Origin of the sequence: Halomonas sp. DP5Y7-2 (assembly GCF_019802025.1) — a bacterium.
Classification (GTDB): Bacteria; Pseudomonadota; Gammaproteobacteria; order Pseudomonadales; family Halomonadaceae; genus Halomonas; species Halomonas litopenaei_A.
Genome location: NZ_JAHVHY010000007.1, coordinates 1 through 115,343, shown reverse-complemented (window position 1 = coordinate 115,343; position 115,343 = coordinate 1). Strand labels below are relative to the sequence as shown.

Annotated in this window: 70 protein-coding genes, 4 tRNA genes and 1 pseudogene (1 of these 75 running past the window's edge); 46 read left to right on the top strand and 29 right to left on the bottom strand. The window is 62.5% G+C overall.

Going from position 1 to position 115,343, the window contains the following annotated elements; translation table 11 throughout:
* The 5 genes from tig to KUW18_RS14340 form a co-directional block, all read right to left on the bottom strand.
* On the bottom strand, positions 1 to 820 hold the 5' portion of the coding sequence (gene tig, locus KUW18_RS14360) for a trigger factor (RefSeq protein ID WP_222561732.1). 521 nt of this gene lie to the left of the window's left edge; 820 of the gene's 1,341 nt are visible here — the first part of the coding sequence; its start codon is at positions 818 to 820; its stop codon lies beyond the left edge, outside the window.
* A 321-nt stretch (positions 821 to 1,141) separates the two neighbouring features.
* Positions 1,142 to 1,216: transfer RNA gene (locus KUW18_RS14355), tRNA-His, on the bottom strand.
* A gap of 96 nt (positions 1,217 to 1,312) precedes the next feature.
* Positions 1,313 to 1,387: transfer RNA gene (locus KUW18_RS14350), tRNA-His, on the bottom strand.
* Positions 1,388 to 1,440: 53 nt separating this feature from the next.
* A tRNA-Arg gene (locus KUW18_RS14345) sits at positions 1,441 to 1,517 on the bottom strand.
* A 68-nt stretch (positions 1,518 to 1,585) separates the two neighbouring features.
* Positions 1,586 to 1,662, bottom strand: a tRNA-Pro gene (locus KUW18_RS14340).
* Positions 1,663 to 1,864: 202 nt separating this feature from the next.
* Between KUW18_RS14340 and folD the strand changes: the two genes are divergently transcribed.
* Together folD and mtnN are read left to right on the top strand one after the other, a co-directional pair.
* Positions 1,865 to 2,737, top strand: a complete 873-nt coding sequence (folD, locus tag KUW18_RS14335; protein ID WP_206939061.1) for a bifunctional methylenetetrahydrofolate dehydrogenase/methenyltetrahydrofolate cyclohydrolase FolD — start codon at positions 1,865 to 1,867, stop codon at positions 2,735 to 2,737.
* A gap of 179 nt (positions 2,738 to 2,916) precedes the next feature.
* The gene (gene mtnN / locus KUW18_RS14330) at positions 2,917 to 3,624 is read left to right on the top strand and encodes a 5'-methylthioadenosine/S-adenosylhomocysteine nucleosidase (protein ID WP_222561731.1); all 708 of its coding nucleotides are present in this window, start codon (positions 2,917 to 2,919) and stop codon (positions 3,622 to 3,624) included.
* A 224-nt stretch (positions 3,625 to 3,848) separates the two neighbouring features.
* Here mtnN and KUW18_RS14325 read toward each other — a convergent pair whose 3' ends face one another.
* The 7 genes and pseudogenes from KUW18_RS14325 to KUW18_RS14300 form a co-directional block, all read right to left on the bottom strand.
* Positions 3,849 to 12,500, bottom strand: coding sequence for a DUF5801 repeats-in-toxin domain-containing protein (locus tag KUW18_RS14325; RefSeq protein ID WP_261396702.1), 8,652 nt, complete (start codon positions 12,498 to 12,500; stop codon positions 3,849 to 3,851).
* A gap of 195 nt (positions 12,501 to 12,695) precedes the next feature.
* A pseudogene (locus KUW18_RS19980) lies at positions 12,696 to 13,106 on the bottom strand (retention module-containing protein); the annotation flags it as partial.
* 272 nt (positions 13,107 to 13,378) lie between these two features.
* On the bottom strand, positions 13,379 to 23,650 hold the full coding sequence (locus tag KUW18_RS14320; RefSeq protein ID WP_222561729.1) for a retention module-containing protein: 10,272 nt from the start codon (positions 23,648 to 23,650) through the stop codon (positions 13,379 to 13,381).
* Between the two features lie 372 nt (positions 23,651 to 24,022).
* A complete protein-coding gene (locus tag KUW18_RS14315; RefSeq protein WP_206939299.1) occupies positions 24,023 to 24,622 on the bottom strand; it encodes a response regulator transcription factor in 600 nt (199 codons plus the stop codon).
* Positions 24,622 to 26,040 carry an HlyD family type I secretion periplasmic adaptor subunit gene (locus KUW18_RS14310; RefSeq protein ID WP_222238562.1) on the bottom strand — a complete coding sequence of 473 codons (1,419 nt, stop codon included), beginning with the start codon at positions 26,038 to 26,040 and terminating at the stop codon, positions 24,622 to 24,624. Before KUW18_RS14310 ends, KUW18_RS14315 begins: the two co-directional genes overlap by 1 nt.
* Positions 26,040 to 28,229: a type I secretion system permease/ATPase gene (locus KUW18_RS14305; protein WP_222561728.1), complete on the bottom strand. Its 2,190-nt coding sequence runs from the start codon at positions 28,227 to 28,229 to the stop codon at positions 26,040 to 26,042. The genes KUW18_RS14310 and KUW18_RS14305 overlap by 1 nt, the downstream gene beginning before the upstream one ends.
* Positions 28,230 to 28,410: 181 nt before the next feature.
* On the bottom strand, positions 28,411 to 30,354 hold the full coding sequence (locus KUW18_RS14300; RefSeq protein WP_261396701.1) for a TolC family outer membrane protein: 1,944 nt from the start codon (positions 30,352 to 30,354) through the stop codon (positions 28,411 to 28,413).
* A gap of 386 nt (positions 30,355 to 30,740) precedes the next feature.
* Here KUW18_RS14300 and KUW18_RS14295 point away from each other — a divergent pair, with 386 nt between their 5' ends.
* The 11 genes from KUW18_RS14295 to KUW18_RS14245 all read left to right on the top strand — a co-directional run bounded on the left by KUW18_RS14295 (position 30,741) and on the right by KUW18_RS14245 (position 41,414).
* Entirely contained in the window at positions 30,741 to 31,022 is a 282-nt protein-coding gene (locus KUW18_RS14295; RefSeq protein ID WP_206939306.1) for a hypothetical protein, read from the top strand.
* 133 nt (positions 31,023 to 31,155) lie between these two features.
* Positions 31,156 to 32,652 carry a tRNA uracil 4-sulfurtransferase ThiI gene (gene thiI / locus KUW18_RS14290; RefSeq protein ID WP_222561727.1) on the top strand — a complete coding sequence of 499 codons (1,497 nt, stop codon included), beginning with the start codon at positions 31,156 to 31,158 and terminating at the stop codon, positions 32,650 to 32,652.
* A gap of 129 nt (positions 32,653 to 32,781) precedes the next feature.
* Positions 32,782 to 34,824, top strand: coding sequence for a methionine--tRNA ligase (metG, locus tag KUW18_RS14285; protein WP_222163754.1), 2,043 nt, complete (start codon positions 32,782 to 32,784; stop codon positions 34,822 to 34,824).
* Between the two features lie 63 nt (positions 34,825 to 34,887).
* Positions 34,888 to 35,478, top strand: a complete 591-nt coding sequence (gene rsxA / locus KUW18_RS14280; RefSeq protein WP_222561726.1) for an electron transport complex subunit RsxA — start codon at positions 34,888 to 34,890, stop codon at positions 35,476 to 35,478.
* Positions 35,475 to 36,041, top strand: coding sequence for an electron transport complex subunit RsxB (rsxB, locus tag KUW18_RS14275; protein WP_222561725.1), 567 nt, complete (start codon positions 35,475 to 35,477; stop codon positions 36,039 to 36,041). The genes rsxA and rsxB overlap by 4 nt, the downstream gene beginning before the upstream one ends.
* Entirely contained in the window at positions 36,028 to 37,770 is a 1,743-nt protein-coding gene (gene rsxC / locus KUW18_RS14270) for an electron transport complex subunit RsxC (RefSeq protein WP_222561724.1), read from the top strand. Before rsxB ends, rsxC begins: the two co-directional genes overlap by 14 nt.
* Positions 37,767 to 38,768, top strand: a complete 1,002-nt coding sequence (locus tag KUW18_RS14265; RefSeq protein WP_222561723.1) for an RnfABCDGE type electron transport complex subunit D — start codon at positions 37,767 to 37,769, stop codon at positions 38,766 to 38,768. Before rsxC ends, KUW18_RS14265 begins: the two co-directional genes overlap by 4 nt.
* Complete coding sequence (locus KUW18_RS14260) at positions 38,765 to 39,343, top strand: RnfABCDGE type electron transport complex subunit G (protein WP_222561722.1); 579 nt, start codon at positions 38,765 to 38,767, stop codon at positions 39,341 to 39,343. The genes KUW18_RS14265 and KUW18_RS14260 overlap by 4 nt, the downstream gene beginning before the upstream one ends.
* Positions 39,336 to 40,088, top strand: a complete 753-nt coding sequence (locus KUW18_RS14255; protein WP_222561721.1) for an electron transport complex subunit E — start codon at positions 39,336 to 39,338, stop codon at positions 40,086 to 40,088. Before KUW18_RS14260 ends, KUW18_RS14255 begins: the two co-directional genes overlap by 8 nt.
* A gap of 293 nt (positions 40,089 to 40,381) precedes the next feature.
* Positions 40,382 to 41,017, top strand: a complete 636-nt coding sequence (gene nth, locus KUW18_RS14250) for an endonuclease III (protein ID WP_222561720.1) — start codon at positions 40,382 to 40,384, stop codon at positions 41,015 to 41,017.
* A 106-nt stretch (positions 41,018 to 41,123) separates the two neighbouring features.
* Positions 41,124 to 41,414: a hypothetical protein gene (locus tag KUW18_RS14245; RefSeq protein ID WP_224907623.1), complete on the top strand. Its 291-nt coding sequence runs from the start codon at positions 41,124 to 41,126 to the stop codon at positions 41,412 to 41,414.
* 200 nt (positions 41,415 to 41,614) lie between these two features.
* Here KUW18_RS14245 and KUW18_RS14240 read toward each other — a convergent pair whose 3' ends face one another.
* The 6 genes from KUW18_RS14240 to KUW18_RS14215 all read right to left on the bottom strand — a co-directional run bounded on the left by KUW18_RS14240 (position 41,615) and on the right by KUW18_RS14215 (position 46,816).
* On the bottom strand, positions 41,615 to 41,809 hold the full coding sequence (locus KUW18_RS14240; protein ID WP_206939357.1) for a hypothetical protein: 195 nt from the start codon (positions 41,807 to 41,809) through the stop codon (positions 41,615 to 41,617).
* Positions 41,810 to 41,823: 14 nt separating this feature from the next.
* Positions 41,824 to 42,987 carry a YeeE/YedE family protein gene (locus KUW18_RS14235; RefSeq protein WP_315900673.1) on the bottom strand — a complete coding sequence of 388 codons (1,164 nt, stop codon included), beginning with the start codon at positions 42,985 to 42,987 and terminating at the stop codon, positions 41,824 to 41,826.
* A 278-nt stretch (positions 42,988 to 43,265) separates the two neighbouring features.
* The gene (locus KUW18_RS14230; protein ID WP_261396700.1) at positions 43,266 to 44,231 is read right to left on the bottom strand and encodes a sulfurtransferase; all 966 of its coding nucleotides are present in this window, start codon (positions 44,229 to 44,231) and stop codon (positions 43,266 to 43,268) included.
* A 285-nt stretch (positions 44,232 to 44,516) separates the two neighbouring features.
* Entirely contained in the window at positions 44,517 to 45,191 is a 675-nt protein-coding gene (locus KUW18_RS14225; RefSeq protein ID WP_222561719.1) for a glutathione S-transferase, read from the bottom strand.
* 68 nt (positions 45,192 to 45,259) lie between these two features.
* Positions 45,260 to 45,562 carry an HlyU family transcriptional regulator gene (locus KUW18_RS14220; RefSeq protein ID WP_206939361.1) on the bottom strand — a complete coding sequence of 101 codons (303 nt, stop codon included), beginning with the start codon at positions 45,560 to 45,562 and terminating at the stop codon, positions 45,260 to 45,262.
* 36 nt (positions 45,563 to 45,598) lie between these two features.
* The gene (locus KUW18_RS14215; RefSeq protein WP_206939363.1) at positions 45,599 to 46,816 is read right to left on the bottom strand and encodes an argininosuccinate synthase; all 1,218 of its coding nucleotides are present in this window, start codon (positions 46,814 to 46,816) and stop codon (positions 45,599 to 45,601) included.
* Between the two features lie 202 nt (positions 46,817 to 47,018).
* Between KUW18_RS14215 and rnt the strand changes: the two genes are divergently transcribed.
* Positions 47,019 to 47,684: a ribonuclease T gene (gene rnt, locus KUW18_RS14210; RefSeq protein ID WP_206939364.1), complete on the top strand. Its 666-nt coding sequence runs from the start codon at positions 47,019 to 47,021 to the stop codon at positions 47,682 to 47,684.
* A 220-nt stretch (positions 47,685 to 47,904) separates the two neighbouring features.
* On the opposite strand, the gene grxD is transcribed toward rnt, so the two are convergent.
* Complete coding sequence (gene grxD / locus KUW18_RS14205) at positions 47,905 to 48,255, bottom strand: Grx4 family monothiol glutaredoxin (RefSeq protein ID WP_206939372.1); 351 nt, start codon at positions 48,253 to 48,255, stop codon at positions 47,905 to 47,907.
* Positions 48,256 to 48,512: 257 nt separating this feature from the next.
* Between grxD and argF the strand changes: the two genes are divergently transcribed.
* From argF to KUW18_RS14180, 5 genes are all read left to right on the top strand, one after another.
* Positions 48,513 to 49,433, top strand: a complete 921-nt coding sequence (gene argF, locus KUW18_RS14200; RefSeq protein ID WP_206939374.1) for an ornithine carbamoyltransferase — start codon at positions 48,513 to 48,515, stop codon at positions 49,431 to 49,433.
* Positions 49,434 to 49,830: 397 nt separating this feature from the next.
* On the top strand, positions 49,831 to 50,121 hold the full coding sequence (locus KUW18_RS14195) for a hypothetical protein (protein ID WP_222561718.1): 291 nt from the start codon (positions 49,831 to 49,833) through the stop codon (positions 50,119 to 50,121).
* A gap of 627 nt (positions 50,122 to 50,748) precedes the next feature.
* Complete coding sequence (locus KUW18_RS14190) at positions 50,749 to 51,657, top strand: 3-keto-5-aminohexanoate cleavage protein (protein ID WP_206939378.1); 909 nt, start codon at positions 50,749 to 50,751, stop codon at positions 51,655 to 51,657.
* Positions 51,654 to 52,607 (top strand): L-carnitine dehydrogenase, encoded by a 954-nt coding sequence (locus tag KUW18_RS14185; RefSeq protein ID WP_206939380.1) that lies wholly within the window; start codon positions 51,654 to 51,656, stop codon positions 52,605 to 52,607. Before KUW18_RS14190 ends, KUW18_RS14185 begins: the two co-directional genes overlap by 4 nt.
* On the top strand, positions 52,607 to 53,059 hold the full coding sequence (locus KUW18_RS14180) for a thioesterase family protein (protein ID WP_206939382.1): 453 nt from the start codon (positions 52,607 to 52,609) through the stop codon (positions 53,057 to 53,059). The genes KUW18_RS14185 and KUW18_RS14180 overlap by 1 nt, the downstream gene beginning before the upstream one ends.
* Here KUW18_RS14180 and KUW18_RS14175 read toward each other — a convergent pair.
* Positions 53,046 to 53,219, bottom strand: a complete 174-nt coding sequence (locus KUW18_RS14175; RefSeq protein ID WP_222561803.1) for a hypothetical protein — start codon at positions 53,217 to 53,219, stop codon at positions 53,046 to 53,048. The genes KUW18_RS14180 and KUW18_RS14175 overlap by 14 nt on opposite strands.
* Before the next feature lie 189 nt (positions 53,220 to 53,408).
* Here KUW18_RS14175 and KUW18_RS14170 point away from each other — a divergent pair, with 189 nt between their 5' ends.
* Positions 53,409 to 54,119 (top strand): alpha/beta hydrolase fold domain-containing protein, encoded by a 711-nt coding sequence (locus KUW18_RS14170; RefSeq protein ID WP_315900672.1) that lies wholly within the window; start codon positions 53,409 to 53,411, stop codon positions 54,117 to 54,119.
* Between the two features lie 150 nt (positions 54,120 to 54,269).
* Complete coding sequence (locus tag KUW18_RS14165) at positions 54,270 to 55,643, top strand: BCCT family transporter (RefSeq protein ID WP_242520680.1); 1,374 nt, start codon at positions 54,270 to 54,272, stop codon at positions 55,641 to 55,643.
* Positions 55,644 to 55,854: 211 nt separating this feature from the next.
* On the opposite strand, the gene KUW18_RS14160 is transcribed toward KUW18_RS14165, so the two are convergent.
* Positions 55,855 to 56,595 carry a hypothetical protein gene (locus tag KUW18_RS14160; RefSeq protein WP_222561717.1) on the bottom strand — a complete coding sequence of 247 codons (741 nt, stop codon included), beginning with the start codon at positions 56,593 to 56,595 and terminating at the stop codon, positions 55,855 to 55,857.
* 6 nt (positions 56,596 to 56,601) lie between these two features.
* Between KUW18_RS14160 and KUW18_RS14155 the strand changes: the two genes are divergently transcribed.
* Both KUW18_RS14155 and KUW18_RS14150 read left to right on the top strand, forming a co-directional pair.
* Entirely contained in the window at positions 56,602 to 57,144 is a 543-nt protein-coding gene (locus tag KUW18_RS14155) for a hypothetical protein (protein WP_222561716.1), read from the top strand.
* 130 nt (positions 57,145 to 57,274) lie between these two features.
* On the top strand, positions 57,275 to 57,949 hold the full coding sequence (locus tag KUW18_RS14150; protein ID WP_222163741.1) for a Fe2+-dependent dioxygenase: 675 nt from the start codon (positions 57,275 to 57,277) through the stop codon (positions 57,947 to 57,949).
* Positions 57,950 to 57,984: 35 nt separating this feature from the next.
* Here the strand turns inward: KUW18_RS14150 and KUW18_RS14145 are convergent, their stop codons facing one another.
* On the bottom strand, positions 57,985 to 58,953 hold the full coding sequence (locus KUW18_RS14145; protein WP_222561796.1) for a GlxA family transcriptional regulator: 969 nt from the start codon (positions 58,951 to 58,953) through the stop codon (positions 57,985 to 57,987).
* Between the two features lie 568 nt (positions 58,954 to 59,521).
* On the opposite strand from KUW18_RS14145, the gene KUW18_RS14140 reads away from it, so the two are divergent.
* Together KUW18_RS14140 and KUW18_RS14135 are read left to right on the top strand one after the other, a co-directional pair.
* On the top strand, positions 59,522 to 60,505 hold the full coding sequence (locus KUW18_RS14140; protein ID WP_222561715.1) for a GlxA family transcriptional regulator: 984 nt from the start codon (positions 59,522 to 59,524) through the stop codon (positions 60,503 to 60,505).
* A 152-nt stretch (positions 60,506 to 60,657) separates the two neighbouring features.
* Positions 60,658 to 61,956: a TauD/TfdA family dioxygenase gene (locus tag KUW18_RS14135; RefSeq protein ID WP_222561714.1), complete on the top strand. Its 1,299-nt coding sequence runs from the start codon at positions 60,658 to 60,660 to the stop codon at positions 61,954 to 61,956.
* 16 nt (positions 61,957 to 61,972) lie between these two features.
* On the opposite strand, the gene KUW18_RS14130 is transcribed toward KUW18_RS14135, so the two are convergent.
* A complete protein-coding gene (locus tag KUW18_RS14130; protein ID WP_206939407.1) occupies positions 61,973 to 63,052 on the bottom strand; it encodes a GlxA family transcriptional regulator in 1,080 nt (359 codons plus the stop codon).
* Positions 63,053 to 63,202: 150 nt separating this feature from the next.
* On the opposite strand from KUW18_RS14130, the gene KUW18_RS14125 reads away from it, so the two are divergent.
* The 19 genes from KUW18_RS14125 (at position 63,203) to KUW18_RS14035 (ending at position 94,625) form a co-directional block, all read left to right on the top strand.
* Positions 63,203 to 64,327, top strand: coding sequence for a TauD/TfdA family dioxygenase (locus tag KUW18_RS14125; protein WP_206939417.1), 1,125 nt, complete (start codon positions 63,203 to 63,205; stop codon positions 64,325 to 64,327).
* The gene (locus KUW18_RS14120) at positions 64,324 to 64,965 is read left to right on the top strand and encodes an HD domain-containing protein (protein ID WP_206939419.1); all 642 of its coding nucleotides are present in this window, start codon (positions 64,324 to 64,326) and stop codon (positions 64,963 to 64,965) included. The genes KUW18_RS14125 and KUW18_RS14120 overlap by 4 nt, the downstream gene beginning before the upstream one ends.
* Positions 64,962 to 66,647, top strand: coding sequence for a 5-guanidino-2-oxopentanoate decarboxylase (locus KUW18_RS14115; protein WP_206939421.1), 1,686 nt, complete (start codon positions 64,962 to 64,964; stop codon positions 66,645 to 66,647). The genes KUW18_RS14120 and KUW18_RS14115 overlap by 4 nt, the downstream gene beginning before the upstream one ends.
* Positions 66,648 to 66,902: 255 nt before the next feature.
* Positions 66,903 to 67,826: an ABC transporter substrate-binding protein gene (locus tag KUW18_RS14110; protein WP_409995836.1), complete on the top strand. Its 924-nt coding sequence runs from the start codon at positions 66,903 to 66,905 to the stop codon at positions 67,824 to 67,826.
* On the top strand, positions 67,826 to 68,563 hold the full coding sequence (locus tag KUW18_RS14105; RefSeq protein ID WP_206939423.1) for a class II aldolase/adducin family protein: 738 nt from the start codon (positions 67,826 to 67,828) through the stop codon (positions 68,561 to 68,563). The genes KUW18_RS14110 and KUW18_RS14105 overlap by 1 nt, the downstream gene beginning before the upstream one ends.
* Positions 68,560 to 69,768, top strand: a complete 1,209-nt coding sequence (locus KUW18_RS14100; protein ID WP_206939425.1) for a pyridoxal phosphate-dependent aminotransferase — start codon at positions 68,560 to 68,562, stop codon at positions 69,766 to 69,768. The genes KUW18_RS14105 and KUW18_RS14100 overlap by 4 nt, the downstream gene beginning before the upstream one ends.
* A gap of 7 nt (positions 69,769 to 69,775) precedes the next feature.
* Positions 69,776 to 70,588 (top strand): amino acid ABC transporter ATP-binding protein, encoded by an 813-nt coding sequence (locus KUW18_RS14095; protein WP_206939426.1) that lies wholly within the window; start codon positions 69,776 to 69,778, stop codon positions 70,586 to 70,588.
* A 30-nt stretch (positions 70,589 to 70,618) separates the two neighbouring features.
* Complete coding sequence (locus tag KUW18_RS14090; RefSeq protein ID WP_206939428.1) at positions 70,619 to 71,461, top strand: transporter substrate-binding domain-containing protein; 843 nt, start codon at positions 70,619 to 70,621, stop codon at positions 71,459 to 71,461.
* An 81-nt stretch (positions 71,462 to 71,542) separates the two neighbouring features.
* On the top strand, positions 71,543 to 72,256 hold the full coding sequence (locus KUW18_RS14085; protein WP_206939431.1) for an ABC transporter permease: 714 nt from the start codon (positions 71,543 to 71,545) through the stop codon (positions 72,254 to 72,256).
* 1 nt (position 72,257) lies between these two features.
* Complete coding sequence (locus KUW18_RS14080) at positions 72,258 to 72,998, top strand: ABC transporter permease (RefSeq protein ID WP_222561713.1); 741 nt, start codon at positions 72,258 to 72,260, stop codon at positions 72,996 to 72,998.
* Between the two features lie 781 nt (positions 72,999 to 73,779).
* Positions 73,780 to 83,643, top strand: a complete 9,864-nt coding sequence (locus tag KUW18_RS14075) for a VCBS domain-containing protein (RefSeq protein ID WP_222561712.1) — start codon at positions 73,780 to 73,782, stop codon at positions 83,641 to 83,643.
* A gap of 29 nt (positions 83,644 to 83,672) precedes the next feature.
* Positions 83,673 to 85,265: a TolC family protein gene (locus tag KUW18_RS14070; protein WP_222163731.1), complete on the top strand. Its 1,593-nt coding sequence runs from the start codon at positions 83,673 to 83,675 to the stop codon at positions 85,263 to 85,265.
* Positions 85,255 to 86,124 carry an efflux RND transporter periplasmic adaptor subunit gene (locus tag KUW18_RS14065; protein WP_222561711.1) on the top strand — a complete coding sequence of 290 codons (870 nt, stop codon included), beginning with the start codon at positions 85,255 to 85,257 and terminating at the stop codon, positions 86,122 to 86,124. Before KUW18_RS14070 ends, KUW18_RS14065 begins: the two co-directional genes overlap by 11 nt.
* Positions 86,121 to 87,488 (top strand): efflux RND transporter periplasmic adaptor subunit, encoded by a 1,368-nt coding sequence (locus KUW18_RS14060; protein ID WP_222561710.1) that lies wholly within the window; start codon positions 86,121 to 86,123, stop codon positions 87,486 to 87,488. The genes KUW18_RS14065 and KUW18_RS14060 overlap by 4 nt, the downstream gene beginning before the upstream one ends.
* Positions 87,489 to 87,490: 2 nt before the next feature.
* Entirely contained in the window at positions 87,491 to 89,698 is a 2,208-nt protein-coding gene (locus KUW18_RS14055; RefSeq protein ID WP_222561709.1) for an HlyD family efflux transporter periplasmic adaptor subunit, read from the top strand.
* A gap of 89 nt (positions 89,699 to 89,787) precedes the next feature.
* A complete protein-coding gene (locus KUW18_RS14050) occupies positions 89,788 to 90,552 on the top strand; it encodes a FadR/GntR family transcriptional regulator (RefSeq protein ID WP_222163727.1) in 765 nt (254 codons plus the stop codon).
* Positions 90,553 to 90,655: 103 nt separating this feature from the next.
* Complete coding sequence (locus KUW18_RS14045; RefSeq protein WP_222561708.1) at positions 90,656 to 91,384, top strand: CDP-alcohol phosphatidyltransferase family protein; 729 nt, start codon at positions 90,656 to 90,658, stop codon at positions 91,382 to 91,384.
* Positions 91,381 to 93,156, top strand: coding sequence for a bifunctional alpha/beta hydrolase/class I SAM-dependent methyltransferase (locus tag KUW18_RS14040; RefSeq protein WP_222561707.1), 1,776 nt, complete (start codon positions 91,381 to 91,383; stop codon positions 93,154 to 93,156). The genes KUW18_RS14045 and KUW18_RS14040 overlap by 4 nt, the downstream gene beginning before the upstream one ends.
* Positions 93,153 to 94,625 carry a phosphatase PAP2/dual specificity phosphatase family protein gene (locus KUW18_RS14035; RefSeq protein ID WP_222561706.1) on the top strand — a complete coding sequence of 491 codons (1,473 nt, stop codon included), beginning with the start codon at positions 93,153 to 93,155 and terminating at the stop codon, positions 94,623 to 94,625. The genes KUW18_RS14040 and KUW18_RS14035 overlap by 4 nt, the downstream gene beginning before the upstream one ends.
* 10 nt (positions 94,626 to 94,635) lie before the next feature.
* Here the strand turns inward: KUW18_RS14035 and KUW18_RS14030 are convergent, their stop codons facing one another.
* From KUW18_RS14030 to KUW18_RS14020, 3 genes are all read right to left on the bottom strand, one after another.
* Entirely contained in the window at positions 94,636 to 104,037 is a 9,402-nt protein-coding gene (locus KUW18_RS14030; protein ID WP_222561705.1) for an immunoglobulin-like domain-containing protein, read from the bottom strand.
* A gap of 964 nt (positions 104,038 to 105,001) precedes the next feature.
* Complete coding sequence (locus KUW18_RS14025) at positions 105,002 to 106,432, bottom strand: sugar porter family MFS transporter (RefSeq protein ID WP_409995834.1); 1,431 nt, start codon at positions 106,430 to 106,432, stop codon at positions 105,002 to 105,004.
* Between the two features lie 86 nt (positions 106,433 to 106,518).
* Positions 106,519 to 107,301 (bottom strand): SDR family NAD(P)-dependent oxidoreductase, encoded by a 783-nt coding sequence (locus KUW18_RS14020; RefSeq protein WP_222163722.1) that lies wholly within the window; start codon positions 107,299 to 107,301, stop codon positions 106,519 to 106,521.
* A 438-nt stretch (positions 107,302 to 107,739) separates the two neighbouring features.
* Here KUW18_RS14020 and KUW18_RS14015 point away from each other — a divergent pair, with 438 nt between their 5' ends.
* Entirely contained in the window at positions 107,740 to 108,948 is a 1,209-nt protein-coding gene (locus tag KUW18_RS14015) for an ROK family transcriptional regulator (protein WP_261396697.1), read from the top strand.
* A gap of 93 nt (positions 108,949 to 109,041) precedes the next feature.
* Here the strand turns inward: KUW18_RS14015 and KUW18_RS14010 are convergent, their stop codons facing one another.
* The 3 genes from KUW18_RS14010 to KUW18_RS14000 all read right to left on the bottom strand — a co-directional run bounded on the left by KUW18_RS14010 (position 109,042) and on the right by KUW18_RS14000 (position 113,779).
* Positions 109,042 to 109,968, bottom strand: a complete 927-nt coding sequence (locus tag KUW18_RS14010) for a Gfo/Idh/MocA family protein (RefSeq protein ID WP_222561703.1) — start codon at positions 109,966 to 109,968, stop codon at positions 109,042 to 109,044.
* Between the two features lie 114 nt (positions 109,969 to 110,082).
* Positions 110,083 to 111,885: an IlvD/Edd family dehydratase gene (locus KUW18_RS14005; RefSeq protein WP_222483356.1), complete on the bottom strand. Its 1,803-nt coding sequence runs from the start codon at positions 111,883 to 111,885 to the stop codon at positions 110,083 to 110,085.
* A gap of 73 nt (positions 111,886 to 111,958) precedes the next feature.
* Complete coding sequence (locus KUW18_RS14000) at positions 111,959 to 113,779, bottom strand: IlvD/Edd family dehydratase (protein WP_224852112.1); 1,821 nt, start codon at positions 113,777 to 113,779, stop codon at positions 111,959 to 111,961.
* Between the two features lie 315 nt (positions 113,780 to 114,094).
* Between KUW18_RS14000 and KUW18_RS13995 the strand changes: the two genes are divergently transcribed.
* Positions 114,095 to 115,129: a TRAP transporter substrate-binding protein gene (locus tag KUW18_RS13995; RefSeq protein ID WP_206939470.1), complete on the top strand. Its 1,035-nt coding sequence runs from the start codon at positions 114,095 to 114,097 to the stop codon at positions 115,127 to 115,129.
* The last annotated feature ends 214 nt before the right edge of the window (positions 115,130 to 115,343 follow it).

Genomic DNA, 115,343 nt, shown 5'->3' with positions numbered 1-115,343 from the left:
TGTTCTTCTTGACCTCGGCGCGGAAGGCATCGACGTCGTCGCCTTCGACTCCGAACTTTTCGATGAAGGCAGCATCCACCTCAGGCAGCGCCTGGCCCTTGATGGCATTGACCTTGACCTTGAAGGTAGCTTCCTGGCCCGCCAGTTGCTCGGCCTGGTAGTCCTCGGGGAAGGTCACGTTGATGACCTTGTCCTCACCCGCCTTGGCACCCTGCAGCTGGTCTTCGAAGCCAGGAATGAAGCTGCCTGACCCCAACACGAGATCGTGGCCCTCTGCACTGCCGCCTTCGAAGGGCTCGTCACCCAGGAAGCCCTGGAAATCAATATTCACCTGATCGCCGTCTTCAGCAGCGCGTTCCACTTCATCCCAGGACGCGTTCTGCTTGCGCAGGGTTTCGATCATCTCGTCCACGTCAGCGTCAGTCACCTCAACGACCGGACGCTCTACCTCGGTACCTTCAATGGTGGACAGCTCGAACTCCGGATACACCTCGAGCACTGCGGTAAACTCGAGATCCTTGCCGGCTTCGTTGACCTTGGCCTCGATCTGCGGGAAGCCTGCCGGATTGAGCTTCTCATCCGTGATGGCGCGGACATAGCGCTCGCGCATCACTTCGCCCACCACTTCGTTACGAACATCGCTGCCGTAACGCTGGCGGATGACGGACATTGGCACTTTGCCTTTGCGGAAACCGTCGAGACGAACGTTCTTGGCAGCGTCTTTAAGACGGGCGGCGACGGCCTCGTCAATCTCGGCGGCCGGCACCTGGACGTTGATGCGGCGTTCGATCTGGGAGGTCGTATCGACGGAAACTTGCATGAAAAATCCTCTACCGACTGGGGGCGTACTGAAACTGTGAAAACGTCAAAAGGGAGATTCTAAGAATCCCGCAGGGCACTGGCAAGCGCCAACGCCCTTTAGATGGGGCTTTTCGGACAATTTACAAGGGCAATCGCGCAATCCCTCCTCGCGGCAGCCCCCTAAACCACAGAAGGCCGAGCTCGCAAGAGAGCTAGATGGTCGATGTTCAAGGAAGGAAAGAGCAAAGAAGGCAACAACAAAAAAAGCCGACCTACCCTTTGGCAGTCAGCTGATGCGATAACGACATATTCTAGAGACCACTCTGCGCGCTTCAGGGAGTGGGGTGGATGATGGGGATCGAACCCACGACCACCGGAGCCACAATCCGGGGCTCTACCACTGAGCTACATCCACCACAACCTGAACGCTTCACATCTACAACCAGACACCAGCGCAACCAGCAACCTTCCCGCTAGACGACAGATTCAAGGCTCACCGCAATGCATGGAGTGGGGTGGATGATGGGGATCGAACCCACGACCACCGGAGCCACAATCCGGGGCTCTACCACTGAGCTACATCCACCACATACAAGCACTACAGATCAAACCCAAGCCTAACCAGGCGCCACGCTTTGCTGGCACGCCCAGCAGGACTCGAACCTGCAACCTACGGCTTAGAAGGCCGTTGCTCTATCCGGTTGAGCTATGGGCGCATTCTACACAACCGAAATCTTAACCACAACCCGAAAGCCAAGAAAAACCTTTTCTAAACAATCGCTTGTGGTCGGGGTGGAGGGATTCGAACCCCCGACATCCTGCTCCCAAAGCAGGCGCGCTACCAGACTGCGCTACACCCCGACGACCTGTTGCAATGCTGCCGAAACCGTTTCAGCTGTCCCGGCGAGCGATGCGTATTCTACGGAACTTTCCTGACAAGTCAACACGCTAGTTGAACTTTCCTGTCCACCAACGGGCTTCTGCTTTGCCTGACCGCCCCGGCATGCGAAAATCCGTGCCCACTCCTTCCACCGCCCATTCATTCGTACTTTGAGGGAAGCCAATGTCCGCCCAGCTCATCGATGGCAAGTCCATTGCCGCCACCGTCCGCCAGCAGGTTGCTCGCCAAGTCGAGACACGCCGCCAAGCCGGCGGGCGGACGCCAGGCCTTGCAGTGGTTCTGGTCGGCGATGATCCCGCCTCCCATGTGTATGTGCGCAATAAACATCGTGCCTGCGAGCAGGCTGGCATCTCCTCCGTTCAGCACGCGTTGCCTGCATCCACCAGCCAACAGGAGCTGGAGTCCCTGGTGGACCAGCTCAACGCGGATCGCTCCATCGACGGCATCCTCGTTCAACTTCCGCTCCCCGAACACCTCGACGCCAGGCCCATTCTGGAGCGCATCTTGCCCAGCAAGGACGTGGACGGCTTTCATCCCTACAATCTGGGCAGACTGGCTCAACGTCTGCCGCTTCTGCGCCCCTGCACACCCAAAGGGGTGATGACCCTCCTCCATCATAGCGGCCTGTCGGTACGCGGTCTCAATGCCACCGTTGTTGGCGCGTCCAACATCGTCGGACGCCCCATGGCGCTGGAACTCATGCTGGCAGGCTGCACCACGACCGTCTGCCATCGTTTCACCCGTGACCTGGAGCAGCACGTTCGAAGCGCTGAGTTGCTGGTGGTCGCCGTTGGCAAGCCGGGACTGGTGAAAGGCGAATGGGTTCGCGACGACGCCATCGTCATCGATGTGGGTATCAATCGTCAGGATGACGGCAGTCTTGTCGGAGACGTTGACTTCGAGGAGGCGGCACGCAGAGCCGCTCACATCACCCCCGTGCCCGGCGGCGTTGGCCCTATGACCGTGGCAAGCTTGCTGGAAAATACGTTAATGGCAGCCGATATCCACGACGGCCAGACCGCTAACGACGGCTGAGCGCACCTTTTACGGGCCCAGGAAGAGACCGCAGACTCGCTCAAGGGCTTGGGGAGCAGGTGTCGTGCCCCCTCGCCCAGCGCTCGATAGCAAGGTCTGTGCTGCATGAGCTGAATACGCAGGCCCCGACTTCCTGGCAACGCATCCCCTTTTATTGGAACAAACGACTAAGGACTACCATGCAACGCATCGGAATCATCGGGGCCATGGCTCAAGAGGTCGCGCAGCTTGCCTCCCAACTGGAGGACAGGGAGACCAGGTCGCATGCGGGCTCTACCTTTCACACGGGCCGCCTGCACGGTATGAACGTTGTCCTGCTGCAATCGGGAATTGGCAAGGTCAATGCTGCGGTGGGTACTACCCAACTGCTGGAACAGTATGCGCCCGAGGCGGTCATCAACACCGGATCCGCCGGCGGCTTTGGAGAGGGCCTGTCGATTGGCGATATCGTGATTTCACGTGAAGTCAGGCACCACGACGTCGATGCGATGGTGTTTGGCTATGAAGCGGGCCAGGTACCAGGCATGCCGGCGGCCTACCTTCCCGACGCACGGTTGGTCGCTGTTGCCAGAGAGTCCATTGAAGCCATGGGTGAAGTCAACGTCACTGAAGGGCTGATCGCCACCGGGGATGTGTTCATGGCATGCCCCGATCTGGTCGCCCGGACCCGCGCTCGCTTCCCTGCCATGCTGGCAGCCGAGATGGAAGCCGCTGCCATCGCCCAAACCTGCCACCTCTACCAGTGCCCCTTCGTCGTGATTCGCGCGCTGTCGGACATTGCCGGACAAGGAGACAATCACCTGTCGTTCGAGGAGTTCCTGATCCAGGCAGCCGATCACTCAAGCCGGATGGTGTCGCATATGATTCAACGTCTATCTGTAGTGTAACAGCAGCACTCGGTATCGGTGGCGGCCATTTCGTCACGACCCTCCTGTAGGCGCAGGCCACTATCCGTCTAATGCTTGGTTCATCGAGTTATCAGGGTGAGGGAAGCCGCCTCCCTCCCCTACTCTACATCGATGGTTTCCAGTCTCATTCCACGCTTGTCCCTCCACAAAAAAAAGCGCCCGGCCTCCGAGGCCGAGCGCTTTCTTTGTAAGGCCTTTAGCCTTTATTCAATGCCTGTCTGCGAAGACTCCAATAGTCTGGCAAGGAAGGCATCACTATCCCCTTCCATCGCGATACCTGGCAGAGTTACCTGTAGATCCGCATTGCTGCCATCTTGGCTAAGACCTCCATCGAGTTTGACATGCAAGACAGTATCACCGCCGTTCGGCACGGCGAGAACCTGTTCACCGCCCTCGAGGTGGTCTAGATCATCCAGAAGCTCGCCGATATCGAGAGCCACACCCTCCTCATCGATCGCCACCAACGCGCTATAGCTGGGTTCATCCTCTAGCTCAGCCGCAAGCTCCACAGGTAGTAGTGGCTCTTCATCTTCTAACAGCAAGGCCTGCGGCCTCACTGCACTTCTACCGAGGTCAATGACACCGATAGAGGGGCCGTCATCAAGGACCGTGACATCAAGCACACCATTCGCCTGCGACCCATCTTTATCAGTGATGGTGTAACCCACCGTCAATGTCAGGTCGTTGCCACCGTCAGTGGGATGATCGATCGGATCTGACAACATCACGCTGACATCGCCCTGGGAGGCATCTGTCAGGGTAATGGTCAACACCCGAGTACCATCGGCCTCGCCGAACACCGACATGCCATCGTCGCTGACAGTGAAAACGACCGGCTTGTCACGACTGGTAATGCTGTCCAGGGTACTGAGATCCCATTTGAACGCCTCGTTCTCAGCTGCGCCATCAGGGCCATAATCAAAAGCAAGATTGGTCGTCGCGCTATCGCTTCCTCCTGAAAGCTTCATCTCGTCCACCGTCACCGCAGCTGACCCCGTATCCGGATCTCCGTCAGAGTCTGGCGTGACCGGTACCGAACCATCAATGATATCCACTATCAGAGTGTTGGCCGCGACATCACCGTCGGCATCCGGACGCTCCAGAGTAAATTCGAGAGTTGGCTTCGTGGTTTGGTCAAGTCCCGGCAACGCAGTGAATGTCCAAGTTCCGTCGGCATCCACCACTAAGGTTCCTGTTTCTGTCACCACCTCTTCGCCCAGTGCAAAGACACGGAATCCGTTTTCCGTCGGCACCCTACCTACAATTTCCTTGGCACTTCCATCGGCTCCAGGGTCGTATGACCATTTACCGGTAATGACGGTACCTTCCACTACACTCTTGGCCCCTCCATCAACCGACATAGTGATAGTCGGACTGTCATCGTCGACGGCCAGCGTAAGCGAACCCTCCGCAGTCGAGCCATCGCTGTCGGTCACGGTGTAACCCAGCGACAGGGTGATATCGTCTTCCTTGCTGTCGTCGCTGTGATCCAGCCCTTGGTGCAAGGTCGCCTCGTAGGCGCCGGTGGCCACGTCGGTCACCACCGCGGTCAGCACCGTGTCGCCAGAGGCGTCGGTACCGCTCAGGGTCAGACCGTCGTCCGACACCGACCAGGTAACCGCTTCACCACCGCTGGTCACGCTGGGCAGACCACTGGTGTTCCAGCTAAAGGCGCCGCTGCTGGCCGCCCCGTCATCCCCGAAGTCATAGCCCAGGCTGCCGGTGGCCGTGACCGCTTCACCGGCCACGTCCTCGATACCGCCGGCAATACCGCCCGGCAGACCGTCTTCGTCCAGGGTCGATACCGGTGACAGCGTGGCAGGATCGCCATCGGAGTCCGGGGTCGTCGGCACGGTGTCCACGCCAGGCGGCGTGTAGCTGCCGGTGACCAGGTCACCATCGCCGTCGGTCATGCTGATCACGAAGCCCGGCAGTTCGCCGCCCTCGTCACCGCTGTCCGGGGTGTAGGTCCAGGTGTTATCCGGGTTGACCACCAACACGCCACCATCGGTCGTGATGTCATCACCAGGCGCATACTCGGTGGTGTCGCCGGGCACGGTAATCACCACCTCACCTTGACCATCGCCACCGCCGGAGGTCGTCCAGCCACCGCTCAGACCACCGTCCGGATCGGCTTCGTCAGGACCGGTGATGCTCACCACCGGCATATCGTCATCGATCACCAAGGCCAGGCTGCCGTCGGCAGTGGAACCGTCGCTATCGGTGACGGTGTAACCCAGCGACAGGTTGATATCGTCTTCCTTGCTGTCGTCGCTGTGATCCAGCCCTTGGTGCAAGGTCGCCTCGTAGGCGCCGGTGGCCACGTCGGTCACCACCGCGGTCAGCACCGTGTCGCCAGAGGCGTCGGTACCGCTCAGGGTCAGACCGTCGTCCGACACCGACCAGGTAACCGCTTCACCACCGCTGGTCACGCTGGGCAGACCACTGGTGTTCCAGCTAAAGGCGCCGCTGCTGGCCGCCCCATCATCACCAAAGTCATAGCCCAGGCTGCCGGTGGCCGTGACCGCTTCGCCGGCCACGTCCTCGATACCGCCGGCAATACCGCCCGGCAGACCGTCTTCGTCCAGGGTCGATACCGGTGCCAGCGTGGCAGGATCGCCATCGGCGTCCGGGGTCGTCGGCACGGTGTCCACGCCAGGCGGCGTGTAGCTGCCGGTGACCACGTCACCATCGCCATCGGTCACGCTGATCACGAAGCCCGGCAGTTCGCCGCCCTCGTCACCGCTGTCCGGGGTGTAGGTCCAGGTGTTATCCGGGTTGACGGTCAAGGTACCGGTGCCCGTGTCGATGGGCGTACCGGGTGCATACTCGGTGGTGTCGCCGGGCACGGTGATCACCACCTCACCCTGACCATCGCCACCGCCGGAGGTCGTCCAGCCACCGCTCAGACCGCCGTCCGGATCCGCTTCGTCAGGACCGGTGATGCTGACCACCGGCATATCGTCGTCGATCACCAAGGCCAGGCTGCCGTCGGCAGTGGAACCGTCGCTATCGGTGACGGTGTAACCCAGCGACAGAGTGATATCGTCTTCCTTGCTGTCGTCGCTATGATCCAGCCCTTGGTGCAAGGTCGCCTCGTAGGCGCCGGTGGCCACGTCGGTCAGCACCGCGGTCAGCACCGTGTCACCAGAGGCGTCGGTACCGCTCAGGGTCAGACCGTCGTCGGACACCGACCAGGTGACCGCTTCACCACCGCTGGTCACGCTGGGCAGACCACTGGTGTTCCAGCTAAAGGCGCCGCTGCTGGCCGCCCCGTCATCACCGAAGTCATAGCCCAGGCTGCCGGTGGCCGTCACCGCTTCACCGGCCACGTCCTCAATACCGCCGGCAATACCGCCCGGCAGACCGTCTTCGTCCAGGGTCGATACCGGTGCCAGCGTGGCAGGATCGCCATCGGCGTCCGGGGTCGTCGGCACGGTGTCAACGCCAGGCGGCGTGTAGCTGCCGGTGACCACGTCACCATCGCCATCGGTCACGCTGATCACGAAGCCCGGCAGTTCGCCGCCCTCGTCACCGCTGTCCGGGGTGTAGGTCCAGGTATTATCCGGGTTGACGGTCAAGGTACCGGAGCCCGTGTCGATGGGCGTACCGGGTGCATACTCGGTGGTGTCGCCGGGCACGGTAATCACCACCTCACCCTGACCATCGCCACCGCCAGAGGTCGTCCAGCCACCGCTCAGACCGCCGTCCGGATCGGCTTCGTCAGGACCGGTGATGCTCACCACCGGCATATCGTCATCGATCACCAAGGCCAGGCTGCCGTCGGCAGTGGAACCGTCGCTATCGGTCACGGTGTAACCCAGCGACAGAGTGATATCGTCTTCCTTGCTGTCGTCGCTGTGATCCAGCCCTTGATGCAAGGTCGCCTCGTAGGCGCCGGTGGCCACGTCGGTCACCACCGCGGTCAGCACCGTGTCGCCAGAGGCGTCGGTACCGCTCAGGGTCAGGCCGTCGTCGGACACCGACCAGGTGACCGCTTCACCACCGCTGATCACGCTGGGCAGACCACTGGTGTTCCAGCTAAAGGCGCCGCTGCTGGCCGCCCCGTCATCACCGAAGTCATAGCCCAGGCTGCCGGTGGCCGTGACCGCTTCGCCGGCCACGTCCTCGATACCGCCGGCAACACCGCCCGGCAGACCGTCTTCGTCCAGGGTTGATACCGGTGCCAGCGTGGCAGGATCGCCATCGGAGTCCGGGGTCGTCGGCACGGTGTCGGGTGCCGGCGGCGTGTAGCTGCCGGTGACCACGTCACCATCGCCGTCGGTCACGCTGATCACGAAGCCCGGCAGTTCGCCGCCCTCGTCACCGCTGTCCGGGGTGTAGGTCCAGGTATTATCCGGGTTGACGGTCAAGGTACCGGTGCCCGTGTCGATCGGCGTGCCGGGTGCATACTCGGTGGTGTCGCCGGGCACGGTGATCACCACTTCACCTTGACCATCGCCACCGCCGGAGGTGGTCCAGCCACCGCTCAGACCACCGTCAGGATCGGCTTCGTCAGGACCGGTGATGCTCACCACCGGCATATCGTCATCGACGGTCAGCGTGAGCGAACCCTCCGCCGTCGAGCCATCACTGTCGGTGACGGTGTAACCCAGCGACAGGGTGATATCGTCTTCCTTGCTGTCGTCGCTGTGATCCAGCCCTTGGTGCAAGGTCGCCTCGTAGGCACCGGTGGCCACGTCGGTCACCACCGCGGTCAGCACCGTGTCGCCAGAGGCGTCGGTACCGCTCAGGGTCAGACCGTCGTCGGACACCGACCAGGTAACCGCTTCACCACCGCTGGTCACGCTGGGCAGACCGCTGGTGGTCCAGCTAAAGGCGCCGCTGCTGGCCGCCCCGTCATCACCAAAGTCATAGCCCAGGCTGCCGCTGGCCGTGACCGCTTCACCGGCCACGTCCTCGATACCGCCGGCAATACCGCCCGGCAGACCGTCTTCGTCCAGGGTCGATACCGGTGCCAGCGTGGCAGGATCGCCATCGGAGTCCGGGGTCGTCGGCACGGTGTCCACGCCAGGCGGCGTGTAGCTGCCGGTGACCACGTCACCATCGCCGTCGGTCACGCTGATCACGAAGCCAGGCAGTTCGCCGCCCCCGTCACCGCTGTCCGGGGTGTAGGTCCAGGTGTTATCCGGGTTGACGGTCAAGGTACCGGTACCCGTGTCGATGGGCGTACCGGGCGCATACTCGGTGGTGTCGCCGGGCACGGTGATCACCACCTCACCCTGACCATCGCCACCGCCGGAGGTCGTCCAGCCACCGCTCAGACCGCCGTCCGGATCGGCTTCGTCAGGACCGGTGATGCTCACCACCGGCATATCGTCGTCGATCACCAACGCCAGGCTGCCGTCGGCAGTGGAACCGTCGCTATCGGTGACGGTGTAACCCAGCGACAGAGTGATATCGTCTTCCTTGCTGTCGTCGCTATGATCCAGCCCTTGGTGCAAGGTCGCCTCGTAGGCACCGGTGGCCACGTCGGTCACCACCGCGGTCAGCACCGTGTCGCCAGAGGCGTCGGTACCGCTCAGGGTCAGACCGTCGTCGGACACCGACCAGGTGACCGCTTCACCACCGCTGGTCACGCTGGGCAGACCACTGGTGTTCCAGCTAAAGGCGCCGCTGCTGGCCGCCCCGTCATCACCGAAGTCATAGCCCAGGCTGCCGGTGACCGTGACCGCTTCGCCGGCCACGTCCTCGATACCGCCGGCAATACCGCCCGGCAGACCGTCTTCGTCCAGGGTCGATACCGGTGCCAGCGTGGCAGGATCGCCATCGGAGTCCGGAGTCGTCGGCACAGTGTCCACGCCAGGCGGCGTGTAGCTGCCGGTGACCACGTCACCATCGCCGTCGGTCACGCTGATCACGAAGCCCGGCAGTTCGCCGCCCTCGTCACCGCTGTCCGGGGTGTAGGTCCAGGTGTTATCCGGGTTGACGGTCAAGGTACCGGTGCCCGTGTCGATAGGCGTGCCGGGCGCATACTCGGTGGTGTCGCCGGGCACGGTGATCACCACCTCACCCTGGCCATCGCCACCGCCGGAGGTCGTCCAGCCACCGCTCAGACCACCGTCCGGATCGGCTTCGTCAGGACCGGTGATGCTCACTACCGGCATATCGTCGTCGATCACCAAGGCCAGGCTGCCGTGGGCAGTGGAACCGTCGCTATCGGTGACGGTGTAACCCAGCGACAGAGTGATATCGTCTTCCTTGCTGTCGTCGCTATGATCCAGCCCTTGGTGCAAGGTCGCCTCGTAGGCGCCGGTGGCCACGTCGGTCACCACCGCGGTCAGCACCGTGTCGCCAGAGGCGTCGGTACCGCTCAGGGTCAGACCGTCGTCGGACACCGACCAGGTGACCGCTTCACCACCGCTGGTCACGCTGGGCAGACCACTGGTGTTCCAGCTAAAGGCGCCGCTGCTGGCCGCCCCGTCATCACCAAAGTCATAGCCCAGGCTGCCGGTGGCCGTGACCGCTTCGCCGGCCACGTCCTCGATACCGCCGGCAATACCGCCCGGCAGACCGTCTTCGTCCAGGGTCGATACCGGTGCCAGCGTGGCAGGATCGCCATCGGAGTCCGGGGTCGTCGGCACGGTGTCCACGCCAGGCGGCGTGTAGCTGCCGGTGACCACGTCACCATCGCCGTCGGTCACGCTGATCACGAAGCCCGGCAGTTCGCCGCCCTCGTCACCGCTGTCCGGGGTGTAGGTCCAGGTGTTATCCGGGTTGACCACCAACACGCCACCATCGGTCGTGATGTCATCACCAGGTGCATACTCGGTGGTGTCGCCGGGCACGGTAATCACCACCTCACCTTGACCATCGCCACCGCCGGAGGTCGTCCAGCCACCGCTCAGACCGCCGTCCGGATCGGCTTCGTCAGGACCGGTGATGCTCACCACCGGCATATCGTCATCGACGGTCAGCGTGAGCGAACCCTCCGCCGTCGAGCCATCACTATCGGTCACGGTGTAACCCAGCGACAGAGTGATATCGTCTTCCTTGCTGTCGTCGCTGTGATCCAGCCCTTGGTGCAAGGTCGCCTCGTAGGCACCGGTGGCCACGTCGGTCACCACCGCGGTCAGCACCGTGTCGCCAGAGGCGTCGGTACCGCTCAGGGTCAGACCGTCGTCGGACACCGACCAGGTGACCGCTTCACCACCGCTGGTCACGCTGGGCAGACCACTGGTGTTCCAGCTAAAGGCGCCGCTGCTGGCCGCCCCGTCATCACCAAAGTCATAGCCCAGGCTGCCGCTGGCCGTGACCGCTTCACCGGCCACGTCCTCGATACCGCCGGCAATACCGCCCGGCAGACCGTCTTCGTCCAGGGTCGATACCGGTGCCAGCGTGGCAGGATCGCCATCGGAGTCCGGGGTCGTCGGCACGGTGTCGGGTGCTGGCGGCGTGTAGCTGCCGGTGACCACGTCACCATCGCCATCGGTCACGCTGATCACGAAGCCCGGCAGTTCCCCGCCCTCGTCACCGCTGTCCGGGGTGTAGGTCCAGGTATTATCCGGGTTGACCACCAGCACGCCACCATCGGTCGTGATGTCATCACCAGGCGCATACTCGGTGGTGTCGCCGGGCACGGTAATCACCACCTCACCCTGACCATCGCCACCGCCGGAGGTCGTCCAGCCACCGCTCAGACCGCCGTCAGGATCGGCTTCGTCAGGACCGGTGATGCTGACCACCGGCATATCGTCGTCGACGGTCAGCGTGAGCGAACCCTCCGCCGTCGAGCCATCGCTGTCGGTCACGGTGTAACCCAGCGACAGAGTGATATCGTCTTCCTTGCTGTCGTCGCTATGATCCAGCCCTTGGTGCAAGGTCGCCTCGTAGGCACCGGTGGCCACGTCGGTCACCACCGCGGTCAGCACCGTGTCGCCAGAGGCGTCGGTACCGCTCAGGGTCAGACCGTCGTCGGACACCGACCAGGTGACCGCTTCACCACCGCTGGTCACGCTGGGCAGACCGCTGGTGTTCCAGCTAAAGGCGTCGCTGCTGGCCGCCCCGTCATCACCGAAGTCATAGCCCAGGCTGCCGGTGGCCGTGACCGCTTCGCCGGCCACGTCCTCGATACCGCCGGCAATACCGCCCGGCAGACCGTCTTCGTCCAGGGTCGATACCGGTGCCAGCGTGGCAGGATCGCCATCGGAGTCCGGAGTCGTCGGCACAGTGTCGGGTGACGGCGGCGTGTAGCTGCCGGTGACCACGTCACCATCGCCGTCGGTCACGCTGATCACGAAGCCCGGCAGTTCGCCGCCCTCGTCACCGCTGTCCGGGGTGTAGGTCCAGGTGTTATCCGGGTTGACCACCAGCACGCCACCATCGGTCGTGATGTCATCACCAGGCGCATACTCGGTGGTGTCGCCGGGCACGGTGATCACCACCTCACCCTGACCATCGCCACCGCCGGAAGACGTCCAGCTACCGCTCAGACCGCCGTCCGGATCGGCTTCGTCAGGACCGGTGATGCTCACTACCGGTATATCGTCATCGACGGTCAGCTTGAGGGAGCCACTGACACTGTCACCATCTCCATCAGTAATCGTAAACTTAAGAACAAGATCGATATCATCCTCTACCGCTGGGTCACTGTGATCCAGCCCCTGACGCAGAGTAGCTTCATAAGCTCCGGTAACAACATTGGTGACCTCAACCGTCAACACCGCATTGCCAGAGGCGTCGGTACCGCTCAGGGTAAGACCGTCGCCGGACACCGACCAGGTGACCGCTTCACCACCGCTGGTCACGCTGGGCAGACCAGCAGTGGTCCAGGTAAAGGCCTGACTGGCATTAGGCCCATCGGCACCGAAGCGATACCCAAGTGTGCCTGTCACAAAGACAGCAATGCCTGGCACATCCTCCGGACCGCCCGCAATACCTCCAGGCAACCCATCTTCATCTAATACAACGTTCAGACCTAGAGACCTAGGTGGGGTCTCATCACGACGATTTTCAGTGTCCCCGTCATGGGTATTCGCACCGCCAGCCCTGGGAGAAATATCATCGCCGACTAAACCATTGAAGGCATACTCCAGAGGACTGACTTGCTCCACGATACGCAGGAGTCTTACAAACCCGTGCCCCTCGTTCCCTCCTCCGCCCGCGCCAACAGAACCTGCTTGAGGGGCAAGGTCGCTGTTAGAATCATTTGAAGAATCCAAGGCGTTCAGTAGTTTATCCAACTGCTCCTCATCCAGAGGCTCGCCGAAAACATCGTTTTCGGCATCGCCTTGAGATGTCGGCAGACTGAGCTGCTGGCTAGCCTCCAGAACCAGAGGGAGGCTTCCATTCCCGGTATCGACAGTAGCAGAGCTAGCGACTCCAGTGATCAGTACGCAGTCACCATCCAAGCGATCTCCGATTCTTGCATGGCGAGTATTTCCAGAGGCATCACGAATCCACGCCTCACCAACAATCGCTACAATAACTGCATCTTCCATGTGCCTTTCCTTATCTTCTATGGCCTTCATTAGTTACCAACAAGATAAGTAAGGAATATGCGAAACCACACTGTACTTAAGGACTAGCTTTTCCATTTTTAGCCGCACACAACCGATTCGGCAAAATAGCATTTCAACAGCAATTTTCTTAGATCAACATCTATTCCAGTTACCAGAAAAGTCGAATCAACTGGACCACAAACAAGGCCCCTTGCCCTTCATAAAAAAAGGGGCCTGATCATCAGGCCCCTTCCATTTACCTCTTTGGCTCGCTACTCAACGATCAACTGTCCGTCGTCCAGCATTCGCTGAAGGATGTCACCCCCCGTCCCACTGCCCCCCAAACCTGCCAGCTCAATCGTCAGGTCAGCATTGCTTCCAGAAGCATCAATCCCACCATCAGACTTCACCTTGAGGACGAGCGTATCTCCTTCGTTAACGGCGACAAGATAACTTGAGATATCCGCTGCAGCGCCATCGCTCAGAATGCCACTGAGATCAAGTCTATCGGCCTCGTCATCCGAACCAAGCACAAAGTCTTCAATACGGTCCACCTCGGGAACATCCGGGACGATGTCACCATCCTCCCACACAAAACTATCCTGTCCCAAGCCGCCCCACATCACGTCATCGCCCCGGCCTCCGACAAGAACATCCTGCCCCGCGGCGCCAATCAAGACATCATTCCCCCCTTGCCCATACAGCGTGTCGTTACCCCCATCCTGTCGACTCAAGTTCATGAGTTCATCGACATTATCAAGGACATAACGCTTTATCTCATCCTGATTAAGAGGCTCACCATCGCCATGCTCCGCGGACCATTTCAGGAACTCATAGAGGCCTAGATATCCCATTCCGTCATGCTCGCCGGCCAGGAATACCTCTCCGGTATCCCCGTCTGTCCAAGTGAGAGCGTCAGAATTTACCGTATCGCCAAACACGAGGTCATCCCCTGCTCCGGCAAAGACTAAGTCATTACCTAACGGTTCAAGACCAGACTCACTGGAACCAGTATCCAAGGCAAGGTTGAGCCCCTCCTCTGTATTTACGATATCCGCCTCACCAGCCGTACCAGTGAAGACATTGCCGTCCAGAAGTGTAAGTTCGACATCCTCTCCCAACACATCTGTATTGTCGAAATACCGGATGTAATCGACAAGACTATCGTCGCCAATACCTATACCGTGTACAGAGTCAGCGTATTCCAACAATTCTTTGTAAACCCCAACAGCCTCCTCCATAGCCGTCAGCGTACCCTCCTGTAGCGGATCAGGTATTACAATATCACCATTGTCATCTATCCAGGCGACAGGACGACCGTCGGTGACAAAAATAGCCGTTGACTCGTAGCTATTCACCTTCGCCATATCTCTCAGGAAGTTCCTACCTGCGCGCATCGCTGACTCGAAGTTGGTGGTACCTGATGCTTCCATACCCATAACGTAGCTCACGGCATCAGCGAGGTTGTCACGGTCAAAGTCATCAAAAATGATAGGAGTACGAGCCCGTGAATCAAAATCGACCAATTGGAGGTTCACGATCCCTTCGAAATCAGCCAACGTCTCCAACTGTCGAACCATGGCCGCCTGCAACAGTTCCAGACGTGTATAGTTACCCGCCCCATCGGGACGCAACGTATCAACCTCTGCAAGCATACTGTCTGATGAATCAAGTATGAAAGACAGGTTGTAATTTCCCGCAGGGTTCACAATGACAAAAGAGCCGCCCGTATCGGCAATGACCACATCATCCCCACCACTGGTGGTGATGGTGTTGTTGGCATTGCTCGCCACAACGAACTCACCTGCGCCAGGCACAACAAGCGCCAACTCACCTGAGGTCTGATCACCATCACCATCAGTGGCCGTTAACCCCAGATTGAGGTAGGCATCACCCGGAGCGGCACCACGGACAATCTCGACATCGCCCAATCGGAAGGGCTCACCGTTGCCCTCCTTGATCGTGACCGACTGCATGCCCTCGAGACGAACCAACACGAAGGTCCAACCATCTTGGATACCTTCAACCCTAAGACCTTCGGTGGTCTCCGTTATTCGAACCTCGTTGGATACATCAATCCCGCGCCCATCCAAAATCCGTAAATCGTCGGCTCCCAGCGCAAGATCATTGGGAGTACCGCCGCCGGGAGTGAACTCCTCAGCCGTTAGAATCAACGTAGCTCTCGCATTGGCGACCCCATCGACGTGGATCGTCTGACTGAACGCGCCGACACGGATCGCGCTATCCCAGGTAACACCGGTCGAACCACGTGAGGCACCTTCTACCATGTCAATTCGGACCAAATCGCCGTCGCTGATCTGCCCGGCCCCCACAACTAGCCCACCGTCCAGCAGAGACACTCCGTTGGTGGCGGAATACACCACCTGAGAGTCCAGATCGGGGTCTCCAAGATCGAGAATAGCCTCAGTGCCCCCGGTGACCGTGTCGACACCGTCGATAGGGACAGCCAGACGCGTGAAGAAGGAACGCTCCCCGTCCTCAGTCTGCAAGAGATACCTATCGTTGGCCTCATCCAGCACCACTCGGAAGCCGATAGCGCCATCACTCGTGAGGGCAACCAGTTCTTTCCCATCAGCAGACAACTGCCAGCCTAAGGCGTCGCCGTTGAACAGAATGATGTTGCCTTGGATGTCAAGAACGGGCGTACCATCAATGCCCTCCTGAAAACCGATAGACTCACCAGAGCCGTCTGCTCCATACCCACCATCCAAGCCCAGCGACCCACGGGTATCCTCACTGATAATGCCGGACTCCGCGACGATTGGCCCCGGAGTGTCGTCATCAATGCGCACCTCCAGTTCGCCGTTGGCCGTGCTGCCATCCAGGTCGGTCACGACATAGCCGACGGACAGGGCAAGATCATCCTCCGTCGTATTGACCGGATGATCGAGCGGCCCTGAAAGGGTAACCTCAAAAGCGCCGGTCGCCACATCTACCAGGGCGATGCGTAACACCTCGCTGCCGGAAGCGGTTGACGCCAGGAGTACCAGTCCATCGTCGGCAAGTGAATAGCTAAGAGCTTCGCCTGCTGACGTCCACGCAGGAAGCCCCGAGGTCGACCAACTGAATGCCCCAGTGCCGGCCGCGCCATCATCACCAAAGTCGTAACCCAGGACACCACTTACCAAGGTGACCCGTCCGGGTACATCGCCGTCTCCGCCAACGATGCCCCCCTCCAGGCCATCCTCATCTAGGACAACTTCTCCCGGTCCGGCTGCAGGGTCGCCTCCATCCGTGGGCGTTGTAGGTGTAGCCGCATCCGCAATATCTGCGCTGATATCGATTTCGGTGACGTCGCCGTCGCCATCAGTCACTCGGAGCACGACATCGACGCGCTGATCGCTTGAATTGTCCAGGCCTGTGGCGGCCGTAAAGATCCACTGACCGTCACCAGCGATCACCAGTTCGCCCTGAGGCAAGCTGATCGTCGTCGTTTCATCGATGGCAGGAAGCCGGGTGAACGTCGAGGGCGAGCCGTTGACCACCACTTCGATAGCGCCAAGACCATCGGCACCAGCGTCAACGACCCAACTACCGGTGACGGATTCGCCCTCAGCCGTCTGAATCACGTCGTCCACCACGTTGACATTGTCATCCGGGGTAATAGAGGCCACGGGAGAGTCGTCATCAATACGTAGGTCGAGCTCGCCGGTCGCCGTGCTACCATCCAGATCCGTGAGCGTATAGCCCACCGTAAAGGCCAGGTCGTCTTCCACCGAACTCACCGGATGATCCAACGGTCCTGTCAACGTGACCTCAAAGGCGCCTGTAGCAAGGTCTGTCACAGCAACAGTGAGGATCGCCTCTCCCGTTGGCGTCTCAGCAACCAACGTCTGACCGTCATCGGCCAACCGATAGGTCAATGCCTGCCCCATAGAAGTCAGCGACGGCAAATCCGACAGTAACCAGCTGAAGGCACCGCTGCTAGCCGGACCATCCTCTCCGAAATCATAACCGAGGAGCCCTGAGGAACGGGTACTCTCACCCGCCACGTCCTCTGGTCCACCGGCGATGCCGCCCGGCAGGCCCTCCTCATCCAGCACCACTTCCGCTGGCGCAGCGCCCGGATCACCACCGTCCGTAGGTGTCGTCGGCGCTGCGGCGTCCTGTATCTCACCGCTGATATCGACTTCCACGACATCACCGTCACCATCGATGACTCTGAGGACTACATCAATTCGCTGATCCAACGAGTTATCGAGCCCCTTGGCGGCGGTGAACGACCATCCTCCGTCACCATTGACGGTGAGTTCACCCTGAGCAAGGGGCAATACGGTGGACTCACCGGGACCTGGCAGGCTGACAACGGAGAGCGGAGAGCCGTTGACTAACACTTCGATCGCGCCAAGACCATCGCCACCCGGCTGGATTGACCAGACACCGGTGACAGTGGCGCCTTCTTCGGTCTGAATAACGCCATTGTCAACTATCGTGCCGGCGTCCGGCGTCACCGATGCGACCGGCGTATCATCATCGATACGAATGTCCAGGTGCCCATCCGCGGTGCTGCCGTCGATGTCAGTGACGGTGTAGCTCACTGAAAATGCCAGATCATCCTCAGTAAGCGATTCAGTATGGTCGAGCGGGCCGGACAGGCTGACTTCGAAGGTGCCGGCGACCACATCCGTCAAGGCGACGCGCAGCACTTCATCGCCACTGGAGGATTCCGCAAGCAACGTCTGCCCATCATCGTCCAAACGGTAGACCAGTGTTTCGCCGTCAGATGTCAGCTCCGGCAGACCGCTCACTGACCAAGTGAAGGCACCATTGGCAGCTGGGCCGTCATCGCCAAACTCATACCCGAGCAGGCCGCTCACCAACGTCGTCTCACCTGTCACATCGCCGTCACCGCCGGCATTGCCACCGACCAAGCCATCCTCATCCAGGACTACCTCAGCGGGAGCCGCTGCCGGGTCTCCGCCATCCGTCGGCGTTGTCGGCGTAGCCACATCGCGAATCTGCCCGCTGATGTCGATCATCACCACATCACCGTCGCTGTCCGTGACGTTCAATACAACATTGACCTCCTGCGGGCTGGAATTATCCAATCCAGTGGCCGCAGTGAAGGACCAGCTGCCATCACCCCTGAGGGTCAAATCACCCTGGGGTAACGTCAGCACTCCCTCATCAGCCGGCCCAGGAAGAGCCGTGAACGGCAAGGACGTGCCATTTACCACAACATCGACGGCAGCCAAGCCATCAGCGCCACCCGCGATAGCCCACTGGCCAGAGATGGTCGCACCTTCATCGACCTCAATCGTCCCGGCAATCTCGGTACCATCGGACGTCGTGACAGACGCTGTGGGAGTATCGTCATTGACAACCACGTCGAGCGTTCCCGTCGCCGTGCTACCATCCAGGTCGGTCAACGTATAGTCGACCGCAAGGGATAGGCTATCTTCGATCGAGTTCTGAGGATGATCGACAACAGCGGACAACGTGACCTCAAAATCGCCAGTCGTCATGTCGGTAAGCGCGACCCGAAGCACCTCATCGCCAGACGCCGTCTCGGCAATAACGGTCCAGCCATTGTCCGCCAGACGATACACCACCGACTCACCCAAGGAGGTGAGCACCGGCAACCCATCAAGAGACCAGGTGAACGCACCATCCCGAGCGGGGCCATCATCGCCAAAGTCATAGCCCAGCTGCCCGGAAATCTGGGTGGCTTCTCCAGCGACATCACCATCCCCCCCGGCAATACCGCCTGCCAGTCCATCCTCATCCAGCACTATCTGGCCGGGACCCGCTGCCGGATCACCACCGTCAGACGGTGTCGTTGGCCTAGCGGCGTCAAGCACCTCACCGGAGATATCAATTTCCGTCACATCGCCATCGCCATCGGTGACCCGAAGCACGACGTCAACCAGCTGGCCCACCGAGTTGTCGAGCCCGGTAGCGGCGGTAAAGGTCCAGCTACCGTCACCATTCAGGGTCAATTGCCCGTGTGGCAACGTCAGGGTCCCGCTATCGCTGCTGTCGGGCAGGCGATCGAACGCCAAAGGCGACCCATTGATCACCACCTCAATTCCGGCAAGGCCATCCGCACCCGGCTGAATACTCCACTGACCAGAGATTGCCTCGCCTTCATCCGCCTGGATGACGCCATCAACCACGTCCACACCTTCATCTGCGACCACGGAGGCGACAGGCATGTCATCATCAATGCGAATATCCAGTCCACCGGTCGCCTGACTGCCATCAAGGTCAGTCAAGGTATAGCCGAGACTTAGCGACAGATCGTCCTCGACCGAGTTTTCCGGGTGATCCAAGGGAGCCAACAGGCTGACCTCAAAGGTCCCGAGGGCCAGGTCGGTCAAGGACACCCGAAGTACTTCGGTTCCCTCCTGAGTGGCGGCCACCAAAGTCTGTCCGTCATCGGCCAGTCGATAGGTCAGCGCCTGCCCCTGAGACGTCAACGCCGGTAGTCCTGTCAATGACCACGCAAAGGCCCCGCTGGCAGCAGGGCCATCATCACCAAAGTCGTAGCCAAGCTGCCCGCTAACCAGCGTAGCCGCACCAGGCACGTCACCATTACCGCCCGCAACGCCACCCGCCAACCCATCCTCGTCCAGCACGACCTCGGCAGGTGCCGCATTCGGGTCGCCACCGTCGCTGGGCGTAGTGGGAGACGCAGCATCATTAATGGCACCACTGACGTCGATCTCCACCACATCGCCATCGGCATCGGTCACCCGCAGCACCACATCGACAGTCTGAGCAACAGAGTTGTCGAGCCCGACAGCCGCCGTAAATGACCAGCTTCCATCGCCTTTCAGCGTCAACTCACCCTGTGGTAACGGTAGCGAAACCTCATCACTGGTAGCGGGTAAACGATCAAAGGACAGCGGCGAACCATTGATCAATACGTCGATACTGCCGAGCCCATCGGCGCCCGGCTGGATGCTCCACTGACCGGTAACCGTTTCACCCTCGTCAGCCTGAATCACACCACCTATCACTGTGGTACCCGCATCAGGCGCCACCGTTGCCACCGGCATATCATCGTCAATACGAATATCCAGGCCACCAGTCGCCTGACTGCCATCCACATCGGTCAGGGTATAAGCGAGGCTAAGGGACACATCATCTTCAACCGAGGTTTCAGCGTGATCGATCGGCGCTGCCAAGCGAACCTCGAAGGCACCCGTCGCCAAGTCTGTCAGCGTGACGCGTAGCACCTCATCCCCAGCCTGGGTGGCGGCCACTAGCGTCTGGCCATCGTTGGACAAGGTAAATGCGACGGCTTGTCCCATGGACGTCAATGCCGGCAAGCCGCTCAGCGACCAGGCAAACGCTCCGGATGAAGCGGGGCCATCATCACCAAAGTCATAACCGAGCTGGCCTGTCACCGAGGTGGCCTCCCCCGCTACGTCACCGGCTCCCCCCGCAATTCCCCCCGCCAGGCCGTCTTCGTCCAGCACCACTTCAGCGGGCGCAGCGGCCGGATCGCCGCCATCCGTTGGCGTCGTTGGGCGCGCGGCATCCCTTACCTCACCGCTGATATCTACCTCAACGATATCACCGTCGCCATCGGTCACGCGCAGCACCACGTCAACGACCTGATCCACCGAGTTATCGAGACCATCGGCCGCAGTAAACGCCCAGCTACCATCACCCCGCAGTGTCAATTCGCCCTGCGGCAGGGCCAGGCTAGCCTCTTCATTGGCGGCGGGCAGACGATCAAACAGCAACGGCATACCATTGACCAACACCTCGATACTGGCAAGACCATCGGCGCCGGGCTGGATACTCCATGTTCCTGTGACCGTCTCCCCCTCCGTTGCCTGCACCACGCCGTCCACGACCAGGGTGCCGGTATCGGGTGCGACCGTAGCGACCGGTGTGTCGTCGTCGATACGGATATCCAAGCCACCCGTGGCCTGACTGCCATCGATGTCGGTCAAGGTATAGCCGAGGCGCATCGACAGATCGTCTTCCTCAGAGTTTTGGGGATGATCTAGGGGGCCAGACAACAGCACCTCGAAGCTACCGCTTGCCAGGTCCGTCAACGCCACACGCAGTACCTCAACCCCTGCATCGGTGGCAGCCACAAGCGATTGGCCGTCATCGGCCAGGCGATACACCAACTCCTGGCCCATCGACGTCAACGCAGGCAGCCCACTCAACGACCACGCGAAAGCGCCAATGGCAGCGGGGCCGTCATCACCAAAGTCATAACCCAGTTGCCCGCTGACCCGAATGGCTTCGCCCGCGACGTCTCCCACGCCACCGGCGTTGCCACCCGAAAGACCATCCTCATCAAGCACCACTTCACCAGGCCCAGCGCCAGGATCCCCACCGTCAGTCGGCGTGGTCGGTGCCGCCGCGTCGAGAATCGACGCGCTGATATCGACTTCGCTGACGTCACCATCACCATCGGTGACCCGCAGGACCACATTGACGGCCTGCTCCTGAGAGTTATCGAGCCCCGTGGCAGCGGTAAAGGACCAGCTGCCATCGCCTCGCAGGGTAAGGTCACCTTGGGGCAGCGCTACCGTCACCTCATCGCTGGTATTCGGCAGGCTGGTAAAGGTCAGCGGCGTGTCATTGACCATCACCTCGATCACACCAACGCCATCGGCGCCCGGCTCAATCGCCCATGAACCGATGACGGTCTCGCCTTCACTGGCAAGCACCTGACCATCCACCACCGTCGCGCCTTCATCAACCGCGAGATTCACGACAGGTGAGTCGTCATCCAAACGCAGATCCAACTGTCCATCTGCAGTGCTGCCATCGATGTCGGTAACGGTATACCCCACCGCCACGACGATATCGTCCTCTGTGTCGCCTAGCGGATGGTCCAGGGGACCCGACAAGACCACCTCAAAGGTGCCGCTCGCAACATCTGTCACCGCAACGCGCAACACTTCTTCGCCATCCGGCGTCTCCGCCAGCAGCACTTGGCCGTCACCCTCCAGCCGATAGGTCAATGGTTCGCCTTGCGACGTCAGCTGGGGCAACCCCTCCAGTGACCATGTGAAGCCACCACCGGTGGCGGGCCCATCCTCGCCGAAGTCGTATCCCAGCTGCCCACTGACACTGACGACTTCCCCAGCGACGTCCCCAGGACCACCGATCACACCACCAGGCAGACCTTCTTCGTCGAGCACCACCTCTCCAGGGGCCGAAGCAGGATCCCCGCCATCGCCAGGCGTGGTCGGCTCTGCGGCGTCCTGAATCACAATGCGGTGGTCTGCCACGGCCTGATCACCATCGCCATCCGTTGCCACGATCGTGAATTCGACGGCGCGCTCAAGCGTCTGGTCGCGCCCGTCTGTGGCCGTAAACGTCCAGGTGCCATCTGCATGAATGACCAGCACACCATCCGACAATTCAATCTCATCACCCAGCGCAAAAGTACCGGCGACTCCCTCTACCACCACCTGTGTCGATACGATGGCATCAGCGCCTTCTACCTCTTGCCAAACCCCTGAGACCTCTTCACCTTCCGATACGATGATAGGGCCTGTCACAGTGACGTCAGGCACATCATCCAGGATGAGCACGTCAAGACTGCCCGTCGTAGTATCCCCATCCACGTCGGTGACCGTCACCACAAAGCTCTCGATCAAACCTGCATCGGTCGCCCCTGGAACGGTATCGTTGTCTACCGCTGACAGTAACTCGTAGTGATAAAAGACGGTTCCGCCTGTGCCATCACCTGCAAATGCATCCAACCAGAGAGCGCCATGGGGAGATTCGATGGACTGGGGCCCAGACGATAAGGCCAGCAGGTCCGCGAGCGTAAGCGCCACATCCGCCACCACAAGCGTACCCAACCCATCCACACTGCTGAAAGTGAAGCTGCTGGCCTGCTGGGCAGTACCACTGGACGAATCGCTGCCGCCCGTCAATCCCGACTCACGCACCAGCAACTCGGCACTATCGATGCCAGGCGGCAAGCCGTCCGTGCCTTCAAGCCCATCACCCAGTCCGCTTCCGTCGGGCCCTCCGACCAAGCCTCCCAACGACACCCCATTGTCAGGAGTTTCATCCGTATCGCCGTCAACGATATCACCGACAAACAAAGGAAATTCCTGATTGTCACCGCTGTTAAGGCCGTAGTCGTATGCGAGGGGCGATACCTGCTCGAGGACGCGTAGCAAACGGACGAAGGAATGCCCGTTGTTCACTCCCGCTCCGCCCCCCAGCCCTGCGGCAGGGTCCTCAAGAACATCGAAGGGATCCTCGCCAGCATCTAGTGCTGTCAGCAAGGCCTCAAGCTGGCTGTCACCGAGGACGCTTTCCTGAGCAAGGTCGGCGGATACCTGCGAGCGGAGGATTTCATCAAACTCGACGACCAGGTCCTCTCCTGCAGCATTCTGAGGAACCTCAAGCGACTGACCTGCAGCCAGATCCAGCGCCCCCTGTCCATCTGGGCTCGCCACTGTCGCATGCCCATTTTCTCCGGCCATGAGCCGTTGGCCCGGCAACAGGATGTCCCCCGACCGTGCGAGTGTGCGCTCCCCGGTCACATCGATAATCCAGACCGTACCTTCAACAGAAGTGATATTCATGGTTTCTACCCTGCGTCTTGCTGTTGATTAGTCATTCAAGGAGCAAACTAGGGCGCGCGGCTTTGTGACGGTAGTGTCTAGATGGTCAGTGGCGGGTAAATGCGCGGATAAAAAATCTTTAGTGCATATTTAGTACGAGTTATGGGTCTCACAAAGGCGACATAAGACAGCCGTTCAATAGCCAATAGACGACTTTTCAAACACCAATAACGACAGCTTAAAAAGCTCACGCGAATCTTTCTTCTAGGCCAAATCCTCGTACGGTCAGGAACTACTGGTTCACTTTACGGACGGCGGTATACGACACGGCACAGAAAAGCCCGAACACCTTGCGGTCTTCGGGCTTCGTGGAACTCACGTAAAGGGGATGCGTCAACGATCTCGAGACATTCTTAAAATCAACTGCATGCGATCCTTGACGCCCAGCTTGCGGAAAACTGCACCAAGATGTGCCTTTACCGTGCGCTCGGTGATACCGAGCTCCCTGGCCACCAGCTTATTGCTCTGGCCTTCAGCCACCGCCAGGGCAACATCCTTCTCTCGCTCGGTCAGTCCTTCCAGCACATCCTGATGAACCGCAGGCGCCCCGCCCATCGCCTTGAACACCCCGCCAACCAGGCTATCCATGAGTTCAGGCCATAACCAGATTCCGCGGTGGCGCACCACGATATCGACCTGACGCAGTACTTCCGGGGTGGACAGCGCGTGCACATAGCCCCTGGCACCGGCGTTAAAGGCCTGATAGGCCTCTGCAGAATAAGGGTTGAACGACAGCACCGCCACCAACACACCCTTGGCCGTCAGACGAGAGCAAAGCCCCGTCCAGTCACCGGCCTCGACAACGATCCAGGCAACGTCTCCCTTGATCGCATGATCCAATACACTATGGGGCGCCACGACCTCCAGATCGCTAAAGGTATCGCTCCAACGCGGTACCTCGCTACTTCCTTGATAGACCAAGTATCGCGTCATCACCGCTCTCCCATCGCGTTACCCCACGCCCGCAGCACCGGCTTCAGCAAGAACTGCATGACGGTGCGCTTACCCGTCAGGATATCCACCTGAGCGGTCATGCCCGGGATGACTTCCACCTCACTGGCGGCCTCTTCGTCCTGCGTGCGAACACGCACCCGGTAGTAGGTATTACCCTCTTCATCGGTCGTGGTGTCGGCGCTAATGTGCTCGAGCTCTGCCTCCAACCCCCCATATATCGAGAAGTCATATGCAGTCAGCTTGATGGTCGCTGGAAGCCCCGGCCGCAGGAAGGCAATATCCTGAGGCGCAATCTTGGCTTCGACCACCAGCGCATCATCGGTAGGCACGATATCCACCACTTCCTGGCCAGGCTGGGCGACACCCCCGATAGTATTGATCGCAAGGCGCTGAACCACCCCATCCACCGGAGAACGAATCTCGGACAGGCGGACACGATCCTCTAGGCCCTCACTGGATTCATTCAGCGCCGAAAGCTCACCCAGGGTCGCCGAGAGCTCCTGGCGCCATTCTGTCCGCGCCTTGGCTTCAACCTCCCGCAGCTCGCCCTGCGCCTCTACAATAGCGGCCTCGAGTCGAGACACCTGTGCCGCGGCCTGATTGCGTTCACCGCTCGCACGGGAGACTTCCCGCTGCAATCTCAGTACCTCTACCTCAGACACCGCGCCACTCGACAGCAGCGGACGGGTCATGTTGAGTTCCTGACTGGCCAGGTTGAGCTCTCGGCTAGCGGCATTGCGGCGCGCTGCCGCTTCATTCAGCTCTGCCCTGCGCTGCTCCAAGCGCTGCTGCAGAATCTGCTTCTGCTCGTCCAGTGTCTCCAGACTGCTCTGGTACAGCTCCCGCTCCCTCGAGACGATGTTAGGCGCCTGTTCGATCAACTCCTCCGAAGGATCAAAAGAAGACCCCGTAGCCAGCGCACGCAGACGCTCCGCCTTGGCCTGCAGGGTTTCGGCCTTGGCACGGTTCTCATTGAAATTGGAGAGGAATCGGGTGGGGTCAATGCGCATCAACAGATCACCGGCCTCCACAAAGTCACCCTCGGCCACTTGAATTTCCTGCACCACGCCGCCGTCGAAGCTCTGCACTCGCTGCAACTGACTGGAAGGTATCACCCTGCCGCTGCCACGGGTCACCTCGTCAATGGGGGCAAAACACGCCCACACGATGACGCAGATAATCGCTACCACGACCATATACAGCATCAGGCGCGCCCGAAGGGGGTCCTGTTGCATGCGCGCCCAGTCGGCGTCGCTGGCCCAATCGCGATTCAAGTGCGAGGCACTGACCCGACGGGCAAACAGGCGATCAATAAAGGGGCGAAAGACTTTTCCTCCCGAGCGGGAAACTCGGCCGACGCCCTCGAATCCTTTTTGCTCGGCACTCTTGGCAGACATCAGCTGGCCCTCCCGATCTGGCCCTTGCGCAGCGCATCCATGACGCTGTCACGCTCTCCATCCGCCACGATCTTGCCAGAATCAATAACCACGATACGATCCACCAGCGACAGCAGCGAGGTACGATGCGTCACCACGACCACCGTCTTGCCACTTGCAAACTCATTGAGGTTACGCTTGAAGGCCTCCTCGCTGGCATGGTCCATCGCGCTAGTCGGCTCATCAAGCAAGAGAATCGAGGGATCGTGCACGATGGCCCGTGCGATCGCCACGGCCTGCTTCTGCCCTCCCGACAGCATCTGTCCACCTTCCCCGACCTGCAGCTCCACCCCTTGGGGGTGCGTGCTGACCAGGCTGTCCAGGCCACTGATACGAATCGCCTTGAGCAGCAGGTCGTCATCGACACCCTCGCTACCGGCACCGGCAACGATGTTTTCCTTCAATGAGCCAAAAAACAGACGCACGTCCTGCGGGACATAGCCGATATGCCGCCTGAGCTGCAGAGGGTCCAGCTGGCGAATATCGACATCATCGATCAGCACCGAGCCCGCCGTTGGCTGATACAACCCCAGCAACAGCTTCTGCAGCGTGGTCTTGCCACAGCCTACACGCCCCAGCAAGGCGACTTTCTGACCCGGAGCGATGGACAGACTGATGTCGCGCAGACTGTCCGTCTCGGCCTGGGGATAGCGAAAGGTCACCTTGTCGAACTTCACCAGCCCCTTGACGGCAGGCCGGTCGATATAACTCTTGTCCTCGCGCTCGACCGGCATTTCCATCACGCGATCCAGCGATTCGAGCGCCGTGGCGGACTGGTGATACTGAGCCAGCAGCGCTGCTGCCTGGCTGACCGGGGCCAGAGCCCGCGATGACAGCATGTAGGCGGCGATAAGGCCCCCCTGGGACAGATCGCCCTCGATGATCAGATACACGCCGATCAAGATGACGCAGATGCCGACCGTGTTCTGCGTCCACTGGGCAATGCTGGTCACCGATGTTCCCAGAAATTTCAGCTGTGCGCCTGTACGAGACAGAAACGCACTGGCCTGCTCCCACTGCCCCTGAATCCGGCTCTCGCCACGCAGCGACTTGACGGTTTCCAGCTGGGACACCGACTCAACCAGGGTGGCGTTGCGCTGAGCGCCGACCTTGAGCGTGGTGTCCGAAAGGTCATGTAGCTTGCCTTGAGCACCAAGGGCGTAAAGCAAAATGAAGATCACCCCAGCAACAATGGGGATGACCAACGCCGGACCGATCAGGCCGATAATGGCGATAAACATGATCACAAAAGGCAGATCGACCATGGCGATGACAGTGGCAGACCCGATAAAGCTGCGCACGGACTCGAAGGACTGCAACATGGCCACGAAGGACCCCGTCGAGGCCGGCTTCGCCTCCATGCGCATACCCATCACCCGTGCCATGATGCGGGACGATAGCTTGACATCAGCCCTGCTCGCCGCCAGGTCGACAAAACTCGATCGCATCAAGCGCAACGTCAGATCGAACGCCAACACAATCAGCACCCCAGCCGACAGCACCCAAAGCGTCTCGGTGGCGTGGTTTGGCACTACACGGTCATAAACGTTGAGCACGAACAGCGGCATCGCCAGCGCAAAGATATTGATGGCGATGGAACCCAGGATGACATCCCTGTAGAGGCGACGATTCTCCTTGATAACCCCCCAGAACCAGTGTCCCGAACGTTTTTCGTTCACGTCCTTGGTGCGAGCGTCGAAACGGAATCTGGGGCGAACGTAGATGGCCGTCCCGCTGTAGCGCTCGTGCAGCTCATCCAGGCCAATCTCGACAGCAGACTGACCCAGCTCGGGATACACGACAGTTGCCGTGCGCGCCTTCACGTTCATGTCAACAAGAGCGCAAGCACGCCCAGGCTCGAGCAACAGGACCACCGGAAATAGAGCCGGATTCAATTGCACAAGGCGGCTCTTGATGATTCTCGCCGTCAGGCCGGCACGTTCCGCCGCTCGGGGAAAGATCCCCGGCGTCAGTGCCCCATCTTCCAGGGGCAGGCCTGCGGTCAAGGAATCTGCGTTGACGTCATGATCATGGTAATGAGCTACCGCCAGCAGCACTTCCAGAAGTTCATCCTTGACGGGGGAACCACTCCCTTCCTGCGTTTCCGGTTCAGACGGTGCAGCATCCGCTGCGACTCGAGAATCGTCCACATGTACCTCTTCTGTAGGCCGATAGCATTGCCGATAACTGAAACGTAGCGCTCCCGCCGGCGAGCAGGCACGCTACGCTTATCACTTCGGTGCCGAGATCACTACGCTTCAGTGTCCGGCGACGTTCGACATCCATGCGGAGAGCACGACGACACTATCGTCATGCTCCCCGCGACTGGCATCAGCCCTCTACGCTACCTGCACGATGGTCTTTCGCCCAGGCGAGAGACACTACATCATTGCCAGCTGCCGGGTGAACCGAGCCCAGGTCCAGGTTCTCGCCGCTGCGCTCAAGGGTGATTTCCACACGTCGATTTTGACGCCGCCCCTCAACCGTATCGTTTGACTGTACCGGGCGGTGGGAGCCAAAACCCTGAGTCTGAATCAGTGAAGGATTTACGCCTTCACTAATCAGATAGTCGCCCACGGCAGCCGCACGATTACGCGACAACGGGTCATTGATTCCATCGTTTCCGGTGCTGTCAGCATGCCCAGCAACAAAGATACGCACCAGATCATTACGCGCGCGTAGCTGTGCAGCCAGCTGTCCAAGCTCGCGACGGGCACGCTCGCTAAGTACATAGCTGTTGACTTCGAACAGCGCATCGGCAGACATCACCACATCTGGGGCACGGGTGGTCCCGGTCAACTCATCGATGGTATAGGCACGCGGCCCCACCGCGGGACAGACGATATCGGGCGTAATGGCAACGCCGTTGCTGTCCAGGTCGGCCAGCGTCGGCAGTCCATCCTTGCGAACCTCAAGTACTTCGAGCAGCTCACCGGTAGCCCGCAGCGTGCGCGCATCTGCCAATGCCACATCAAACTGGGCGTTCACGTAAGCACGACTTGCCTCGAAATATTCGTTCTCGATATCAAGCAGGTCGAGCAGCGAGCGCTGACCAATATCGAACTGTTGCTTGTAGGCGCCACGCACGCGGTCAGTGGTCTGACGGTGCTCATTCAGGTAAGCCAACTGGTCACGCAGGCGGCGGGTGTCGTTGAAGGCAATCGTGGTCGTCTGGCGAATGTCCACACAGGCCTTGTCACGCAGGTTGATAGCCTGTTCAACGCGGTCGCTGGCGGCACGAAACGACGCCAGGTCACTACCACCACGATAGAGGTTGATGCTACCCACCAGCTCGATGCTGTGACGGTCTTCATGTTCATTGTCCGAGATGAAGTCGCCGTCCGTGTCGCTACCTTTATAGGTGCCAGTACGGCCCACCAGGTCCAGCCGAGGATGGAACGGTGCCTTGGTGCCTTCACGCTCGGCTCTGGAGGCTTCAATATTCTCGATGGCCGCATGAAAGTCAGGATTGCCGTCATATGCCAGCTGCAGCGCCTGAGCAACATCGGCCGGGAGCAGTTCGGCAAAGGTGGGCGCCGGGGCCAGAGACTCCGGAGGGAGCTCGCCGACCAGCCGCTGGAAGCGCGCAGACACGTCATGCAGGTTCGACGCTTCGGTGATCAAGTTGGACTCGGCAAGCGCCAAACGACCGCTTATCTGCTCCAGGTCAACCCGGCGACCGGCACCGGATAGCGCCCTCGCCTCAATCTGCTGGTACACTTCCAAGTGTTTCTGGTAGTTATCCTGGGCCAGCCCCACCAGGCGACGGTAGCGCTGAACGTCAAGATAGGCATTGGTCGCGTCAAGAGCGGCGTCCTGACTCGCGCCCAGCAGTTCGTAGTAACGCACCAGCTCGGCACGACTGAGGCGTTCCACTTCGCTAGCAGTGGCAAAGCCGTCATAAATCATCTGATTGAGCGTCATCTCGACGTAATCGGTGTCGTAGCTCCCCTGCTGGTCGTTCTGCCGGTCTTCCAGGCCAACGCCAGCATTGACATCGATCTGAGGCAGATAGCCACCGAAGGCGACTCGCTCGTCGTGTCCTGCGGCCTGGAAGCCATTCCAGGCTGCCAATACCTCAGGATTGGTATTGATCGTTTGCTCCACCACATCGCGCAATGTCGCTGCGCCCGGTGAAGACGTGCCTGCTGGCAATGACTGTGCATCCTGCGCCAGTACAACAGGCGCCACCATCATCGCTGACGTGGTCAGCGCAACGGCTCGCACCAAAGGCCGCAACAGAGCGGAGCGAGCTTCTCGGCTGTAACTGTTCATCTGTGTTCCCTTAATTATCAATGGCCGCAGCCAGTACAAGTGAATCTAGTACCAACGAACTAGCTCAACAACCCAATTCACCGTTGAACCCGTCATGCTGCCTCGGCGCTACCAGACTCATCATCCCGGTATGGGTGGCCAGCTTTTTTCCTTCAACGCCAAGCATCCAGCGACATTGTTGGCGATCGCCCCACCCCATCACCCGCTACAATACTCGCACAAACGATCACATTCTGTAACACCAAAAGCCCCAAACACTCATTCCAGGGGCGATTGAATGCTTGACACAGACAAATGAACTGCTCCTAAAAGTCATGAATCCCGTTCACTGGCTCAATCATGCTATCGTAGAAGCCAGCATCACGTACCCATTTCAGGAGTCTCCGATGGCCTCATCCGAAATCCAAAAAACCCGCGTCATCAATGAATTGACGGGGTTCATCAAGAAACTGCTGCAGGACCCCAAGATCCTGGAAACCTCTCTGGAGATTGCCCGGCGTCACCTCGAAAAAGGCAGTGACAGCGGTGTCATGGCAGACATCGCCAACGAAATCTCTGATACCACCAGCATTCACATTCCTGACAGCGCTGACGAACACTCCGAGGCCGATCGCCTGTTCCTCGAACTCCTCAAAGAGGTAGTGCAAGAAGAAAAAGCGCTGTATTGACAGACACATTACGGCATAGCAGTCACCATCGCTGACCTCCCCCTCTGGTGGTCAGCGTTTTTTTCCACTATCCACGCAAATATTGATCCAGATCACTATTACATTCTTACACTCACGTACCGAACTTCACACCATGGAATTTCGTCTTACGCTCTCCGCTGACGTTTCTACCAAGTCAGCCTCTGTCAGACGCCATATGGGGCGCTGCCTGGCCACCAACGTCCGCAACGCGCTGCGGCGAGAGCTGCCAACGTCAAAGGTGGTCACTGCACATGACCATCTAGTCGTACGACTCCCGTCCCATGTGGATGACGCCCAGCACACATGGGCACTCGACACTTTGGCTAACACACCCGGCATTCAGAAGATTGCCCACATTCAGCGGCGTGAGCTGGGGGACTGGCAAGTGACCCTGGCCAGGCTCGCCCTGGAGAAGGCCGAGCAGGTAGAGGGACGAGCCTTCAGAATCAAGGTCAGGCGCAAGGGAAGCCACGCCTTCAACTCCGTCGATGCCGAGCGCTTCCTGGGCGCCGAGCTGCTGCGCCACACCCGCCACGCCAAGGTCAATCTCACGCATCCCGACCTCACCATTTCACTGAGGCTCGACGGCGCTGAATTGATTGATGAAGTGGCTACTACGGCGGGCATTGGCGGTTTCCCTCTGGGCACCCAGGATCAGGCACTGATGCTGATGTCCGGTGGCTTCGACTCGCCCGTTGCCGCCTACCGGATGCTCAGGCGCGGGATAAAGTGCCACTTCATTCTGTTTCGCTTCGGCGGAGAGGCACAGGAACAGGCCGTCAGACAGCTGACCCATGACCTCTGGCGACGCTTCAGCGCGTCACACAAGGTCAGCTTCACCAGCGTGCCCTTCGAAAAGGTCGTCGACCAGCTCACCCGTGAGGTGCCCGACGGCCTGGTGTCCCTGGTACTGAAACGCTACATGGTGGCTGCCGCTGCTCGGGTGGCCCAGCGCGCCCGGATTCCCGCGCTGGTCACGGGCGAGGTGATCGCCCAGGTGTCCAGTCAAACCTTGAGCAACCTGGGGCTGATTGACAAGGCCAGCCACTTGCCCGTGCTGCGCCCCCTGCTGACAGAAGACAAACAGTCCATCATCGACGAAGCCAGGCGCATTGGCACCGCACAAGCGTCAAGCCAAATGCCGGAGTACTGTGGGGGTATGTCAGCTCGACCTCTGGTGAAGACGTCCCTGGCAGCGCTGGAAGAAGCCGAAGCCAGGCTGCCAGCTGAGCTGCTTGACGACGCCCTGAGCCGGGTGCGCCAGTTTTCCGTAGATGACCCAGGTGAGCCACAAACGCCATCGCGGCACGCCCTCGATGAACTCACCATCGCAGAGCTCACCGCCGCAGCTGACGCCACTATCCGCGTCATCGACGTGCGCTCGCCGGATGAAGCAGCTCGACGGCCACTGACCATTGCGGGCCACGAGGTCGAGCACGTTCCTTTTTATGAATTGGCGACCCGAGCGGCTGCGCTGTCCCGAGACTCCCGCTATCTGCTGTACTGCGACCAGGGCATCATGAGCCGCCTGCAGGCGCTATCCCTCAAGGATCAAGGTCTGCCGCGAGTAGGCGTGCTGCTGGCGCGAAGCAAACACGACGCGGCATAAACTGGCGCGCTTACGACATCCCATCAGCATTTGCCTGAACTCAGGCGTTCACACACGATAGCGGATGCACTAGCGCTCGATCATGGCTACAATCGACGCCTGATTTTCAACGGGATATCACGTCACATCATGTCCACTTCCGCACCCGACAAGCGCCAGATCCTGGTTACCAGTGCCTTGCCCTACGCCAATGGAGCCATCCACCTGGGTCACCTGCTGGAGTACATCCAGACGGACATCTGGGTGCGGTTCCAGAAGAGTCGGGGGCACCAGTGCCATTATGTCTGCGCGGATGACGCCCACGGCACCGCGATCATGCTGCGTGCCGAGCAGGAAGGCATCAGCGCCGAGGCCCTGATCGATCGCGTGTCCCGCGAGCACCAGCAGGACTTTGCCCGCTTTGGAGTGGCCTTCGACAACTATCATTCGACCCATTCCGAGGAAAATCGCAGCTTCAGCGAGCTCATCTACACACGCCTGCGTGACAAGGGTCACATCGCGACCCGAGACATCGAACAGATGTATGATCCGGTCAAGGGGCTGTTCCTGGCCGACCGCTTCATCAAGGGCACCTGTCCCAAGTGCCATACGGCGGATCAGTATGGTGACAACTGTGAGGCCTGCGGGGCGACCTACACCCCTGCCGAGCTCATCGATCCGGTGTCGGCCATATCGGGAGCCACACCGGAAGTTCGCAGCTCAACCCACTACTTCTTCAAGCTGCCGGATTTCGCGGACTTCCTGAATGCCTGGATCAAGGACGATCACGTCCAACCCCAGATCCGCAACAAGCTGATGGAGTGGTTCGAGTCGGGCTTCAACGAGTGGGACATTTCCCGCGACGCGCCCTACTTCGGTTTCGAAATTCCCGACGCACCCGGCAAGTACTTCTACGTCTGGCTCGACGCGCCCATCGGTTATCTGGCCAGCTTCAAGAACCTGTGCGACCGCGAGGGCCTGGACTTCGACAGCTACTGGCAGCCGGATTCCCAGGCAGAGGTCTATCACTTCATCGGCAAGGACATCGTCTACTTCCACGCCTTGTTCTGGCCGGCCATGCTGCACGGCGCTGAAATGCGCACCCCGACGGCAGTCAATTGCCATGGGTTCGTCACCGTCAATGGCGCCAAGATGTCAAAATCTCGTGGCACCTTTATCAAGGCGGCGACCTATGCCGAGCACCTCAACCCTGAGTACTTGCGCTACTACTTCGCTGCGAAGTTGACGTCACGGGTCGACGATCTTGACCTCAATCTCGAGGACTTTGCCCTGCGCGTGAATGCCGACCTGGTCGGCAAGGTCGTCAACATCGCCAGCCGCTGCGCCGGCTTCGTCAAGAAGCTCGGCGATGGGCGGCTGTCGTCCCACTGCGCGGAGCCAGACATGCTGGCGCGTTTCATCGCAGCGGGAGACGAAATCGCCAACTACTACGAGCAGCGTGAATTCGGTCGTGCCATGCGCAAGGTGATGGAGCTGGCCGATGACGCCAACACCTACATCGCCGACAAGGCCCCCTGGGCCCTGGCGAAGGAAGCGGGACGCGAGCAGGAAGTCTTGGACATCTGCTCCATGGGCATCAACCTGTTCCGGCAGCTGATGGTGTATCTGGCGCCCGTCGTTCCCGCCATGGCCGAGCAGGCAGCGACGTTCATGAACCTTCACAGCCTTGACTGGAACAGCCGCGAAACCTGGTTGGGCGATCACCCGATCAACAAGTTCAAGCCGCTGATGACCCGCGTCGACGGCGACCGTATCCAGTCCATGATCGAAGCCTCCAAGGAGGACCTGGTGGAGGAACAGAAGCTCAAGGAAGCCCCCAAGGGCCCGCTAGCCGAAACACCGATCGCCGACGAGATCAGCTTCGACGACTTCGCCAAGGTGGATCTGCGCATTGCGCGTATTGCCAAGGCAGAATACGTGGACGGCGCGGACAAGCTGCTCAAGCTGTCCCTGGACCTGGGCGGCGAGAGCCGCCAGGTGTTCGCCGGCATTCGTCGCGCCTACTCCCCGGAAGCCCTGGAAGGCAAGCTGACGGTCATGGTGGCCAACCTGGCGCCTCGCAAGATGCGCTTCGGCATCTCTGAGGGTATGGTGCTGGCCGCCGGCAATGACGATGGCATCTACCTGCTGGAACCCCACAGTGGAGCCGAGCCGGGCCAGCGCGTCAGCTAAGCTCGTGCTCTGCTACTCCCTGCCGGCGGGCTCTAGCCCGCCGGCCGCTATACTGTGCATGCCATGACCGACGTTTTCCTCGTTCTCGTCAGTACCGCCCTGGTCAACAACTTCGTTTTGGTGCAGTTCCTCGGACTATGCCCTTTTCTAGGGGTCTCCTCCAAGCTGGAGTCCGCCCTGGGCATGGCCCTGGCGACCACCTTCGTGCTGACCTTGGCGGCCGCCGCCAGCCATCTGCTGTACCGCTACCTGCTCGTCCCCTTTGGGCTGGAGTACCTGCGTACCATTGCCTTTATCGTGGTGATCGCCGTGGTGGTTCAGGCTACGGACATCATGGTCAGGCATACCAGCCCCCTGCTTCACCGGGTGCTGGGCATTTTCCTGCCGCTAATCACGACCAACTGTGCCGTACTCGGTGTCGCCCTGCTCAGCCTCCAGCGTGACAGTGGCTTCTTCGGTGCTGTGCTGTACGGCTTCAGTGCAGCGCTGGGTTTCTCCCTGGTGCTGATCATGCTCGCCGCCATGCGCGAACGCCTGGCTGCTGCAGACGTACCACGTCCGTTTCGAGGCCCTGCCATCGCCATGGTCACCGCCAGCCTGATGTCGCTTGCCTTTATGGGCTTTGCCGGCCTGGCGGAGGGGGCGATCCAGTGACCGCCCCTTCACTGCTCGGCCTGCTGCTGCTGGTAAGCCTGATCGGCAGCTGCGGCTTGCTGCTTGGATGGATGCACCGACGTTTCGGCGCCGGCGAGGACGGCCTGGTCCAGCAGATCGACGCGCTGCTGCCTCAAACCCAGTGTGGCCAGTGTGGCTACCCTGGCTGCCGCCCTTATGCCGAGGCAGTGGAGCAAGGCGAAGCGATCAACAAGTGTCCTCCAGGGGGCGAAACCACCATTGCCGAACTCGCCGCCTTACTGGGACGTGATCCCGTTCCCCTGGATGGCGAAGCGACCAGCACCACCATGGTGGCCTTCATTCGGGAAGATGAGTGCATTGGCTGTACCAAGTGCATCCAGGCCTGTCCCGTGGACGCCATTATCGGCGCGTCGAAGCTGATGCACACGGTGATTGCCGACGAGTGCACCGGCTGCGATCTGTGCGTCGCACCCTGCCCGGTTGACTGCATCGACCTGCTGGAGAGACCTCCCGCGATGGGCGAATCCATTCGTCTCATCGCGTCGGACCGCTTACCGGGAGAACGCCATGTCAACGCTTGAACGACTGCAGCGCTGGCTGGGTCTCGGCGGCTCCTGTGCGCCAGGCATCCGCCCTGACACCCGCAAGGCCCGGACCCGTGATCTCGGCATTCGACGCGCGCCGCTGCCACCACAGGTCTCCCTGGCGCTCAATGACAACTCCCACAAGCCGTGGGCCGAAACACTGCTGGAAGTGAACGACGGTGACTGGGTTCGGGCGGGCCAGCGCATCGCCCGCCCGGTGGGACATTTGGCACTGCCGATGCATGCCCCCATCAGCGGACGGGTCAATTTGCCTGGCGCCGCGGCCATCACCTCCACCCGGGAGCATGCGAGCGATGCACCTGGCATTGTCATCGTTGCCGAAGGCAGCCAGCAGATCCTCACCATGCGGCCGCTGGCAGCCGAGCAGGCATCTCCAGAGCAGATTTTTGAGCGCATCGCAGAGGCGGGTATCGTAGGCATGGGAGGCGCAGGCTTTCCGGCCGCCTTGAAAGCCAGAGCCGCCCACCGTGCCGGCATCGACACCCTGGTGATCAATGCCGCTGAATGTGAACCCTACATCACCGCTGACGATGCCTTGCTGCGTCACGACGCCGAAAAGGTCGCGAGCGGCGCGCTGATTCTCGCGCGCGCTACCGGTGCCACCCGCATCGTCGCCGGCATCGAAGATGACAAGCCAGAGGCGGCCAAGGCGCTATCTGCCGCCCTCGCCACGTCTGCACTGCCGACCGACGTCGTGATCATCCCGACCCGCTACCCCAGCGGCGGTGAGCGTCAGTTGATCGATCGCCTGCTGGCGCGCAGGATGACGCCGCAGCAACTGCCGGTTGACGTCGGGGTGCTGTGTCACAACCCCGCCACCCTGGCCGCCATTCACGACGCGGTGATTCTTGGCCTCCCCGCCATCACGCGCATCGTGACGCTGGCGGGTCAGGCGTTGAGTGCACCGGGCAACGTTGAGGCCAGAGTGGGCTCACCGGCAGCCACGCTGTTGGCTGACGCTGGACTGGATACCTCCAGGCTCGCCAAGTTGATCGATGGAGGCCCGCTGATGGGGCACCAGCGGTCGCTTGCCAGCGCAGCGACAACCCCCACGACCCACTGTCTGATCGCGGCTACCGAACAAGAGCTGCCCAGCCCGCCCCCGCCGTCGCCCTGCATTCGCTGCAACGACTGCGTCCCCGCCTGTCCTGCGGGCCTCGCGCCCCAGCAGCTGTGGTGGCACACCCGGGTCGAAGATGACGAACGGGCCAAGGCCCACGGCCTGCTTGCCTGTATCGAGTGCGGCGCTTGCGACTATGTATGCCCCAGCCACCTTCCGCTGGCGGCATCCTTCGGCGAGGCCAAGCGCCGCCTGCGGGTTGCCGACGCCGAACGGGCCAGGGCGGACCAGGCCCGAGCTCGCTTCGATGCCCGCAAGGAGCGCATGCAGCGCGAACACGATGAGCGTGAAGCCAGACGCCAGGCGCGCAAGGCGGCGCTGCGACGTCCCGCTCCCAAGACCCCAGCGGATGACCACGCGCCCACCTCCTCGGCTCCCGCCGATCTGCGCAGCCTGCGCATCGCCCAGGCGGCGGCCAAGGCGGCGCTGCGCAAGGCAGAGAAGGCGCTCGAGCGTGCCGCCCAGCAGCAGCAACCCAGCGAGGTGCTGGCCGACCTCGAGTCTCAGCAGAGCACTGCCCGCGAACATCTAGAGGCTGCCAATGCGCAGCTGGCCGCCGCCCGCCAGGAAGCCCCGACATCATGAGCTACTTGCACCAGACAGCGCCTATCGCCAGCAGCGCCCGCGTGATGCGCAGCGTCTCGTTGGCCTGCTTGCCCGGCATCGCCGCTCAGACCTGGTACTTCGGTGCCGGTGTCATCACCAATGTGCTGACCGGCATCCTGTGCTGCTGTCTGGTGGAAGCCCTGATGCTCGCCGCAAGATCACGTCCACTGCGACCAACACTGGCCGACGGTAGCGCCATGCTGACCGGCATTCTGCTCGGCGCGGCGCTGCCCGCTGGCACCAGTGTCTGGCTCATTCTGATCGGTGCTGTGGCCGCCATCGCCGTGGCCAAGCACCTCTATGGTGGGCTGGGGCACAACATCTTCAACCCCGCCATGGTCGGCTACGCGATGCTGTTGGTGTCCTTCCCGGTACCGATGAGTCTATGGCCGGACGCCACAGGCTTTGGCGCTGGCGACGTCCAAAACCTCTTACACCTGTGGCAGGGCTGGCTCGGCCAACTTGACGCCAGCACATTGGACGCCGTCAGTGGCGCCACTCCCCTCGATGCGCTGCGCCAGCCTGCCGGCGCCTCGGTCATCGGCGATGCCAACCTCTCTTCACCTTGGGCCATCATCTCCCTGGCCTGGCTTGCTGGCGGGCTGGTACTACTGGCCCAGCGTCTCATCGACTGGCGCCTGCCGCTGGCCATGCTGAGCACCATGGCAGTCCTGGCAGCGCTGTTACACCAGGTGTCGGGTACTGGCTCCGTGGCGTTTCATCTGCTCAATGGTGCCACCATCATGGGCGCCTTCTTTATCATCACCGATCCGGTCAGCGCTCCCGGCCATCGACGCGCGCGCTGGGTGTTCGGTGCCGCGATCGGCGCGCTGGTCATGCTCATCCGGGGCTACGGGGGCTACCCCGACGCCATCGCCTTCGCCGTGCTGCTGATGAACCTCTCGGCCCCGCTGCTCGATCAGCTGTGCTCAGGGACGCACCGCTCAGCCAGCGATGCGCCCAGGGGGAATTCATGACAGCCCCGACAGCGCCACCCTTACCAAGCCCGCGGGGGGCGGTCGCAACGCTGCTCCTGCTTGCCGTCGTCACGTTAGCCAGCGTCGTGATAACGCACTGGCTGAGTGAGGCCCCGATCGCGGCCAATCGCGAGCACTATCAGCAGCAACTGCTGAAGCAGTTGGTACCGCCCCAGACAGCATCAATCGTTGCCCTCGACGACGCTACCTCCTGGCAAGCCATCGGCCCCAACGGCCAGCGACTCGCCACCGTTCACGCCGGTAAGGCGATGGGATACGGAGGTGCGATACGCCTGTTGGTCGCGTTCACCCCTGAAGGCAAGATCGTCGCGGTGCGCGTACTTGAGCATCATGAAACCCCGGGTCTTGGGGACAAGATCGAACGACGCAAGAGTCCTTGGGTGGATCAGTTCGAGGGGCGCCATCAGGATGCCCTGGCTTTGACACCATCAGGTCCCATCGAGGCACTGACCGGCGCTACCATTACCTCAGAGGCCGTGATTCGCGCTGTCGTGGCTGCCACGCCAGCAGCCCCATCTGCCACCACCTCACCGCGGGAGACTCCTGATGAATGACGACTCGCATAGCTCGTCAGACAGCTCGTCAAATAGCTCCCTGACTCGCCAGCAGGCTCGCCAAATCGCCGCCAACGGACTGTGGAGCAACAACCCTGCCCTGGTACAACTATTGGGGCTATGTCCATTGCTGGCGGTATCCGGCACCATCGTCAACGGCCTGGGGCTCGGTCTTGCCACGCTGGCGGTCATGCTGGGCGCCAATGGCTGCGCATCGATGATAAGAGGTCACATCCGCCCCGAGATACGGCTGCCTGCCTTTGTCATGATCATTGCAGCGCTGGTGACCTGCACAGAACTCGCCATGGCCGCGATGGCCTACGAGCTTTATCAGGTGCTGGGCATCTTCCTGCCTCTGATCGTGACCAATTGCGCCATCCTTGCCCGAGTAGAAGCCTTTGCCTCGCGCCAGCCGCTGGCCCCATCGCTGCTGGACGCGCTGATGAATGGACTAGGCTTCACCCTGGTGCTGATAGTGATTGGCGCCCTGCGCGAGGCTCTCGGCCAGGGCACACTGTTTGATGGTATGGAGCTACTGCTGGGTAGCGGCGCGGCTGACTGGGTGATCCAGCTACCGGGGGAGCGCCACATGCTGTTTATGGCGCTGCCGCCTGGGGCCTTTCTGATAACCGGCCTGCTGATTGCCGGCAAGAACGCGATCGACGACCACACCGCTCGCCGCCGCCCCGCCTCGCAGCCCCCTTCCGAGCAGCGAAGGGTTAGAGTCACCGGGACCATTCACTAGGGCTTGTACGAAAAGTGCCTGCGCTTGGTGATACGGCGTTAAAAATCGGGTCAAAATGCTCATTTACACCTCGTAAACTGCGCTTTCTCACCGATTTTTGCCTTGTCTAACCTTCGCTCGTCGACTTTTCGGACAAAGCCTAGGCCCAGTCACTCATATCGATCACCATGCTCAGTCACCAAGTTCAGTCGCCGGGTTCAGTCAATCCGTTCAGCGCAACACCCAGTACTGACCGAAGTCCCAACCTCCAGGCCGCAATTCAGCGTGACCGCAACCCTCGCTACAGGAGTCCCATGAACGCTGCCAAACGCCACGAGATCTTCACTCGACTGCGGGCCCATAATCCCGAGCCCACCACAGAGCTTCATTGGTCGACCCCGTTCGAGCTGCTGGCTGCAGTGCTGCTGTCTGCCCAGGCAACAGATGTCGGCGTCAACAAGGCCACGGCAAGGCTATTTCCCGTCGCCAACACGCCCCAGGCCATCATTGATCTGGGTATCGACGCCCTCAAGGACCACATCAAGACGATCGGCCTGTTCAACACCAAAGCCGAAAACCTGATGAAGACCTGCCATCTGCTGGTCCAGCAGCATGGCGGCAACGTACCCCGTACTCGCCCTGAGCTAGAAGCGCTCCCGGGAGTCGGCCGCAAGACCGCCAACGTGATTCTCAATACCGCTTTCGGCCAGCCTACCATTGCGGTGGACACCCATATCTTCCGAGTCTCCAACCGCACCGGCATCGCCAAGGGCAAGAACGTGATCGAGGTGGAGGAGCGGCTGATGCGGCACGTGCCCAAGGAATTTCGCCAGGATGCACACCATTGGCTCATCCTGCACGGGCGCTACACCTGTGTGGCGCGCAAGCCACGCTGTGGCAGCTGTGTGATCGAGGACCTGTGCGAGTTCAAGGAGAAGGTCGATCTATAGCCTGACAGCCGGCGCGTCAACGGCACGGCTAACGCCAAAGTTGAAGCGCATAGACCGTCAGGACACGTTACGCTGACGCTCTATGCTGCAATATGAGCGATCAACCATGAACGATGTGCTGCGAGAACTCTGGATACCACTGGCCATGGCCTCGAGCTTCGGCGCCTTTACCGGCTCGCTGTTCCGCTTGAGCCGCCGCCCCGGGTCCGAACGTCCGCTGATGTTCCCGGTACTGGGCCTGCTGGGCGGTATCACTGCGTTCATGATCCACCAGGTGCTGGTGTGGACCGTTGGCGCCCCGACCTGGCTCCTGCCGGTGCTGGTGGTCCTGCAAGTGTGGCTCTGGTTGGGGCCGCTGGGACCCAAGATGCCGCGGCGTCAGTCCCCTGGCGACTAAACGCCCATCGCAGCCCCCTGCGCTGTCGGTAGATACCCTGCCAGACCCTACGAGCCACCATTCCCGATCACGCCATGAAAAAGGCGCTCCTGCCACGGCAGGAGCGCCTTTTCTTTACCTACTGTCTCTACCTATTTCTCTACCTACTTCTCCGTTGTTGTCATCCACCTCTGTCACCTGTTCGACAGCGCCTACCCAGGCTATTCCCGAGTCGACGGACAGGGCGCTCCGCAGGGCGCGCAGGCGTTGGCATCCCGCTGGTTCAGGGACGTGCGGGCGTGACCGTCTCCCATGTTGAAGGCAAAGGTTGGGCTGCTGAGATGATCCGCAAGTATCAGTACCAGGATGGCCAGCAACATGGCGATGATGCGGCTACGGCGGTAAGCGGCTTGCATGGCGCACTCCTTGTTCAATTGGGCAGACGGAACCAGGGCCGCAGGCGAATACCCACCAACGAACCGACAAAGGCACAGGCGAACCACACCCAGGCATGCAGACTTCCGGAAGCCAAGCCCGAAAACAGCGCGCCGATATTACAGCCAAATCCCAACCTGGCGCCGTAGCCCAGCAGCAGGCCACCCACCACCGCGGCCAGAAATTGACGGCCCTCTACCTTCTTGCGGCTGGCTTCGTTGAAGCGATTGGCCAGGCCCGCTGCCAGCATGGCCCCAAGCAGCAGACCAAAGTTCATTACCGAGGTGATATTGACCAGCACAGAGTCGGCTAGGGCCATGGCCGGATAGTCCCAGGTCCAGAACTCGAACTGGCTCATGTCCACGCCGATGGCCTGCAGCGCCTTTGCTCCCCACAGATTGAAAGCAAAGGTAATGCCCCAAGGGGCGCCTCCCACCAGCAGCGTCAGGGTGTTGCCGACTGCCAGCACCAATATGGCCCAAACGAATGGCCAGCGGCCCTGCACGAGGGCCTTGAACGCACTCCCTTCTACTGGACGAAGGCGCAGCTCTGAACGCTCAAGCTCACCGTGAACGCGACGCTCCACGCGATTGACCCACAGCGCGACCAAACCCAGGCCGACCCACTGCACCGCTATCGCTCCCGGCACACCCACACTATCGATCAGACTGACCGGATCAAGACTGGGCAAGTCCAGCCACCAAGGCAGGTGGATCGAGCCGACCACCGCGCCAATGATGAAGAATGCAAGCGTCACCAGCATGCGCAGATTGCCCGCGCCGACCGTAAACAGGGTGCCTGAACCGCACCCTCCGCCAAGTTGCATGCCCAGACCAAACACAAACGAGCCAACGATAAGCGAGGTGCCAATGGGCGCAACCGCGCCGACCAGACCGGGCTGGCCGCTGCCAAGCAAAGGAATCATCAATGCCGAGGTCAGAGCAAACAGCATCAGCTGCGCGCGCATACCGGCCCCGCGGCGTTTGGTGACCAGGTTTCGCCAACCGGCGGTAAAGCCGAAGGCACCGTGGTAAAGCGCCACGCCGAGCGCGATACCAATGGCGAACAACACCACCAGAAAAGGCGCGGTCTCAAGCCATACCAGACCGCCCAGCACGACCATGCCGATCAGCGCCAGGCTGACGACGAAACGATCCACCTTGAGGGGGGCCTGTCCAGGAGTTTGTCCAGCGCTTAGCTCAGCGCCAGGTGGCCGAACCCTGTGCGCGGAGCCAGCAGCATCGCTAGCGGTGGCCGAAGCGGCCTGTGAAGACATCTGAGTCATGGAAGTGCATCTGTTCAAAGGAAGGAGTATCACCGCCGCCGGTGCCGCCACTGATTCACGGCGTCCTGGCCGCGGTCATCTAGGCATCGCCAATAGCCATCTAGGAGCTCACTATCTAAACGACACCTATCGAGGGATCACGGATCCAAGGGTCACTCGTCACCAAAGCCGAGCGCGTCCAGCACCTTGCCAAGCCCCTGCTTCGCCACGGCCAGCGGACGTGACTCGTCCTGAGTCCACTCAGCCATGGAACCGTCATACAACGCCACGTTGTCGAAGCCGGCAATTTCACTCAGCACAAACCAGTCAGTCGCTGCCCAGTGTCCGGTGTTGCAGAACGCCACGGTCTTGGCATCCGCATCCAGCTCTGCCGCCTGGATACGCGAGGTCACTTCCGCCGTATTCAACCGCCAGGCGCCGTCGTCATCGGCCAGCAGCGTCTGATGAGGCAGGTTACGTGCGCCAGGAATGGTGCCCGGAGCAGTCGCTGCAGGAGACTGGTTGTCGCCCTTGAAGTAGTCCTCTGGGCGGGCGTCGACCAGCTGCCCCTGGGACTCGCGGGCCGCCTCTACCTCTGCAGTCGTCGCCAGCAGAGCCTCATTCAAACGTCCTTCAAAGCGCACCGGATCAGGGTACTCTGCCGAGCCACTGGCCAGTTCGAGGCCTGCCGCTTTCCAACCGGCAAAGCCGCCGTCGAGAATCGCCACCTGCTCGTGACTCAGCACCTTGAAGGTCCAGTACACCCGTGCCGCGCTGCCAAAGTCCGTCGCGCCGGTACCCGCCGGCACCAGCACCACGGTATCGTCATTATCGATTCCGAGGCCGCCGATCAAGCGCTCAAGACTCGACACCGGAGGCATGACTCCGGTGACACCATCGCGGGTTTCCCGCCAGCCGTCCTCGGTATAGCTCGAATACAGACTGCCGGGAATGTGGGCTTGCTCGAAGCTTGACCGGTCACCGCCATTGTCGATGCTGGAGCGAATATCCAGCACCACCACATCGTCATTATCCAGGTTCGCTTCAAGCCACTCAGGACTGACCAGCGGCTCGACATCGGCTGCATGCGCGGAGCTCGCCATCATCAGCGCCCCCGCAAGCGTCAGTAAGATGCGCATAAAGTTGACCTCTTGGGTAGGAGATCAACCCATTATCCTGCTCGCAGCTGCAAACTCAATATGCTTGGCATGAATAATGATTCACGTGCTCATAACCAAAACTGATCAGCCTCCGGGTCAGACCTGTTTCCATAACGACGGTCGAGGCTCTGTCCGAAAAGTCGACGAGCGAAGGTTAGACAAGGCAAAAATCGGTGAGAAAGCGCAGTTTACGAGGTGTAAATGAGCATTTTAAGCCGATTTTTAACGCCGTATCACCAAGCGCAGGCACTTTTCGTACAAGCCCTAGAGTGAGAGCTCACCGCCCTTCTCTGTAGCACGGCCATAGGCGGGTCGCGCCCGGGCCTGCTCGAGAAAGCGCGTGAGCGCCGGATGGTCAGACAACATGCCCCTACCTTCCAGCGCCAGGAGCGGGAAACTCATCTGGATATCCGCCGCGCTGAACGTCTCTCCCGCGAACCAGCTGTGCTCTGCCAGGTGCTGCTCCCAAAAGCCTATCAGCCGTCGTATTTCTGGCCCGAGATACTGCTCTTTCACGCCCTTGGCGAACATCTTGCCCAAAGGACGCACCAGAGCCGGCACAGGGGGCTTGCTGAGCCTGCCAAACACCAGATTCATCACCAGCGGGGGCATCGCCGAGGCCTCCGCATGGTGCATCCAGAACACATAGTCATCGTAGGCTTCACTGTCGACGGGGGGAGACAGCGCCTGCTCCCTGTCGTAATGGCGCAGCAGATACTCGATGATCGCACCGCTTTCTGCCACGACCCTACCCGCCTGATGCTGGTCGGTGATCAGCGGCGACTTGCCGAGCGGGTGAACCTGCTTGAGGGATTCAGGGGCCAGCATGGTCTTGGGATCACGCCGATAGAGCTGAATGTCATAGTCGACTCCAAGCTCTTCCAGTAGCCAGACCACTCTGAGAGAGCGGGAGTTTTCGAGATGGTGCAATACGATCATGTGGTCTCCTTTACCCCATGGCTGAAACAGAAACGGCGCCCAGGGGGCGCCGTTTCCATCGCTTCGTCTCAATCAGACGAGAACATGCCATCACCGACTTCATCGATGTAGCGTTCCGCCTTCTGTCGCATCAGCGCATCACAGGCCTCACGCCCAGGCACCAGGTCAGAGCGCTCGAAAGCGTGTTCCAGCGTCTCGCCACCCTCGATGGGCTTGCGAATAAAGCCGCTGACGCGATACTGACCGCCCTGCTCCTGCGGACGAGACACGATCAGGAATCCGCGATACTCCACGGCCTCGGCCTCCTCCGTGGAACGCGATTCAGCGGCGCCTCCACCCTTGAAAAGGCTGCCGATCAGCTTCTTGAACATGTCGCCTCCTGGATCTGATGGTCGAACGCCAAGCGCTTAGTCCTGACGACGGCCCTTGCCTGCGGCGATACGCAGACGCAGCGCATTCAGCTTGATGAAGCCTTCCGCATCCTTCTGGTCGTAGGCGCCCTTGTCGTCTTCAAAGGTCGCGATGGACTCGTCGAACAGCGACTCGTCGGAGCGACGGCCTGCCACGATGGCATTGCCCTTGTACAGCTTCATGCGAACAACGCCGGACACATTCTTCTGGGTCTCGTCGATGGCGGCCTGCAGCATGCGACGCTCCGGGCTCCACCAGTAGCCGTTGTAGATGACCTCGGCATACTTGGGCATCAGCTCATCCTTGAGATGGGCTTCTTCCCGGTCGAGGGTCAACGACTCGATGGCGCGGTGAGCACGCAGCATGATGGTACCGCCAGGGGTTTCATAGCAGCCGCGAGATTTCATGCCGACGTAGCGGTTCTCGACGATATCGAGACGGCCGATACCGTTGTCACCACCCAGCTTGTTCAGCTTCTCCAGCACTTCGTGGGGCTTCATCGGCACGCCGTCGATGGCCACGATGTCGCCCTTTTCAAAGGTCAGCTCGACGTAGGTCGGAGTGTCCGGTGCCGCTTCCGGCGACACGCTCCAGCGCCACATGTCCTCTTCGGCTTCCGCCCAGGGATCTTCGAGAATGCCGCCCTCGTAGGAGATATGCAGCAGGTTGGCATCCATCGAGTAAGGGGACTTCTTTTTCTTGCTGAAGTCGACGGGAATATCGTGCTGCTGGCAGTAGGCCATCAGCTTCTCGCGGGAATTCAGATCCCACTCACGCCACGGCGCAATGACCTTGACGCCAGGCTTCAGGGCGTAGCCGCCCAGTTCGAAACGGACCTGATCGTTGCCCTTGCCGGTAGCACCGTGGGAAATCGCATCGGCACCGGTCTGGTTGGCAATCTCGATCAGACGACGAGCGATCAGCGGACGCGCGATAGAGGTACCCAGCAGGTACTCACCTTCGTAAATGGTGTTGGCGCGGAACATCGGGTAGACGTAGTCGCGCACGAACTCTTCACGCAGGTCCTCGATGTAGATTTCCTTGACGCCCAGGGCCTCAGCCTTGGCGCGGGCCGGCTCGACTTCCTCACCCTGACCGATGTCGGCGGTAAAGGTCACCACTTCGCAGTGGTAAGTCTCCTGCAACCACTTGACGATGACGGATGTGTCCAGACCGCCCGAATAGGCGAGCACGACCTTCTTGACATCGGACATGCTAGGGGCTCCTTCTTGTATGACAGACATGACGTGACCAGCGCATTCCTTCATGAATGGCGCTTGAAGAGGGCCGAGTATAGCGCGCATGGCCGGTGTCGAATACCGCTACGGGACGCCGCGCTGCCAAACTGCTAGACTTTCGCCGTTTCGGCCTGCATCACACAGGCCCATTACCCCACGGCCCGACAAGGAGAGGTGCATGAGCGAGCTGATCGCCCGCGAACTCATGGCGCAACGTTTTCGCAGTTTTCTGCCGGTGGTGGTGGATATCGAGACCGGCGGCTTCAATCCCGAAAGCGACGCCCTGCTGGAGATCGCCGCTGTCACCCTGACCATGGACCCGGAGGGCAACCTGCTGCCCGACGCTACCTTTGCCTATCACATCGAGCCGTTTGCTGGCGCCAACGTCGAACAGTCGGCACTGGACTTCACCGGCATTCGTCTCGACGACCCCCTGCGTCAGCAGGTCGCCATCAGCGAAGCCGAGGCGCTGGGTGAAATATTCCGTCCAGTGCGCAAGGCCATCAAGGCTCATGGCTGCACCAGAGCCATTCTGGTAGGCCACAACGCTGCCTTTGACCATGGCTTCCTCAATGCCGCGACCAACCGCTGCGACATCAAGCGCAACCCCTTCCACCCGTTCTCAAGCTTCGATACCGCCTCCCTGGCAGGACTGGTCTACGGCCAGACCGTGCTGGCCCGAGCTTGCCGTGCCGCCGGCATCGACTTCGACAACAACGCCGCCCACTCTGCCCGCTATGACACCGAGCGCACGGCCGAGCTGTTCTGTGCGATGGTCAATCGCTACAAGGATCTGGGCGGTTGGCGGCTGGCTCAGCAGGAACAGGGAATGGAGGAGGACTGACACAGGTCCATGCCTTTTTACGAGCGGCAGGATGCTGCTCACCGCAGAGAGTCTCGACATACGACAAGGCCCCGCTGGTGTCCACACCAGCGGGGCCTTGCGTTTGACCAGTCAGATGGCCGTGTTTGATCCGTCGCGCGGGGGCGCAGTAACACCCTCACCACCTCGGCGATCCAGCGGCTAGTCGGCCTGACCGGTCAATCGAATGCTAGGCTGCACCTCACTCGGCGCCGCCCTCTTCATTCTGGCGAGCACGTTCAGCGGCCTGCTTGATCAGGGGCTCAAGTTCGCCATTGTTATGCATCTCGACCACGATATCGCAACCGCCGACCAGCTCACCTTCCACCCACAGCTGCGGGAAGGTCGGCCAGTTGGCCACCTTGGGCAATTCGGCACGAATGTCGGGGTTGTCCAGTACGTTGACGAAAGCAAAGCGCTCGCCACACGCCATCAGCGCCTGCACGGTCTGCGCAGAGAAGCCGCACTGCGGCAGCTGCGGAGACCCCTTCATGTAAATGAGAATGGGGTTTTCGCTGATCTGGCGCTGAATGTTCTCGACGGTGGTGCTCATCACGGCTCCTCAATGATTCGGGCTTGTCTGGCATGTCCTCACGGTACGATGCATGCCCTTACGGTTCGCTTTCGGCCGATACGATGGGGTCAACATCCGCACTTTTCAATGCGCGTCGGGATCGATACCCCTTTCGAGACAATACCTGATTGCCACGCTCGGCCTTTCCTTGAACGCATTGTACGGCCCAGCGGCGCGTTGCGCATCCCCTCCGCGCTGGCTAGGATGGTCGTTTTTTACCTCGTTGGAGAGACGCCATGGCCGCCCGCCACTTCCTGACCCTACTGGACCTGAGCCAGGATGAATTGCGCTACCTCATCCAGCGCGCGATCACGATCAAGAATGGGCTCAAGGCCCAGGGCCCGACCTACGCGCCCTTTACCAACCGCACCCTGGCGATGATCTTCGAGAAGTCGTCAACACGGACTCGTGTCTCCTTCGAGACCGCCATGGCTCAGTTCGGTGGTCACGCGCTGTTCCTCTCGCCTAGGGACACTCAACTAGGACGTGGCGAGCCCATCGGAGACACGGCTCGGGTGCTGTCAGAGATGGTTGACGCGGTGATGATCCGCACCTTCTCCCACCAGGGGCTTGAAGAGTTCGCCGCCGCCAGCGACGTACCGGTCATCAATGCGCTGACCGATGACTACCACCCCTGCCAGCTGCTGGCGGACGTGATGACCTGGACCGAGCTGCGGGGCAGCGTCAAGGGCCGCACGGCGGTATGGATCGGGGATGGCAACAACATGTGCCACTCCTGGATCAATGCCGCACGCCAGTTCGACTTCTCCCTGCGCATCTGCTGCCCTGAAGGCTACGAGCCCCGCGAGGATATCCTGGCAGCCGCAGGAGACCGAGTGACCATCCTCCGCGATCCCATGACAGCCGTCGCAGGTGCCGACCTGGTGACAACCGATGTATGGGCATCCATGGGACAGGAAGAGGAGCAGGCGCGCAGAGAAGCCGACTTCGCTGGCTTCCAGGTGACTGAGGCCATGCTGGATGCGGCGGACAAGGACGTGCTGTTCCTGCACTGCCTGCCCGCTCACCGCGGCGAAGAGATCAGCGAAACCTTGCTGGATGATCCCCGCGCCGTGGTCTGGCAGGAGGCCGGCAACCGCCTGCATGCCCAGAAGGCACTGCTGGAGTTCCTGATGCTGGGTCAGGTCAGTCACTGATACCCGGCGACTCGCTGCTTGTCAGCAAGGCCCTGCCGCAATATCGCGGCAGGGCTTGGCGTTACGCCTATGGCCTGTCGCCCCCTTGAGTCGCTGCCATCTATCCACGCCTCCCGTTTCATTCCTCTCGCGTTTCATTCCTCTCGTTACCTTTCTCTTGTTACCTTTCTTTCGCTACGCCCCACCCACACCAACGCGGGCTTCAGCGCCCTGGGATACCCATCGAGTCATCCTGAGCAGGCGCCACGTCAACGAGTGCTTGAACCAAAACGCCTACAGCGCCTGCACCGGCTGACCATGACCCGCGGCATGTATCCGCAAGCTGGCAAGGAATAGACTTTGGTCTAATCAGACTAATGTCGTATACTTGCGCCATATTTCTGTCAGAGATCGCCGCATGGCACTGCTCGCCGAACATAATGACACCGCTCAGCGCATCGACCTGACCGCCTTTATCGAGGACCTTTACCGCGACGGCGACGTCCTTGAGGCCTTGACCCACAGTGATCGTGGTCTTAGCGCTACGCGCCTTGATGCCCTTACCCGGTCCCGCTCCCAGGCGTCCCGGCTGCGTCGTCTGCTGCGGCAATCGCTGGTCGTCCACAATCCGCGCGGCAGGCTGATCCTGACACAGGCTGGCCGAAAGCTGGCATTTGAGCTTTACGGCGTGGGCGCTGCTGATCTCTAGGCACCGTTTCAGCGGTTGTAGCCAGCACTCCCGTGGCTGGCTCTCCCGTTTTTGCCCCCCATTTCTGTCCCTCCCATTTCTGTCTCTCTCGATTCTGGTTCTCTCGATTCTGTCTCTCTCGAATCAGCTTTCCGCCTCCTCAGCTGAACGTCACCCGAGCTGTCTCGCCTGAGCCAACACCAGCCGCACGCCAAGGCTCGATGACGGGCCCTTCCCCCTTGGTCCGCTGACACAGCGACGTCGCCCGATCCCTCTATTCTCCTATCTGATTCCCGCTTTGCGGGGCAGGCTGATTCCCGCTTTGCGGGGGCACACTGATTCCCGCTCTCAGGGAAGAACATCCGAGCCCGTTTCATCTTGCTGGCTATCGGCGGCGATGCCCTGCCTATTGCCCTGGGCCGACTCCGCCCTACCTCAAAGGCGCCTGACGACAAAAACATGGCGCTTATTGCCAAGTCGCAACGCCGTCACTTCGCCACACTACCTCTCGATTCATTCAGCCGCGGAGCGACGAGACGCTGTCTACGCCACGGCGCCGCCCTGTCAGGCGGCGTGAACTCGCCTTCGAGCCACTTGGCATGGGGCCGCGGCCGACGTCCCGTCATCCGAGATCGAGAGGAGCCCTCCATGAACCGTAACGTCATCCTTACCTGCGCCGTGACCGGTGCCGGCGATACCACCGGCAAGAGTCCCAAGGTGCCGGTAACCCCCAAACAGATTGCCAACGACTGCATCGAGGCGGCCAAGGCCGGTGCCAGCATTGCGCACATCCACGTGCGCGACCCGGAAACTGGCGGCGTCAGCCACTCCCTCGACCACTTCCGTGAAGTCATGGAGCGGGTGCGTGAGGCCGACACCGATATCGTCATGAACATTACCGCTGGGGGCGGTGGCGACTGGATCCCTGACAGCCAGGACCCCACTCGGGGCGGACCGGGTACCGACATTCAGACGCCGGCCCAACGCCACGAGCCAGTCGGGGAACTGCTGCCCGAGCTGTGTACGCTGGACTGCGGCAGCCTCAACTTTGGCGACATGATCTACGTCAACTCGGCTGACTGGCTGCGTGAACATGCCCGCCTGGTGCAGGCTGCCGGGGTCAAGCCTGAGCTGGAGTGCTTCGATCTGGGCCATGTGTGGTTCGCCCGCCAACTGCAGGCTGAAGGCCTGATCGACGGCGACCCGCTCTACCAACTGTGCCTTGGCATCCCGTGGGGCGCCGAAGCCGATACCGAGACCATGCTGGCGATGCGCAACAAGCTGCCGGCCAACGCCAACTGGGCGGCATTCGGCATTGGCCGGCACCAGATGCCGATGGCCGCTCAAGCGGTGATGCTCGGTGGCCATGCCCGGGTTGGGCTCGAGGACAACCTGTACCTCGAAAAGGGCGTGCTGGCCTCCAACGCTCAACTGGTCGAGAAAGCCGGCAGCCTGATCAACCACCTGGGCGGCAAGGTCATGACACCGGCGGAAACTCGAGATTTCCTCAAGCTGCGCAACCCACACACCGGCACCATCATGGGAGAACAGGCATGAAACAGCTATCTGTCATCGGCACCGGTGTGATCGGCAACGGCTGGATCGCCCGCGCCCTGGCCAGCGGTTGGAGCGTAGTCGCTTTTGATCCGGACCCCGCCGCCGAAGCGCGCACTCGGGCGTTTGTGGATAATGCCTGGCCTGCGCTGCAACGCCTGGGTCTGGCCGACGGCGCCAGCATCGACCACCTGCGCTTTGCCTCCTCACTGGAAGCCGCCGTGGACGGCGCCGACCTGATCCAGGAGAACGTACCGGAAAGACTCGAGCTCAAGCAGAGCATCCTGGCCCAGATCGACGCCGCGGCGCCTGCCGATGTGCTGGTGGGCTCCTCGACGTCGGGATTCAAGCCCACCGACCTGCAGCAGGACTGTGCCAAGTCACCCGGGCGCATCATCGTCGCTCACCCCTTCAATCCGGTCTACCTGCTACCGCTGGTCGAGCTGGTCGGAGGACAAGCCACGGCGAGCGAGCAGACTCAGCAGGCGCAGGCCCTGTATCAGGCGCTGGACATGCGTCCACTGGTGGTCCGCCGTGAAATCGAAGGGCATATTGCCGACCGTCTGATGGAAGCCCTGTGGCGCGAGTCACTGCACCTGGTCAATGACGGCGTAGCCACTACAGAGGAAATCGACGCCGCGGTGGTCTACGGCTGTGGGCTGCGCTGGTCGCTGATGGGCACCTTCCTGACCTTCCACCTGGCCGGTGGGGAACAGGGCATGCGCCATATGCTGGAGCAGTTCGGACCCGCGCTGAAGCTCCCCTGGACCAAGCTGGAAGCCCCCGAGCTTACCGATGAGCTGATCGACCGCGTGGTCGAGGGCTGCGAGCATCAGGCGGCCGGCCGCAGCGTGGCCGAGCTGGATCGTCGTCGCGATGACTTCCTGGTCGAATTGCTGGGCCTGGTGAACAAGTACTGGCCGGAAGCAGAAGGCCTCGAGGGACGTATCTGATGGCCTTGCTCAACACCCAGGTGGCGTCACAGTGGGTCGACTACAACGGCCATATGAACGATGCCGAGTACGCCAGGGTATTCTCCCTGGCGGTGGACAGGCTGATGGAGAACATTGGCCTGGACGATGAGGGCCGGCAACGGCTCGGCTACACCCTGTATACCCTCGAGACCCATCTTCGCTACCTGAAGGAAGCCCACGAGGGGCAAGACCTGCAGGTCGATGTTCAGATCGTCGATCAAGATGCCAAGCGCCTGCACCTGTGGTTTGTACTCACCAGTGGAGCGGACCTGCTGGCTACCAGCGAGCAAATGCTGATGGGCATCGACACCACCAGCGGCAAGCCTGCTGCCTTCCCCGCAGCGCTCTCTGATGCCTTGGTGACATTGCCCCCCCTGTCATCCCCCCCGCCCGAGGGGCTGGGACGGCGGATCGGTATCAGCCGACGCTGACAGGCTTGGCGTCCTGGCCGGGCCATATCCAGCCAGACCCGCTCAGGCCCGCCCAGACCAGCTCGGGCCAGGGCGCCATCCACCAGGAATGCTCGGCGACGCCGGGCGGGATCCGGATGTAGCGATGACGATCGACGACTTTGCCAAGCGCTTCCAACATGGTCTCGACGCCATGGCATCAAGGCCCCTCGCCCTGGCCAGAGGCGACTACGATCGGCTCTGCGCCAGTTTCGCCACGCCGTTGCCCACCACCATGCGGGTCACCGACGAGCGGATCGCTGGAGTACCCGTGCGCCGATATCGGCCAGGGAGAGTGAGAGGGAAGGAGAGAGGGACAGCGAGTGGGAGAGTGGAAGGAAGAGACAGCGTTCTTTCTCACGCCCACGCCCACGCCCACGCCGATACTGGTCAGCAGACCGTGCTCTACATCCATGGTGGCGGCTTCACGATCGGCTCGCTGGACAGCCACCAGGGCGTCGCAGCGGGCCTTGCCGAAGCACTCGGGCGAGAGGTGGTAAGTGTGCAGTATCGACTTCTGCCCGAGGCACGCTACAGCGACCAGCTCGACGACGTCGATCGGGTGCGCCGCTGGCTTCAGCCCTGTGCCCTGGTGGGGGACAGCGCAGGAGGTCGCCTGGTGCTGGACGTGGCTCGTGCCGCCAAGGACCCACATCCGCTCGGCATGATCTATCCGCTTCTCGGTGACATGTCCGAGACATCTCTTGGACCCGATGCGCCCTTGCTGAGTCGTCGGGACGCCCAGGCCGCCTGGGCGATGATTGCCTCCGACGCTGCCCGCGTGGGCGACGCTCCCCCGGTCAGCAGCGCAGTGGAATGCCTGGTCGTGGAACACGACCCCCTGACCCCAGCGATACTGGCGACGCTGGACCAATGGCGTCAGCAGCGGCGGCAGGTTGGCCTGCATACGGCAGAGGGGATGTTTCACGGGGCGCTTCACGCCCATGCGCAGCTGGCACCGATGTCGATCACCTGGCGTGGGTTCTGTCGTGCTCTCGCGTGTCACCTCGACGAGCGACACCTAGACTATTCTTTGCGTTGAAGTGCCTCTCTACCCCTCTGATTCATAAGCACTTATCGGGTTAGAAGCAGCACAGTCACGACGTTATCACTCCACTCCAGCGAGGTTCCCACCGATCGATCGCCGTCCCTCCTTTTTCAATAAGACAACGAGACACCAATGAAACAGAACATGTCCACATTGGTGGCCACCGTGGTCACCGTCATTACGCTTATTGCCTTTGCTGCCATCGCCCCAGGTAGCTTTCAGACCATCCTTGATGTCATCAAGGTCAATGTCATCGGCAACTTGGGCTTCATCTTCACCTACCCGGCCTTTGTTGCCTCCATCGTGTTTGTCGTCCTGATGTTTACCCCACTGGGCCGCTTGAAATTCGGTGATGAGCCGCCAGAATTTTCGACGCTCGCCTGGCTAGGCATGCTTTTCGCCACCGGCATGGGTATTGGATTGGTCACCTGGGGAGTGCTGGAGCCTCACTATCACGTCGAGGCCGGGAACAGTTCCGATCAAGCACTGCTATATGCGTTCAATCACTGGGGGCTACTGGCCTGGGCAGGCTATCTTGCCATCGGCGTCATCTTTGCCCACTGCATGTACAACCTGAGGATCGAGAAACCTGCCGAGACCTTGCTGGGAGGCGGTTTCCTCAGCAAGTTGAACCTGGTGAGCCTGGTCGTTTCCACCGTGATCGGGCTTTCGCTGACGTTCTCCTATGCCACCGATCCCCTCAAGCAAAGCCTGGAGCAGTTCTTTGGCATCCAGGCCAGTCCAACCTTGATCATCAGTGTGCTGGCCATCTTTGCCATCGCCTCGAGTGCCTCGGGGCTCAAGCGGGGCATCAAATGGCTAAGCAACTACAACACGTTATTCGCGCTGATACTGTTGACCAGCGTGTTACTGCTGACATCCCCCTGGGACATCGTTTCGACGCTGGCGCGCCTGTTGCCGGAATACCTGGTGAAATATCCGCTGATGGCGACCGATATTGGCCTGGGGGATCCTGAGCGCAAGGCCTGGCTCGCGGATTGGCTATATGCCTTCGAGGCTGCCTGGTACGGTTGGTTCATCTTCACCGGGGTGTTTATCGCCCGCATCTCCAAGGGGCGTACGCTCCGCCAACTCGTGCTAGGCGTCATGCTGGTGCCGAGCCTATTCTCGTGTTTGTGGTTTACGACCTTCGGCCTCGGCGGATTGGAGACAGGCTCAGAGGACGTCTTTGCGCTGATGGCCACCCTGGATAGCCATGGCATTCTTTCGGCCATTCTGGCCCTGAACATCCTGCTGTTCTTCGTCACCAGCGCGGATTCCGCTGGCCTGGTCTGCGAAATGCTGACCGTCAAACGCTCCAGAGCGTTCTGGATCGTGGCCATGTCTTTGCTGGCGATCGTGATCAACTGGCTGGAAGGTGACATCTTCAAGGTCATCCTGACCCTGATTTCCGTCGCGGCCATTCCTGTGGCCTTTGGCATCTTTGCGCTGGTAGCAGCCTTCTTGCTGCGCCTTCGAGGCCAGCACACCCCATTGCCCACTCAGGACGACGGCTAAGCAAGCGCTGACGTCATCAGCCGAACGGCGTTAGGCGCCCAGAGCCCGGGACCTGGAACCCGAAGTCTATGAGGCTCAGGTGCCAAGTTAGAGCAGCGTGTACGCAGACAGGGCCTGATGTCAGGCCCTGTCTGCAGCCTATGGCGAGTGCCATGGCGCCCTGTAGCACTCTGGCTAACACCTTCACTCAGGCGCTAGCGGCAAAGCGCCATTAGAACTTGCCCAGTTCAGCCTCGAGCGGAAACATGGCGGCGGATAGCTCGCCCACGCTCATGACCGGTGACGCCGGCGCCTTGGCACTCGGCCAGGCCTTCAGCAAGCCCTCGTAGCCCTCCTCCAGGGCAGCATAAGCGCCTGCTTCGCGAAACAGCTCGGCGTGGCGCTCCAGCGACTCACGGGCCGTCAGCACAAATCCACGGCCATCCTGATACTCCACTACATTGACGAACTCACCGTCGTCGACCGCTTCTTCGTACTCGTGCAGCGCAGTCTGCAACAACGCCAGCTGGACCTTGGCCTGGAAGCCAGCATCCATCTCGAGTTCATCGTCCACGTCGCCCATGGCGGCCACGATGGTAGCGCGCAGCGACTCATACTCTGCCTCGTATTCACTCCAGTCTCCACCCTGCTGGACCTGGCCAGAAAAGTCTTCCAAGGTCTCGTCGAAGGCCTCGATTCCGCGGGTCTCCAACGCCTTGGCGATGCCCGGATAGACCTCATGGTAGGGATGACCGAAATGCGGGTAGGAAGCGGTCTTTGCGCCTTCGGTGTAGAGCTCCTTGGCCACCTGAAGGTGCCCCAGCATCAGGGCGAGTTCTGTGGTGTAGATACCAGGGTTGGCCGCGTCTACGTGGCCATGCTCGCCGCCTTCACCACCTTCACCGCCTTCACCGCCTTCACCGCCGGCAGTAGCAGTTAAATAGGCAAATACCGCGTAGGGGTCACTAGCCAAGGAGCCGTGCTCGCCGCCTTCGCCGCCTTCGCCACCTTCGCCGCCGTGGCCGTGCTCTCCACCTTCGCCACCGTGACCGTGTTCTCCGCCTTCACCACCTTCGCCACCTTCACCGCCGTGGCCGTGCTCTCCACCTTCGCCACCTTCACCACCGTGGCCGTGCTCTCCGCCTTCACCACCTTCGCCACCTTCACCGCCGTGGCCGTGCTCTCCACCTTCGCCACCTTCACCACCGTGGCCGTGCTCTCCGCCTTCACCACCTTCGCCGCCTTCACCACCGTGGCCGTGCTCGCCACCTTCACCACCTTCACCACCGTGGCCGTGCTCTCCGCCTTCACCACCTTCGCCGCCGTGGCCAGCTTGCCCCGCTTCGTGCACAACGCCGTCTTGCGTCATTTCCTCGTCGCCATGATGATCGGCCCAGGCGGTGCCGGTTCCGAGCAAAAGGCTGGTGCCTACACCTATCCACAGTTTGGTGCGGGTCTCTTGGGTCATGATGAACATCCTCGTTGTGGCTGCTGTCGGTTTTACGCGCCTGTTGCCATCTAGGGGGCTACGCGCGCTAAGGGTGGCGGCAGGTTCCGCCAATGGTCCATGACTATTCTGGACGCGACATGTGACCAAGTGTAATGCAAATGATTAACACTAGGGTACAATTCACCATTTGCGAGGGGCAACGATGATTCTATGTATCGACCAAGTGCTCTCCAACGAGCTGCTGGCACGCATTCGCCAGACCCTGGGCGAAGCCCGTTTCCGCGACGGCAAGGAAACAGCGGGCTGGCACGCACGCACGGTGAAACAGAATCAGCAGGCGAGCGGCCAGGACCCTGCCATCGCCAGCCTGCGCGACGATGTCATGAAGACGTTGGCCAACCACACGCTGTTTCAGATCGCCGCCAGGCCCCGACGCATGAAGCCGGTGATGTTCAGTCGTTATCAGCAGGGCATGACCTACGGCAACCATGTCGATGATGCGGTCATGCCCACGCCCCAGGGGCCCATGCGTACCGACCTGTCCTTCACCCTCTTTCTGGAGGAGCCAGCCCACTACGATGGGGGTGAGTTGATCATGGACACCCCCCAGGGTGAGCAGCGCTACAAGTTACCGGCGGGCTCCATGATCCTCTATCCGTCGTCGACCCTGCACCGGGTGGACCCTGTGACCCGGGGTGAGCGACTGGCCGCGGTGGGATGGCTGCAAAGCCAGGTGCGTCAGCCGGAACAACGGGAGATCCTGTTTGACCTGGACACGACCCGGCGCCAGATATTTGAACGCGATGGCAAGACCGCTGACTTTGACGCCATTTCCAAGAGCCTGGCCAACCTGCTGCGCATGTGGGCCGACATCTGATCCCCTGCACCAGGGCTAAGCCCCATCCACTGGCGTCAGCTGCTCTCGTCCTGGCGTCGATAGCTTAGGGGTGAACAACCATAGTGGCGCCGAAAGGCACGGCTGAAACTCGAGGCGGAGCCAAAGCCGCAGCTTAGCCCGATGGCGAGCACGTCCAGATCGGTGTCCTTGAGCAGTGACGCGGCACGGTTCAGCCGCAGTCCCAGATAGTAGCCGGTGGGCGACTCCCCTAACTCGTCGGCGAACAGGCGCTGCAGCTGACGCAACGAGATCTGACTGCGCCGCGCAATCTCGGCAAGCTCAAGGGGTGCCTCTAGATGGCTCTCCATCAGTGACACGGCATCGATCAAGCGTGGCTGGTGGGACCCCAATCGACGCACCAGGCTCATGCGCTGCTGGTCGGTACGGGACCGCAAACGGTCGTGAATCAGCTGTTCCGACACGTCTACCGCCAGCCCCATCCCATGCTGCCTGGCGATCATCTCCAGGGTCATGTCCATGGCAGCAGCCCCACCAGCACAGAAAAAACGTCGTTGGCCGAGCAGGAAGAGCTCATCGCAGGTGCGAATGGTGGGATAACGCTCGTTGAAGGCCGGTAGCGTCTCCCAATGCAGCGTAACGGTCTCTCCGGCCAGCAACCCGGCCTCGGCCAGCACCACCGCACCGGTGTCGAGGGCCCCGATACGACAGCCTCCTTGGTCCAGGCGGTTGAGCCAGGCACTCAGACCACGACCGATCCACTGCTCTGGATCAAACCCGCTGCACACCGCCAACGACGGCAAGTGGCGCACCTGGTCGATAGCATGGTCCACCATCAGCGTCATGCCATTGCTGGCGGTGACAGGATCACCAGATAGCCCGATCACCGTCCACTCGTAGAGCGGACGACCGGCAATCCGGTTAGCGATGCGCAAGGGCTCTACCGCCGAGAAGAACGCCATCATCGAAAACTGGGGCAATAACAGAAAACCCATGCGTTCGCTGGTGGTCGATGCCGAGAACATGGGCTCGTTGTCGCCTGAGCCATCAGCGGTGGTATCAGCGGTGGTATCAGCGGTCGTGTCAGCGCAAGGATGACGCCCCTGGCCCTCGTCAGGGTGGCCGTCCTTGCCCCGCCCATGGGGCTGATCGCTAGCCTCCATGTGGATCTGCCCCTGGCCTGGCCAAGTCTGCATGGCTATCTTCCTTTACGCTTTCTACTGTGTGCGACCGATCGCCAAGCCTAGGCGTTGTCCGAAACGTCGACGAGCGAAGATTAGACAAGGCAAAAATCGGTGAGAAAGCGCAGTTTACGAGGTGTAACTGAGCATTTTAACCGGGTTGGCGTACCAGCCGATGTTTAACACCGTATCACCAAGCGCAGGCACTTTACGTACAAGCCCCAGCATAGCGCACAGCCCCAAGGCGAGGGCCGGGCTTGAGCCGGGTCGCCTGCGCTGTCATGCTTTTACGCCATCCTATCGAGAGGCCCTGGCGGCGCGCCATGCTCCACTGCCATTCTCACGACTCGTCGCCCCGTCGGCATCAGGCTCATGCCCAGGCCCAGGCCCAGGCGATGCGGAGGAAGCCGTCGTGCGCCTGACCTACCAGGGACCGAGTCCGGAAGCCATCGGCTTTTTGCTGTTGCCTCGTTTTTCCATGGTGGCGCTGTTCTCCGCCATCGATCCTCTGCGCATTGCCAACCGACTTTCCGGTGAGACGCTATTTCGCTGGCACCTGATCAGCAGGGATGGGCTGCCGGTCCATGCCAGCAACGGCATTCCCCTGGCTGTCGAGCACGCGCTAGAGGACACCCCATGGCTGCCCAGCCTTGCCGTCTGCGCCAGCTTTGAACCCATGGCCGCCGTCGATGACAGCCTGATCACCTGGCTGACGCAACGTCGCGAGCAGCGCACCTGCCTGGGGGCGCTGGATACAGGGGCTTTCTGCCTTGCGTCCGCCGGACTGATCGACGACACCGTCACCTTGCACTGGGAGAGCCTGCCCGACTTCAGGCGCCAGCACCCCCATATAGAAGCGGTGGAGTCGCTTTACGAAGTGACACCCAGCGGCTTTTTCGGGGCTGGGGCCAGCGCCTCCATCGACCTGGCACTGGACACCATTCGACGCCGCCACGGCGACGCCTTGACCCGCCGCGTCAAGGAGCAGCTGGTGCATGACCATCGGCGGCTGCCGGCCAGCCGACAGCGTGACGTCCGCTACCAGGAGCGACTGCCACAGCGCCTGGCCACCCTTATCGGGATCATGGATGCCCACCTGGAATCCCCCCTATCCATTCCCCAGCTGGCTTCCGCCATCGGACTATCGGAGCGCCAGCTCGAGCGGGAGTGCCAGCAGCATCTGTCCCGCACTCCAGGGCAGCTGTACCTGGAGCGGCGCCTGAGCCTCGCCCATCAGCTGGTCACCAGTACCCGACACAGTGTCATGGATATCGCGCTGGCCAGCGGCTTTGCCTCAGCCTCGAGCTTCACCCGCGCCTTTCGCCAACACCACGGTGCCTCGCCTAGCGCCTTGCGACGTCAGCCCACCCCTCCGATGTCGGATTCTGCACGATAATTGTCGACTTCTGCACGATGCCGCAGCCCCACCGGCGCCATGCTGTGGCCATCGTCGTGACCCACTGCAGGGGGCTGGATGCCTGCCCGCTGAGTTGCGTCACCCACACGTCGCTTTCCGATGACTCGACCAGGCTAGCTCAAGGAGGCTCCATGCACGCGCAGACGTCTCGACCGTCCGCTAACTCCTCTACTTCCGCTGTTTCCACCACCGCATCCTCCGCCGCCACACCGCCGTCGGCGCTGCCACCGACGCCCGACTACGACAGCTGGCCGGTAGAGGTGGCCATCGCCGAGGTGACTAGCGACTCTCGGGTACTGACCGTGACCTGGCAGGATGGCCGCGTCAGCCGATACCACAGTATCTGGCTGAGAGAAAATGCCGCCGATGACAGCACCATCAATCCCGCCACACGAGAGCGCATTCTCGACCTGTCGTGCCTGGAGGCTTGGCCGCAGATAGCGGCTGCGCGGCTCGATGACAGCGGAGCCGTGGAACTGATCATGAGTCCTGAACAGCGCACACTGCGCTTTCATCCGGGCTGGCTGCGCGCCCACGACTATGACAACTGCGAGGATCCACTGGCTCCACTGGTCGCCGTGGAGACCTGGCTGGGAGGAGCGGACGCGGCGCCTGACACCTTGGACGCCAGCACCTTTTCCACCACCGCCATCGATAGCCCGGAAGAAGCCTCGACGCTGGAGCCAGCACTGGAGTCACTGCTGCGCAAGGGCCTGGTGCGCCTGCGCGGCCTGCCCACGGAGCCTGGGACACTGGCCAGAGTTGCCGAGCGTATCGGCCCGGTAAGAGCCACCAACTTCGGCACCCTGTTCGACGTGCGCGCCAAGCCTGACCCTGACTCCAACGCTTATACCTCGATTGCGCTTCCTCCCCACGTGGATCTGCCCACGCGGGAATACCATCCTGGCCTGCAGTGCCTGCACTGCCTCGAAAACAGCGTCGCCGGTGGACAGGCGGTCATGCTCGATGGCTTTGCGGTGGCGGACGCCCTGCGCCAGGAAGACCCTGAGGCTTTCTCCACCCTGACCCAGGTACATTGGCGCTACGCCAACACCGCCAAGACCACGGACTATGTCTGGCATTCGCCGATGATCGTGCTGGATGATCAGGGCCAGCTCAGCGAAGTGCGCATTGCCGACTTCCTGCGAGGGCCGCTGATGACGGACTTCGACCTGGTCGAAGAGGCCTATCGCGCCCTGATGGCGCTGCAGGGGCTATTGCGTCAGTCCCGCTTCGCGCTGCGCTTTACCTATGCACCGGGAGACCTGGTGATCTTCGACAACCGGCGTCTGTTGCACGCCCGCGACGCCTTCGAGGGCGACTCAGGACATCGCTGGCTACAGGGCTGCTACCTCGAACGTGATGAGGTCCGCTCCCGTTATCGTATGCTCCAGCGTCGTCAACGAGAGCGCAGCCTCAGCGACGCCTAAGCCCTTTAGCAAGCGCCTAGCTGTCCTGCCTGCCGCCCGGCCCCAAGCCACGCCGGGCGGTCACACTGGGCGCTTCCCCAAAACGCCGACGGTAGGCCCGTGAGAAGTGCGCCAGATGCGTAAAGCCCACGGCGACGGCTGCCGCCGTAACGGTCATGCGACTGTCCGCGAGCATCCGCTGAGCCTGATCCAGACGCATGTTGAGGTAGCACTGCTTGGGCGTTTCGCCAAACTCTGCCATGAACCGGCGGGTCAGCTGCCGCTGGGACAGGCCTGCCAGCCGACACACGTCGGGAATCGACAACGCCTGGGTCAGATTGGCCTCCATCACCGCCAGGGCCTTCAACACCGGGCGCGGCAATCCGCCGCCCACAGCGGGGTTGTCGACGGGATCGATGTGGCCTGCAGAGTGGCCGTCGCCCTGGGGGCGGGAGTGCATGATCTGTCTTCCAACCGCCTCTGCCAATGCAGGACCGTAAAGGGTCGTCACCCATTCCAGCATCATGTCGATACTGGCTGAGCCTCCGGACCCGGTCAGTCTTGCCCCTTCCCACACGTAGCTGTCGGGGCGCACCTCCAGGCCAGGAAACTCCTCACGAAATGCCGGCACACTCTCCCAGTGCAGCGCCACCGGATAGCCCTCCATGACCCCCGCTCGTGCCAGAATGAAGGGCGCCGTATCCAGCCCACCCAACCACACCCCATAGGCCGACAGGCGTTTCAGCAATAGCAGGTCATCCACGGTCACCATCGCTTCAGGCTCATAGGACGACACCACCATCAGGCGGCCGCTGGAGGCGATGCCCTGATACCAGTCCGCCTCGGTGACCTCAGCCAGGCGCCCGTCCACATCAATGCGCACGCCATTGCTGGCCATGACCGGCTCGCCATCGCTGGACAACAGCCGCCAGGCAAACAGATCCCGGCCAAACCGATTGGCCACTCGCAGCGGCTCAAGCAGGCACACCAGCGTCAACATCGAGAACTTGGGCACCAGCCACACGTCCAGCGTGTGCTCGGCCTGAGCAGGGCTGAGCAGCGGGGGTGAGTCAGGCCGGGGATAGGGATGGCTGGAAGGCCAGTCGGTGGACGTCATGGGGCGAATTTGATCAACAAGATGGCGAATTTCATCAAATGATAACCGAACCCGCACAGTAACCTAAGGAAAACTCTGAACAAACCGCTGAGCCAGGCCCTTCGGTGGCGCTGACTCGGCACGTTCGACGGCCCTCGGAGACGGTTTTCCATGATCCTGCAGACGCCCCCTGCCCTTGCCGACAATGGACGCCAGCTACAGCTGTTCCTGTCCAACGGCCAGCTTCATCTCGATGCGCTATGGCTACGCGAGCGCCTGCCACAGGCGGATACGCTCGACCCCCAGACCGGTCAGCGGCTGATCGAGGCCGCCGAGCTGCCCCTGGACCTGGCGCTGACCGCTGCCAGCGCTGAGGAAGGCGAACTGGCACTGGCGTTCTCCGACGGTCAGCAGGGGCGCTTCCCTCTTGCGGAGCTGGCCAGGTCAGCCAGCACTGGCAGCGCAGACACACCGCCCCGCGAGCTGTGGGATGCTGCTCTCGAGGTCCCCTCCAGCGTCGACTTCAGCGAGGCGCTCACCAGCGACGCGGCGCTGCTGACCCTGCTGCTCAAGCTGGAGCGCTTCGGCTTTGTTCACGTGTCAGGGCTACCGGACGACACCGACGCCATGCAGCCGTTGATCGATCGCATCGGCCCTCTGCGGCGCACCAACTGGGGCGGCATTGCCGACGTCAAGTCGGTGGCCAATGCCTATGACCTGACCATGACCCAACGCGGACTCGAGCCACACACCGACAATCCCTATCGTGACCCGATTCCCGGCTACATCTGGCTGCACTGCCTGACCAACGCCGCCGAGGGAGGCGACAGCACGCTGGTAGACGGTTTCGAGGCGGCACGCCGCCTGCGACAGCAAGACCCCGAGGCCTTCGACTGCCTCACCCGGGTAAGCCCCCGCTTTCGCTATCAGGACGACGCCACCCACCTGGAAAGCCGCGGGCCGCTGATCGAATGTGATCCCCACGGAGAGGTGGTCAGGGTGCGCTACTCCAATCGCACCGAACGGGTCGATGCCATGGAGAGCCAGGAGTTGCGACGCTACTACGCCGCGCGCAAGGCCTTCTACGATCTGATCCGCAGCGAGGCGCTTACCCTGCGCCTTAAGCTGTCGCCAGGCGAGATGCTGATCATGGACAACTACCGCCTGTTGCATGGCCGCACCTCGTTCACCCTTGACGGTGGCGTGCGCCATCTACGCCAGGGCTACGTCGATCGGGACAGCACCGCCAGCCGCCGCCTGGTGTTGAGTCGTCACCTCGCAGGAGTCACCTCATGACAGCGACCGACAGCACCCTCTCCAGCCAAGCCAAGCAAGCCGAGCAAACAGAGCAAGCCACGTTTGCCCGCTTCGATGAGAGTACCGCCGCCGAGTGGCGGCTGATCGACCAGCATTTCCGCGCCTACCAGGATGACGCCTGCCGCCGCGTGCTCGATCATCTGGCGCGACTGAAGGGCGATACCCACGGCTATCCGGTAGATCGCTACGAACACTGCCTGCAGACCGCCACCCGCGCACTGCGCGACGGTGCCGATGAAGAGATGGTCGTGTGTGCGCTGCTTCACGATATCGGCGACGACCTGGCCCCGGCCAACCACGCCGAGATTGCGGCTGCGATCCTTGAACCCTTCGTCGATCCTCTCAACGTGTGGATGATTCGGCATCATGAGCTGTTTCAGGGCTACCACTATCGCCATTTCTTTGGCCAGGACCGACACGCCCGTGAGGCCTATCGCGACCATCCAGCCTACGCTCGCACCGTCAGGTTCTGCGATGAGTGGGACCAGACCAGCTTCGATCCCGACTATGACACCCTGCCCTTGTCAGCGTTTCTGCCGATGATTCAGCGGGTCATGCAACGCCCCCCCTTTGGCGGCCTGCCTGACGTCGTGGATGATCCACAGGAGCGCTCATGAGAACCTGCGCCCAGACCCTGATCACGCTGCTGGAAGACTATGGCGTCGATACCGTGTTCGGTATTCCCGGCGTGCACACCGTCGAGCTATACCGAGGTCTCGAGGGGGCCGGCCTGCGCCATGTCACACCCCGCCATGAGCAAGGGGCAGGATTCATGGCCGATGGCTACGCCAGAGCCAGCGGCAAGCCCGCGGCTTGCTTTATCATTACCGGCCCAGGCATGACCAATATCGCCACTGCCATGGGCCAGGCCCTGGCAGACTCGGTGCCGATGCTGGTGATATCCAGCGTCAATCGCGTGGCAACCCTGGGCCGGGGCCAGGGCCGACTGCACGAGATGCCTCAGCAGAGCGCAACGCTTGCCGGTGTCGCGCGCTTCAGCCATACCCTGCTCGACCCTGAGGCCCTTCCGGAAGTGCTGGCGCGGGCCTTCGCCATCTTCCAGGGTGCCCGGCCCGGGCCCGTTCACATCGAGATTCCCATCGACCTGTTTGATGCGCCAGTGAGCCGCGCGCCAGGCCGGCCGATCCGTGTCTTCCCGCCGGCGCCAGCTCCGCAGGCCGTGCATGAGGCCGCCCGCTGGCTTGATCAAGCCCAACGGCCGCTGGTCCTGGTGGGTGGTGGTGCCTGCTCCGCCGCAGCGTCCGTCAAGGCCCTGGTCGAGCGCCTGGGTGCTCCCGTGCTGACCACGGTCAATGCGCGTGGTGTGCTCGGCAGTCATCACCCCCTGGATCTTGGCACCACCGCCAGCCTGGCACCGGTACGCCATCTGGCGCGTGACGCCGATGTCGTGCTTGCCCTGGGTACCGAGCTTGGCGAAACCGACTACGATCTGGTCTTCAACGATGGCTTCGCCCTTCAGGGCCGCGTGATTCGTGTTGACCTGGACGTCGAGCAGCTTGCCCGTAACCGCTCCGCGGAGCTGGCGATGGTCGCCGACGTCGGTCTCGCCGCAGACGCGCTGCTCGGCGCTCTGAGCGAATCAGCGGCGCCTGGTCGTCCGTCACGCTCCGAGAGTGCTGAGCAGTTACGCGCGGGTGCCGAGCGCTGCCGCGCGGTTCGTCGTGACCTGGCGCTGTACGAAGACCCGGAGCTGAAGCCCTATCTGCCCCTGTTCGATATCCTCGATGACGCCTTGCCCGAGGCCATCATCGTCGGTGACTCCACGGGGCCCGTGTACGCCGGCAACGTCATCGCTCGACGCTCGGCGCCTCGCCGCTGGTTCAATGCCGCCACCGGGTTCGGCACCTTGGGCTATGGCCTGCCCGCCGCGCTGGGAGCCGCCCTGGCCAAGCCTCAGCTTCCCGTGGTTGCCCTGGTCGGCGACGGTGGTCTGCAGTTCGTGCTCGGCGAACTCGCCACCGCGCGCGATCTTGCTCAAGCTCCTGATGCCTCCGACAAGGTCCAGCCCCTGGTGCTGATCATCTGGAACAATGACGGTTACGACGAAATCCGTCGCTACATGAGTGCTGATGGCGTCGCTCACATCGGCGTCAACCTGCAGCCGCCGTCCTTCGCTCCCCTATGTGATGCCTTCGCCTGCCGATACATCAGCGTCAACGCACCAGAAGCGCTACGAGAGGCCCTGACAACACTGGACCAGGCCGCCTCGCCGCTGGTCATCGAGGTCGACGCCCTTGCCTGGCAAGCATCACTGGAGCAGCCTGCCACCGGCTGTTGAGGAGACGTGTCGAGGAGACAGAGGAAATCCCTTGGCGTGCCGGTGCGGTGGCCGCGGCGCGCTGTAGACAGACGTCAAGGCGGCGACAACGGCCCCGCTACAGAGACGATCAGCGCCTAGCCAGTCCTGAGCTGGCCGGGACAGCAAACCCTGATAATAACGAAGGAGTTCCCCGTGACCCGAACCCACCACACGACATCCCTGCTGCTGCCGACGCGTCGCCCCGGAATCCCTGCCGGCTCACTGCCACCGTGGCTGGCCGGAGCGCTGCTGGTCGCGACCCTGTCCACCTCCTCTATCGCCCTGGCGGAAGATCGGGACGAGCGTCTTCGCCTGGTGGTCCCGCCCTGGCCTGGGGTCACCGTCAAGAGCGAGATCCTGGCCCAGCTTGCCGAACCCCTCGGCTACCAGGTCGAGCGCCTGGAGGTCAGTTCCACGGTGGGCTACAAGACCCTGACCAGCGGCGACAGTGATGCCTTTCTGGCAGGCTGGCTGCCGGCCCAGCAGGAAAGCTATGACGCCGCCGTGCAAGCGAACGCCATCATCGACCTCGGCAACAATGTCACCGGTGCTCGCATGGGCTTTGCGGTGCCTGGCTACGTGGCGGACGCCGGCATCACCGACGCCGCTCAGCTCGGGGACGCCGCCAACGCCGAGCGCTTTGAGCGCACCTTCTATTCCATCGAAAGCGGCTCTACCGTCACCGATTTCATCGACGCTGCCGTGGAAGCCAATACCCATGGTCTTGGCGACTGGGAGGTCATGTCTTCCTCCACCCCGGGCATGCTGAGTGAAGTCAAGGCGGCGGTGGACGAGGGACGCTGGATCGCCTTCTACGGTTGGACCCCGCACTGGATGATTCCCGAATACGATGTGCGCATCCTGGACGACAGTGAGAACGTGTTTGGGCCCGACAACGGCAGCAGTGATGTCAAGACCGTCGTCGCCAAGGAGTTCGCCGAGGCTAACCCCAACCTCACGCGACTGCTCGATCAGGTGGTGTTCAGCGCCCAGGAGCAAAGCGACTTCATCAAGGCGTATAGCCTGGAGCAGCAAGACCTTGAGCAGGTCGCCAGCGAATGGCTTGCCTCGCACCCGGAAAAGGTGTCCGCCTTTCTTGACGGCGTCACCAGCCGCGATGGCGGCGAGGCCCTGGCAAGCTTCAAGGACACGCGCTGATGGACCATCGACAGCAACAGCTGCGCCAGGATCTGGCGGCCGCCTATCGACTGATGGCGCTGGATGGCATGGACGACGGTATCTCCACGCATATCTCGGTACGGGTTGACGCCAACAGGTTTCTGCTCAACCCGTTCGGCCTGCGTTTCGAAGAAGTCACCGCCGACAGCCTGATCAGCGTGGACGAGCAAGGCAATGTGCTGGATGACCCTACCGGGCTTGGCATCAACCCCGCGGGCTTCACGATACACAGCGCCATCCATGGAGCCCGCAGCGACGCATTGTGCGTACTGCATGCTCATACCGTCGCAGGCGTGGCCGTCTCCTGCCTCGAAGAGGGTCTGCTGCCGCTTAACCAATGGGCCATGCAGTTCTATCAGCGCATCGGCTACCACGACTACGAGGGTATCGCGCTGGATCTGGACGAGCGCCAGCGCCTGGTGGACGACCTCGGCCCACATATGAGCATGATCCTGCGCCAGCACGGTGTGCTGGTGGTTGGCACCAGCGTCGGCGATGCCTTCCTGCGTATGCGCGACCTGGAACGATCCTGCCAGGCACAGCTGGCCGCTCAGTCCACCGGGCGGCCCCTGGTCAGCGCCTCGCATGCCCTGTGCGACAAGGTCGCCCGACAGTACGACGCCTGGGCCGCCAGCCCACAAGGCACCGATCTCGCCTGGCGCGCCGAGCTGCGTCGCCTGGGCCTACATGCTCCCGCGCTCGAGGACAGCCCATGACTCGCGTCTCCCGTCTCACCCAGCGAATCGCCGGCGAAGGCGCCGCCGCCTGGGATATCCACAGTCGAGCCTTGGCGCGCCAGGCCAATGGCGAGGACATCACGGTACTGTCGGTGGGCGACCCCGACTTCACCACGCCGCGCAGTATCGTCGAGGCCGCCAAGCACAGCCTGGACCAGGGCGCCACCCACTACGCCGACGTACAGGGCAAGCTGGCGCTGCGTGAAGCCATCGTCTCCCACTACCGTCGCAGCCAGCGTCTTGGCCACGTCGAGTTGACGCCGGATCGCCTGATCGTGATGGCAGGGGCCCAATGCGGCCTGTATGCAGCGGCCCAATGCCTCCTCGATCCTGGTGATGAGGTCATCGTGCCCGAACCCAGCTACGTCACCTACGAAGCGGTGATCCAGGCCACCGGCGCCACACTCTCCCGTGTGCCACTGCAGGCGGACCAGGGCTTTCGGCTGAATGTGGATGATGTGGCGGCGGCCATCACCCACCGCACCAAGGCGATCCTGATCAATAGTCCCCACAATCCCACGGGACAGTCGCTGACCCGCGAACAATGGGAGCAGGTGGCGGCACTCTGTCAGCAGCACGATCTGTGGTTGATCTCCGACGAGGTCTACGCGGAGCTGATGTTCGATGGCACCCATACCTGCCCGCTGGCGCTGCCGGAGATGGCCGAGCGCAGCGTAGTGATCTCGAGTCTGTCCAAGTCACATGCCATGACCGGATGGCGACTCGGCTGGGTGATCGCCCCGCCGATGCTGATCGAGCACCTCAGCCATCTGGCCCTGTGCATGTTGTACGGCTGCCCGGATTTCGTTCAGGACGCCGCCATCACCGCTCTCGCGGACGAGCAGGGTCAGCTTGGCGACGATCTGGCGACCATGCACGCCGCCTACCAAGCTCGGCGCGACAGCGTGTGTGCCGCTCTGGCGGGCAGTCAGGCCGCCAAAGCCGTATGCCCCGACGCCGGGATGTTCGTGATGGTCGACATTCGCGCCACCGGCCTATCATCGGCACAGTTCGCTGATCGCCTGCTGGATCAATGCGGCATCTCGGTGCTGTCTGGCGAGGCCTTCGGCCCCTCGGCCGCTGGCTTCATTCGGCTGGGACTCACCCACCAGGCCGACACCCTGGCCGATGCCGCGCAACGGCTTCGTGAGTTCGCCGACGCCTGTCTTGCCACCCACCCATGAGCCGCCTATGACGCCATCTTCCCCAGACTGTACCGATACCCCGCCATCTTCCGCCGTGGTCGAGGCCCGGCACCTGGTCAAGCGCTATGGCGACGTTGACGTGCTGCGCGACGTGTCCCTATCCGTCGCCGAAGGCACTGTGACCACCATCATCGGCGCCAGCGGCTCCGGCAAGAGCACCCTGCTCAGGTGCATGAACCTGCTGGAACGCCCGCAGCAGGGTCAGTTGACCATCGCCGACGAGTCTATGCGCTTCACCGCACAAGGTCCCCGCAGCGGCCACACCGACATGCCCCTCAGCCGCCACCAGCTGCAGCGCCTGCGCGCCAAGGTGGCGATGGTCTTTCAGCAGTTCAACCTGTGGCCTCACATGACCGTGCTGGGCAACGTCAGCGAGCCGCCCGTGCGGGTCAAGGGGGTCAGTCGACGCAAGGCCAACGCCCTGGCCATGCACTATCTCGAGCGTGTCGGCATGGCCGAACGTGCGGACGCCTATCCCGCCTTTCTGTCCGGCGGACAGCAGCAGCGTGTGGCGATTGCCCGCGCACTGGCCATGGAGCCACAGATCCTGCTGTTCGATGAACCCACCTCGGCGCTCGACCCAGAGCGGGTCAATGAAGTGCTCGGCGTCATCCGCGGGCTGGCCGATGAAGGGCGCACCATGCTGATGGTCACCCATGAAATGGCATTCGCCCGCGACGTGTCCGACCAGATCGTGTTTCTCGACCGCGGAGTGGTCGGCGCTGCCGGCTCTCCCGAGCGCATCTTCGAACAGAGCGACAACGAACGCTGCCGGCGCTTCATCGCCCCTGCCGCCTGACTGCCCGTCCCACAACAACTAGGAGTTTCCATGACCGTCTTCCCTTCCCTGCGTCCGTCAGTCGATCTCGCTCGCCGCCTTGGCCTGGGCGTCGCGCTGGCCACGACCCTCGGTGCCGCCGCCATCGACAGCGCCCATGCGACCGACCGGGCGGACACCGCCTCCGCGGGCGAGCCCCTCAAGATCGGCATCTCGGCAGAACCTTACCCGCCTTTTACCTACACCTCCTCAGACGGTGACTGGACCGGTTTCGAGATAGAACTGGCCGCAGCGATCTGCGAACAGATGGCTCGGGAATGCGAGATCACCCCGACCGGCTGGAGCGGCATCATTCCCTCGCTCAAGTCAGGCCGTATCGACATGATCATGAACTCCATGTCGATCACCGAAAAACGTCTGCAGGTCATCGATTTCAGCGCCCCCTACTACTACACCCCTGGCGCCTATGTCGCCGCCCGCTCGCTGGAGCTGGATCCCCCCGAGGGCCTCGATGGTCTGGTCCTGGGCGTACAGAGCGCCACCACCAACGCCACCTATGCTCGTCGGGCGCTAAGGGACACCGGCGTCGACATCCGCCTGTACGACCAGGCAGAACAGGTGAACCGAGATCTACTGTCAGGTCGCCTGGACGTCATTCTGGCCGACGAGATCGCCATGGTGGAACTGACCGAGCGTGATGAAGCTGGTGACTTCGAGATCAAGGCAACGGCGCCTCACCATGCGGCCTACGGCGAAGGCGTCGGCATCGGGCTGCGCCAGCAGGACGATGCCCTGACCGAGGCCGTCAACGCCGCCATTGAGCAGGTCAATCAGGACGGTACCTGCACCGAGCTGTCCGAGAAGTACTTCGGCACCGACGTCTGCGTCAGCTGACGTCAATGGCCCGGGCGGTCCCTGCTGCGACGCAGGGACCGCTGCAAGGCTGTAAAACTTGCCACGCCAAGGAGTCTTTTCATGTCTATCGCCTCCCAGGAGGGCCTCGTCGATTGGGCGGGTCCGATCCTTGAAGGAGCCCTCACCACCCTGGAGATTGCGCTGCTGGCCTATGCCATAGGCGTCCTGCTCGGCCTTGTCGGCGCCGCCTGCCGGCTCTCCCGGCAAGCCTGGCTGCGCGGCATTGGCGCAGGCTATTCCACCGGCGTCAGGGCAGTGCCGGAGCTGTTGCTGATCATTCTGCTGTATTACGCCGGCTCCCAGGCATTGACCGCCGCGGCTCATGCGCTGGGACTCTCCGGCCAGGTCGCCATCAACGGCTTCGTGACCGCCGTGGGCGTGCTGGCCTTCGTTCAAGGCGCTTACATGACCGAGGTCTTTCGCGGTGCCATCAGCGCCATACCCCGCGGTCAGCTTGAGGCCGCCGATGCCTTTGGCTTCTCCCCCTGGGCACGCTTTCGCCGAGTCACCCTGCCGGCCATGCTACCCAATGCCCTGCCCGGCATGTCCAACCTATGGCTGATTCTGATCAAGGACACCGCGCTGATCAGCGTGATCGGCTATAGCGAGCTGTTCTTCACCGTTCAACAGGCAGCCGCCAGCACCCGAGCTCACTTCCTGTTCTATGCCGCGGCAGGGGCGCTTTACCTGGCCATGACGCTGACGTCCAACTGGCTTTTTGCCGTCGTTGAGCGACGCGCACGGCGCGGCCTCCCCCAGCTTCAGGAGCATTGACATGGATTTCAGCTGGCTGAGCGATCCCTTCTATCAGGAATATCTGGTGGAAGGGCTGATCAACACGCTATGGCTACTTCTGGTATCGGCTGTGGCAGGCCTGATCCTGGCGGTGGCGATGGCCATGGCGCGTATCAAGGGTCCGCGCCCCCTTGCCTGGCTGGCCACCGGCGTCACGGCGGTGATTCGCGGCACGCCACTGCTGGTACAACTGTTCTTCTTCTATTACGGCGTGGGTCGCCTGCTGGAAGGCATCCCCGGCATTCAGGACAGCATCTTCTGGGGCCTGTTACGCGACCCCTTCTTCTACGCCACCTTGACCTTTACCCTGTCGGTGGGTGCCTACAGCGGCGAAATCCTGCGTGGCGCGCTGCTCAACGTGCCGCCGGGAGAGCGGGAGGCGGGACGCGCCTATGGTTTCCATCCCTGGCAGGTATTCGTCTACCTATGGCTACCCAGAGCCGTGCAGCTGTGCCTACCCACCCTGACCGGCGAGATGATTCTTCTGCTGAAATCGATACCGCTGGTCTCGACCATCGCCATGATGGACCTGCTACAGGCCGCCAATATCATCCGTGACGAAACGTTCTTGACCTACGAGCCGCTACTGCTCATCGCGGCCATCTACCTGCTGCTGACCATCATTCTGACTCTGGTATTGCAGCAGCTGGAACGTCATTTCCCCGGCGTGCAGCCACAGCGACGACGCTTTCGCTGGTGGGCACAGGCAAGACACGGGTAATACCCAAGCGGGGCTCAGACAACGGCTCGGACAATGGCTCAGACAATGGCTAAGGACAGCCTGAGCACGACGACTGGGCCCCTGCATGTTCACTACGGAAGACAGCGCTTCGGCAACGATGCCCATATGCCATGTCACCGGGCGTACTTCCGCCGACGCTCCTACTAACAGTCACCCCAGATCACTTATCCCAGATCACTTACCACAGTTCCCTGCACCAAAGTACACTCACCCCGCCATGGGGTGAGATGACGTGTGGTGGTGAGCGTGGCATCAAACGCTAAATTAATCGTGCCACTGAAAGCTATATGGAACGATAGATGGCTGTGTGTACACCCGACAGGCGCCGTTCCAGGTCGTCAGTTGTTATGCAAAACTCATACTGTTTTTAGACCCATCACTGGCAGGCGTTCTTCGCTCTTAGTGCTCTTACCTCTCCACCCTCTTCTTCATCCCTGTTCTCATCAGGACTCTCGCTCCCAATGCCTAACTCAAAGCGCTGTGACTGCGACTCTGCCATCTAAAGGTATGCAGAATTCAGCGCCAAAGCCTACCCATTGCGCGACGCTGACTATCCCTCTTTTGCACTACATGGCAGACGCAACAGCGGCACTACTATAGCGCCCATTCACTCGACAAGTTTCGCGCCATGTGCATGTTGTGGCACAGGACTATCGATTCACGCTATGTTTACTGAAAAGTGCTGCATAATAACTTCGCACTGCACAACAATGGTCATCTTTACTGTGCACGATGACCAGCCAAGACGGCAGGAGTCCGCATGAAGGGATCTCGTACACGACGTATCGCGCTGGAGCCACGCCTGCTGTTCGACGGCGCCATGGCCGCCAGCGCCGATCACGCTGACAGCGACCAGCAGCATGATACTGGCGACAAGGACAAGGTCGCCGTCACTCCTGCGAGCCAAAGCGATGGCGAGGGAGCACGCAGCACGAGTGCGCGACATCTGGTGGTATTGGATGCCCGCCTTAGCGATCAGCAGCGCCAGGCGATTCGCAGCGGCCTTGCCGATGACGCCGAATGGATAGTGGTAGATAGCGATGAGAACGGCGTGGCCGCCATCACCTCCGCCCTGGCTGGTATGGATCAGGTGCAGAGCATCGAGATCTTCAGTCACGGTAGCGATGGTCAGTTCCAGCTTGGCTATACCCTGATCAGCAGCCAGACCCTGTCGGACTTCAACCAACAGCTTGGCCAGTGGCGCGATGCCCTCAGCGCCGACGCTGACCTGCTGCTGTACGGCTGTCGGGTCGCGGCCAGCGACCATGGCGTAGCCTTTCTCGAGAATCTGTCCGAGGCCACCGGCATGGACGTCGGCGCCTCCAGCGACAATACCGGCAGTACGCTGGAGGGAGGCGACTGGGTCCTCGAGCGTCAGCTGGGTGAACTAGACGACGACCGTGGGGTGGCGGTCGCGGCCCTCGCAAGCCTCGATGGCCTGCTGGCGGATGCACAGCCGGTGGCCAACCTGCCGGCCTCCAGCGCTCAGGTGCCCCTCGGCGAAACCTTCGAGTTCAGCGTCAACGTATCCAACGCCTCCAGTGCCCAGGAAGGCTACGCGCCCTTCGTTCAGCTGGTGGTGCCAGCCACCGGCAAGGACGGCGCTGGCGCCGCGGTGGATGACGGTATCACCATCACCTCAGCGAGTTACCTGGGAGGCCAGCTGGATCTGTTGAGCGTCACCTTCGACGCCAACGGCCAGGCAGAGCATCCTCTGGCCCGCGGCAGTGACGGCCAGCCACTGGTCATCAATGCGGCAGACTTCGGTGCTCGCGCCGGCGATACCCTTATCGTCGTCGCCCTTCCCTTTGCCAGTCTGACCGCCGAGCAGCCCGATATCGAGGTGACCTTTACCGGCCGCTTGAGCGCCCTGGCCGACACCGCCCAGACCAATGGCAGTCCGGATCTGGTGATCCAGGCCCTGGCTGGCTTCGAGCTTGGCAATGATGCCCAGTCGAACCCCGAGCAGGATCCCACCCTGCTTGGCAGCGCGGTCGCCTTTACCATCACCCCCACGGTGATCGCGGTGGAGCAGACCCTCAACATGAGCGAGGGCGATACCACCACCGGTGAAAACTATCCTCACAGCCTGGTCACCACGGTGCGGCCGGCCGGGGCCGGTATTACCGCTCAGACCCTGACCGACGTGGTCATCACCCAGCCGATTCCAACCAACGTGCAAGTCACCGCCATCGACCCCGGCGCTGGCACCCTGACCTCGATCACCCTGGCGAGTGGACTGACGTTGGTGCGTCCTGACCTGATCCAACGGGCCATTGATGGCGATGCCTTCATCACCTCCTACACCGTGACCTACGACAGTCTCACCGAGGCCCAGTCCAGTCGGGTAGACTTCTTCGTGCCGGAGTACGATGCCGACGGTAACGCTATCCTGGATCCGGCCAACGGCAATGAAGAGACCATCACCTTCGACGCCCCCAGCGGCGCCGGCGTCTGGCTTCCCCTGGATAGCCGAGACAGGGACCCCAACGATCCTGACGGCAAGGTCAGCTTTGCGGGTACCGGCGATGAGATCAGCTTTGTCGCGAAGTCGCTGACCGTCGAGAAGAGCGCGTCAGTGGTGGTGGATACCGGATCCAGCGGTCTGACGCCTGGCGATACCCTGGAATACCAGCTGGAGGTGGCGCTGTCGGACTACTTCGCCTTCGGCAAGGACACCCAGCTGGAAGGTCAGTTTATCGTGACCGACTCGCTCGGTAACGGACAGACACTGACCGGTGCTCCGACCCTGACGCTATATAGCGGCACCAATGCCACCACCATCGACCTGGTCGTGACCTCCACCACCAACGCCGACGGCACCACCACCCTGGTCTTCGACATCGCCCAGTCGATCCAGGACGCCCTGGATGACCAAGCCTGGCTGGCGGGCGACGCGGCCTTCGACAATGTGATCGATGCCGGTGCCACCCGGGCCGTCATCGGCTATCGGGCGGTGGTGGATCAGGCCTACGTCGGCGTCGCTGACCACCCAGATATCAACGAAGGCGACAGCATCGGCAATTCGGCGCAGGTGAATGCCACCCTGCTCTACGATGCCAATAACCTGACGGGCTTCAGTGAAGCCGATAATTCCAGCACCAACCTGACCGTTCCGGTCAGCGACGTGGATATCGCCATTGAAGGAGGCGTGACCGAGCTGGCCCCCGGCGATGAGGTCACCTTCACCCTCAGCTATGACCTGGTCACCGGCGACCACGAGGGATTCCAGCTTATCGCCTACCTGCCGCTGCCGCTGCTGGATACCGGCGTGGTTGGCACTGACTGGAACGGCCTCAACCCTCCGGGTTCCTGGTCTATGCACCCGGACAACACTTGGACGGGCAGTATCGCCAGTGTCGAAAGTGGCCCTGGCAACTCGATCATCTTCACCTTCGACGATCTCAGCGCCACCCAGGCCAGCACCATCGCCGTCAGCTTTACCATGACGGTAGGCAACCAGCCCTTCGCCGATGGCCGCTCGCTGGATGTGCTGGCCGAATCGCGCCAGACCACCACCCTCGACCCGAAGACCGAACTGATCTCCCAGGACGTGGTCAAGGTGCAGTCGGTGGCCGAGCCGGTCGTCTCCATCACCCACGGAGCGGTGTCCTCGACCAACGGCAGCGTCAGCGGCACCAGCGGTAGCTGGAATGCCCCGGGCACCTCGGGGGCGCCGTTCACCGGTAGCATCACTGATCCCGCGGCGGTGGACGGCGACGTCACCGACATCGACGCCGGTGACACCCTGCGCCTGGCCACCCTGCTGGAAAACACCGGCGGCGGCGGCGCCTTCGATGTGGCGACCTCGATCGAGCTCCCCGCCGACCTGGCATTCGTGGGCGGCAGCCTGGCCTCCGCCAATCTGATCCTGACCCTGGGCGATGGCACGGTGCTTACCGAAGGCACGGACTACAGCGTCAGTGGCACCACCATAACCTTGCTGGACGCCGGAGGTCAGGCAACGCTCCAGGCGGGGCGCGATGGTAGCGCCAGCGACGACGCCGGCCGCAACATCATCGTCATCACCTACGATGTGATCGTGGTCTCGACGGTGGCCGCCAGCCGTACCCTCGGCACCACCGCCACCCTGAACTACTACGCCAGCACCAACGGCGGTCCCGACTTCACCGCCACCGATCTGAGTGACGACGCTACCCAGCAGGTGGCGGCACCGACCATCACCACCACCTTTGCCGATGGCGGCAGCGCCACCGCCGACGATTCCAGCGAGTCCCACACCGGCGGCGCCAACCTGGTGGTTGGCGAGTCCATGCTCTATGACATCGTCGTCACCTTGCCGGAGGGTGGCACCCAGAACCTGCGCATCTCGGACCTGATCCCGCCGGGTATGGCGCTGGATACCAGCTTCAATGGCGACACCGGCTACAAGTTGATCACCCAGGCAAGCGACAGCGGGAACCTGAGCGACAATTTTTCCGGCAGCGTGAGCGTCGGCGGCGTCACTGGCCCGGGCGGTGTGCTGGTCGATGACGAAGGCGTCGACGCTGTCTTCTCCTTCAGCACCGCCGAAGCCACCGACGACAATGACGCCGGCAACAATACCTTTGTGCTGCGCGTGCGGCTGATTGCCACCAACACCCTTAACAACCAGGACAACAGCGAGAATAGCAACCCCAACTTTACCCACGAGCACAAGGCAAGCCTGAGCTATCAGGACACCGACGGCGACGAGATCAACGGCAGCACCGCCGTCGAGCGCAATGTCAGCCAGTCTGGTGAAGGTCCCACCACCACCCTGGTGGAGCCCGCCGTCACCGTCGAGCAGACGCTGACGATACCGGCCGACCCAGGCCTCGGTATCGATGCCGGCGACGCCATCGAGTACACCGTGGTGCTGACCAACGTTTCCAATTTCGGCGCCTTCGACCTCGACCTGTCGGTCGCCCTACCGACGGAGCTGGACAGCCCGAGCCTAGCCTCGGTCAGCTTCAGCGACGCCTCGGGCCCAAGCCTCGCCGACTTCGAGATCATCGGCACCAGTCTGCGCCTGAAGGCCGGCAGTGACGTCGACCTGCGCTCGTCACAGACCATCACCCTGGTCATTCAGGGCACCGCCAGCGCGACCGCCGTCAACCTGGCCAACCTGACCTCGGTAGCGCGGGTCGACTGGACCAGCCTGAATGACGAGACCACCACCAGCGCCGGGGAAGAGCGTGACGGCAGTGGCGGCGCCATCTTTACCGGTGAGCTCAACGATTACCGTAACGTCGATACCCTGGAAATTCCCATTGCCCAAACGCTGCTGGTGTCGAGAGTTGGCGGCATGCAGGGCACAGATGCCGCGGACCCCACCAACGCCGAGTTCGAAGATGTCGCGGTAGGTGAGATCATCCGCTATCGGGTCGTGGCGCTGCTGCCGGAAGGCACCTTTACCGACTACCAGCTCGTTATTCAGGTCGATGAGGGCTTGACGATTCTCCCGGAGACCGCCAATCAGATACTGATGGCGGTCATCAGCAATCAAGGCGGGCTTAGCAGTGATCTTGTCACCGGGGCAAATGTCGTCACCGGTAATGGCCAGTCCTCCGAAGCCGGGTTGATCAATCCTGGGCTCACCGGCGGTCCTACCGGCGTGCTCAATTCGGACCGCTACACCATCAGCAGCGATGGCCGAACTCTGACCATAAACCTGGGCACCATCACCAACGCCGACAGTGATGATGACAAGGAAGGCATCTCGCTGGAGTTTAATGTCCGCGTCGACAACGTCAGTACCAACCAGACAGGTACGGAACTTGGTCTGACCGTTACCGAGAACCGCAATGGCACAGCCTTCGGCTCCCAGACCTTGACCCAGGTGATCGCCGAGCCTTCCTTTACCGACATGGCCAAGACCGTGGAGGCGTTCAATCCCAGCATTGGCGGCGGTGATGGCTCTGCGACCGTTCAGGTCAGCTTCGAGCAGGACGGCGGCATGCCGGCCTACGACGTGGTGCTGACCGACGCCTTTCCTTCGGGCAGCAACTACGTCATCGACCGCATCGTCATCGACGGCCAGACCTATTCCCTGTCCGACCTGCCGGATGGCGTCACCGCCACCGCCTCAGGGTCAGGCATCAGCGTGACCTTTGCCCAGCTCGATCCCGGCACCGAGGTCAGCGTCGTCTATCGTGTCGAGGTACCCAATAACACGGTGGTCGTCGATGCCCAGGCACAGCTGACCTGGTCGAGCCTACCCGACGCCGCCGAGGCGGACGGCGGCGCCTTCACCGACTTTGGCGGAAGCAGCGTGGGTACCGACAGCGAGGCAGATGGCGAGCGCACCGGCGAAGACGGCAGCGGTGGCCTCAATGACTATGTGCTGACGGCCAGCGCCAGCCTAGGCGTGATCAGCGGCACCCTGTGGGATGACACGCTTACGGCTACCAGCGATGCCAGCCCGGATGGTGCAGGCCTTGACGGTGTCACCGTCACCCTTACCTGGGATGGCAACAACGACGGCGACTTCGACGACGTCGATGACCTCACCTTTACCACCCTGACAGACGTAAACGGCAACTACTCCTTCGGGGTGCTGCCCTCGGGCAACTATCGCATCTCGGCCAGCGAGAGCTTGACCGACGATGACCTGGGCGAGCTGCGGGCGCGCATCGACTCCGACAGCGGCAGCTTTGGCGACGGCACTCTGTCCCGGGTCGACGTCAGCGTCAGCGCCGGTGGCAGCAACAATCGCGCTGCGGACATCGGCTACGTCAGCCTTAACGACGGTCCTGTACATACCCTGCCGAGCGCACCGGTCGCAGGTAATGAGGATGAATCCTTTGCCATCCCGGGCATCAGCGTCAGCGACTCGGACGCCCTCGCCACCAGCGTACTGACCACGACCCTGAGCGTACCCGCTGGCACTCTGACCCTGGACCAGGGCGGCGGGAACGCCACGATCAGCGGCAGTGGTAGCACTACGATCACCATCGAGGGCACCCTGGCTGATATCAACGCAGCCCTTGCCACCTTGAGCTATCAGGGCGCCACCGACGCCAACGGCGATGTGACGCTGACCATCACCACAGACGACAACGCCAACACCGGTGACAGCCCTGACAGTCCCAACGGCACCCCGGGCGAGGACCCCGAAGACGCCCTCACTACCACCGACCGCCTGACCCTGAGGGTGCTGGCGGTCAATGACGAGCCAACCGCCAACGATGATGCCGCCATCGCCATCGAGGCCGGGGGGCGCTTCAATACCAATGGGGTAAATCCCAACGGCTTTGTGGTCGCCAACGATACCGACGTGGACCTGAACGATGCCGATCCCGACGTGCTGACGGTGGTTCAGGCAGGCGTCAGTGGCGGTGCCCTGCAGGCGGTCAGCGACGACCCGACCCAGCCCACCCGCATTCGGGGGCTCTACGGCACCCTGGTGATCGGGGCCGATGGATCGGCGGAGTACCTGCTGGACAATGACAATGCGACCGTCGAAGCCCTCCGCCAGAGCAGCAACACCCTGGTGGAGCGGTTTGACTATGTGATCAATGACCGCGCGGGGGTGTCATCCCAGGCCACGGTCACCATCACCATCGAGGGCGCCAATGACGCTCCCGTGGGTGTCGATGATAACGCCGTGGCCATCGAAAAAGGCGGCGTCGCCAATGCCACCGGCGGTCAGGATGGCACTGGCAATGTGCTCGACAACGATACCGACGTGGACGCCTTCGGTGAGACGAAAGTCGTCACCGGTATCCGTGAAGGCGACGATATCCTGGGCTCCTTCGAGGACGTCAGCAGCGCGACCGACATCGAGGGTGAGTATGGGATCCTGACCATCAACCCCGACGGCAGCTACACCTACGTCATCGATGATGCTGATCCGGCTGTCGAGGCGCTGGCGAGCGGCGACACCCTGTCGGAGACCTTCACCTACCGGGTCACCGATGCCCTGGGCCTGGATGGCGCCGCGGTGCTGACCATCACCATTCGCGGCGCTCAGGACACCCCCATCGCCACCGACAACAGCACCAGCGCTCAAGCACCGTCCACCGACGGGTCGACCGCGGAGGTGGACGGCCGCGGCAACCTGATCACTGACAATGACGGCGACGAAGTCGACAGTGACGTGGACACGGTCGACCAGGGCGCCCTGCGCGTGGCCGGGATTCGCGCGGGCAGCGAGAGCGCTGGCGGTAGCCTCAGCGTCGTCGGCAGCGCCGGTGCCAGCGTGAACGGCATGTACGGTCGCTTGATCGTTACCGCTGATGGCGGCTATCGCTACGTGGTCGACGGCGGCAACGCCGCTGTCCAGGCTCTGGCCGTGGGCGACACCCTGAATGAGACCTTCACCTATCAGGTTCGTGACAGCGCGGGCAATACCGACCTGGCAGAGCTGGTGGTCACCGTGGTGGGTGCCAACGACCCGCCCACCCTGGTCGCCGACAAGGCCGTTGCGGTAGAAGCCGGCGGCACCGCCAATGGCACCCTGGGCACCGACCCCAGCGGCAACGTACTGACCAACGACAGCGATATCGACGGCCAGGCCATCACGGTCGATCAGGTGCGCTTCGCTACCACTACGGTGTCTGCCGGGCAGGCACTGGCGGGTCGCTTCGGTACGCTGACGCTCAACAGCGACGGCAGTTACACCTACGTCGTCGACAACAGCAACCCGCAGGTGGAGGCCCTCAGGACCGCCAACGACACCCTCACCGACGTGTTCATCTACCGTGCGGTCGATCCGCTTGGCGCGACCACCTCGGCCCGCTTGACCATCACCATCGAGGGCCGCGACGACGCCCCGGTGGCGTCGAATAACATCGCCCTGGCGGTGGCCCGCAACGAGGACGGCAGCGCGCGCAACCCCAGCGGCAATGTGCTGACCAATGACAGCGATATCGATGCCGGCGACCGGCTGGCGGTCAGCGGCGGCCGCCCTGGTAGCGAGGCGTCCGGCGGCAGCCTGGCGAGCTTGAGCGGGGGCAGCGTGGTGCTGGTGGGCCAGTACGGCACCCTGACCTTGAACCGGGATGGCAGCTACCTGTACGAGGTAGACCAGAACAACGCCGAGATCCTCGGTCTCGGCCCGCTGGAGTTCCGTCGCGATATCTTCACCTATCAGGCCCGCGACCTGGCTGGCCTGACCGACCTGGCAGAGCTGACCGTCTTCGTGCGCGGCCAGAATCAGGCACCGGACCCGGTCGACGACAGCGCCCTGGCGGTGGAAGCCGGCGGTCGCGACAACGCCACGGCCGGTCAGGATGCGGTGGGCAACGTGCTGACCAACGATATCGACGTGGACGGTGATATCAATCTGGGCATCGACCTGCTGGGCCCCAACCTTAGCGTCACTGGTGTGGCGACGGGCGACGGCACCGAGGGCAGCCTGGGTAACGCCCTCAAGGGACGTTACGGCAGTCTGATCATGAATGCCGACGGCAGCTATCGCTATGCGGTCGATGACGATGATCCACGGGTCCAGGCCCTGCGTGTCAGCGGCCAGACCTTGAGCGAAAGCTTCACCTACGCCCTGACCGATCGCTGGGGAGGCGCCAGCAGTGCCACCTTGACCATCACGATCGACGGTCGCAATGACGCCCCCACCGCCCGCGATGATGCCGGTCAGGCCATCGATACTGGAGGTGGGGCTGGCCGACCTGATGCCGTCGGCAATGTGCTGCCCAACGACAGCGACCCTGACGCCACGGCGAACGGCGAGACCCAGAATGTCGCCTCGGTCTCCCAGCAAGGCGTATCGGCCCAGGCCGGCGAGCCGCTGCAGGGTCGCTACGGCACCCTGATCATCGAGGCCGATGGCAGCTATCGCTACTTCATTGATCGCACCAACCCCGAGGTGCTGCGTGCCAGCGGCCTTGGCCCGGTGCTTGAAGAGGCGTTTGTCTACACCCTGGTGGACCGCGCCGGAGCCACCGACACCGCGACCCTGACGCTGACCCTGGACATTGCGGCCCCCTACATCCCGATCAAGAGCGGCGATATCGGGCCCCATTTTCAGCATCGCGAAGGCCTCACCCCCAGCACCCAGGGGCTCGGTGACCTGGATCCGGTGGTCTTTGTCACCCCAGAGGTCGAGCGCAACAATCGCCAGGTCACCGACTACCTGCGGCTGTCCCATGGTGGCCAACCGCTGCTGGTGCGCCCCTTCGAGACGCGTATTGCATCCTTGGCAGAAGGCCTGGGCCAGGTTCAAGGCCAGTACGTGTCCTATGGCGTGGCGCTCAGTCGGGCCTTCGCCGAGCTCGACCAGATCAAGCTGCTGGGCCGACACGGCCGTACCGACCTCACCGCCGATGGACTGCTGGCCGATCCCTCGCTGTATGCCCCCACGCGAGAGCAGCTACTGGGCAATGCCGACGCTTCCTCTGCCACGGCCGCCCCCTCTACCACGGCCGCACCCTCTACCACGGCCACTTCCTCTGCCACCGGGGACGCACAGCAAGCGCCCACGCAAACCACCGAACAACAGCGCTTCGACGGTCGCCCGCCGTTGCCCGAGGGAGCACAATGGCTGGCCGACACTCCTCAGGCTAGCGACCCCATCGACGCCACCGACAAGCGGCAGGACGCCGCACCGGCGACCGCCAGTGGCTTCCGCCAGCAGCTGCTGGCCATGGCGGACACCACTGCGCCACTGCGCGGAGACCCGTAACAATGACAGTGTCACGACAAGGAAACGGCATGTACCGACTCACCCTCCCGGCGCTGGCGGTCACCGCCGGCCTGGGTCTCAGCGCCTGTGCAAACCTGGCGCCACAGCCCTACGACGCCGATCAGATCCGCCAGCGGGCGATCAGCGATCAGGCTCAGATGTATCGCTTGCAGGAGCCGCTGAACCAGCCGGTCACCTTCTATGAAGCCGCCGCCCGCGCGCTGAAGTACAACCTGGACTATCGCCTCAAGCTGATGGAGAGTGCGCTGGCGTCGAACCTGCGGGACGTATCGCGTCACGAGCTGCTGCCGCAGATCGTTGCCGAAGCCGGGTACAGCGACCGCAGCAACGATTCAGGGGGCACCTCCATCGGTATCGAGGATGGCGAAGAAAGCTTGCGCCCCTCGACCTCCGAGGAGCGCTACCGCTCCACCGCGGGTCTCGGATTGTCCTGGAGCCTGCTGGATTTCGGCCTGGCCTATTACGAGAATCAGCAGAAGGCCGATCAGATGCTGATGGCCGAGGAGCGTCGCCGCAAGGTCGCCCAGAATGTGCTGCGCGACGTGCGCAACGCCTACTGGCGAGCGCTGGCCGCCCAGCGCCTGATTCCCCAGTTGAACGTCCTGCTGGCGCGCACCGAGGTGGCCCTGGATGCCGCCCGCGAAGCCCAGCGGCAGGGACTGCTGCCCCGCCAGGAGGTGCTGGCCTACCAGCGAGCGCTGCTCGATTCCACCACCCTGCTGACTGCACGCCGCCAGGACCTGGAGCTGGCCAAGACCGAGCTGGCGGCGCTGATGTCGCTGCCTCCCGGCACTCGCCTGATCCTGGCCGACGAGCCAGAGATGCCGCTACCTCCCGAAGTCACCGACATCGAGCGTCTCGAGCAACTGGCGCTGCAGCACCGTCCTGAGATCATGGAAGAGTGGTATCGCAAGCGGGTCAACCAGAACGATCTGGAGGCGGCCAAGCTGCGCCTGTGGCCAAATATCACCGTCAGTGCTGGGGTGCAGTACGATTCCAACGACTACCTGTACAACAACGACTGGACCGAGACCGGCGTCAACGTCTCGCTGAATCTGTTGAAGCTGCTGTCCTACCCGGATCTGGACAATGCCCAGCAAACCCAGGGCGGTGTCGATGACCTCAGGCGTACCGCGCTGTCCATGGCCGTGCTGACCCAGGTTCGCGTTGGCGCCCTGCGCTACCACCTGGCCCGCGAAGAACTCCAGTACAGCGATGAAAGCCTGGACGTAGACGAGGATCTGCTGGCCTACGCCAAGGCAGCCGCCAGCTCATCCATCGGCTCCGAACTGGAGGTTATCCGCGCCGAGAGCCGCTATCTGCTGTCCCAGTACCAGCGTGAAGCCGCCTATTCCCGTGCCCAGGCGGCCTGGGGACGGCTGTTCAATTCGGTAGGACTGGACGTGATGCCCGAGACCATCGCCCAGCATGACATTCAGACCCTGGCGCGAGAGATCGAGAACACCATGACCACCCATGAGCGCCAGGGCATCATTGCGCCCCATCCAGGACAACCCGCGGCGACCACCCCGGGGCCGACCCTCGAGCCGCGTCCGGCACCCGCTGTCGACGGTCAGGGAGGTGCCAACGATGCGGTATAGACGACATCCCTCGCGGCTGTCAGCGCTCATCACCACGGCCATGTTGGCGGGTACCACCATCAGCGGCGCCTGGGCCCAGTCCAGTGACAATCAGGGCGCCATACGCGCCCTGCTCGCGCCCCACACCGATGCCACCCTGTCCAGCCAGATGGAAGGTACCCTGTCTGAGCTGCCGGTTAGCCTGGGCGTCCAGGTCGCTGAGGGCGATACCCTGGCCCGCTTTGACTGTCGGATTGAGCAGGCCAGAGTTAACGTGGCCAATACCGAGCTGGGCGTGGCCCGGCTCAACAGCCAGGCCAAGGACCGCCTGCGGCGACTGGACGCGGTGGGTGATCTCGAGGTGGCGCTGGCCCGCGCCGAGGTCGAAAAGGCCCAAAGCACCCTCAACCTGGCCGCCGCACAGCGCGATCGCTGCACCTTGACCGCGCCGTTCAGCGGTCGCATCGCGGCGGTGCATGTGAAGCCGTTTCAGACCATGTCGGCAGGCACACCGATTCTGGACCTGGTCGCCGACGGGCCACTCAAGGTACGCCTTAACGCTCCGTCCTCGAGCCTGGCCTCGCTCAGCGTCGGCCAGCCGTTGACCCTCAACATCAGCGAGACCGGCAAGCGCTACGCCGCTACTCTCAGCGCCATCAATGCCCGGATCGATGCTGTTGCCCAGACCGTCGAGCTGGAAGCCGAGCTTGACCAGGCCCACCCGGAACTGGTGGCGGGCATGACCGGGCGAGCCCTGCTGGACGCCCCCGACGCGAGCATTCCCGACCAGAGCACTCTCGACCAGAGCACCCTCGACCAGAGCCCCCTAGATCAAAGCACCCAGGAAAGCACTACTCCCGAGCCACAGGACAACCCATGAGTGCCAGCGAGACGCCTCGACCTGCGTCGCTTCCGGCATTGGTCCTGGCCCTGCGCGACCGCGCCATGACCGCCGCGACGCGCACGGAGTTAGCCTTTTCCATCGCCAACGACAGCTACCCCCTGCTGCGCTTTCGCCAGGCGCTGGTGGTGGAGCGGCGCAGCGCCAGCAAGGTACAAGTCCATTGCGTATCGGGGCTGGCCACACCCAAGGAGCGCACGCCTTTTCTCAACTGGGTCGAGACACTGGGCGGGTGGCTCGACCAGCATTATTCACCCAGTGAGGCCAGGCTGCTGCTGCGCGAGCAGCTGGACCTTCCTCCATCGCTGGCAGAGGGCTGGGCCCAGTGGTGGCCTGAGGTGCTGTGGCTGGTGCCATTGAGCCCCGCCGACCCTGCCACCTCGCGAGGACCTGCAGGTCGCGCCTGGGCGCTGTTTCTGCTCGAGCAGGCCCCGCCTGAACCGCTGCGGCCACAGCTGGCCGGGCTCGCTTACAGCTGGCGCTACTGCTGGCAAGCATTGGCGCCGCGCCGACGGGCGCTGCGCCTGCCAAGGCAGCGTCTGTGGTGGCTGGTGCTGGTCGCGGTGGTGGCCATCCTGCTGCTGCCAGTACGTCTGTCCGCGCTGGCACCGGCCGAGATCATCTCCCTCGACAGTACCGCCATTACCAGTCCGCTGGATGGGGTGGTCGCTGACATGCTGGTGGAGCCCAACCAGGCCGTCGAGGCTGGCACGCCACTGCTGCGCCTGGACCGCAGCGAGCTGGAGAGTCGCGCAGAAGTGCTCAGGCGCCAGCTTGACGTCGCCAGGGCCGAGCTCGACGCCGCCGGCAACCTGGCCTTCGATGATCGGAGCCGACTGGCTGACATGACCCGTTTACGCGGGCAACAGGCTCAGCGCCAGGCCGAGCTGACAGCCATCGAGGCCCGCCTCGAACGCACCCTTGTCGTTGCCCCCGCAGCGGGGGTCGCCGTCTACTCTGACCGCGACGATTGGGAGGGACGCCCGGTCACCACCGGCGAGCGCATCTTGCGTCTGGCAGACCCCGCTCAGCCGGCGGTAGAGATCCAGCTGGCGGCGGCCGATGCCATCGCGCTGACGCCGGGTGCCGAGGTCACCGTATTCCTGAGTGCCCAGCCGCTGACACCGCTCAAGGCGACGCTGACACGCACCAGCTACGCCACCCAGCCGGACGCCGACGGCATCGATGCCTACCGACTGCTGGCGCGACTCGACGACGCCGACGCCACACCGGCGCGCCTGGGCTTGCACGGCACGGCCAAGGTCTATGGTGAACGCGTCAGCCTGGGTTACTACCTGCTGCGGCGGCCGCTGGCCACCCTGCGGGCCTGGACCGGGTGGTAGTCATGCACCCATCGCCGCCCTTAAGCGGAGCCGCCCCAGCCGGAACGCCCTCGGCCGCTGCGGTGACGCTAGACACCACCGCGCCGGGCCTGTCGGCTGCAGATCCTCGCGAGCACCAGCCGGTGCCACCCCTGCGCGACGATCTGCAGCTGCACGACGCTGGCCGAGACGCCCAGGGCGAGCCACAGTGGTCGATCCAGGACCCCGTCACCAATCGCTTCTATCGCATCGGTTGGCTGGAGTTCGAATGCCTGACTCGCTGGGGCCACAGCCCTCGTCGTCTCTGCGATGAGATCGACGCCGCCACCGCGCTCTCGCCCGAGGTAGGCGATATCCTGGCGCTGGTCGATTTCCTGGATCACCATCGTTTACTGCGGGCGACGGCGGAGGTCAGCCAACGCCTCGCCCAGCAGGCGCAACGCGGCGCCGCCTGGCAAAGCCTGTCCTGGTGGTTGCATCATTACCTGTTCTTTCGCCTGCCGCTGGTGCGCCCACAGCATTTCCTGGAGGCCATGGTAGGACGGCTGCCGTGGCTGTTCACCCGAGCCATGGTCGGCGCCGTGCTTATCCTGAGCCTGATCGGGCTGATCCTGGTGATCAAGCGCTGGGACCTGTTCACCCATGCAGTGATGGACGCCTTTTCCTTCTCCGGTATCGTCAGCTTCGCCCTGGCCCTGGTGGTGGCCAAGGCCTGTCACGAGCTCGGCCACGCCCTGGTCGCGACCCGCTTGGGGGTCAGGGTGGCGCATATGGGGGTCGCCTTCATTGTGCTTTGGCCGATGCTCTATACCGATACCGGCGAGAGCTGGAAGCTCAGGCGCAGTCGCTCGCGTCTGGCGATCTCATCGGCGGGCATGCTGGTGGAACTGGGCCTGGCCGGTGTTGCCACCCTCGGCTGGGTGCTGACCGAGCCCGGCCCACTCAACAGCGCGCTACTGTATCTGGCGACCACCAGCTGGGTGCTGTCACTGGCGATCAATGCCAGCCCGTTCATGCGCTTCGACGGATATTTCGTACTGTCCGACCTGCTCGACTTTCCCAACTTGCACGAGCGCGCCGGAGGCCAGGCCAGGACCTGGCTACGACGCCGGCTGCTGGGTCTGTCCGAAGACTGGCCGGAGCCGTTCATGCCCCACCAGCGCCGCGCCCTGATCCTGTTCGCCTTCGCCACCTGGATCTATCGTCTGCTGCTGTTCCTGGGGATTGCGCTGGCGGTCTATCATCTGTTCTTCAAGGCCCTGGGCATTGCCCTTTTCGCCGTGGAAATTGCCTGGTTTATCCTGATGCCCGTGTCTCGCGAACTCTCTCACTGGTGGGCGTCTCGCCGCGCCGTCCCTCGCCGCCATCGCCTCGGCTGGCTGTTGGCGCTGGCGCTGGCCGTCGTGCTGGTTTGCCTGCCCTGGCAGACTCGCGTCAACGGTCCCGGACTGCTTCACGCCGAGCACGAACTGACCGTGTATTCCCCCTTTCCCGCTCGCCTGGAGCACCTTATGACGGAAGGTGCTGTCAGCCAGGGCACTGCGCTGGCCAGCCTGGTGGAGCCGGATATCCAGCACCAGCTACGCTCCAGTGAACAGGCCATGGCCTGGCTGGATGCCGAACTGGCCGGCCTGCTCGCCGCCGACGACGGGCTCGACCGCGACGCCGCAACCCTGGCCCAGCGCCGCGTCAACGAGAGTCATCAGGCAGCCGCCAGCCAAGAGCTGTCTCGCCTCACCCTGCGGGCACCGTTCAGCGGCGTGTGGCAACGCCACGACCTCGAACAGGCGCCGGGACAGTGGGTCGCCCCCCAGCAGCCGCTGGGCCTGCTGCTGGATCCTTCCCGCTGGCTCGTCGATGCCTACCTGCCCCAGGATGATGCCCACCGGCTGACCCCTGGCGCCAAGGTGCGGATCTTTGCCGAAGGACAGCTCACACCACTCGAGGGAGAGCTGGTCAGTGTCGGGGCAACCCGCGCCACGGAACTCGCCCATCCGTCCCTGGCGGCCCGCCATGGGGGACCGCTGAGCACTCAACCCGCCACTGACCAGACCCAGGACACCCTGCGCCTGGCCGATGGTCGGGTGGCGGTAAAGGTGCGCCTGCTTTCTCCCTGGCCCGAGGCCAGGCGCAGCCGGGCTCAGGTCCACGTCGACGCCGAACGAGAGAGCCTGGCCGGCCAGTTCTTCACCTGGCTTGCAGCAGTGGCGATTCGCGAGAGCGGATTCTAGGCACGGAGAAGCCCCTCCGCCCTTCGTCGACATTGTCACTATGTTGTACATTCGCTAGGATCAGCAGCACATTTGCCAGGAGTCACCCTGTGGCCGTCACATCCCGCACCACCCCCAAGCGCCCCAGCGTGGCAGACTACCTGGCCGAAGCGATTTTCTCGGGCCAGTATCGACCCGGAGATTTCGTGCCCAAGGAAGTCGATCTGGCCGAGCAGTTCGCCTTGAACCGCTCAGCGGTTCGCAGCGATATTCGTCAGCTGGTCGACGTCGGCATCATCGAGCGCATCTCGGGTCACGGTTCCAAGGTGCGTAGCGTCGAGGAGTGGAACATCCTTGATCCGCTGGTCACCGACTGGATGACCCGCTACGCCTCGCCGAGCCCCGAGATCCAGCGCGAGATCCTGAGCTTCCGCCTGGACGTGGAGCCCTATGTGGCGATGACCGCGGCCAAGCGCGCCACTGCCCGGGATCTGGTCGCGATCGAGGAGGCCTTCGAGGGCATGGAACGGGCCATGAATGCCGCGGAAGGTGATGCCAAACGGCTGCACAGCGACCATGACATCGCCTTCCACGTGGCCATCTTCAAGGCCACCCGCAATATCGTATGGTCCCAGCTGTCGCACATCCTGCGGCCATCGATCTACCTGCTGATCGAATCCTCCAACGAGAGTGCCAGCGACCCCGAGGCCAGCCTGGAGCGCCACCGCGAATTGATGGAAGCGATTCGTGCACGCAAGCCCCACGCCGCCTTCCGTGCCGCCCAGGCAGTGCTGGCCGGCACCGCTGACGCCCTTGGCATCCAGCCGGGCGACAGCGTACTGGGCAGCGATCAGGAACCTCCCCCGCTAGACTGAGCACATGCCCCGGCCCTGGCCAGGCCTCTCCATGCTAAGCTGGCAAGCGGTCGCGGCACGCTGCCAAACCCGGCAGCACCGCTTCGTCAAAAGGATCTTTGACATGGCCTCGGTCTACGATTTGAAGCCCCGCTTTCAGGGGCTCCTGCGCCCGCTGGTACGCCGCCTGCAGGGTCGCGGCGTCAGCGCCAACCAGGTGACGTTAATCGCCGCCCTGCTGTCGCTGCTGGTGGCGGGCGTGGTTGCCCTGACGGCGGCGGAGCCCGACGCCTCGCGGGGCTGGTTCCTGCTGATCGCGCTATGGCTGCCACTGCGCATGGCCTTCAACGCGGTGGACGGCATGCTGGCCCGGGAACACCACCAGCAGACGCGCCTGGGAGCCTACCTCAACGAGCTCTGTGATGTTGTCTCCGACGCCGCCCTGTTCGTCCCCTTCGCCCTTCTCCCCAACGCCCATCCGCTGCCGGTGCTGGTGGCCCTGGTGATGGCCTTGATCGTGGAATACGCCGGTGTCATGGGGCCGCTGGTGGGCGCCAGCCGCCGCTACGATGGCCCCATGGGCAAGAGTGATCGGGCGCTGGTCATCGGCCTGCTTGCCCTGGCCATCGCCCTGGGGCTCACCACCCCCTGGGTCGTGGCTACGGTGTTCTGGCTGATGAGCGCGCTGATGCTGGTATCGCTCAGCCACCGGGTGCGCCGCGGAATCGCCGAGGCAAACGCCGGCGAAGCTGATAAGCGTCAGGCAGATGACTGTCAGGGCGATGACCGTAAAGGCAATGACCGTAAAGGCAATGACCGTATAGGCAGTGACCGTCAAGGTCATGCCCAATGAGCCGCCCCGCACAGTCCCATGCCTTTGTCGCCCATGATGGCCAGCGCATCGCCTACCGCCATTGGCCAGCGACCAGCGACGTGCCCAAGGGCGCGGTGCTGCTGTTTCACAGGGGCCACGAGCACGGCGGGCGTATGGCACACCTGGTCGAGGAGCTCGAGCTGCCGGATCTGGCGTTCTTTGCCTGGGACGCCCGCGGTCACGGCCTGTCCGATGGCGAGCGGGGCGACGCCCCCGACTTTGCTACCTACGCACGAGATGTGCAGAGCCTAGTCGAGCATATCGAGAACCAGCACGGCACCCCGGTGGCCGATCTGCTGGTGGTCGCCCAGAGCGTGGGCGCGGTGGTCGCCACCTGCTGGCTGCACGACTACGCTCCCCCGGTGCGCGGCGCGATCCTCGCAGCCCCCGCCTTCCGAGTGAAGCTGTATGTGCCCCTGGCGCTTCCCGCGCTGCGCCTGGCGACCCGCTTTCGCGACAGGGTCTTCGTCAAGAGCTATGTTCGCTCAAGCCTGCTTACCCACGATCTGCAACGGCGCCAAGGCTACGACAGTGATCCCCTGATCAGCCGTCAGATTTCGGCACGCATCCTGATCGGGCTGCGCGACACCTCCGATCGCCTGGTCGCCGATGCCGCCACCATCGACACCCCGATCCAGCTGCTGCTGTCGGGTCGCGATGTGGTGGTCGAGCGCAAGGTTCAACAACGCTTCTTCGCCCGCCTGCCCCATCCGGACAAGGAATGTCACCGCTTAGAGGGGTTCTTCCACGATACCCTGGGTGAGCGGGATCGCCACTTGGCCCTGGCGCCGATGCAGCGCTTCATTCGCCGCCAGTTCAGCCGCCCGTCGCAGACCTTTAGCCGGCTGGACGCCGATCTCGGCGGCAACGGCTGCGCCGAGGCGGAGGCCCTCGCTCGACCGCTGCCCCAGCGTGGGATCAAGCACGGCTACTGGCAGCTGCTGCGCAAGGCGCTGCAGCAAGGCGCGAGGCTATCGAACAGCCTCAAGGTCGGCGTCGACCACGGCTTCGACTCGGGCTCGATGCTCGACCAGGTCTATCGCAACCGCCCCGATAGCCCGAGCCGACTGGGCCGGCTGATCGACCGGGTGTACCTGAACGCCATCGGCTGGCGCGGTATCCGGCAGCGACGTATCCATCTGGAGGCGCTGATCGAGCAGGCCGTCCGGGAGCTGCGCCACAACGGCCAGCAGGTCCACCTGGTGGATATCGCTGCAGGTCACGGGCGCTATATCCTGTCGGCCCTGGCGGCCCTGGCGAAAGCGTCCGAGGCGCCAGATAGCGTCCTGCTGCGCGACTACAGCGCCACCAATGTCGCGGCCGGCCAAGCGCTGATCGAGGAAATGATCCCATCGCAGCCCCTGGCCCAACGGGTCCGCTTCGAGAGCGGCGACGCCTTCGACCGCGCCAGTCTGGCCAGCCTGACCCCCGCCCCGACCCTGGCGGTGGTATCGGGTCTGTACGAGCTGTACCCAGATAACGCCAGGGTGCGAGCCTCCCTCAGCGGTCTTGCCGAGGCCATGGCGCCGGGGGCGCTGCTGGTGGTGACCAACCAGCCCTGGCACCCACAGCTGTCATTCATTGCCCGGGCGCTGTCTTCCCACCGGGACGGAGAGCCCTGGGTCATGCGCTGTCGTAGCCAGGTCGAAATGCGCCAGCTGCTGGCCGCCTGCGGCTTTGCCATCGTCACCCAGCGGATCGATCCCTGGGGCATCTTCTCGGTCATCCTGGCGCGCCGGATATCGCCATGAACGCCCCACATTGCCAGAGGGCTCCCAGCGGCTGGGGTCTGCGTGTCAGAGCCGGCCTGTGGCTGTTGCTGCTGGGCGTCGTGTTCTTCTCGAGCTACGCCCTCACCAACCACCTCAGCGCTCTGCGCGCGCCCTTGCCCAGCATCATGTTCGACTGGGAGCGGGGGATTCCGCTCTTGCCCTGGACCATCGTGCCCTACTGGTCCATCGATCTGATGTATGCCGCAGGCGTGCTGCTGTTGCCTCAGGATCGCCGCCAGCTCAGCTCTCTGGTGCGACGCCTGCTGACGGTGCAGGCCCTGTGCGTGCTGGGCTTTCTGGCCTACCCGCTGACCTTCAGTCTCGAGCGACCACCCCTGGAGGGGGTCTTTGGCACCCTGTTCGATGTGCTGATGAGCTTTGATCGGCCCTACAACCAGGCGCCGTCGCTGCACATCGCCCTGCTGGTCGTGCTCTGGCACGCCTACGCCCAGCGCCTGGGGAGCACCGCCTGGCGCTGGCTGCTGCACGGCTGGTGCGCGCTGATCGGCCTGTCGGTGCTGACCACCTGGCAGCACCACTTCATCGATGTGCCCACGGGGGCACTCGTCGGCGCCATCAGCCTGTGGCTATGGCCATCCCGCGGCGCTGGCCCCCTGCAACGGGCTAGGCTCAGCCATGACCGGACCCATCGACGCCTGGCGGCACGCTACGCCATCGGCGCGGGCGTGATCGCTGCGCTGGCGGTCCTGCTCGGCACAAGTTCGCTGGGAACGGGTACGCTGGGCGGTTGGTCATGGTGGCTAGGGTGGCCGGCGCTGTCGCTCTCGCTGGTGGCCTTAAACTACCTGTGGCTGGGCGTGGCAGGCTTTCAGAAGGACAACGATGGCCGCCTGTCGCTGGCGGCGCGCCTGTTACTGGCGCCTTATCAGCTCGGCGCCTGGATCAACTCACGGCTGTGGACCCGGCGGCGGCCCCATCCCGACGAGGTCTGCGATGGGGTCTCTATTGGCCGTATACCGCTGCGGCAGATGCCAGCTGCCGACATGGCGCTGGTCGATCTGTGTGCTGAACTGTCGGCACCCACACAGCGACGGGCCTACACCCCTGTGGCAGTACTTGACCTGACCGTGGCCTCGGCTACCGAGCTGCGCCAGGCAGCCGAGGCCATCGAACAGCATCGCCGCCACGGGTCGGTGCTGGTGTGCTGCGCCCTGGGGGTATCGCGCAGCGCCAGCGCCGTGGCCGCCTGGTTGCTCCTCAGCGGTCGGGCAGCCAGCGTCGATGACGCTATCTCGATCGTCAGGGGGGCTCGTCCCATCTGCGTGCTGCGAGCCCCCCACCGGCAAGCGCTCAAGGCGCTGGTCGAACGGGCCGACGAGACGCCATACGAGACGTCATACGAGACGCCATACGAGACGCCATGGCCGTTAAACGAAAACGAAGATAAAGACGGCGCTGCCCTACAAGAGCCGATCACCAGGCGGTGAGATGGGATCGTCAGATCTCCACATCGACATCCTGCTGGATATTCAGCACCGCGTGATTCGCTCCTTCGTAGACGTTAAATACCACGCCGTCGCGCTCCACCGTCGCATCGGTCGCCGACCACTGCTCGCCCACCAGACTGACACGATCCTGGGCATCACCGAAGATGAACAGCTCCTCGCCTCCGGCCACGTCGAGCACATCCTGAGCGCTGAGGGTCAGGCTGTGGTCCTGACCGATGACGCCCAGATCCAGGGCCTCGACGTTTTGCACCCTGGAGACATCCAGCGGCTCATCCAGACGCAGCCTGACCACATCGAAGCCATCGAGCCCGTCGATGTTCACGCCACTGTAGAGCAGGATATCGTCTCCGGTCGTCGCCGCTACGCTGCGAATATCCAGTAGCGCCTGGGTCTGAAAGACCGGGGAGACGTCGTTGCCATCCACGCTCATCAGGCTGATATCCAGCATCACACTGCCGTTGGTCGCCTTCTGCACCAGCGACAGACCGTTCACCTGGCGCGCTCCCAGGCCCTCCAGGGTATAGCGATCAAGCTCGGCGTCGTAGGCAGCGGACAGCAGACTGTCGGCGGCGAAGAACGAGGCATGTGGCCCTAGCCCCTCTAGCGTGAGCGTGACCGTCTCGGAACCATCCCGATCCAGCACGGCAACATTCAAATTCAGGGGAATACGCTCGCCCTCGTCGCCGAAACTGAGCAGCGGCTCGGCACTGACCCGATCGGCCACGGGCTGCACCGAGGTCGTAAAGGACTCACGACTGATGAACGTATCCTCACCAAGACTCGCGATCGCCGTCAGCGACAGCTGATCTGCCCCCACCAGTTCACCACTCCAGTGAGCAGGCGGCATGAGGCCGACAAAGCCGGGCAAGATGCCGTCTTCGCCCAGGATCCACCAGCCTCCCTGCCCAATGGCACTGACAGGACGGGCCGACGCCGCCGAATCCCCGGCCACCACCACCCAGCCATCAGGCACATTCTCGACCAGCACGGCGGCAAGACTCTGGTTCGGGTCCAGCAAGGTCACCGTCAGCCCTTCCAGGACAATCAGCGTGTCCTCCTCCCCGCTCAGGTCGGCAATACGGATCTCGGGGGGAGGCGGCGGCACATCGCCCACGGTGCTTGCGCTTAGCTCCACCACATTGTCGGCACCGGTTTCCCGCGCGCCCCCCTCCACCGTCAGTCCTACCTGTCCCCAGGTGCCCCGGGCAGGTTGATAGACAATCTTCAGGGGAGCCTCCAGGCTCACCTCATCAAGGCGAAAGCGTCCATCGTCCTGGGCAATCAGCTCGCGCCCGTTGTACCACAGCGTGCCACCGGGGGTGCTCTGTCCGCTGGCATCCCTGACCTGATCCTCCTGCAGGCTGAGGTACAGCTGACGTCCATCGATCTCCCCGTGGGGCGCATCGTCAGGCGTCGCCACGGCAAGGGAGAACTCGATGCTCTGGGCGTCCTCGGCCACTGCGGCCACCAACTGCGTCTCGATGGCATCGGTGACCGGCGACACCGGCGGCGCCAAGGCCAGGCTTGCTGAGCTAAGCCGCCCGGAGGGGGAACGAACGGTCAGGCTGGCATCGACGCTGAACATGGCGTTGTTATCGTTGCTGTTCGGCGGCGCGGTCAGCGTGATCGATGCCAGCAGTTCATCCAGGGCATTCGGGCCGCTGTTGGGCACGCTGGCAAACCACACCTGTTGCCCGCCGACGTTGCTTAGCTGCATCCCCGTTACCAGGGTCTCCTCGGGCAACCCCGAGAGAGTGAGGGTCAGCGTACTGTCAGCGGTAGCACCGACGACCTGGCCGCTGACCAGATCGCTGAGCGACGCCGGCGTATCTTCACTCAGCGCCGCGCCCCGATCCTCCCAGTCGATGCTGACCTGCCCCCCGATACCCCCTCCACCTGCGCCCAAGGTCGTCAGCGACCATTCAGTGCTGGCACTTTGCAGCGCTACCTCGATGCCGGCATCCTGAGTCACCGCCGTAATGGTGATCGGCTGAGCCTGGTCATCGTCGTGCAGGCCGCCTTCAAGCACCGTGAAGACCAGTTCATGGGTCAGCTCGGCGCCCTGAAAACTCTGAGAGGATGGCAGTAGCACCTTCCAATGCCCGCCGCTGTCGGTACCGGCTCCCGGCAACACACCGACGAACTCAGCGCCTTCCACCACCACGCCTTCGGGCACCCCCGCCACCAGCAACTCCACCAATGACTCGCTGCCGTCCTCATCGGCCAGGCCAGCGGCATTGGCATCCAGGGATTGACCCACCCTCAGCGTGATCCGGACGCTATCCCCAGTCGCCGCCGTGACCTGGGTAGCGCTGATATCGGCCTGACTTCCTGCGCTATTGGCAATCGCCGCGATGTTGATGGTGGGCAGGTCGGTGATGGCCTGGAAGGCAATATGATGGATGGCGTCGATCGGTGCGGAGGTGGTGTTTGCCACGTTACCCTCGAAGCCGTCATTGGGGCTGTCGGTGATCTGATAGCGCACCCGGATGTCGACTCCCGCATCGCCCAGGTTGGGGTCTCCCAGCACACGCACGCTGTCCCAGGCGCCGTTGATCAGCTTGATGTAGTCGCCTTCGTCCATAACGTCTGGCCCCTCCAGACCGAGCACGGTCAGCGGTGCCGCCGCCAGGTCGGCCGCATTCAACCATACCGCCGAGATGACTTCGTTGAGGTCATCGTTCTGGGGCAGCAGCCCAAGATCCAGCAGGCCTGCCACATCTTCCACCAGCAGCGACGTGGTCTGCAGCAGCGCCTCGGGGCTCGGGGTCACCTCAAACGCGACGACCTCGACCACCTCCCGCGCGTTGCCGTCGTTCTCGGTCACCACCGACATCACTTGCAACTCGACGCGACCGCTGAAGTTGGCGGGGCCGTCGATGGTGATACCCGCCAAAGAGGTGGCCACCCACACCCGCTGTTCTCCCAGCGTTCCAGGCGCCGTGAGCTCGACCGCCCCGGCCAGCGCAAAGTCAGCGCTCAGTCCGGTGATGCGGTAGGCCAGGGACTCGGAGTCGTCACGGTCGCCACTGGTGACCTGAATCAGGTCAGCAAGCACCGTCAACTGTGCACCGTCATCCAGCAGTTGTTCCAGCTGGCTGACCACCTGGGTGTCGATATTCGGCCTGTCGGCCACTCCCCCCACCACCACCAGGATCGTCTGCGGATCGCCGATAAACTCGTCGACCCCGCCGCCAAAGGTATCGACGCTGGTGGGCGTTACCTGAATCGAGAAGTTCTCGTTGCTGTCGGGAGGCGGCGTCAGCGTTAGCGGGCGCAGACTGTCGAAGTCGTCGATGACATGCTGACCATCGCTGCCCCTGGCGACCACCTGGCCATCGTAGTGCAGCACCGCGCCCTGCGGCACACCGGAAAAGGAGAGCCGGTAGGTCTCGGTAGGATCATCGCTCTGGGGGAACAGATCCAGCGCCACGGCCACATCTTCCGCCGTCGCCACCACAGGCTCGAAGCCCAGTGACACACGGTCGGCCTGGGGGCTATCCACCACGATGCCCTGCAACAGCGCCTCCCCCGAGACCGCGGTATCCAGATTGCCCTCAGCATCACGATCCACCGTTTTCGCCTGCACCCTCAGCTGGAAGGTGCCCTTGCGATTCTCCGGCGCGCGAAATTCCAGCGACGAGAGAAACGCGACCGGAACCTCCACGGGACGGCCATCGAAGCTCACCTCCACCCACTGGCCCGCCCCATCGAGATAGCGAAAGCTCGACCCTTCCAGTCCTCCCGGTTGGCCCGCCACCCGCTCCGGCGTCAGCAGGGCGAAGGTTTCCTCGGACCCGTCAGCGTCTTGATTCGACCAGCCCTGGGCCAGGTCGAAATCCGCGTTGGTCAAGGCAAACCAGCCATCCTCGGCGACGGCATCGTCCGGCCCGTACACATGCCCGGCGGTCATGGTCAAATCGGGCAGCCCATCCTGGTCGGTGTCGCCCGCCACCCCTGGCACAGGTGCGCCCACCGCCGAGGTGATCACCTCCGCCTTGGGGGATATGGTGGGCTTAAGCTCCAGCAGCGTGACCGATGAGCTCGCTACGTCGGTGCCGTGGATGCTGGCAACATCGCGGATGCCGACCTCGATCCTGATGGTCCGGTCCGTGCTGTCGTGGGCAGGGCCAAGCAGGCTGTACTGACGGAAGTCACCATTCTCGACGTCCGTCGTGGGCAGGCTGAAGCCGTCGACACCGTTGCCGGTATGCACCACAACGCCCTGGGCATCGAAGATCTTCCAGCCACTGGGCACGGAGGTGAGTCGTATCGAGGTGATCGATTCACTGGTGATGGAGCCACCAGCATCGCTGCCATCGTTGTCACCCAGCCGTAGACCACTGAGGAAGGCAAAGGCCTGGTCCTCGATACCGCTGGCAGCAAGCGCCGGGGTGTCGACCACCGGCAATACCACCAGGTCAAGGCTGACGCTGTCCTGCTGTTGGGCTATCGCTCCGGCGGGGCCATCGGCGTCGGTGTCCTGTCCCACCAGGGTGACGATGACGTCTTCGATGACTCCGCTGAAGTCCGGCGGAGGCGTCACGCTGATGCTGGGAAAACCGCCGATAGCGCTACTCAATCCAGGAGCCGCGATGCTCACTTCGCCGCTATTGCCCCCGGTGCCGTCCCCTACGGTGATGCGGCGGCTGTCATCGACCACCACCACGCTGCCTGGCGGTAGCCCCTGAATCAGCAGCGTGCGCACTTCGCTGCCATCCAGATCGCCAAAGGCCGCCTTGAGACGTGCGCTTAGACCGAGGCTTCCATCTTCATCGATCGTGAATTCACGATGGTCGGTGCCGTCATCAAAGGTCAGCGTCACGGCATCCGTCACTGACTTGACCCCGACGTCAACGTTGACGCTGGTCGTCGCCCCGGCAACCCCCTCCAGGGGAACACCGGCAATGTCGACCTCGAAGCTGGTGGCCTCCAGCGTCAACGAGAGGTTCCCGCCATCGTGCTCCGCTGGCAGCACCTTCAAGTTCTCGAACTGCGCAGGGGTCAGCACCACATCGACATCGGTATCTGCCAACGTGGACAGGTGCGCTCCCCCCTGGATCTTGATCGAGATCCCGCGCCCGTCCACTCCCAGAATGTCATCGGCGCCGTCAACCAGCAGCCTGGCACCCTGAGGTAGCCCCGACAGGGTGATCGCTCCTAGCCGTTCCGGTGAGTCAGCATCCGAGGAACCATTGAGGTCTCGATCATCCGTCGGAACCGGTAGCGTAAGGCCAAGGGCCACCGCGCTATCCTCGTCGGTCACCACACTGACCGCCTCCAGCGAAGGCGCATCCGCCACCGGTATTACCGTCACATCGACGGTACGCACGACGAATACACGATCGCCTTCAAAGAAGGCGTAGCCAAACCTGTCTGGGCCACTGTAGTGAGGACGTGGGGTATAGGTGATCCGGCCGTCTGCTTCGATCGTGGCCGTACCAAATAGCGGTGCCTCAATGAGCTCTAGTGTCCTTCCTGTGGCGTTGGCATTGGTGAACAGCGCTTGGCTGCCGTCTTCGACCACCACCAGCTCATCAGGACCGCCGTCGAAGGTCTCATTGACCACGCTGACAGTGAAACTATCCGCCTCCCTGTCACCGTCGCTGTCCACCACCTGGAAGGGAAGGTCGATCGCCAGCGTGTCTTGCGTCGCGGTATGATCCAGGGGCTGTCTCAGGGTAAAGAGGTAGCCCCCCTTGGGATGCGCGCTGTCCGGCGATACCAGCCTGACGGTAAACACCTCAAAGGCGGCTCCGTTGCGGTCGTCGATTGCCACCGCTATCACTTCGCGGTCTGCGTTAGACAGGAAATAGCTCAACGCTTGGCCACTTGATGTCAGGTTGAGCGCTTCCAGTGCCGCCAGCGTATCGCCGGTGAAGCTCGCCTGGGTGCTGTCCTGGGCCACACGGATATCCAGGCTTTCCGACACCACCTGCCTGGCGCTGTCAGGCGCTGTACCAGACGGCAGGTGGCGCTCCTCAAGACGGCCGTCGACCGGTTCTCCAATGCTGTGACGCGTATCGTTCACTACGATGGTCTGCAAGGCAGCGGTGGAAAGGCTTCCATCACCATCCACCAGGAGGTAGTGGAAATCATCGTGGAGGATATCGCCGCTATCACCGGCGGTAGGTCGCGGATGGGCGGCGCTGTCCACCGACTGGTAGCTCCAGAATCCGTCGCTATCGACGCTCAGGTGCCCGTAGCGTGTGTCGACGCTTACGCTGCTGCCCGCCGCGATATCAGCCCGTGCGTCGTTGCCTTGACGATCCACGTAGAGAATACCGGCAACTCGCGCTTGATCAGCACCCTCGACATCATTGCCAAGCAGGTTGTCACCTGCCCTCAGCCCTTCGCCCTCGACGGTCACCAGTGGCGCGCCGCCGGAAGCGGAGGGGGCATCATCGGCGTTCAAAATATCGAGCACATCCTGGCGGCTGTCACCTGACGCGTCCACCACGGTCAGCGCCAGGGAGTCCAACACCTCTCCTGCGGAGTGATCAACGGCCGCCGTCAGCTCGTAGCGATAAGAGAGCTGGCCAGCGGACGCATCGTAGCCGGTGATGAATAGCCGCCCGTGGTTCATATCAATCACGATGGGATCACTGACACTGGCAGCGCTCAGTTGTGCTGGGGTCCGGATCTGTGTCTGGGTCTGGCTCTGGGCCTGGCTGCCGAAAATCACGCGCACCAGATCATCCACCGGTCCCGGCCCCAGCGATATCACGCCGTCGGCTCGATGGCTGCCATCTGCCAAGGTTCCGCTAGCGAGACCCGCTTCATTGACACTGTTGTCCCCCGACACTGTGGGACCGTTGTCATCACTGATCACCAGCCCGGGACTATCGCTGAGCACCCTGATGGTCTGGTCGGCCCCCGCCACCAGCCGTTCATAGCCACCCCCTTCGAGCGCGACGATACCCACCGTCCAAGCGGAACTGCTCTCGGTGCTGGCACCCGCTCCCAGCGCTGCGTTCTGGTTTGGCGCCTGCAGGGTGACCGTGGCACTGGTGGTATTCTCGGCAATCAGCACCGATGTGCCATCGCTCAAGGTGATCTGCAAGGGGCCGCCACGGGGGGCATCGTTGACGCTCAGGGTCACTTCCACGGCTTCGCCTTCGGCGACCTGGTCAGGCAGACGCAATGACACCAGGGTGCTATCCACGGTGTCATCGACCTGGGTGGTGACGGTAGCGGTATCGACCACCAGGGTTTCGAGGCTGCCTGGGCTGCCAGCCTGTTCCTGTTCGGCCGCGAGGATGCGATTGACGACCGCACCAGCATCCACGTACACATCGTCCGCGGGCGCCGCCACGCTCAGCGAGACACTGGCCTGGCCCGGGGCCAGCGTCAGCGTTTCGCCATTGGCCAAGGTGACGTTGATCGCCGTTGTCGCTGCGCGCAGTTGGCCCTCGGCATCCCGCAGCTCCAGGCTGTAGGTGATGCTTTCCCCTTCTTCCACCCGCGGGCTGGCCGTGAGCAGCAAGTGACGTGGATCGCTATCGTCGGTGACCACGGCGCTGGCGGTACTGCTGGTATCGACCCGATCAAAGCCCGTGGGGGACACCGCGGTCAGACGAATGATCTGATCATTACTACCTTGAATCACGTCATCGTCGTCACGACTGGCCACCTGGGTGCGGCCCTGCTGCTGGCCTTCGACAATGGTGATGGTCGAGCCATCGTTCAGCGTCAGCACGACGTCACGATCCAGGACATTGTCGATAGTTGCGGTCACGGTGATAGGCTCGCCCTCGATCACCGGTCCGCTGGCACTGAGCGTGATGCCCAGCACCACCGGCGCAGCATCACTGGCGCTGGCGGTATTGCCTGCCGCATCCACCACCGTCGCCGCGACAAGGACATCAGTCTGGCCGGCGGGCACGGGCACGCCGAGCTCAATCCCTTCGGCCAGATCAACCTCGGTCACGGGACGCCTCAGCAGCAGCGTGCCGTTGCTATCGACCACGCTCAGGATATCGCCCACTGCGGTCTGGGCGGTCAGCGCTAGCGTCGCCGTGACCTGACCATCACACCCAATCTCACCCTGGCTGAAGGCCCCGTCGTCAGCGTGACCTGTCAGCGCGATCTCGACTCCAGGCACTTGAGCCTCCACCGCCTTGCTGTCCTGGTCGCGGCCGCGATTGCCGGAGGGATCTGTCACGCTGGCGGTCACGCTGACGCTATCGCCACCGGGGATGACCGGCACCGTGACCTCGACACCATTGACCAGGTCCAGCGCCGTGACGGTGCGTACGAGCAGCAGCTCACCCTGTGCATCAGTGACCTCGAGCCTGTCGCCCACCTCGGTTCCAGGACCCAACGTGACCGCCGCCACCACGCTGTTGTCACCGCCGATCTCACGCTGGTTGTAGATCCCGTCTTCGCCGGCACCCAGCAGGGTCACCGCCACCGTGGGTGCCTGCAGGTCCAGGGGCCTGGCGTCACTGTCGCTCGCAGTGTCACCGTCAGCCGCCAGCAAGGTCGCGTGTACGCTGACGTCAGACACGCCGCCGGTGGGCACTTCGAGCTCCAGCCCACCGGCCAGATCAACCGCGGTCAGCAGGCGATTCAGCAGCAGCCGGCCGGCCCCATCGACCACCAGCAGGCGGTCGCCCACTGCAGCGTCCCCACCCAGTACTACTCTGGCGGTCACGCTATTGTCCGCGCCAATCTCGTTCTGCGAGTAGACGCCTTCAGGCCCCGCCCCCAGGAGGGTCACACTGACGCTGGGCAGCGGATCGTCCGGGGTGCCATCGGTACCTGTCGCGCCATCGGGGATCGTCTCGTCGTCATCAGTCGTCGCTTGATCGAATGAAAAGGCTAGCGGGTCCACCGCCTCGACGATGCGCAAAAGACGCACGAAGGGGTGCCCCTCATTCCCTGCGCCCACGCTGAGCCCTGGACCGCTGGCCGGCGGTTCGGACTCAAGATTCGCCAACAGCGCGTCAAGGGTATCGCTGTCGATCACCACGTCTGCCACCCCTGCGGACACCGCCAACTGACCACTAGCAGCGCCAGCACTAAATTCATCGCTGTCGCCAACAGCGTCAATGCTTTCCGCGGCTTGCACATCGACGCTTGGCTGCCGCGGTTCATCCTCTATTCCAGTGTGGTCTGGCGAGCCCTGCACATCCCTGTTGGCCGCGTCGCCCAATGCCTCGACACTGGACAACAGAGCCAGCATCTTGGCCACTTCCAGTCTGTCACTCGGATCCACCGCCCACCTCAGCGTGGGGGCATCTTCCAGCACCAGGGTCGAAGGAGTACTTGCCGAAAGCACACTCGACGTCGACACCCATTCCCCTGATGTCAACCGATGGGGCTGTCCTGACTCATCGCGGACCCAGATCTCACCGTTGACTTCGACAATTCTTCCCAAGGCACCCATGACGCCCCTCCTGCAAAGGGAAAGCCCGTCCCACCTCTGTCGCCCGACCGCGCGCTTCGCCTCCCCACCACTGCGTCACTAGCAACAGTCGAAGAGGGCATTGCGCCACTGGCCGGCCTTTGCAACGGCGATCAACGCCTGATAAGGACCACATCGCGAAGTGATAAGAAGTGATAACGATGGAGGAATGGCCGAGAAAAGCGCTGGCAGCGCCATCGACCATTGCCTCGACCGAAGATCCGTGCAGGACCCCTTCTGTACGACGTTGACTGTGTTGCATAAGGCCTTGAGCGATAGACAAGATCGGATTTCGATAAATAACGAGGGACGTCAACGCGATAGTTTAAGATTGTTATAGGCGTTGACCCTCGACTCACTCGCAGGCGTAGGGGCACATCATTGACCTGATATAGTGAAGCACCATCATCTAGCTCATGAGAAATAACAACATACTGCGAGTATGAAATGCCTCACCAAAAAAATAAGAGAGCTGCATGTTTCTACCTCTTAATGGCTAGCATCTTGATCATCTTCTAGACAGCATCCTCATCATTATCTTCAAAATACTGGCCGCAGAAAAAGTAAGCAGCAGAGGCAATAACGCACTCCCTCCTTTGCGCAATTTCTAACCACCAGAGGTGTTAGACAAAACAGATATTGCGAATAATTGCATATAAAAACATTCTGCTTTATCGATATTCTGCTGACCGACCTATCCACTAACTGACTAACATTTCCCACGCTTCCATTGAGATGAAAAGGTGCCATCGAAGCACCGTTTACTACCTCTTCTGAGTGCCCATGAGTTACGAGGTACGGTAGATGACAGGGACACAAGCCAACGACCTGAGGCCCATGACAGAGGTTCAGGTGCAAACAAGGGAGCGACATGGAGTGGCATCAAAAGGAAGGCCCACTACCGAGGTAGTGGGCCTATCAGGCGGGATCGCTGAGGCGATACGGGCTATTCGTAGGCCATCTGCTCGAGCTCCCGTCCGCGGGTTTCCTTGACCCACTTCATCACGAACACCACCGAACAGGCGGCGAAGAACGCGTAGACCCCATAGGCGCCGGCAAGGCCAATACCGCCAAGCATGATCGGGAAGGTCATGGTGATCGAGAAGTTGGCCAGCCACTGGAACAGTCCAGCCACCGCCAGCCCAGAGCCACGCACCTGATTGGGGAACATCTCGCCGAGCATGACCCACATGACCGGCCCCCAGGAGAGATTGAAGAACAGCACATAGGCGTTGGCGGCCAGCAAGGCGACGATCCCCATATCCCCGGCCAGTGACAGACGGCCATCCACCATCGTGGCCGTCGAGAAGGCGTAGGCCACCAGACACAGGATCAACGCCATGCCCACCGATCCCGCCCACAAAAGCGGCTTGCGTCCAATTCGATCGATCAGCGCGATGGCGATCAGACAAGCGCCGATGGACACCGCACCGCTGATCACATTGATCAACAGAGCATCCCCTTCGGAGAAGCCCACCGCCTGCCACAGCACCGCACCGTAATAGAAGACCACGTTGATGCCGACCAGCTGCTGAAACACCGCCAGCCCTATACCAATCCACACGATGCCGTGGACTCGTCCCGTTGCCGAGTTGATCAAGTCCCGCAGACTGGGGCTGTGATCGGACGCCAGCGACGCCCGGATATCCTCCGCCTTGGCGCGCCCTTCATCCTCGCCCATCAACAGCCCAAGCACCCGTATCGCCTTGTCATCGCGACCGCGACTGATCAAGAAGCGCGGGCTCTCGGGGATCCCCAGCAGTGCCACCAGAAACACCGCGGCAGGCAGGATCTCGATCCAGAACATCCAGCGCCAGGCATCGAACCCCAGCCACAGACTGGCAGTGGAAGCCCCGGCGAGGTTGGCCAGCAGGTAGTTGCTGAGAAAGGCGATGAACAGACCGGAAATGATCGCCACCTGTTGAATGGTCGCCAGTCGACCACGCCGGTCTGCCGGTGCGACCTCACTGATATAGGCGGGGGTCATCACGCTGGCAGCACCGACAGCCATGCCGCCCAGCACACGATAGACGACGAACTCGAGGGAGCCGGTGGCCACGCCCGAGCCCCAGGCGCTGACCAGGAAGAACACCGCGGACACGATCAACAGCGACTTGCGACCGAAGCGGTCGGCCAGGCGACCGGCAAAGAAGGCCCCGATGGCGCACCCCAACAGCATGGAGGCCACGTTAAAGCCGGTACCGACACTGTCAGAGCCAAAGGCACTCTGCAGGCCGTCGACGGTGCCATTGATGACACCACTGTCAAAGCCAAACAGGAAACCGCCGATGGCGGCGACACTGCAAATCGCCAGGATATAGCGTTGTCGCTTGAGCTCAGCGAGCTGGTCTGGCGTGGTGGTGGAAGGGTCGTTCATGGGTACTTCCTCGCATCTTGTTGTAGGTTGTGATGGAGCCCCGATACTGCTGGCATGGCTGGGGTCTCTACGGCTGGCTGCATTGGCTACAGCCAGCCGGCGTCGACCCAATAGTTGTGTGCGGTACATGCTGACGCGGCGTCAGAAGCCAGGAACACCACCATGGCCGCTATATGGTGCGGCTGGATACGCACCTTGAGCGCCTGTTCGGCAACGATCTGCGCCTCGTCTTCAGCGCTGTACCAGCGGGACTGCCGCTCGGTCTTGACGTTGCCGGGAATGACACAGTTCACTCGAATACCGTCCGCGCCCAATTCGCTGGCGAGCGCCCTGGTCAGGCCTTCGATCCCGGCCTTGGCGGTCTCGTATAGCGCTAGGCCAGGCTGGCCCAGGTGCCAGCTGATGGACCCCAGGTTGACGATCGACCCTCCGCCACGTCGCGCCATTCCCGGCGCCACCGCCTGGCTGGCGAAGACCAGATGGCGAAGATTCACCGCCATGCGCTCATCGAAGTAGTCCGGAGTGATGTCCGCCAGGCGATGGCGATCATCGTTGGCCGCATTGTTGACCAGCACATCGATGTCGCCAATCTGGCCAAGGACCCCCTTCAGCGCCTCGGTATCGGTGATGTCACAGGCATGAAAGCTCACTCGCCCAGGGGTCCGCGCGGCCAGACGCTCTTCCAGACGCTCAACCAAGGCCTCGGACGGGGCCTTGCGGATATCGAGAAAATGCACCTCGGCGCCCTGCTCGGCGAATGCCGTGACCAGACCTTCGCCGATGCCTGTGCCTCCGCCGCTGACGACCACTCGCTGGCCGGCAAGTCCCGGGTAATAGGCGATACCGTCTGCTCTCTGCGTGTTGCTCATGTTGGTCCTCTGGTGCGGCTCGTCAGAGTGGAGGGCGATGCTGCTGACTCTCGGTCATCCGCCCCTTTGCTGCGCTCGTGCACGCAGCGTTCCGCTCTTCTCTGACCGGCTCTGACCGGCTCTGCACAGCCCTTCCCAACCCGGCCCAACCCTGCCAAGCCCGGCGTGACGACAATACGCAGCGACAATGTGCATGGGCCTTCAGGCGACGTGTGCGAGCCATTAGTTAATAGAACTTACTTAAAGCCGAGTCTTGTAGAATCCTCACCTGAGCGCCATTGCACTTATGTCGAACCTATCAGCAAACACTGCTGTATCGCGGCGGCGACGGATCTCATTCCGGGCGCTGTCCCGGGGCCGGAAACTCCAGTCAAGCACCGCGCCGACTGATACACTGACGCCAACAAAAACTGACGGTTAACAACCCGGATGCTCGCCATGACGACACGCCCCGCAGGAGACCTGGGGTTTCTTAAACAGCACAATCGCGCCTCGCTGCTGGAGCTCTTGCGGCAAACCCCAGGGCTGACCCGTGCCGAACTGGCACAACGCTCGAAGCTGACAAAAGTCACCGTGGGAGCGGCAGTGCAGGAATTGCTGGAACACGGATGGCTGTGGGAAGGCGCGCCGATTCGCGGCGGCAGCGGTAGACCCGGAAAGGCGCTGTCGCTGCATCCTGGTCATCATGCGGTGCTGGGGCTGGAAATCGGCGTGCACGGCCTTCACGCGCTGGCCATCGACCTCTCCGGCACCATTCTGGCACAACGACATCAGCACTTTTCCCCGTCGCAGCCCGATGCGACTCTGGACACCCTGGCGGAGATGGTTCGCGAGCTGATCGACGAGGCCCTTGGCACTCGCCAGCTGCTGGGCGTCGGACTGGCCGTGCCCGGCCCCACGTCGCCGCAACAGCACCGCCTCAGCCTTGCCCCCAACCTGGGCTGGCGAGATCTGCCCCTGCTCGACATGTTGAAGCAACGACTGCCGGGCCTTGCCGGCATCTGGACCATGGACAACGAAGCCAAGGCCGCCGCCTTCGGCGAGCTGTATCTGGCACGACCATCGACCACTGACGAAACGCCTGCGTCACTGCTCTATGTCAGCGCCGGCACCGGCATCGGCAGTGGTCTGGTGGAAGACGGCTCTCCGCCCAGGGTGATTCGCGGCGTGCACGGGCTGGCCGGGGAAATTGGACACACGGTATTGGTACCAGATGGCAAGGCCTGCCACTGCGGCAACCGCGGCTGCGCGGAGACGCTGGTATCGGGTTGGGCGCTGCGCGAACGGCTAGCCATCGACGACCATACCGAGCTTCACCAGGGTATCGACCAGCATCCCGACCAGGCAACGGTGGCGGACTGCCTTGACCAGGCCGGCAAGGCCCTCGGCCTGCTGCTGCTGAACCTCCACCACACCTTGAATCCAGGCCGCATCATCATTGGTGGCTCGCTGGTATCGCTGGGCCCGCGGCTGCTTGATCCCGCCCTCAGGTTCTTCGCCGATCATCAGAAGCATTTATTGCCCCAGGCCTCGACGGTGACGGTCCAGGTTCTGGAAGATAGCCGCTCCATCGCCTCCAGAGGAATGGCAGCCCAGGTGCTGTGCCAGGCGTTGGCCCGTCATTATGACGTCACTGTCTCAGCCTAGCCCGCCCTAAGGAAACACTGCATAAATGACTGCGCCGCATAAAACAGCAGCCGCGGCGCATAACACAGCAGCAACGGCGCCAGGCAAGGCAGGTCACTCGACAAACGGCTCGGTAACCCGGCGATGGCTCAACATCAAGGCGTCGGCCACCTGTTCCAGCGGCGCCAGATCCATGTCGCTGTCACCGGTTGTCAGCAGTTCGTGAAAATGCCGGTAGACGCCCAGATACTCCCGCTCAGGGGCATCGACAAGGATCTCGCCATCGAGGGACAGCCGAGCGCCACCACGGGACAGCACAAGACGGCCCGCCGTGGTGGCGAAGGTCATTTCCCAGCAAGGGGGATCTTCATGACGAAAATCGAAGTCGGCGCTGACGGCTGTCTCCGTCAAGGTCCGCCAGTGCAGACGCGCCGCGATGGGCGTCTGGGCGTTGGCCGGTATCTCGAGCTCGCCCTGGACCAGCAGCAAAGGGTCCGACACTAGGCAGGTGAGTATCGACAGCGCGTTGATCCCAGGGTCGAACACCCCCATGCCGCCGGCCTCCCACAGCCACGGCTGGCCCGGGTGCCAGACCCTGACATCCTCGTGCCAGCGGATGTCCACCCGCTCGATATGCTGCTCGGCTAGCCATTCCCGCGCCCTGGCGATGCCAGGCGCAAAACGGGAATGCCAGGCAGCAAACAGCACCTGGCCGCGTGCTTCAGCCTCCGCCTTCAACTGACGGGTTTCGGCCAGAGTGGCTCCCGGCGGCTTCTCCAGCAGCACCGCCTTGCCCGCCGCCAGCGCTTGGCGGGCCAACCGATGGCGCAGATGGGCCGGGGTGCAGATGGCGACCGCATCGATGCCCGAATCTGCCTCCAGCATGGCGCCGAGGTCAGCATAGCCAGGGATGCCCTCCAACCGAGCGTGAGGGTCGGCGCTGGCGACCAGTTCAAGTCCCGGCGTGGCGGCAATCGCCGCCACATGCTGATCCCTGACGATCTTGCCGGCGCCTACCACGCCAAGTCGGAAGTGCCCCATGGCTGACTCCTGCAGCGGAGGCCAATGCCTCCGCGTGGGTGAAAAGCCGCTCAGCATACGCCATGGCAGGCGCGACTCGCCAGTCAGCTATCACCCTCGCAGGCAACCACACCCTCAATGATTGTCCCTGGGCGGACTCTGGCGCGCCACATCTCGATAGGCATCGGCACCGCGCAGGGTCATGCCACGGTCCAGCGGTTCGATCAGGGTCCGCTGAATTTCCTGCCAGGGGGTCTGGTGACGCGGATAGGGATAGCCACCGTTGGCCTCAAGCTGCTGGCGTCGTGCGGCCAGCTCCTGCTCATCCACCATCAGCCGGACCTCGCAGCGTGCCAGGTCCACTCGCAGGCGATCCCCTGTCTGGACCAGTGCCAGTGGGCCGCCGGTAGCCGCTTCCGGCGAGGCATTGAGGATCGATGGCGAGCCCGATGTGCCTGACTGTCGCCCGTCACCCAGGCATGGCAGGGAATCGATACCCTGGCGAATCAAGGCCTCGGGCGGCTGCATATTGACCACCTCGGCGCCGCCAGGATGCCCCACTGGACCGGCGCCGCGCATGATCAGGATGGTGTTGGCATCAATCTCGAGCGCTGGGTCATCGATCCGCGCGTGATAATCCTCCGAGCCATCGAAAACCACCACCCGGCCCTCGAAGGCCTCGGGATCGTCGGGATTCTCGAGAAAGCGACGGCGGAAATCCGGCGAGATTACGCTGGTCTTCATCAGCGCCGACTCAAACAGATTGCCCTTCAGGTTCAAGAAGCCCGCATGCTGGACCAGCGGATTATCGAAGCGGCGGATGACCTCCTCGTCCAGCGTCTGCTGGCCGCTGACATTGTCGGACAGGCTCTGTCCGTTGATGGTCAGCGCCTCACCGTGCAGCAGGCCGCGATCCAGCAGCTCGCGCTGAACCGCAGGCACGCCGCCGGCGCGATGGAATTCCTCACCCAGGTACGCCCCTGCCGGCATCACGTTGGCCAGCAGCGGCACCTGGTGACCAAGACGCTGCCAGTCGTCATTGTCGAGCTCGACACCGGCATGGCGGGCGATGGCATTGACGTGAATCGGCGCATTCGATGAGCCACCCAGCGCCGAGCACACCACCACGGCATTCTCGAACGCCTGGCGAGTCAGGATATCCAGCGGACGCAGGTCTTCCCAGACCATCTCCACTGCCCGCTCGCCGGTCTGATAGGCCACCATGGAGCGTTCCTTGTAGGGCCCTGGGATCATCGCCGACCCCGGCAGGCTCATGCCCAGCGCCTCGGCCATGGAGTTCATGGTGGACGCGGTGCCCATGGTGTTGCAGTGCCCCACCGAAGGCGCCGAATCGGTGGCCCGAGCCAGGAACTCGGTGTAGTCGATGTCACCTGCGGCCAGACGCTTTCTCAACTCCCAGATGATGGTGCCCGATCCCACCCGCTCGTTGCCCCGCCAACCGTTGAGCATGGGGCCGCCGGACAGCACGATAGCGGGAATGTTCACGGTGGCTGCGGCCATCAGGCAGGCCGGGGTGGTCTTGTCGCAGCCAGTGGTCAGCACCACCCCGTCCAGCGGGTAGCCATGCAGCACTTCCACCAGCCCCAGATAGGCCAAATTGCGGTCCAGGGCAGCGGTGGGCCTGCGCACGTTCTCGTGAATCGGGTGCAGCGGGAATTCGAACGGCACCCCGCCGGCGGCGCGAATGCCATCCTTGACGCGCTTGACCAGCTCGATGTGGTGGCGGTTGCAGGGGGTAAGATCCGAGCCAGACTGGGCGATCCCGATGATCGGCTTGCCCGAGGTCAGCTCATCGAGGGTGACCCCATAGTTCATGTAGCGCTCGATGCACAGCGCCGTGGTGCCCGGATGATCAGGGTTGTCGAACCACCAGCGCGAACGCAGCTGGTCGGGGGTCAGACGTGGACGATGGGACATGACAGCAGCTCCTGCCAAGGCCGGTGGCGCACCACCGGCCAAAGATGAATGTGGGCCCTTGTTGGTGCTTGCCTCAGTGGGAGTGACGCGGCACCTCGGCGCCACGGCAGCCCACCAGGAAGTCAAAGTCACAGCCCTCATCGGCCTGCAGCACGTGCTCGATATAGAGCTGGCGATAACCGCCGGTTGAGGCGATCTCGCGCGACGCCGCGGTGGGATCGCTGGCCGCCAGCCGGCGGCTGAGCTCTTCCTCGCTGACATCCAGGTGCAGACGGCCTTCGTAGGCATCCAGCTCGACCCAGTCACCGTTTTCCACGGCGGCCAGGGGGCCACCGGCAGCGGCTTCCGGCGCCACGTGGAGCACCACGGTACCGTAGGCGGTGCCGCTCATGCGTGCGTCCGAGATACGCACCATATCAGTAACGCCCTGGGCCAACAGCTTGGAGGGTAGCCCCATGTTGCCGACTTCCGCCATGCCGTGATAGCCCTTGGGACCGCAGTGCTTCATGACCAGAACACTGCTGGCGTCCACCTCCAGGTCCGGGTCGTTGATGCGCGCCTTGTAGTCATCGAAATTCTCGAATACCACGGCGCGGCCCCGGTGGCGCATCAGTTCAGGGCTGGCAGCGGAAGGCTTGAGCACCGCGCCCTTGGGCGCCAGGTTGCCACGCAATACGCACATGCCGCCATCATCGACAAGGGGGTTGTCCAGGGCGCGAATGACCTGATCGTTATACAGAGGCGCATCCTGAACGTTCTCCCACAGGGTCCTGCCGTTGACCGTCAGTGCCGACTTGTGGGGAAGACGGTCTGCCTCGCCCAGGCGGCGCAGCACGGCGGGCAAGCCACCCGCATAGTAGAACTCTTCCATCAGGAAACGGCCCGATGGCTGCAGATCGACAATGGTCGGGGTGCCGCGACCGACTCGGTTCCAGTCATCCAGCGCAAGCTCGACCCCCATGCGCCCGGCGATGGCCTTCAAGTGGATCACCGCGTTGGTGGAACCGCCGATGGCCGCATTGGTACGGATGGCGTTCTCGAAGGCCTCCTTGGTCAACACCTTGGACAGCTTGAGGTCTTCCTTGACCATATCGACGATGCGGTTGCCGGACAGGTGGGCCAACACGTAGCGACGCGAGTCCACCGCCGGGATAGCGGCATTGTGAGGCAGCGAAACGCCCAGAGATTCTGCCATGCAGGCCATGGTGGAGGCCGTGCCCATGGTGTTGCAGGTACCAGCCGAACGGGACATGCCCGCCTCCGCCGCCATGAAGTCGTGCATCGAGATCTTGCCGGCCTTGACCTCTTCCGATAGCTGCCAGACCACGGTACCGGAACCGATATCGCGTCCCTTGTGCTTGCCGTTGAGCATGGGCCCACCGGTCACCACGATGGCGGGAATATCACAGCTCGCCGCCCCCATCAGCAGCGCAGGCGTGGTCTTGTCACAGCCCGTCAGCAGCACCACCCCGTCGATGGGGTTGCCGCGAATCGCTTCCTCCACGTCCATGCTCGCCAGGTTACGGGTAAACATGGCCGTCGGGCGCAGGTTCGACTCGCCATTGGAGAACACCGGAAACTCCACCGGATAGCCACCCGCTTCCAGCACGCCCTTCTTGACGTGTTCCGCCAGCTTGCGGAAATGCGCATTGCACGGTGTCAGCTCGGAAAAGGTATTGCAGATCCCGATGATCGGACGGCCATCAAACTCATGATCCGGAATCCCCTGGTTCTTCATCCAGCTGCGATACATGAAGCCGTTCTTGTCGGCGGTACCGAACCATTGATGGCTACGCAGCGAGACCTTGCTGTCGGAGGAGTCCGAACGGGTCGCCTGGTCGCCAGAGGCGTCGGTACAAGAGTCGGCAGGGAGATCCTGGTCGCGGTTGGCCATGGGTCGGTTCCTCGGGTCAGTCACGGATAGCAATAAGGGTGGTGGTGGCACTGGCGCCTGTTGCCGGCGAGTTCAGCGCGCACGACGACGGCTTCAACGGCTACGGCTCTGTCCGCAAAGCGCCTGTCGAAACAACAAGGGCGGTGACGAGACGAACGCTGTGCCGAGCCAAGGCGGCGTCGAGATAGACGACACCTTACGGAGCAGGGACGTCAAAGTACACACATACAAAAGTCTATGTTGAACATTTAAAGAGGGCGAGCAAGAATTGCCGCCACACCAATAACGATCACGCTCTCATCAGGGAGATCGACCATGTCAGCACCCCTCACGCTTTCTCGTCTGGCCGCCGCCGTCGGCGTCGCGACCCTCGCCATCGGCGCCGCGAGCACCGCTCAGGCGGCAGAATACGAGTGGACCTTCCAGGCGTCGGAGACCGCCGGCGAGCCCAGCTTCAAGATCAAGCAGGAGTGGGCAGAACGCATTCAGACCATGACCGATGGACGCGTCGCCATCGAGGTACTGCCGATCAACGCGGTGGTCGGCCCGACCGAGACCCTGCAAGCGGTCAGCTCCGGTATTCTTCAAGGCCACATGACCGATCCCAGCTACTTCTCGGGCCAGAACCCTGCTTTCGGCATGATCGGTAACCTGGTAGGCGCCTGGAACGACTCCTACGACTTTCTCGAGTTCATGCATAACGCTGGTGGCGAAGAGCTCTACAACGAGCTGGTCGAACCCTATGGCGCCCACCTGATCAGCGCGGCCACCTTTACCCTGGAGTCGATTCCCTCCACCGTGCCGATCGAGACCCTCGAGGATTTCCAGGGCCTCAAGATTCGCGCGCCCCAGGGCATGGTCTACAACATTTTCGAGCGCGTCGGCGCGACCCCGGTGAACCTGCCGGGCTCCGAGGTGTACACCGGCCTGGAGAAAGGCGTCATCGACGCGGCTGACTCCACCGTGCTGTCGAACAACGACGCCCAGGGCCTGCACGCCTTTGCCCCCTACCCGCTGTATCCCGGCTTCCACTCCATGCCGATGATTGCGGTATCACTGAACAAGGACATCTGGGACGGCCTGCCGGACGATCTCAAGACCACCCTGGAAACCGCCTTCGACGCCATGTCCTATGACCTGATCGCACGGCTCAAGGCCCAGGACATCGAGACCCTGGCACGTCTTCAGGCCGACCCCGAGGTGCACCCCTTCGACCTGCCGGATAGCGAGCGCAAGGCGTTCCGTCAGGCTGCCGAACAGGAATGGCAGGAGTGGTCAGGCAAGAACGAGATGACCCAGAAGATCTACGACTCGGTCACCGCCTTCCTGACCGCCCGCGGCCAGCTGTAAACGGCGAGCCCTGGCACAACGCCAGGACCTCACCTCCACCCACCCTTGCGGCGGTGCCACGGCACCGCCCCCTCATTTCCGGATCGTGCCCTGGTGCGATCCTCAAGCCGTCGAGGAAGTCCCATGACAGACCTGCCGGGACAGGACGCCGACAAGGCGCCCGAACGCGCACCCGACGTGGTGCGCAGCCGCTTTGACCAGGGCGTGGTCAAGG

Excerpts from the sequence above, each read along its gene's own strand:
- folD (WP_206939061.1), top strand. The coding sequence starts at position 1,865 with ATGTCCGCCCAGCTCATCGATGGCAAGTCCATTGCCGCCACCGTCCGC.
- mtnN (WP_222561731.1), top strand. The coding sequence starts at position 2,917 with ATGCAACGCATCGGAATCATCGGGGCCATGGCTCAAGAGGTCGCGCAG.
- KUW18_RS14320 (WP_222561729.1), bottom strand. The coding sequence starts at position 23,650 with ATGAATATCACTTCTGTTGAAGGTACGGTCTGGATTATCGATGTGACC.
- KUW18_RS14315 (WP_206939299.1), bottom strand. The coding sequence starts at position 24,622 with ATGACGCGATACTTGGTCTATCAAGGAAGTAGCGAGGTACCGCGTTGG.
- KUW18_RS14310 (WP_222238562.1), bottom strand. The coding sequence starts at position 26,040 with ATGTCTGCCAAGAGTGCCGAGCAAAAAGGATTCGAGGGCGTCGGCCGA.
- KUW18_RS14300 (WP_261396701.1), bottom strand. The coding sequence starts at position 30,354 with ATGAACAGTTACAGCCGAGAAGCTCGCTCCGCTCTGTTGCGGCCTTTG.
- KUW18_RS14295 (WP_206939306.1), top strand. The coding sequence starts at position 30,741 with ATGGCCTCATCCGAAATCCAAAAAACCCGCGTCATCAATGAATTGACG.
- thiI (WP_222561727.1), top strand. The coding sequence starts at position 31,156 with ATGGAATTTCGTCTTACGCTCTCCGCTGACGTTTCTACCAAGTCAGCC.
- metG (WP_222163754.1), top strand. The coding sequence starts at position 32,782 with ATGTCCACTTCCGCACCCGACAAGCGCCAGATCCTGGTTACCAGTGCC.
- rsxA (WP_222561726.1), top strand. The coding sequence starts at position 34,888 with ATGACCGACGTTTTCCTCGTTCTCGTCAGTACCGCCCTGGTCAACAAC.
- rsxC (WP_222561724.1), top strand. The coding sequence starts at position 36,028 with ATGTCAACGCTTGAACGACTGCAGCGCTGGCTGGGTCTCGGCGGCTCC.
- KUW18_RS14265 (WP_222561723.1), top strand. The coding sequence starts at position 37,767 with ATGAGCTACTTGCACCAGACAGCGCCTATCGCCAGCAGCGCCCGCGTG.
- KUW18_RS14260 (WP_222561722.1), top strand. The coding sequence starts at position 38,765 with ATGACAGCCCCGACAGCGCCACCCTTACCAAGCCCGCGGGGGGCGGTC.
- KUW18_RS14255 (WP_222561721.1), top strand. The coding sequence starts at position 39,336 with ATGAATGACGACTCGCATAGCTCGTCAGACAGCTCGTCAAATAGCTCC.
- nth (WP_222561720.1), top strand. The coding sequence starts at position 40,382 with ATGAACGCTGCCAAACGCCACGAGATCTTCACTCGACTGCGGGCCCAT.
- KUW18_RS14245 (WP_224907623.1), top strand. The coding sequence starts at position 41,124 with ATGAACGATGTGCTGCGAGAACTCTGGATACCACTGGCCATGGCCTCG.
- KUW18_RS14240 (WP_206939357.1), bottom strand. The coding sequence starts at position 41,809 with ATGCAAGCCGCTTACCGCCGTAGCCGCATCATCGCCATGTTGCTGGCC.
- KUW18_RS14230 (WP_261396700.1), bottom strand. The coding sequence starts at position 44,231 with ATGCGCATCTTACTGACGCTTGCGGGGGCGCTGATGATGGCGAGCTCC.
- KUW18_RS14225 (WP_222561719.1), bottom strand. The coding sequence starts at position 45,191 with ATGATCGTATTGCACCATCTCGAAAACTCCCGCTCTCTCAGAGTGGTC.
- KUW18_RS14220 (WP_206939361.1), bottom strand. The coding sequence starts at position 45,562 with ATGTTCAAGAAGCTGATCGGCAGCCTTTTCAAGGGTGGAGGCGCCGCT.
- KUW18_RS14215 (WP_206939363.1), bottom strand. The coding sequence starts at position 46,816 with ATGTCCGATGTCAAGAAGGTCGTGCTCGCCTATTCGGGCGGTCTGGAC.
- rnt (WP_206939364.1), top strand. The coding sequence starts at position 47,019 with ATGAGCGAGCTGATCGCCCGCGAACTCATGGCGCAACGTTTTCGCAGT.
- grxD (WP_206939372.1), bottom strand. The coding sequence starts at position 48,255 with ATGAGCACCACCGTCGAGAACATTCAGCGCCAGATCAGCGAAAACCCC.
- argF (WP_206939374.1), top strand. The coding sequence starts at position 48,513 with ATGGCCGCCCGCCACTTCCTGACCCTACTGGACCTGAGCCAGGATGAA.
- KUW18_RS14195 (WP_222561718.1), top strand. The coding sequence starts at position 49,831 with ATGGCACTGCTCGCCGAACATAATGACACCGCTCAGCGCATCGACCTG.
- KUW18_RS14190 (WP_206939378.1), top strand. The coding sequence starts at position 50,749 with ATGAACCGTAACGTCATCCTTACCTGCGCCGTGACCGGTGCCGGCGAT.
- KUW18_RS14185 (WP_206939380.1), top strand. The coding sequence starts at position 51,654 with ATGAAACAGCTATCTGTCATCGGCACCGGTGTGATCGGCAACGGCTGG.
- KUW18_RS14180 (WP_206939382.1), top strand. The coding sequence starts at position 52,607 with ATGGCCTTGCTCAACACCCAGGTGGCGTCACAGTGGGTCGACTACAAC.
- KUW18_RS14175 (WP_222561803.1), bottom strand. The coding sequence starts at position 53,219 with ATGTTGGAAGCGCTTGGCAAAGTCGTCGATCGTCATCGCTACATCCGG.
- KUW18_RS14165 (WP_242520680.1), top strand. The coding sequence starts at position 54,270 with ATGTCCACATTGGTGGCCACCGTGGTCACCGTCATTACGCTTATTGCC.
- KUW18_RS14150 (WP_222163741.1), top strand. The coding sequence starts at position 57,275 with ATGATTCTATGTATCGACCAAGTGCTCTCCAACGAGCTGCTGGCACGC.
- KUW18_RS14145 (WP_222561796.1), bottom strand. The coding sequence starts at position 58,953 with ATGTTCTCGGCATCGACCACCAGCGAACGCATGGGTTTTCTGTTATTG.
- KUW18_RS14135 (WP_222561714.1), top strand. The coding sequence starts at position 60,658 with ATGCACGCGCAGACGTCTCGACCGTCCGCTAACTCCTCTACTTCCGCT.
- KUW18_RS14130 (WP_206939407.1), bottom strand. The coding sequence starts at position 63,052 with ATGACGTCCACCGACTGGCCTTCCAGCCATCCCTATCCCCGGCCTGAC.
- KUW18_RS14125 (WP_206939417.1), top strand. The coding sequence starts at position 63,203 with ATGATCCTGCAGACGCCCCCTGCCCTTGCCGACAATGGACGCCAGCTA.
- KUW18_RS14120 (WP_206939419.1), top strand. The coding sequence starts at position 64,324 with ATGACAGCGACCGACAGCACCCTCTCCAGCCAAGCCAAGCAAGCCGAG.
- KUW18_RS14115 (WP_206939421.1), top strand. The coding sequence starts at position 64,962 with ATGAGAACCTGCGCCCAGACCCTGATCACGCTGCTGGAAGACTATGGC.
- KUW18_RS14105 (WP_206939423.1), top strand. The coding sequence starts at position 67,826 with ATGGACCATCGACAGCAACAGCTGCGCCAGGATCTGGCGGCCGCCTAT.
- KUW18_RS14100 (WP_206939425.1), top strand. The coding sequence starts at position 68,560 with ATGACTCGCGTCTCCCGTCTCACCCAGCGAATCGCCGGCGAAGGCGCC.
- KUW18_RS14095 (WP_206939426.1), top strand. The coding sequence starts at position 69,776 with ATGACGCCATCTTCCCCAGACTGTACCGATACCCCGCCATCTTCCGCC.
- KUW18_RS14090 (WP_206939428.1), top strand. The coding sequence starts at position 70,619 with ATGACCGTCTTCCCTTCCCTGCGTCCGTCAGTCGATCTCGCTCGCCGC.
- KUW18_RS14085 (WP_206939431.1), top strand. The coding sequence starts at position 71,543 with ATGTCTATCGCCTCCCAGGAGGGCCTCGTCGATTGGGCGGGTCCGATC.
- KUW18_RS14080 (WP_222561713.1), top strand. The coding sequence starts at position 72,258 with ATGGATTTCAGCTGGCTGAGCGATCCCTTCTATCAGGAATATCTGGTG.
- KUW18_RS14075 (WP_222561712.1), top strand. The coding sequence starts at position 73,780 with ATGAAGGGATCTCGTACACGACGTATCGCGCTGGAGCCACGCCTGCTG.
- KUW18_RS14070 (WP_222163731.1), top strand. The coding sequence starts at position 83,673 with ATGTACCGACTCACCCTCCCGGCGCTGGCGGTCACCGCCGGCCTGGGT.
- KUW18_RS14065 (WP_222561711.1), top strand. The coding sequence starts at position 85,255 with ATGCGGTATAGACGACATCCCTCGCGGCTGTCAGCGCTCATCACCACG.
- KUW18_RS14060 (WP_222561710.1), top strand. The coding sequence starts at position 86,121 with ATGAGTGCCAGCGAGACGCCTCGACCTGCGTCGCTTCCGGCATTGGTC.
- KUW18_RS14055 (WP_222561709.1), top strand. The coding sequence starts at position 87,491 with ATGCACCCATCGCCGCCCTTAAGCGGAGCCGCCCCAGCCGGAACGCCC.
- KUW18_RS14045 (WP_222561708.1), top strand. The coding sequence starts at position 90,656 with ATGGCCTCGGTCTACGATTTGAAGCCCCGCTTTCAGGGGCTCCTGCGC.
- KUW18_RS14040 (WP_222561707.1), top strand. The coding sequence starts at position 91,381 with ATGAGCCGCCCCGCACAGTCCCATGCCTTTGTCGCCCATGATGGCCAG.
- KUW18_RS14035 (WP_222561706.1), top strand. The coding sequence starts at position 93,153 with ATGAACGCCCCACATTGCCAGAGGGCTCCCAGCGGCTGGGGTCTGCGT.
- KUW18_RS14030 (WP_222561705.1), bottom strand. The coding sequence starts at position 104,037 with ATGGGTGCCTTGGGAAGAATTGTCGAAGTCAACGGTGAGATCTGGGTC.
- KUW18_RS14025 (WP_409995834.1), bottom strand. The coding sequence starts at position 106,432 with ATGAACGACCCTTCCACCACCACGCCAGACCAGCTCGCTGAGCTCAAG.
- KUW18_RS14020 (WP_222163722.1), bottom strand. The coding sequence starts at position 107,301 with ATGAGCAACACGCAGAGAGCAGACGGTATCGCCTATTACCCGGGACTT.
- KUW18_RS14015 (WP_261396697.1), top strand. The coding sequence starts at position 107,740 with ATGACGACACGCCCCGCAGGAGACCTGGGGTTTCTTAAACAGCACAAT.
- KUW18_RS14010 (WP_222561703.1), bottom strand. The coding sequence starts at position 109,968 with ATGGGGCACTTCCGACTTGGCGTGGTAGGCGCCGGCAAGATCGTCAGG.
- KUW18_RS14005 (WP_222483356.1), bottom strand. The coding sequence starts at position 111,885 with ATGTCCCATCGTCCACGTCTGACCCCCGACCAGCTGCGTTCGCGCTGG.
- KUW18_RS14000 (WP_224852112.1), bottom strand. The coding sequence starts at position 113,779 with ATGGCCAACCGCGACCAGGATCTCCCTGCCGACTCTTGTACCGACGCC.
- KUW18_RS13995 (WP_206939470.1), top strand. The coding sequence starts at position 114,095 with ATGTCAGCACCCCTCACGCTTTCTCGTCTGGCCGCCGCCGTCGGCGTC.